General features: G+C 44.1%; 82 protein-coding genes and 1 pseudogene. 26 read left to right on the top strand and 57 right to left on the bottom strand.

From position 1 onward, the window contains the following. Positions 1-447: pseudogene (locus tag Q4561_RS15955) on the top strand (transposase); the annotation flags it as partial. A 371-nt stretch (positions 448-818) separates the two neighbouring features. Here Q4561_RS15955 and Q4561_RS15950 read toward each other — a convergent pair. Both Q4561_RS15950 and Q4561_RS15945 read right to left on the bottom strand, forming a co-directional pair. After that, positions 819-1874: a 5-methyltetrahydrofolate--homocysteine methyltransferase gene (locus Q4561_RS15950; protein ID WP_303461951.1), complete on the bottom strand. Its 1056-nt coding sequence runs from the start codon at positions 1872-1874 to the stop codon at positions 819-821. Between the two features lie 347 nt (positions 1875-2221). Next, the gene (locus Q4561_RS15945) at positions 2222-3187 is read right to left on the bottom strand and encodes a carbohydrate kinase (RefSeq protein ID WP_303461950.1); all 966 of its coding nucleotides are present in this window, start codon (positions 3185-3187) and stop codon (positions 2222-2224) included. Between the two features lie 336 nt (positions 3188-3523). Here Q4561_RS15945 and Q4561_RS15940 point away from each other — a divergent pair, with 336 nt between their 5' ends. Together Q4561_RS15940 and Q4561_RS15935 are read left to right on the top strand one after the other, a co-directional pair. Next, complete coding sequence (locus Q4561_RS15940) at positions 3524-4735, top strand: ROK family transcriptional regulator (RefSeq protein WP_303461948.1); 1212 nt, start codon at positions 3524-3526, stop codon at positions 4733-4735. Positions 4736-4768: 33 nt separating this feature from the next. Continuing rightward, positions 4769-5731: a homocysteine S-methyltransferase family protein gene (locus tag Q4561_RS15935; protein ID WP_303461947.1), complete on the top strand. Its 963-nt coding sequence runs from the start codon at positions 4769-4771 to the stop codon at positions 5729-5731. 19 nt (positions 5732-5750) lie between these two features. On the opposite strand, the gene Q4561_RS15930 is transcribed toward Q4561_RS15935, so the two are convergent. From Q4561_RS15930 to ubiG, 3 genes are all read right to left on the bottom strand, one after another. Next, positions 5751-6410, bottom strand: coding sequence for a glutathione S-transferase family protein (locus Q4561_RS15930; RefSeq protein WP_303461945.1), 660 nt, complete (start codon positions 6408-6410; stop codon positions 5751-5753). Continuing rightward, a complete protein-coding gene (locus tag Q4561_RS15925; protein ID WP_303461943.1) occupies positions 6410-7027 on the bottom strand; it encodes a glutathione S-transferase family protein in 618 nt (205 codons plus the stop codon). The genes Q4561_RS15930 and Q4561_RS15925 overlap by 1 nt, the downstream gene beginning before the upstream one ends. Positions 7028-7216: 189 nt before the next feature. Beyond that, a complete protein-coding gene (gene ubiG, locus Q4561_RS15920; RefSeq protein ID WP_303461941.1) occupies positions 7217-8029 on the bottom strand; it encodes a bifunctional 2-polyprenyl-6-hydroxyphenol methylase/3-demethylubiquinol 3-O-methyltransferase UbiG in 813 nt (270 codons plus the stop codon). A gap of 168 nt (positions 8030-8197) precedes the next feature. On the opposite strand from ubiG, the gene Q4561_RS15915 reads away from it, so the two are divergent. Beyond that, positions 8198-8557 carry a DUF2237 family protein gene (locus Q4561_RS15915; protein ID WP_062088469.1) on the top strand — a complete coding sequence of 120 codons (360 nt, stop codon included), beginning with the start codon at positions 8198-8200 and terminating at the stop codon, positions 8555-8557. Positions 8558-8678: 121 nt separating this feature from the next. On the opposite strand, the gene Q4561_RS15910 is transcribed toward Q4561_RS15915, so the two are convergent. The 14 genes from Q4561_RS15910 to Q4561_RS15845 all read right to left on the bottom strand — a co-directional run bounded on the left by Q4561_RS15910 (position 8679) and on the right by Q4561_RS15845 (position 25538). After that, positions 8679-10109 carry an aldehyde dehydrogenase family protein gene (locus Q4561_RS15910; RefSeq protein ID WP_303461939.1) on the bottom strand — a complete coding sequence of 477 codons (1431 nt, stop codon included), beginning with the start codon at positions 10107-10109 and terminating at the stop codon, positions 8679-8681. A gap of 9 nt (positions 10110-10118) precedes the next feature. Then, positions 10119-11759 carry an acetolactate synthase large subunit gene (locus Q4561_RS15905; protein ID WP_303461937.1) on the bottom strand — a complete coding sequence of 547 codons (1641 nt, stop codon included), beginning with the start codon at positions 11757-11759 and terminating at the stop codon, positions 10119-10121. Between the two features lie 131 nt (positions 11760-11890). Then, positions 11891-12304, bottom strand: a complete 414-nt coding sequence (locus Q4561_RS15900) for a DUF4112 domain-containing protein (RefSeq protein ID WP_303461935.1) — start codon at positions 12302-12304, stop codon at positions 11891-11893. A 36-nt stretch (positions 12305-12340) separates the two neighbouring features. After that, positions 12341-13420, bottom strand: a complete 1080-nt coding sequence (gene hemH, locus Q4561_RS15895; RefSeq protein ID WP_303461933.1) for a ferrochelatase — start codon at positions 13418-13420, stop codon at positions 12341-12343. Positions 13421-13578: 158 nt separating this feature from the next. Beyond that, positions 13579-15180 (bottom strand): AbgT family transporter, encoded by a 1602-nt coding sequence (locus Q4561_RS15890; RefSeq protein ID WP_303461931.1) that lies wholly within the window; start codon positions 15178-15180, stop codon positions 13579-13581. A 289-nt stretch (positions 15181-15469) separates the two neighbouring features. After that, on the bottom strand, positions 15470-16351 hold the full coding sequence (gene hflC, locus Q4561_RS15885) for a protease modulator HflC (protein WP_303461954.1): 882 nt from the start codon (positions 16349-16351) through the stop codon (positions 15470-15472). Positions 16352-16356: 5 nt separating this feature from the next. Continuing rightward, positions 16357-17508: an FtsH protease activity modulator HflK gene (gene hflK, locus Q4561_RS15880; RefSeq protein ID WP_303461929.1), complete on the bottom strand. Its 1152-nt coding sequence runs from the start codon at positions 17506-17508 to the stop codon at positions 16357-16359. Positions 17509-17579: 71 nt separating this feature from the next. Continuing rightward, on the bottom strand, positions 17580-18869 hold the full coding sequence (hflX, locus tag Q4561_RS15875; RefSeq protein WP_303461927.1) for a ribosome rescue GTPase HflX: 1290 nt from the start codon (positions 18867-18869) through the stop codon (positions 17580-17582). A 17-nt stretch (positions 18870-18886) separates the two neighbouring features. Continuing rightward, a complete protein-coding gene (gene hfq, locus Q4561_RS15870; protein WP_013786373.1) occupies positions 18887-19138 on the bottom strand; it encodes an RNA chaperone Hfq in 252 nt (83 codons plus the stop codon). Positions 19139-19215: 77 nt separating this feature from the next. Next, a complete protein-coding gene (gene miaA / locus Q4561_RS15865) occupies positions 19216-20160 on the bottom strand; it encodes a tRNA (adenosine(37)-N6)-dimethylallyltransferase MiaA (RefSeq protein WP_303461925.1) in 945 nt (314 codons plus the stop codon). Then, positions 20153-22006: a DNA mismatch repair endonuclease MutL gene (mutL, locus tag Q4561_RS15860; RefSeq protein WP_303461924.1), complete on the bottom strand. Its 1854-nt coding sequence runs from the start codon at positions 22004-22006 to the stop codon at positions 20153-20155. Before mutL ends, miaA begins: the two co-directional genes overlap by 8 nt. A gap of 35 nt (positions 22007-22041) precedes the next feature. Continuing rightward, entirely contained in the window at positions 22042-23391 is a 1350-nt protein-coding gene (locus Q4561_RS15855) for an N-acetylmuramoyl-L-alanine amidase (RefSeq protein ID WP_303461922.1), read from the bottom strand. 90 nt (positions 23392-23481) lie between these two features. Beyond that, positions 23482-23964 (bottom strand): tRNA (adenosine(37)-N6)-threonylcarbamoyltransferase complex ATPase subunit type 1 TsaE, encoded by a 483-nt coding sequence (gene tsaE / locus Q4561_RS15850; RefSeq protein WP_303461920.1) that lies wholly within the window; start codon positions 23962-23964, stop codon positions 23482-23484. Positions 23965-24038: 74 nt separating this feature from the next. Further along, positions 24039-25538, bottom strand: a complete 1500-nt coding sequence (locus tag Q4561_RS15845; protein WP_303461919.1) for an NAD(P)H-hydrate dehydratase — start codon at positions 25536-25538, stop codon at positions 24039-24041. A 6-nt stretch (positions 25539-25544) separates the two neighbouring features. On the opposite strand from Q4561_RS15845, the gene queG reads away from it, so the two are divergent. Further along, the gene (gene queG / locus Q4561_RS15840) at positions 25545-26720 is read left to right on the top strand and encodes a tRNA epoxyqueuosine(34) reductase QueG (RefSeq protein WP_303461917.1); all 1176 of its coding nucleotides are present in this window, start codon (positions 25545-25547) and stop codon (positions 26718-26720) included. A 91-nt stretch (positions 26721-26811) separates the two neighbouring features. Here queG and Q4561_RS15835 read toward each other — a convergent pair whose 3' ends face one another. The 3 genes from Q4561_RS15835 to nudC all read right to left on the bottom strand — a co-directional run bounded on the left by Q4561_RS15835 (position 26812) and on the right by nudC (position 29725). Then, positions 26812-27462: a hypothetical protein gene (locus Q4561_RS15835; RefSeq protein WP_303461915.1), complete on the bottom strand. Its 651-nt coding sequence runs from the start codon at positions 27460-27462 to the stop codon at positions 26812-26814. Positions 27463-27548: 86 nt separating this feature from the next. Beyond that, entirely contained in the window at positions 27549-28640 is a 1092-nt protein-coding gene (hemE, locus tag Q4561_RS15830; protein WP_303461953.1) for a uroporphyrinogen decarboxylase, read from the bottom strand. Between the two features lie 251 nt (positions 28641-28891). Then, a complete protein-coding gene (nudC, locus tag Q4561_RS15825; RefSeq protein WP_303461913.1) occupies positions 28892-29725 on the bottom strand; it encodes an NAD(+) diphosphatase in 834 nt (277 codons plus the stop codon). A gap of 169 nt (positions 29726-29894) precedes the next feature. Between nudC and rsd the strand changes: the two genes are divergently transcribed. The 5 genes from rsd to Q4561_RS15800 all read left to right on the top strand — a co-directional run bounded on the left by rsd (position 29895) and on the right by Q4561_RS15800 (position 33067). Beyond that, positions 29895-30341 (top strand): sigma D regulator, encoded by a 447-nt coding sequence (gene rsd / locus Q4561_RS15820; protein ID WP_303461911.1) that lies wholly within the window; start codon positions 29895-29897, stop codon positions 30339-30341. Between the two features lie 74 nt (positions 30342-30415). Continuing rightward, positions 30416-30889 (top strand): transcriptional repressor, encoded by a 474-nt coding sequence (locus tag Q4561_RS15815; protein WP_303461909.1) that lies wholly within the window; start codon positions 30416-30418, stop codon positions 30887-30889. Beyond that, positions 30879-31343, top strand: a complete 465-nt coding sequence (locus Q4561_RS15810) for a chemotaxis protein CheX (RefSeq protein ID WP_303461907.1) — start codon at positions 30879-30881, stop codon at positions 31341-31343. The genes Q4561_RS15815 and Q4561_RS15810 overlap by 11 nt, the downstream gene beginning before the upstream one ends. Then, a complete protein-coding gene (locus Q4561_RS15805) occupies positions 31333-31779 on the top strand; it encodes a secondary thiamine-phosphate synthase enzyme YjbQ (RefSeq protein WP_303461905.1) in 447 nt (148 codons plus the stop codon). Before Q4561_RS15810 ends, Q4561_RS15805 begins: the two co-directional genes overlap by 11 nt. A 91-nt stretch (positions 31780-31870) precedes the next feature. After that, positions 31871-33067 (top strand): OmpA family protein, encoded by a 1197-nt coding sequence (locus Q4561_RS15800; protein ID WP_303461903.1) that lies wholly within the window; start codon positions 31871-31873, stop codon positions 33065-33067. Positions 33068-33233: 166 nt separating this feature from the next. On the opposite strand, the gene dnaB is transcribed toward Q4561_RS15800, so the two are convergent. The 5 genes from dnaB to Q4561_RS15775 form a co-directional block, all read right to left on the bottom strand. Continuing rightward, complete coding sequence (gene dnaB, locus Q4561_RS15795) at positions 33234-34619, bottom strand: replicative DNA helicase (RefSeq protein WP_303461901.1); 1386 nt, start codon at positions 34617-34619, stop codon at positions 33234-33236. Between the two features lie 215 nt (positions 34620-34834). Further along, positions 34835-35305: a hypothetical protein gene (locus Q4561_RS15790; RefSeq protein WP_303461900.1), complete on the bottom strand. Its 471-nt coding sequence runs from the start codon at positions 35303-35305 to the stop codon at positions 34835-34837. Between the two features lie 365 nt (positions 35306-35670). Then, positions 35671-36657: a DUF4097 family beta strand repeat-containing protein gene (locus Q4561_RS15785; protein ID WP_303461898.1), complete on the bottom strand. Its 987-nt coding sequence runs from the start codon at positions 36655-36657 to the stop codon at positions 35671-35673. Between the two features lie 11 nt (positions 36658-36668). Next, positions 36669-37271 (bottom strand): hypothetical protein, encoded by a 603-nt coding sequence (locus tag Q4561_RS15780; RefSeq protein ID WP_303461896.1) that lies wholly within the window; start codon positions 37269-37271, stop codon positions 36669-36671. Further along, positions 37258-37839 (bottom strand): RNA polymerase sigma factor, encoded by a 582-nt coding sequence (locus Q4561_RS15775; protein WP_303461894.1) that lies wholly within the window; start codon positions 37837-37839, stop codon positions 37258-37260. The genes Q4561_RS15780 and Q4561_RS15775 overlap by 14 nt, the downstream gene beginning before the upstream one ends. Before the next feature lie 131 nt (positions 37840-37970). On the opposite strand from Q4561_RS15775, the gene Q4561_RS15770 reads away from it, so the two are divergent. After that, entirely contained in the window at positions 37971-38618 is a 648-nt protein-coding gene (locus Q4561_RS15770) for an MOSC domain-containing protein (protein ID WP_303461893.1), read from the top strand. 94 nt (positions 38619-38712) lie between these two features. Here Q4561_RS15770 and rplI read toward each other — a convergent pair whose 3' ends face one another. From rplI to Q4561_RS15750, 4 genes are all read right to left on the bottom strand, one after another. Then, entirely contained in the window at positions 38713-39165 is a 453-nt protein-coding gene (gene rplI, locus Q4561_RS15765; protein WP_013786396.1) for a 50S ribosomal protein L9, read from the bottom strand. A gap of 26 nt (positions 39166-39191) precedes the next feature. Beyond that, positions 39192-39419, bottom strand: coding sequence for a 30S ribosomal protein S18 (gene rpsR / locus Q4561_RS15760; RefSeq protein WP_013786397.1), 228 nt, complete (start codon positions 39417-39419; stop codon positions 39192-39194). An 11-nt stretch (positions 39420-39430) separates the two neighbouring features. Beyond that, positions 39431-39829 carry a 30S ribosomal protein S6 gene (rpsF, locus tag Q4561_RS15755; protein ID WP_013786398.1) on the bottom strand — a complete coding sequence of 133 codons (399 nt, stop codon included), beginning with the start codon at positions 39827-39829 and terminating at the stop codon, positions 39431-39433. A gap of 241 nt (positions 39830-40070) precedes the next feature. Then, positions 40071-41246, bottom strand: coding sequence for a sensor histidine kinase KdpD (locus Q4561_RS15750; protein ID WP_303461891.1), 1176 nt, complete (start codon positions 41244-41246; stop codon positions 40071-40073). 345 nt (positions 41247-41591) lie between these two features. Between Q4561_RS15750 and Q4561_RS15745 the strand changes: the two genes are divergently transcribed. After that, positions 41592-41879 (top strand): YebG family protein, encoded by a 288-nt coding sequence (locus Q4561_RS15745; RefSeq protein ID WP_303461889.1) that lies wholly within the window; start codon positions 41592-41594, stop codon positions 41877-41879. Between the two features lie 105 nt (positions 41880-41984). On the opposite strand, the gene Q4561_RS15740 is transcribed toward Q4561_RS15745, so the two are convergent. The 11 genes from Q4561_RS15740 to Q4561_RS15690 form a co-directional block, all read right to left on the bottom strand. Then, on the bottom strand, positions 41985-43565 hold the full coding sequence (locus tag Q4561_RS15740) for a PAS domain-containing methyl-accepting chemotaxis protein (protein WP_303461888.1): 1581 nt from the start codon (positions 43563-43565) through the stop codon (positions 41985-41987). A gap of 207 nt (positions 43566-43772) precedes the next feature. After that, positions 43773-44855: a methyl-accepting chemotaxis protein gene (locus tag Q4561_RS15735; protein ID WP_303461886.1), complete on the bottom strand. Its 1083-nt coding sequence runs from the start codon at positions 44853-44855 to the stop codon at positions 43773-43775. Positions 44856-44934: 79 nt separating this feature from the next. Next, the gene (locus Q4561_RS15730; protein ID WP_303461884.1) at positions 44935-45936 is read right to left on the bottom strand and encodes a LacI family DNA-binding transcriptional regulator; all 1002 of its coding nucleotides are present in this window, start codon (positions 45934-45936) and stop codon (positions 44935-44937) included. A gap of 68 nt (positions 45937-46004) precedes the next feature. Then, positions 46005-47339, bottom strand: a complete 1335-nt coding sequence (locus Q4561_RS15725; RefSeq protein ID WP_303461882.1) for a glycoside-pentoside-hexuronide (GPH):cation symporter — start codon at positions 47337-47339, stop codon at positions 46005-46007. Between the two features lie 44 nt (positions 47340-47383). After that, a complete protein-coding gene (locus tag Q4561_RS15720) occupies positions 47384-48775 on the bottom strand; it encodes a GH1 family beta-glucosidase (protein WP_303461880.1) in 1392 nt (463 codons plus the stop codon). 613 nt (positions 48776-49388) lie between these two features. Then, a complete protein-coding gene (locus Q4561_RS15715) occupies positions 49389-50117 on the bottom strand; it encodes a HugZ family protein (protein ID WP_303461878.1) in 729 nt (242 codons plus the stop codon). Positions 50118-50314: 197 nt separating this feature from the next. Beyond that, entirely contained in the window at positions 50315-51841 is a 1527-nt protein-coding gene (locus tag Q4561_RS15710) for a tryptophan halogenase family protein (protein ID WP_303461877.1), read from the bottom strand. 19 nt (positions 51842-51860) lie between these two features. Beyond that, a complete protein-coding gene (locus Q4561_RS15705; RefSeq protein WP_303461875.1) occupies positions 51861-52904 on the bottom strand; it encodes a cupin-like domain-containing protein in 1044 nt (347 codons plus the stop codon). A gap of 46 nt (positions 52905-52950) precedes the next feature. Then, a complete protein-coding gene (locus Q4561_RS15700) occupies positions 52951-53703 on the bottom strand; it encodes a SapC family protein (protein ID WP_303461874.1) in 753 nt (250 codons plus the stop codon). An 8-nt stretch (positions 53704-53711) separates the two neighbouring features. Then, entirely contained in the window at positions 53712-55412 is a 1701-nt protein-coding gene (locus Q4561_RS15695; protein WP_303461872.1) for a tryptophan halogenase family protein, read from the bottom strand. Positions 55413-55712: 300 nt separating this feature from the next. Beyond that, a complete protein-coding gene (locus tag Q4561_RS15690) occupies positions 55713-58676 on the bottom strand; it encodes a TonB-dependent receptor (RefSeq protein ID WP_303461870.1) in 2964 nt (987 codons plus the stop codon). A 693-nt stretch (positions 58677-59369) separates the two neighbouring features. Here Q4561_RS15690 and Q4561_RS15685 point away from each other — a divergent pair. Together Q4561_RS15685 and Q4561_RS15680 are read left to right on the top strand one after the other, a co-directional pair. After that, positions 59370-60614, top strand: coding sequence for a sugar MFS transporter (locus Q4561_RS15685; RefSeq protein WP_303461868.1), 1245 nt, complete (start codon positions 59370-59372; stop codon positions 60612-60614). A gap of 13 nt (positions 60615-60627) precedes the next feature. Continuing rightward, a complete protein-coding gene (locus Q4561_RS15680; protein WP_303461867.1) occupies positions 60628-63192 on the top strand; it encodes a glycoside hydrolase family 3 N-terminal domain-containing protein in 2565 nt (854 codons plus the stop codon). A gap of 186 nt (positions 63193-63378) precedes the next feature. Here the strand turns inward: Q4561_RS15680 and Q4561_RS15675 are convergent, their stop codons facing one another. From Q4561_RS15675 to Q4561_RS15650, 6 genes are all read right to left on the bottom strand, one after another. Next, positions 63379-63732 carry a hypothetical protein gene (locus Q4561_RS15675; protein WP_303461865.1) on the bottom strand — a complete coding sequence of 118 codons (354 nt, stop codon included), beginning with the start codon at positions 63730-63732 and terminating at the stop codon, positions 63379-63381. Positions 63733-63735: 3 nt separating this feature from the next. Further along, on the bottom strand, positions 63736-65085 hold the full coding sequence (locus Q4561_RS15670; protein ID WP_368411532.1) for a sulfite oxidase: 1350 nt from the start codon (positions 65083-65085) through the stop codon (positions 63736-63738). Between the two features lie 150 nt (positions 65086-65235). Further along, positions 65236-66237 carry a YeiH family protein gene (locus Q4561_RS15665; protein WP_303461862.1) on the bottom strand — a complete coding sequence of 334 codons (1002 nt, stop codon included), beginning with the start codon at positions 66235-66237 and terminating at the stop codon, positions 65236-65238. Positions 66238-66242: 5 nt separating this feature from the next. After that, positions 66243-67235, bottom strand: a complete 993-nt coding sequence (locus Q4561_RS15660) for a TauD/TfdA family dioxygenase (protein ID WP_303461860.1) — start codon at positions 67233-67235, stop codon at positions 66243-66245. A gap of 9 nt (positions 67236-67244) precedes the next feature. Continuing rightward, positions 67245-68207 (bottom strand): aldo/keto reductase, encoded by a 963-nt coding sequence (locus Q4561_RS15655; RefSeq protein WP_303461859.1) that lies wholly within the window; start codon positions 68205-68207, stop codon positions 67245-67247. A gap of 433 nt (positions 68208-68640) precedes the next feature. Beyond that, complete coding sequence (locus tag Q4561_RS15650) at positions 68641-69390, bottom strand: GntR family transcriptional regulator (protein WP_303461857.1); 750 nt, start codon at positions 69388-69390, stop codon at positions 68641-68643. 101 nt (positions 69391-69491) lie between these two features. Between Q4561_RS15650 and Q4561_RS15645 the strand changes: the two genes are divergently transcribed. The 3 genes from Q4561_RS15645 to Q4561_RS15635 all read left to right on the top strand — a co-directional run bounded on the left by Q4561_RS15645 (position 69492) and on the right by Q4561_RS15635 (position 74269). Further along, positions 69492-70253 carry a sulfite exporter TauE/SafE family protein gene (locus Q4561_RS15645; RefSeq protein WP_303461855.1) on the top strand — a complete coding sequence of 254 codons (762 nt, stop codon included), beginning with the start codon at positions 69492-69494 and terminating at the stop codon, positions 70251-70253. A gap of 175 nt (positions 70254-70428) precedes the next feature. Next, positions 70429-72531 (top strand): alpha-xylosidase, encoded by a 2103-nt coding sequence (locus Q4561_RS15640; RefSeq protein WP_303461853.1) that lies wholly within the window; start codon positions 70429-70431, stop codon positions 72529-72531. A 16-nt stretch (positions 72532-72547) separates the two neighbouring features. Then, positions 72548-74269, top strand: coding sequence for a solute:sodium symporter family transporter (locus Q4561_RS15635; RefSeq protein ID WP_303461852.1), 1722 nt, complete (start codon positions 72548-72550; stop codon positions 74267-74269). A 31-nt stretch (positions 74270-74300) separates the two neighbouring features. On the opposite strand, the gene Q4561_RS15630 is transcribed toward Q4561_RS15635, so the two are convergent. Further along, positions 74301-75263, bottom strand: coding sequence for a cation diffusion facilitator family transporter (locus Q4561_RS15630; RefSeq protein WP_303461851.1), 963 nt, complete (start codon positions 75261-75263; stop codon positions 74301-74303). Positions 75264-75694: 431 nt separating this feature from the next. On the opposite strand from Q4561_RS15630, the gene Q4561_RS15625 reads away from it, so the two are divergent. Further along, positions 75695-78367 carry a glycoside hydrolase family 16 protein gene (locus tag Q4561_RS15625; RefSeq protein ID WP_303461849.1) on the top strand — a complete coding sequence of 891 codons (2673 nt, stop codon included), beginning with the start codon at positions 75695-75697 and terminating at the stop codon, positions 78365-78367. A gap of 66 nt (positions 78368-78433) precedes the next feature. After that, a complete protein-coding gene (locus Q4561_RS15620; RefSeq protein ID WP_303461847.1) occupies positions 78434-81415 on the top strand; it encodes a TonB-dependent receptor in 2982 nt (993 codons plus the stop codon). A gap of 184 nt (positions 81416-81599) precedes the next feature. Here Q4561_RS15620 and Q4561_RS15615 read toward each other — a convergent pair whose 3' ends face one another. Next, a complete protein-coding gene (locus Q4561_RS15615) occupies positions 81600-82940 on the bottom strand; it encodes a dienelactone hydrolase (RefSeq protein ID WP_303461845.1) in 1341 nt (446 codons plus the stop codon). A 526-nt stretch (positions 82941-83466) separates the two neighbouring features. Between Q4561_RS15615 and Q4561_RS15610 the strand changes: the two genes are divergently transcribed. The 3 genes from Q4561_RS15610 (at position 83467) to Q4561_RS15600 (ending at position 88629) form a co-directional block, all read left to right on the top strand. Then, on the top strand, positions 83467-85848 hold the full coding sequence (locus tag Q4561_RS15610) for a TonB-dependent receptor (RefSeq protein ID WP_303461843.1): 2382 nt from the start codon (positions 83467-83469) through the stop codon (positions 85846-85848). Between the two features lie 180 nt (positions 85849-86028). Next, positions 86029-86457: a hypothetical protein gene (locus Q4561_RS15605; protein WP_303461841.1), complete on the top strand. Its 429-nt coding sequence runs from the start codon at positions 86029-86031 to the stop codon at positions 86455-86457. Positions 86458-86535: 78 nt separating this feature from the next. Next, positions 86536-88629 carry a TonB-dependent receptor gene (locus tag Q4561_RS15600; RefSeq protein WP_303461839.1) on the top strand — a complete coding sequence of 698 codons (2094 nt, stop codon included), beginning with the start codon at positions 86536-86538 and terminating at the stop codon, positions 88627-88629. Positions 88630-88724: 95 nt separating this feature from the next. Here Q4561_RS15600 and Q4561_RS15595 read toward each other — a convergent pair whose 3' ends face one another. After that, positions 88725-89495 (bottom strand): sulfite exporter TauE/SafE family protein, encoded by a 771-nt coding sequence (locus Q4561_RS15595; protein ID WP_303461837.1) that lies wholly within the window; start codon positions 89493-89495, stop codon positions 88725-88727. 69 nt (positions 89496-89564) lie between these two features. Here Q4561_RS15595 and Q4561_RS15590 point away from each other — a divergent pair, with 69 nt between their 5' ends. Next, complete coding sequence (locus Q4561_RS15590; protein WP_303461836.1) at positions 89565-89708, top strand: hypothetical protein; 144 nt, start codon at positions 89565-89567, stop codon at positions 89706-89708. A gap of 212 nt (positions 89709-89920) precedes the next feature. On the opposite strand, the gene yeiP is transcribed toward Q4561_RS15590, so the two are convergent. Beyond that, positions 89921-90487 (bottom strand): elongation factor P-like protein YeiP, encoded by a 567-nt coding sequence (gene yeiP, locus Q4561_RS15585; RefSeq protein WP_303461834.1) that lies wholly within the window; start codon positions 90485-90487, stop codon positions 89921-89923. Positions 90488-90853: 366 nt separating this feature from the next. Here yeiP and Q4561_RS15580 point away from each other — a divergent pair, with 366 nt between their 5' ends. Further along, entirely contained in the window at positions 90854-92689 is a 1836-nt protein-coding gene (locus Q4561_RS15580; protein WP_303461832.1) for a DUF885 family protein, read from the top strand. A 47-nt stretch (positions 92690-92736) separates the two neighbouring features. On the opposite strand, the gene Q4561_RS15575 is transcribed toward Q4561_RS15580, so the two are convergent. From Q4561_RS15575 to Q4561_RS15555, 5 genes are all read right to left on the bottom strand, one after another. Then, complete coding sequence (locus Q4561_RS15575; protein WP_303461830.1) at positions 92737-93141, bottom strand: MmcQ/YjbR family DNA-binding protein; 405 nt, start codon at positions 93139-93141, stop codon at positions 92737-92739. 63 nt (positions 93142-93204) lie between these two features. Next, positions 93205-93708 (bottom strand): AAA family ATPase, encoded by a 504-nt coding sequence (locus Q4561_RS15570; RefSeq protein ID WP_303461828.1) that lies wholly within the window; start codon positions 93706-93708, stop codon positions 93205-93207. 37 nt (positions 93709-93745) lie between these two features. After that, on the bottom strand, positions 93746-94339 hold the full coding sequence (locus Q4561_RS15565) for a GNAT family N-acetyltransferase (protein WP_303461826.1): 594 nt from the start codon (positions 94337-94339) through the stop codon (positions 93746-93748). Positions 94340-94387: 48 nt separating this feature from the next. Continuing rightward, on the bottom strand, positions 94388-94588 hold the full coding sequence (locus Q4561_RS15560) for a DUF4177 domain-containing protein (RefSeq protein ID WP_303461824.1): 201 nt from the start codon (positions 94586-94588) through the stop codon (positions 94388-94390). 97 nt (positions 94589-94685) lie between these two features. Further along, on the bottom strand, positions 94686-95825 hold the full coding sequence (locus Q4561_RS15555) for a VCBS repeat-containing protein (RefSeq protein ID WP_303461822.1): 1140 nt from the start codon (positions 95823-95825) through the stop codon (positions 94686-94688). Positions 95826-95953: 128 nt separating this feature from the next. On the opposite strand from Q4561_RS15555, the gene Q4561_RS15550 reads away from it, so the two are divergent. Then, a complete protein-coding gene (locus tag Q4561_RS15550; protein WP_303461820.1) occupies positions 95954-96469 on the top strand; it encodes a hypothetical protein in 516 nt (171 codons plus the stop codon). After that, positions 96456-97184 carry a GGDEF domain-containing protein gene (locus Q4561_RS15545; protein WP_303461818.1) on the top strand — a complete coding sequence of 243 codons (729 nt, stop codon included), beginning with the start codon at positions 96456-96458 and terminating at the stop codon, positions 97182-97184. The genes Q4561_RS15550 and Q4561_RS15545 overlap by 14 nt, the downstream gene beginning before the upstream one ends. Positions 97185-97392 lie beyond the last annotated feature (208 nt).

The raw sequence follows: 97392 nt of genomic DNA, 5'->3' as shown, positions 1-97392 counted from the left end.
TTTATGCGGCTTTTAAACGAATATATTGCGCGTAAAGCCAATAAAGAAGATGACTGTACGGGGCGGTTTTGGGAAGGGCGATTTAAGTCACAATCACTGCTGGATGAAGCGGCGCTAGCTGCATGTATGGCATACGTTGATTTAAATCCACTTCGAGTTGACATAGCAAAAACACCCGAGAGCTCTGATTTTACTAGCGTAAAACAAAGAATAAAGGCTGCGCAAAAGGGTAAACAACCTAAATCTCTTTTACCTTTCCTTGGCAGCGCGAGCACCAAAATTAAAGGATTACCTTTCCTACTCAGTGACTACCTGGAGCTGGTAGAAAATACAGGCCGACAGGTAATCGCCAACAAGACTGGCGTTATCAACCATAACCAATCGCCTATTCTAGTGCGTACAGGGCTACAACATACAGACTGGCACAATATGGTGCTAGGTATTTAAAATCAATTCTCTACGTCGATCAGCCTTTCCATTGCTACCCGCCGAATACCAAGTTTGGCTTTGGGTTAGCTTTTCATTCACGCCACTTACCTTATCATCCAAATAATCAAAGATTAGTACGCTAAAGCTTAGCTGATAAATCCTCTTCAGAATGAGGGAGAGTTCAATGTTAAGTTATTTAACTTAATTTATTAGTCTTAATCTTTGTAAAGGTCCTAACCAAACCCTGTTTTGATTTCTTACCAAGTATTCAGTAATTGAATATTATATGGGTGTCCTGATTTATGAGCGAGTGTCTTGCAAAAAAGGACTATAAAAAAGCGCCGCAAGAATTAACTCACGACGCCAACACTACTAACTATATGAAATAGTTATTCAGCGATACCTAACCAAGATACTGCTGAAGGCACAAAATCAACTTCGATATCGCCCACAACTTCGGCTCCTTCAAGATCAATCTTTAACACATGCATTGCTATCGGGTCGACAATATATACATATCCCGCATTTTGCGACACCGTCATGCTGAAACTTACATTGTCTGGCATATCAGCAAGGTCACCACTACTAATATTAATTCGAGTTTCAAGTTCCCATGTCACTGTGTCAGTTTCTGAGTGCGCTGATAATACAGACAAATTACCAAGGTCATCCAGTATTAAGAAATGCTCACCATCATATGAAAAACCATAAGCTGTGGGTGTCGCGCCTTCTTCAGGCTCCCAATCCATTTCAACCATAGTAGCGGCTTCTGGGTCGATAGTGACAAACACATAGGTATCGCTGGCAGACTCAGCAGCTAAACCTATAAAAGTATCTGCATCTTCATGCCCAAATATAGAGCCTACTCGCAAGCCATTAAGAACATCATCATTGGCAATGTTTACCGACTCGTAAAGGTCATCATGCTCGTGAAGTACTAATACACTGCCAGTACAACCGAACGCCACGTAATCGTCATTAATAGATGAGCCGTGTAAATCCGGGCATAACCCTTCAAATACTTGCTCTTGCTCATATTCTCCATCATGCAAATGATAGACACCCACACTATCTGGCAGTATTGGATTTGCCGAAAACGTAACACTATCATCACGGCGAACCGTGCTAATCAACATATCGTCTTCAGGCTCGGCTACACCATGCATATTTACGGTGTAGGAAAGCGTAGAAATATCGGTAGATTCAGCAGCAATATTGGTGTCTGTCACAACCTGTACAGATGCTGGTGTGCTGCTATCTGCATCGCCATCAAAGAAAACAGCCAGTTGGCTGTCATGGCTAACTAGGTGAGTAGGGCTGCTACCTTCAAGGGTAAAATCAGACAATGAAGGAGATTCTTTGTAGTCATGTAAATGCTCTACATGGTCTTCACGCCACACTCCACCGTCAACAAATTCAATCAGAGCATTGGCATAGCTGGTCACTACCGCATAGCGATAGCCAAGCGAGTGGCCTTGAACATAATAATCCTTATCAAACCCTTAAAAATGTAATGTTATATTATAACATTACACTAAATTTACAATACCTTTACTGGATCATTGTGGGAATCGGGTGGATGTCAGACGGGTTTATATTTCTTGGGCGGTGCTTATTGTTGAAGTTTATTGAAGTGATTTATTGTCGTAATTTATGTAGTCGCCTTTGACGAAATTTTTTTCATGGCAATTCTCATGTAGCAATTTTTCCTTGCATTGCTAAGGCCGCTTTTAAGGCAAAAAAAAGCAAGGCTATGAAAACCTTGCTTTTAAATTGGCTTATTATTTAGCTTTTACTTAGTGATATTTTCCATAGTAGGTAGCGCGCTGAACGCACCATATTGGGTTACCGTGTAGGCACCGCAACGAATAGCGAATTCAGTAGCTTCACTAACATTTTCAAAGCTATCCACCCATGTATCAAATTCTGCACTGTTGGCTACTTTCGTCGACAAGAAATACAAGAAACCGCCAATGAAAGAATCGCCTGCAGCTGTCGTATCTTTTACATCCATTTTAGGTGACGCTAAGGTGCCACTAAATTCTTTGGTGATATATTGGATAGGCTCGCCGCCATCAGTTACCAATACCACTTTAACGCCGCTATCTAGCCACTGTTGAACATGGGTTTGCGCATTTTCTTCGCCATAAAGCTCAGCTAACTCTTCGCGGCTTGCTTTTAAAATGCTCACTTTTTTAGCTACATCATCAATACGACCTGGCGCATTAGCCGTGTCATCCCAAAACGCAGGGCGATAGTTAATATCTAAACAAACCAGCATATTTTTTTGCTTGGCTTTATTTAAAATATAGTCGGTGCCAGGCAGCAATTCTGGGCCAGAAATAGAACCAGAACAAAAATGCAGTACGCTAGTATCGTCGCATTCAACGGTAGCTAAGTCCTCTTCGCCAATATGCTTATGTGCCGCGTTATCAACATAGAAATCGAAAGACCGCTCACCGTCTTTATCAAGATTAACAAAGGCCAGTGCTGTATTGGCGTCTTTTGTGCTCCACACGTAATCAGTGTTTACTTTATGGTAGCTAAGCATGTCTTGCAGAAAGCGCCCGAAGGTGTCATCACCCACTTTCGATACCATAGCGCCGTGGCCACCAAGTTTAGCTACGGCCACCGCAACGTTAGCAGGCGCACCACCAGCATAAGGCTGAAATGAATTCATCGCCGGCATTTCACTTTGATCTGCCGCACCTGCACTCAACATATCGATAAGTACTTCGCCTAAACATAAAATTTTCATAAACACCTCTCGCTAGAGCTTACAACGATGACATTAAAGTCTATCGCTGTGACGTGGAATATAAGCGTAGCCGAAGGTCTTCCCCATGGATACGTTAAATTATAGTTAACTAATTGCGGCACAGTATTAACTACTCTCAAAAATAAATCAACTATGTTGATTTAATAATTTACCATTGTTAAATAGTTTACCTTGTTCGTTTTTGATATCGCTCTGATTGATAGGAAAAAACTCGTTTTTATGAATTTTTTAGTCATTATTGATTTATTAACTAACCATGACTTATAGGGGCTGTTTGTTATAACATTCTCCCATGATGATTTAGGTATAGTGTAAATGGCCATATCCCCCGAGCAGACGAGTTCGCCTGTTAACACAGCAGGAGACGCGGCAGACGCATTGCTAGATAACCGCACCCAAAACGAGCGGGATATACTCACGCTTATTCGCCACGAAGGCGCTATACCCAAATCAGAAATTGCGCTGCGAACGGGGTTATCCGCTCAGTCAGCAACCGTTATTATTAAGAAGCTTGCATCTGATAAGTTAGTGCAAGCCTTAGCGCCTGTCCGTGGTGGTGTTGGCCAACCCAAGGTGCCTTTCGGGTTAAATCCTAATGGCGCGTTTGGCTTAGGGTTGAAGATTGGCCGGCGCAGTTTCGACATGACCTTGCTAGATTTAGCTGGCAATGTAAAAGCATCACTGCATGAAAAAGTACCCTATCCCACAGTAGCGCATCTGTTGTCTTTTACCGAGCGTGGGGTGACGGTGTTAACTCAACAGTTATCGGCTGAACAGCGAACACGAATTCGAGGTTTAGGCGTGGCTATGCCCTTTGAGATTTGGAATTGGGCAGAAGAAGCCGGCGCGCCGACCGAAGCGCTGGAAGCGTGGAAAAACCTTGATATTCAAGCGTCACTTTCTGCACATTTAGGCTTTCCTATATTTGTTAGTAACGACGCTACCGCGGCCTGTAGTGCAGAAATGGCTTTTGGAAATCATCACAGGTTCAATCACTTTCTTTATGTGTTTGTGGGTACATTCTTAGGCGGCGGGCTCATCATAAATAATCAGTTATTTACGGGGAAATCCGGAAATGCTGGGGCCATTGGATCCTTACCTTTTGTCACGGCAACGAATAATCAACAGCAACAACTTATTGCCCAATCATCACTGTATTTGCTAGAAAAGCAGCTTCATGATGCAGGATTTGATGGAAACAACTTATACGATGCCCCCGATCATTGGCCGGGTTTAAAATCTGACCCCAAGGTTGAAAAGATACTTACACTATGGCTAGAACAAGCCGCTGAAGGTATTGCTTTTGCAGCACATTGCGCGTTTAGCATGCTTGACCTAGATGGTATTATTATAGATGGGGCCATGCCACAAAACATAAAAAACCAACTGGTCGACTATGTGCAAAGTGCGTTAAAGAATGCCGACCTACGAGGAATAAGCCCTGGTAGTGTGAGTGCAGGCCAGGTGGGCAGTAAAGCACAATCTATCGGCAGTGCTAACCTATCGCTTATTGCGAATTACTACTAGTTTACAACCATATCAATATAGCAGGGGTACGTGGTGACAACATCACCCACAGACAAAACAAGCCGACTGGCATTAACGCAATGTCCATCTTCTCAAATACATATTCTTGATGGTGGATTAGGCCGAGAATTAGAAAGAATAGGGGCGCCTTTTAGGCAACCTGAATGGTCAGCCCTCTCTTTAATGGAAGCCCCAGATTTAGTCGCTCAAGTGCATCAAAACTTTGTGGATGCGGGCGCCCAAATCATTACCACAAATACCTATGCCTTAGTTCCCTTTCATATTGGCCAACAACAGTTTACCGAGAAAGCGTTCGACCTCGCTGAACATGCAGCTAAAATTGCTAAAACAGTTGCTAATAAAAATAATGCCATAGCCCATAATGATAAGGTAGTGGTAGCGGGCTGTTTGCCCCCCGCGTTTGGCTCTTACAAACCTGAACTATTTTGTGCTGAGAAACTCGCTTCAATTTTACTGCCATTGATTGAAGCACAAGCGCCCTACATCGACTTTTGGCTTGTAGAAACCATATCGTCGGTAGAAGAAGCTATTGCGGTAACGTCTTTAATAAAACAGCACTCATCTAAACCAATTTGGCTTTCTTACTCGCTCAGTAATCGTCAAGACTTTTCAAAGCCTGTAACCTTACGTTCTAACGAGCCCCTAAGTGCTATATTGCCTACGTTAGATAGTATCGATGCGGTGTTATTTAATTGCTCTCAACCTGAAGAAATGGAAGCGGCTATTGCGTTTACCCGCAACCATAATGCCGACATTCCCATTGGTGTGTATGCCAACAGTTTTTCCGAACATGTAAGAGTGCATGACGCCAATGAAATGTTGTCTACCTTGCGCGAGGATGTGACACCTGAAAAGTACTTGGCGTATGCACAAAAATGGGTGGCGGCTGGCGCTTCAATTGTAGGCGGATGTTGCGGAATAGGCCCTGCGCACATAAAAGCCTTGGCGCAGGGATTAGTTCACACATTAGAGTAACATGTTATCGGGTAACGTATTATCGAGTAACTACGTTTTTAGCGCCTTTGATCAACGCTTCTTTATCGATTTTATTGGGCTCTTCAACACCACGACGCGCCGCAGGGCGTGCCTCGATACTGTTTTTCCAGCGAGTTAAGTTATCTAGCCCTTCAATGCTTACGCCCGACCATTCATAGGTACGCACCCAGCACCAGTTCGCCATGTCGGCAATGCTGTAATCACCGGCTAAATATTCGTTGTCTTCTAATCGCCCATCTAGCACCGTAAACAATCTGCGCACTTCATTTTGATAGCGGTCAATAGCAATGGGGATCTTCTCTTCTAAATAGCGATGGAACACGTTCGCTTGACCCATCATTGGCCCAATACCCCCCATTTGAAACATAACCCATTGCATCACTTGGCTTCGGCCTTTGGCGTCTGCGGGTAAAAACTTACCTGTCTTTTCAGCTAAATAAAGCATGATGGCGCCAGATTCAAAAACCACATGGTCGCCTTCGCTTTTGTCCACAATAACGGGAATTCTGCCATTTGGGTTCATGGCGAGGAACTCAGCGGTTTTTTGCTCGCCTTTCATTAAGTTTACCGCATGCACGGTATAGTCGAGTTCCATTTCTTCTAATGCGACTGACGCTTTCCAGCCATTGGGTGTTGCTGCGGTGTATAAATCTATCATTAGGCTTTTGCACTCGCTCTGCTACTAACGTTGTCGTACCAACGCTGAAGGTTAGTTTGTTCGTCTTTAATTCGAATATCCACCACCCGTGCAAAATCAATAGCACATAGCGCAGTAATATCCGCAATAGAGAAGGTATCTCCCGCTATAAACTCGTGTAATTCGAGTCGGCGTTCGAGAATATTAAAATACTTTGATGCATTGATACCGGCTTCTTTACCATATTCAGGAACAGGAACCATTCTATCTTTAAAGTACCCTGTGGTATGTTGAAAACACATGCCTACTTGTAACATCAGCGCCATTTCTACTTGCCGCTGCCACATAGCAATGGTGGCCTTTTCAATGGGCGTAGAGCCTAACAATGAGGGCTCAGGATGAATGGCTTCAAAGTAAGTACAAATAGCGTCGGTTTCAGCAATACAGGTACCGTCGTCTAGCTCTAAAATAGGAATTTTACCTAGTGGGTTTTTAGCGCGCATTTCTGCGCTTAAATTTTCACCCTTTTGAATATCTACTTGTACATACTCTACTTTTGATTTATCTATCCCCTTTTCAGCAAGGAACATGCGAACACGGCGAGGATTAGGCGCCGTTTTGGTCTCGTAAATTTTCATAGGCCATATCGTATCGTTAGAATGTTAACAACCAGACTAGTGCTGCTTGCGCATGGGTTCAAATCATATTCCGTCGGGGTACAACTATTAAAAGGTTGAATGGTTATACCTGTTCACAGATTTACATCTACTAACACTCTCAGGCGCTTTTGTTCGGTATTTAAAAATCAGGCTACGTGAAAGCTGTTGCTATACCGTACGATGATAAACTTGGAGGTAATTTACGCTTAAGCCGGGTGTAAGTTTCCATACCTTGGTGAATGGATTTAATGCCATGCCAGTCTCATGATCAAGGGTAAACCCTTCACCGACCCATTGATTTAGCTCAGTGGGTTTAACAAATTTTTGCCAATCGTGAGTACCAACGGGTAAATATCGCATGACATATTCAGCGCCTACAATCGCAATAATAAAACTTTTAATGGTTCTATTTAACGTAGCAAGCACCAATAAACCGCCTGGCTTCACTAAACTTGCACACTCTTTTATTAGCTGCGCTTGATCAGGTACATGCTCAACAACTTCTGCATTAATGACGATGTCAAACTGGCGGCCTTGGCTTACCAGGTCAGATGAAAGGCCGTGTATGTAGTTAACCTTCACATTGCTTTGACTCGCATGCCGCTTCGCCACCTCAATACTCATGGCACTGGCATCTATACCTGTAATATCTGCCCCCTTTAACGCAAGCGGCTCACTAATAAGCCCACCACCACAACCGATATCTACAATTGAAAGCCCTGTAAAAGGCTTGGTTTTATGAGTGGCATTCGTTAGGGATTTTGCCTTGAACGCATTTTGAGGAAAGTCTTGGGCTCGCTCACTTTTCAAAAAGTGACTGGTTATTTGAGACTCAATAACAGATAGCCGTGCACGATTAAAATCTAACGCGGTTTTATAATTACCATTGGGATCCCACCAGCTTTCTGCTAGCGCATCAAAGCGGTCAATCTCTTGCTGAGAAAAATTAATGGGCGCTGATTTTTGGCTTTTATCTAACATGCACTAACACCAGTTTAGAAAATAGGTAATTCATTCAAATCTATCTACGCTAGGTCCCCGTAATTAAAACACTTAGGACATTGTGTAGCCAACGGCTAGCAGATGCCTGAGTTTTATGAGAAATAGGTATACAATCAATGCTTATACGCGCAAAAAGAGGTATTCGTTTTGGCTAATGCTAAAAATGTCTATGGGAGACCACTTCAACTGTGTTGTGGTAACACAGGCTACACCCGAGAAGGCTTTTGCTATGTGCCCGATGCAGATGTGGGTAACCACAGTGTGTGTGCGGTAGTCTCCGATGAGTTTCTACAATTTTCCTTACGCCAAGGTAACGACTTAATCACGCCTTGGCCCAGTATGGACTTTGCTGGTTTACTTGCCGGTGATAGATGGTGCTTGTGCGCCGCCAGATGGTTACAGGCTTACGAAGCAGGTGTTGCGCCAAAAGTGCGATTAGAAGCTACTCATGAACGAGCCCTTGATATTATTCCCTTGGCTACCCTTGAAGCTTTTGCGGCAGATTAAAAAAAGCGGGTGACTTCTGTTAGAAGCACCCGCTTTATTCACCCGCTCTATTGTGGTTTATCGTGGTTCGTTAGGCTTTTTCACCTTCGTTACGTTATAAGCGTGTTAGTTGCTCTACTTCCTAAGGCGTTCGAATAACCATAAGCCGGGTTTCTGTCATATCTTCTATGGCATAGCGAATACCTTCGCGGCCAAGTCCTGAATCTTTTACACCGCCATAAGGCATATTATCTACACGCCAGCTGGGTACATCACCTATAACTACCCCGCCCACTTCAAGCACATTCCATGCTTTATGTGCTTTGTAGATATCTCGAGTAAAGATGCCCGCCTGTAGCCCATAGCGGCTGTTGTTCACTTCATCTAACGCACTATCGTAATCATCAAACGACTGTAATATAGATAGTGGGCCAAATGCTTCTTCAGCACTTGCGTCACAACCTTTAGGCACGTTTTCCATTACGGTAGCCTGTAGCATGGCACCATCTCTTTCACCGCCGCATAGCACGCTAGCCCCAGCTTCTTTGGCGTCTTTAATCCAGCCTTCTAAACGCTTAGCCTCGCCTTCAGAAATCATGGGGCCAATAAAAGTATCCTCATCGCTAGGATCGCCAGACACCAAAGCCTCAACCCGTTCTACATAGCGAGATTTAAATTCATCGTAAATTGACGAGTGCACTAATAAGCGCTGCACAGAAATACAGCTTTGGCCCGACTGATAATACGCGCCAACAATAATACGGTCGATAGCATCACTAATATCGGCATCTTCATCCACCACACAAGCGGCATTTCCACCAAGCTCTAATACCACAGGCTTTTTGCCCGCTTTAGCTTTTAGCGCCCAGCCCACATCAGGTGAACCGGTAAAGCTAAGCAGCTTTAATCGCTCGTCGGTGGTAAATAGATCGGCGCCATCTCGGCTACAAGGAAGAATGGAAAATGCGCCTTTGGGCATTAATTCGCATTCCGCTAACACTTCGCCAATAATCAACGCACCAATAGGCGTGCGCGAGGCAGGTTTAAGCACAAACGTGCACCCTGCAGCGATGGCTGGTGCAACCTTGTGCGCAGCTAGGTTTAACGGGAAGTTAAACGGAGAAATAAACGAACAAGGGCCGATAGGCACTTTTTTCGTCATGCCCTGATAGCCTTTGGCACGGGCGGAGATTTCTAAATTAACCACTTCGCCATTAATTCTTACCGATTCTTCAGCCGCGATTTTGAATGTGTCGATTAATCGACCTACTTCACCTTTAGCATCTTTAATAGGCTTACCCGCTTCAATACAGAGGGCTTTACCTAGTTCTTCCTCGCGTTCAGTAAAGCGCTTAACGCAATGCTCTAGAATCGCTTGGCGTTCGTAAGGTGCCAGTGCTGTCATTGCAGGCTGTGCTTTTTCGGCAGCGGCTATGGCTTTATCAATCACTTCAGCGTCGGCTAGCGCCACTTTTGTGGCCACTTCGCCTGTGTATTTATTGGTAACGTCTAAATCGGTATTAGCAAAACAAGGTTCGCTTGCAAGGTAATAGGGATAGCTGTCTTTTAACATGATCACTCCTTATAATTTCGCGCTTAATTCGGCAATCGTATGGTTCAGTGTTTTGTCATTCATGCTGTAGTCAACGGGGCAATCAATCACATGCACACCCGGTGTGTTTAAACAGCTTTCCACCATAGGAATTAGTAATTCGGTACTGTCTACACGCCAGCCATGGGCACCGTAGCTTTTTGCGTATTTAACAAAATCCGGATTACCGTAGTCCAAACCGAACTCATCAAACTGCATATTAGCTTGTTTCCACTTAATCATTCCGTACGCATCATCCCGCAGTATGATCACAATAAGGTCGAGTTTCAGACGAACCGCAGTTTCAATTTCTTGGCTGTTCATCATAAACCCGCCGTCTCCGCACACGCTCATAACAGGCACATCAGGCTTCACTAACTTTGCAGCTATTGCCGAGGGTAACCCTGCACCCATTGATGCTAATGCATTGTCTAGCAACAATGTATTAGGATGGTAAGCGGGGTAATTACGAGCGAACCAAATTTTATAAACCCCATTATCAAGAGTCACTATGCCTTCATCCGGCATAACTTTTCGAATATCGCGAACAAAGCGTTCTGGCAATATAGGGAATCGGTTGTCGTTTTCCGCTTCCGCTCTGTGTTTTTCATAGGCATCGTGTACGTCTTTATAGAAATCGAGTTTCCAATCATCTTGCGGTGTAATGCCTTCTTTTATTTGCCAGATACTATTGGCAATGTCCCCCACCACCTCAAGCTGTGGAAAGTACACTGGGTCGACAGCGGCCGACTCAAAATTCATATGAATGACTTTTTTACCATTGTCATGCATAAAGAAAGGCGGCTTCTCTACGACATCGTGCCCAACATTAATAATAAGGTCGGCTCTTTCTATCGCTCTGTGCACAAAGTCGTTATCCGATAAAGCAGTATTACCCGCAAACCTAGGGTCGCTCTCGTTTAGCACCCCTTTACCCATCTGTGTAGTCACAAAGGGGATACAGGTTTTATCAACGAACTCACGCAGCATTTTTGCGGTCAACTTCCTGTTTGCCCCCGCGCCAATTAACAACAAGGGTGATGTAGCTTCTTCAATCATTGAAATGGCTGATGAAATAGCTTTGTATTCGGCAATAGGTCGCCTTGACGTACTAGGCGTTAATAAGGGGACTGAAGTGTGCTCATCGGCAATATCTTCAGGAAGCTCTATATGAACGGCACCGGGGCGTTCTTCAGAGGCTAATCGAAATGCTTCACGAACTACAGAGGGAATGCGATCGCCGCTCACCACTTGCGTGGTAAATTTAGTAATGGGACGCATCATATCGACAATATCGATAACCTGAAACCGGCCTTGTTTACTGGTTTTAATGGGCTTTTGCCCTGTGATCATCAACATAGGCATAGCACCTAGTTGCGCATACGCCGCCGGGGTAACAAGATTGGTCGCACCTGGGCCAAGGGTAGATAAGCACACGCCAACCTTACCGGTTAATCTACCGTAAGTCGCGGCCATAAAACCCGCGCCTTGTTCATGGCGGGTAAGTACGAGTTTAATTGAGGAGGTTCTTAACGACTCAAGCAAGTCGAGGTTTTCTTCGCCAGGAATGCCAAAGATGTATTCTACACCTTCAGCTTCCAACGCTTTTACGAAAAGGTCAGACGCTTTCATTAATCCTACACTCCATTTTCCGTTAGTATTTACGCGGCAAACGCGTATCAGTAAAGGTTGCTACGCAAAGAGTATAGATTATGATTAATGTGGTTTTGTGAAACGTATAAACAGCGACTAAATGTAGGCGCTTATTGTCTGTCTAGTTTCTCCTGCCATTCAGACAATTTTTGCTGGGTTGCCGCATCTACATCAGCTTTATTTTCGCTAATCCACCATTTTTCCATTAAGCGCACGTTCTTTTGATTCGCTTTATAAAATACATCCACAATATCACCCACGAAAGGGATAAAGCCTAAGCCGAAGTCGATGGCAGAGTTTTTTACCATCTGGGCAACTAATGCGCTTGGCATACCCAATGATTTCCCCAGCCATACTATGCGCAAAGAAACGAGTAGCATCAATGCATCACCTGCACCGGGTATTAGGCCTACTAAAGAATCTAGACCAACCCGGATGGGGATAAAGGGTAACTTCACTGCGGTATCAAGTAAGTTTGCTAACTTCTGTGCTTTCAACAATGCCTGTGGGGCTTTACTGTCCATGTTTAGCTACCTTGTGAATAAAATGATAGGTACTGGCTATTTGTCCGCGCCTAATGCCCGGGCTAAGCCAGCTCTTAATGCTGTATCTTTGCTTACCGTCCAGCCATGTAAATTCTCTTTTACCAAACCGAACAACATATCAATGTGTTCTTCGTCGCTATTTAATGCAGGAATATATTCGTACTTTTCACCACCGGCTTCCATGAAGTATTCACGATTTTCTTCGCCAATTTCTTCAATAGTTTCTAAGCAGTCAGCAGAGAACCCTGGGCACATCACTTGAATAGATTTCACACCTTGACCTGGTAACGACTTCATCGTTTCGTCAGTGTAAGGTTTTAGCCATTCCGCCTTACCAAAACGAGATTGGAAGGTAGTCATATATTCATCATGGGTTAGCCCTAATTCTTCAGCCAACAACCGCGATGTTTTGTGGCATTCACAGTGATAAGGGTCGCCATTTAGTAAGTAGCGCTTTGGAATGCCATGGTAAGAAAGGATAAGCTTGTCGGCTTTCCCGTGTTCTTCCCAATATGCCCGTACTTTAGTCGCCAGCGCCTTAATGTAATCAAGCCTGTCGTTATAATGATTCACAAAGCGAAGCTCTGGTAACCAGCGTCGCTTAGTAAAGTCTTTTGCAATAGCATCAAAGGTAGACGCCGTAGTAGAGGCGCTGTATTGAGGGTATAGGGGCAGAACTACTAACTTTCTTACGCCTTGAGACAACATCCGCTCAATAGCATCGCTAATAGCAGGGTTACCGTAACGCATAGCGAAATCAACCACCACATCGTCGCCGTATTCTGCTTTACAACGCGCTTCAATGGCCGTTGCTTGGGCTTTGGTAATGGTAAGTAATGGTGACCCTTCTTCCGTCCAAACCGTTTTATAAGCTTCTGCTGAACGTTTAGGACGAGTATTTAATATAATGAGGTTTAAAATAAACCACCAAAGCGCTCGGGGTATTTCTACCACGCGAGGATCGGATAGAAATTCTTTTAAATAGGGGCGTAGAGCCGCCGCAGTTGGGCTTTCGGGTGTACCTAGGTTGGTAACCAACACGCCAATTTTATCAGACTGACTGTGAGTAAAACCCTGATTGCTTTTAAACTTCATCAAATATTCCGCACTGAAAAAACAATATAACTAGTATACTGAATTTACGGAAATTTTGGGCATATAGACCACAAATTTACCGCGATTGATGTAATTAAATTTAGCGATTAAAAAAGGCGGCCTTGGCCACCTTTTTAGGTTCTAATCTTTTCAACCAGTTATGGCTGATAATAGGTTGCGGCACCTGGCCCAACGGGCATGCCTAACACAAAAACCCACAAATAAAACAGTATGGTCCAGCCTACGATAAACACCATAGAATACGGTAGCATCATAGCGATTAACGTACCCATTCCGAGATCTTTTTTGTACCGTGCGGCCATCGCCAAGATAAGACCAAAATAGCTCATCATGGGCGCAATGACGTTCGTGACTGAGTCTCCAATACGGTACGCCGCTTGGATCACCTCAGGTGAATAGCCAATCAACATCAGCATAGGTACAAAAATAGGCGCGGTTACCGCCCACTGTGCCGAGGCACTACCTAACGATAAGTTAACCACACCACACATTAAGATGAATAAGATAAACACCGACGGGCCATCTAGTCCAGCCGCTTGCAGCAGCGCAGCGCCTTTAACGGCTAATACTGTACCTAGATTTGTCCACTTAAAGAACGCCACAAACTGAGCCGCGAAGAAGACTAGGGTGATATACAGCCCCATTGCGCCCATGCTTTTTGACATCGCATCAATCACGTCACGATCGTTTTTCATCGAGCCGGTAACCCGTCCATAAACAAAACCAGGCACAGCAAATGAAACAAAGATAAAAGCCACTATGCCTTTTAAGAAAGGCGAACCTGCTACCGCACCGGTTTCAGGGTGACGCAGAATACCGTTTTCAGGCACAATCGTGAGCGCTAAAATACCGCATACCACTACAAAAGCGATGCCTGCCCAACGAAGTCCCTTCTTCTCAATATCAGTAGGCGCATCCATTGATTGCTTACTTAAATCTACAGAAGCTTCTGATTCGTCAAACTTGCCTAATCGGGGCTCTACCACCTTTTCAGTCACCAGAGCACCCATAGTGGCGACGACAAAGGTACTGATAAACATGAAATACCAGTTAACTTCTGGGCCTACCACATAATCAGGGTCAATCATGTGAGCAGCGGCCTCAGTAATGCCTGAAAGCAAGGGGTCAACCGTACCAAGTAATAAGTTTGCACTGTAGCCTGCTGATACACCGGCAAAGGCGGCTGCAAGCCCAGCTAAAGGGTGGCGGCCTAGCGAATGAAATATCATGGCTGCTAGCGGTATTAACACCACATAGCCAAGCTCGGAGGCTGTATTAGAAATAATACCTGCAAACACAACAGCAAAAGTAACTGTACGCTTCGATGCATTCATCACCAATGAACGCATAGTGGCCGACAACAAACCTGAGTGCTCAGCAACGGATACCCCAAGTAAGGCTACTAGTACGGTACCTAAAGGGGCAAAGCCGGTGAAGTTAGTGACCAAGCCAGTAACGATGCGTTGCAAGCCTTCAGCGCTCATCAGCGAGATGACTTCTATCATCCCATCAGCTTCACGACCTTTAGCGCCTTCAGGGCGAGGGTCAACTACCGCTAAATCGAAATAACCAAGAATACCGCTTAACACCACAATAAAGCAGGCCAGCATGGCGAATAGGGTAACGGGGTGTGGCAGTAAATTTCCAAGAAATTCCACGGTTGCGAGGAATCGGGAGAATAAACCACTCTGTCCGCCCGAATTTTGGGCAGATTTATCTTTTGTTTTTTCCGGAATCAAAACATTCCCTCTGTCGTTTTTTATTACCCAGTCTTTACCAACCGGACAGCAGAGGTATCTGCCGCATGGTACTCATAAAGCTGCGTTTTATAATAATAAATTCACGTCTATTTTAACGTATTTTGAGCAATTTGGGCAGTAGGAGGTCGAATTGAACAATTTAAAGTGTTCGTAAAACACCGAAAATATTTAGCAAAATGTTTAATTTTCAGTTAATTACGTAGTTTACAGCAGGCACAAAAAAGCCAGTCTTAAGACTGGCTTTTTAACAACAAAACGATGGTGGGTATTAATTACCTTTAGATGCATTCATGTAGCGGAAAAAGTCGCTATCTGGTGCAATCACCATCACATCTTGCTTATTATTAAAGCTGGCTTTATATGCATCCATACTTCTTAGGAAACTATAAAAATCAGCGTTCTTAGAATAAGCATCTGCATAGATTTCTGCTGCTAACGCATCCCCTTCACCACGAAGTTGACGTGTGTTACGTTCAGCATCAGCAAGCATTACCGTAACTTTAGCGTCTATATCAGCGCGGATAACTTCAGCTTGCTCTTGACCTTCTGAACGGTGCTCTCTCGCTACACCTGCACGCTCGGCGCGCATACGCTGGAAGATTGAGTTACTCACTTCCGTAGGTAAGTTAATCTGCTTAACACGTACATCAACAATCTCAATACCAAGCTCATCAGAAGACGTTGACGCCTGTTCCATTGCTTGGTTCATTAGTGCTGAACGCTCACCAGAAACAATCTGCGCAATAGTACGAGTACCAAATTCAGAACGTAGTCCGTTGTTTACCTTTTGCTTCAGTAACGCTTCAGCTTGTAACTTGTTACCACCGGTTGAAAGGTAATAACGAGCGAAGTCGTCAATGCGCCATTTTACGTAAGAGTCAACAATTAAGTCTTTCTTCTCACTGGTAACGAAACGGTCTGGCGTATCATCCAAGGTTTGAACTCGTGCATCTAAGTGGCGCACAGAGTCAATAAATGGAAGTTTAAAATGAAGACCTGGCGCGAATACTTTGGTATCGCCTGTGGCATCATCTCGTTGCACTTTACCGAATTGGATTACAATGGCACGCTCGCCTTCAGTCACTACAAATAGAGAGCCTGAAACAAGAACCGCAAGAAGTACTAATACTGCAATAGCTAAATTCTTCATCATGATTATCTCCCCTCTCTGTAGCTGTCACCACGAACACCAGAGGTGGATGATGAATTACGGCTATTTTGACCTTCGTCAGTCACCGGCATTTGCAACCCTTCTAACGTATTACGTGAGCGAGGTGTAGTGTTGCCTTGTTGGCGTTCCATGATTTTATCTAAAGGAAGATACATCATGTTGTTTCCACCTTTACTGTCCACAAGGATTTTACTGGTATTACCCAATACTTCTTCCATTGTTTCAATGTAAATACGTTCGCGCGTTACCACTGGTGCTCTCTCGTATTGAGGTAGCAACTCTTCAAAGCGTGCAACTTCACCTTGCGCTTCAAGTGTTACACGCTCTTTATAAGCCTGTGCTTCTTCATTCATACGGTTAACTTGACCACGTGCACGAGGTTCAATCTCACGTGCATAGGCTTCGGCTTCTCGAATAAAACGCTGTTCATCTTCCTGCGCTGAAATTGCATCATCAAATGCATCTTTCACTTGCTCAGGTGGACGTGCATCGCGGAAGTTCATGTCGATAATCGACACCCCGATGTTGTACGGCTCTATAATAGCTTGAAGTTCTTCCCACACACGTTGGCGAGCTACTTCACGGCCGTCAGTAAGCACATCATCCATTGTTGAATGGCCTACAACGTAACGAATTGCGCTGTCTAATGACTGACTTAAGCTGGTTTCAGGGCTTTCAACAGCGAACGTCCAACGGTAAGGGTCAACCACGCGAAATTGCATTTCCATTTGAACGCTAACCACGTTTTCGTCTTCCGTTAGCATAGAGCCTGACGATGATTGGTCGCGAATAGATTGCACATCTACGGGAATAACTTTGTCGATAAACGTTGGCGCCCAGCGTAAACCAGGTTCAACTTGCTTAACATATTCACCGAAACGTAATACTACGCCTCGCTCAGCTTCACGAATGGTGTAAAAACCACTCACAGCCCAAATAATAACTACCAAGCCAATTAAAATACCAGCACCGATACCGCCCAAACTCTTACCTGAGCCACCGCTGCCGCCGCCAGACTTTCCGAACTTACCGAATAAGTTCTTGAATACATCATCTAAATCGGGGGGACCTTGATCACGTCCACCGCGATTTTTCCACGGGTCGTTCTTATTGCCACCCGGCTCATTCCAAGCCATGCTGATACTCCATAGATTACAGTTTTATTTTTGAAATTCGCATGCATTGCCGTGCTAAAAATTAGCAGCGGTTAATGTCGCACAACATACTCTGATATTCCGTTTTCTAAACGCTTTTCAAGTCGATTCCAATCGGCCATTGGCATTCGAACATCTACCACCCAATCGCCTTGGTCATCATACTCTTCACTGGATATACAATTCAGTTCAAATAATACGCCACGCAGACTACTTTGCGCTGGCGGTATTTTAAGCGTGTAGTTAACCATACTTTTGCTTAAGCATTCAGTTAATGCCTGCCCAAGCAATTCAGTGCCTTCACCGGTTTGCGCTGATAGCCAAACTCGGATTGGAACACCTTCCACGTTTCTTTCAATACGAGGCTTTATATCATCTAGTTTATCAATCTTATTACATATTAGTAATTGTTGAATTTCATTAGCGTCGATTTCTTCCAACACATCGTTAACTTCATCGATAGTTTCACGATATTTCGCATCCGCAATATCCACCACATGAAGCAAAAGATCCGCTTCTTGGGTTTCTTGCAGCGTCGCTTTAAACGCGGCCACTAAATCGTGTGGAAGATGCCTAATGAAACCTACTGTGTCAGCTAATATGGCTGGCCCAACATCTTTCAAATCTATTTTTCGAAGCGTAGGGTCTAACGTAGCAAACAATTGGTCTGCCGCATACACATGTGCGTCGGTAATAGTATTGAATAGGGTAGACTTACCAGCATTGGTATAGCCCACTAAGGATACTGTGGGAATTTCAGCACGCTTTCTAGACCTTCGCCCTTGTTCGCGCTGTTTTTGGACTTTCTCTAAACGGCGAAGAATAGCTTTAATACGCCCTCGGAGTAATCGACGGTCAGTTTCGAGCTGGGTTTCACCCGGCCCGCGTAAACCAATACCGCCTTTTTGGCGCTCTAAGTGAGTCCAGCCACGGATAAGGCGTGTAGAAATATGACGCAATTGGGCAAGCTCAACTTGAAGCTTACCTTCATGTGTTCTTGCTCTCTGCGCAAATATATCCAGGATTAACCCAGTTCTATCTAGCACTCTACACTGACAAACCGCTTCTAAGTTTCGCTCTTGAGAAGGCGACAAACTATGGTTAAAGATAACGACATTCGCATCGTGAGCTTTAACCGCTGCTGCGATTTCTTCCGCTTTACCCGAACCCACAAAGAATTTAGCTTGGGGTGCACTTCGTGAAGTTGTAATAACTTCTGCCGCGTTCACCCCCGCAGACGAGACGAGCAATTCAAGCTCGGCTAAATCTTCTTTGCTGTTTTCATCAGTAAAATTAACATGAACTAGTACAGCCTGTTCACCGGCTTCATAACGGTCAAACAAGCGCGTTACCTTTTAATTTATTCAGCTTTAGTATTTTCAGATTCTCCTGTAGCGCTCGGCATAGTAATCGCGCGAGCGGGAACAACGGTAGAAATAGCGTGCTTATACACCATTTGGCTTACTGTATTTTTAAGTAGAATCACGAACTGATCAAATGATTCGACTTGTCCCTGTAATTTAATGCCGTTTACCAGATAAATAGATACTGGGATACGCTCCTTGCGTAATGCATTTAAGAATGGGTCTTGTAAAGATTGCCCTTTAGCCATTTGATATCCTTAGTTTTTATTATTCGTGGCCCTTACTCACGGCCACTGCACGTCTAATGTATACCACACTCAACTTATTAGAGTGTGACTTTCGCTGTAATTTTAGTCAAATTATCTTTACAAAATGTGTCAAGCCAAGTGAGGTTTTCCCAACCCCTCAGCCACGTAAGCTGACGCTTAGCGAGCTGCCTAGTCGCAATAATGCCTCTTTCGCGCATTTGCTCGTAGGATAATTGGCCATCTAAGTACTGCCACATCTGTCTATAGCCAACCGAGCGAATTGACGGTAAATCTTCGTGAAGATCGCCCCGTTCAAACAACCGCTTAACTTCTTTTTCAAAACCATCGTCTAACATCATGTCGAATCGCTTAGCAATTCGTTCATGTAGAACGCTTCTATCTTCTGGAGCAATAGCAAATTGGCTAATCTCGTAAGGGCAGGGACTGCCTTTCTCGTTTTGCCATTCTGTTAGTGTCTTACCCGTTCCACGAAATACTTCTAATGCGCGGGTTAGTCGTTGAGGGTCATTAGGGTGAATTCTGTCACCGCTAATAGGGTCCACTCTGCAAAGTTCGTCATGCAATGTCTGCCAACCCGACACTTCAGCTTCACTGGCTATTTCACTACGTATCTTTTCATCTGACTTAGGTAGTGGCGAAATTCCATTTATCAAGGCGTTAAAGTACATCATTGTACCACCAGCCAAAATAGGCACCCTATTTCGGCTATGAATCTCTTCAATAAGCCTCACCGCATCATTGCAAAACTGGGAAACAGAGTAACTGTCCGCAGGATCGATAATATCAATAAGATGATGGGGAACTGCCGATTTCTCAGCTGCCGTTGGTTTCGCCGTACCAATGTTCATATCAGTGTAGACTAAAGCTGAGTCAACGCTGATAATTTCGCAGTCCATCATTTCAGCTAGCGCCAAAGACAAACCTGTCTTACCTGACGCTGTTGGACCCATGATGGAAATAACAGGTAACTGAGAAGATGCAGATTTTATGCCACTAACCATGGTCATTTCCCCATGATGTCAGCAGGTTGTCTATCGAGCGCACTTTACCAAATCGTTCAATATATTCCCATCGTTTCAGCTCGTTTTGCTCATCCAACCAGTACCATAGCTGAGCGCACAGGGTTTCATCGAAATCTTGATTGTCAGCAATCATCAGGTGATAACTTCCGTCGTCATCTGAAACGTCACTTTCTAGTAGCCTTTCAAACCAGCGTATCCAAGGGAAATGCCGCGTACCAGCGGGTACTTGTTGCAGCCTGTACTTCCCCGCTACTTGGTTAATTTCAAAGTTAAGAGCGCTAAGAGAGTCAAGTTTGCTCGGCGCTACTTGTGACATCTCAATGGCCACTGGCATCAGTAGCGGTTGCGAATGTTCCGCGGCTTCAAACATGCTTTGTAAGTACACGTGAGCAAAAGATTTGACATCAACTAAGTAAACATTTTCTTTAAGTGAGTAAATTCTACAATAAGGGGTTATCGCAAAATGTATATTCTGTTGGCTCTGCTCAAAGCTTTCATTACCTGATGTGTCTCTGTTTGGCGTCATCAACCGATTAAAGTTAGATTGATAGGCAGCGGTAGGCGCTCTCGATTGTCGCTGATTTGAAGTACCACCTGCTGAAGCTGTTCTCACACCTGAGCCTACGTTTGCCCCTTGATATGAAGAATCAGTAGGAAAAGATGACGCCGGCGAATGCCCTAATGGACGAATATAATCGTGGCTTTCTTGCGCGGGATTAAAGCTAACAGGCTCATTCGAATTGGAAGATTCATGTTGGTTGTTGCTTTCAGTACTGGCTCGGCCGGTATCAGAAATACCATGTTCCGTTGCACCATCCGAATGTGAATCAGTAATAGAGTACAAGGCATCGCATACGGTTTTACAAATGAAGTCATGCACTAACCTGCCCTGCTGAAAGCGAACTTCATGCTTTGCGGGATGCACGTTTACGTCTACATCCTTTGGATCCAGCGTAAGATAAACCACAAACGAAGGTTGTTCTAATACGCCCCACACACTTTCATATGCTTGCCTAATAGCGTGCATGATGAGTTTGTCGCGCATACCCCGCCCATTGACAAAACTAAACTGGCAATCATTACTACTGCGCAGCATAACTTCGCTACCCAGCCATGCGCTCATGGTTATCCCTTCATATTCAACATTTATATGAACGGCATTATCAATAAATTTTTGCCCTACTACAGCGGCAATTCTTGGCGGTAACCTGCCCTGTTTATCGGCAATAAATCGCTTAGTGGTCTTGCCGTTATGTTTAAGAATAAAGCTAGCATGAGGGTAACTTAGGGCAATTCGCTTTACTACATCTTCAATGTGTTGAAATTCGGTTTTTTCGGCACGAAGAAATTTGCGCCTTGCTGGCGTATTGTAAAAAAGGTCTGCCACATCAATGGTAGTTCCTTTTGGGTGTGCCGCAGGCTGAATATTAACCGCCATTTCTCGGCCTTCGCAGTAGGCCTGCCATGCTTCACTTTGGTCTTCTGTTTTAGATGTAAGCGTAAGGCGGCTTACTGAACTGATACTAGCTAGAGCCTCACCACGAAAGCCTAACGATAAAATTCGCTCTAAATCGTCCAGTGTCGATATTTTACTCGTTGCATGACGGCTAAGGGCCAGTTGCAATTCATCTTTAGCAATGCCGCCGCCGTTATCTTTTAAACGGATGCGTTTGTGGCCGCCTTTCTCAATATCTATTTCTATTCTATCAGCGCCTGCATCAAGGCTGTTTTCTAATAATTCTTTAACTACGGACGCGGGGCGTTCAACCACTTCCCCTGCGGCAATTTGGTTGGCCAATTGTGGCGATAATAATTGTATAGACAAAAGAAACTCGTAGGTAGAAATTGATTAACGTAACGTTAGGTTCTTGGAATTGTCAGTACTTGCCCAATTCTTACAACGTCACTATTTAGGTTATTGGCTGCTTTTAAGCGGCTAACATTCACATTGTAGCGCTGCGCAAGGAGAGAAAGCGACTCGCCGCTTCGCACAGTATGAGTTCGACTATCTGCACGTTCAAGTGCCCACAAGGTGCCATCTGGAGGCACTTGTTTGAAATAACGCTTTGCAGCAGTAAACATAGCCTTAGCCAGCTTTTCTCTGTGTTTACCCCAGTTGAGATTTTTCTCTTCTTGAGGGTTAGATATAAACCCAACTTCAACCAAAATTGAAGGGATATCGGGAGCAGTTAGTACTGCAAAGCTTGCTGCTTGAGGCGAACGTTTATGCAATGACGTTACCTGCTTCATTTCCTCAATCACTTTGTTACCCAAATCATGGCTGGTCGCCATACTGTGATCCATCGATAACCCAAGGATAGTTTCTGCCAGATACCGTTCGCTCGATTTATCGCTAATAACTTCCGCTGCGCCACCCAGTAATTCAGAGTGACGTTCTGACTTTTCTAGCCAACGCCCCAGTTCAGTATCGGCGCGACGCATAGATAACACCCATACCGAACCACCTTTAGGTTGCGGTTGGCTAAATGCATCAGCGTGAATGGATATTAATAAATCCGCTTTTTGCTTACGGGCTAATTCTGGTCGCTTATTAGGCGATACGTAATAGTCACCGCTGCGGGTCATAATGGCCCGCATACCGCGCTCACCATTAATCATGGCTTCAAGCTTTTTAGCAATACTTAACGTAATATGCTTTTCATACGTGCCTGCCGGCCCAATGGAGCCTGGATCGCCTCCGCCATGGCCCGCATCAATTGCCACTATGATATCTCTGTTTCGATGACTGCTTGAACCATCGAGTACCACTGATGGCTTTGATGAATTTGACGACGATTGGCTCGAAGAAGATCCCCCGCCGTCGGCCAAATCAATCACTAATCTATGGCCATGAGGTTTATCTGGCGCCATAGCAAACAGTGACGGCGATGCTGCGCGAGTTAATTCAATAACCACACGAGCAGAGTTTTTGTTCTTAGGGGTGGAATAACGTACCTTACTTATCAAGTCGCCAGACTCAGATTGTAGAGATAACGCCTTGCTATCGCTGGTATTCGATAAATCGATGACCAATCGATTTGGATTTTTAAGCAAAAAGTAAGTGAATTCAGGCGCAGACGACATATCGAGAACAATTCGCGTGTTATCTGGAGAGGGCCAAAGTCTTAAGCCATCAATTTGGTTCTGTGCGGCGTGGACAGTCTGTACTACCACCCACATGCACATTACCAATAGAATTTTACGTACCATACTTCGCCTTTATTGTGCGCATGAAAATTGCGCATTTACCTTGCTTGTTGTCACAAGCTTATCGTCGTTATTATTTGCGTATTTTTACTATTATAGCGTTTTACAGCCTTGCAATACTTTTGCACCTTTAACGCTTGCCGCTTCAATACTGAACTGACGACCAGTTGGCACAATATTTATACTAATCACAATATCGGGGGATGCCAAGTATTCCGCACCATTTTCTGACCATTCTATAAGCGCTATGTTTCCGGAACCGAAATAATCTCGAATACCCATGAATTCAAGTTCTTCTGGATCGGCTAAACGATACAAATCGAAATGATAAATTGAGACATTGTCTAATTCGTAAGGTTCCACCAAGGTGTAGGTAGGGCTTTTCACATTGCCTTCATGCCCTAATGCTTGAATGAAATACCGGCTAAAGGTGGTTTTCCCCGCCCCTAAATCACCATTTAAAAAAATAACGGTATCGATAGGCTGCTGAGCCGCTACAGCATTCGCCAAATCTTTTGCCATTGCTGACGTATCTTCTGGGCTTGCAGCAAAAAATGAAGAGTGTGGGTAAGACATCTTTTTAACGTTCCACATAACCAAACTAAAAGGCTGATATAGGCAGTAAGCCGAAACCAGCCTCTACCATCTACTTACTGATTAATTAACGCACGTACTGCGTCAAAGAGATCACTGGCTATCATACCACGTTGTCCATAAAGCTGGGCAATATCATCTCCAGCCTTAGCATGCAGCACCACGCCATATTTAGCGGCAATATCTACACTTAAACCTTGTGCCATCAGTGCGCCTAATATTCCGCTTAGCACATCACCACTGCCCGCGGTGGCCATGCCTGGGTTACCGTGTCGGCAAACCCAGGTTTTCTTTTCGTTATCGATAAGCGTACCTGCGCCTTTTAAAACACACACCGCGTGATAGCGCTGTGAACATTGTCTGGCGTAATTGAAGCGGTCACTTTCGACATCTTCAACGGATACCCCTAGCAATCGACCCGCTTCACCGGCATGAGGCGTTAGCACGCAGTGTTCTAGAGTATAAGCCGTAGACTGCTTGCATAAGAGATTCAGTGCGTCAGCATCAATAACGATAGGTTTGTTTTCACTTTGACAGTGTTTTAGTACAGCGGTAAATACGCTTTCTGACCATTCATCTTGACCAAGACCTGGGCCTAATACAACACATGATGCCCACGCTAATGCATCATCTAAATGACTGGATGTCACCATTAATTCAGGGCGACCAGCACTGACTTGAATGGTAGAGTCTTCATGTGTATAAACCCGTACCATTCCCGCACCACTTCGTAGCGCCGCTTCACCGGCTAACCGAATAGCGCCTGCCGTACCGCAGTTTCCGCCCACACACAGTAATCTGCCATAAGTCCCCTTATGGCTATGTACATCACGAGGCCCCATGCCTTTAAAGTGCTCAATATTTAATAACGTTGCGCTGGCTTTCGCTAAAGTTTGAAAAGCTTTCCCTATTCCTAAATCGGCGTAAACCAATTTACCGCAAGATTGTTTACCTGCACCGGTAACTAAACCAGGTTTGATACCGACAAAGGTCACAGTGACATCTGCCTCTACGCAGCGCCCTAGGCTTTGGCCCGTGTTAGCGTCTAGCCCTGAAGGCACGTCTATACTGACTACGGGCGTGGTTGAATCATTGATGGCATCAATAACATCGGCAAATTCGTTGCGAATATAGCTGTTAATACCTGTACCTAGAAGGGCATCTATCACCACATCTGCTTTTTCAATTAGCGCAGCATCGAAAGGCTTAATTTTGCCCCCTGCGTCTTTCCATTGTTGCTGGGCGGTGCCCGCATCGCCTTCTAGCACGCGATTTGGTTCAATAGCGCAGACATACACGGTTTTACCTGCTTTTTTTGCATTCAGTGCAGTTATGTAACCGTCGCCAGCATTATTTCCTTGGCCTAACAGAATTAAATACACTTCTGAATTAGCGAACAAACTTTGGCACTGTTCAAATACCGCATCGCCAGCACGCTGCATCAATGTGAACATATCACAGCCAGATTGAGCTGCTGCTTCAGCTTCATTTTCTCTGACCTGATCGGCCCGAAACAGTTTGTATGATAAACTTGAGGTGAGTTGAGTATCTAGCATAAGTACATGTCCACTATTAATTCTATCGACCTAATTCAATTGACCCAAGATATCAAGGCTTGGGGCCGCGCGCTAGGCTTTCAGCAAGTTGGTATTAGCGACATTGATTTACATCAGCATGAAGCCCATCTAACGGAATGGTTAGAGAACGGCTATCACGGCGACATGGCCTTTATGGCAAACCATGGCATGAAGCGAGCTCGCCCCGACGAACTCGTACCGGGTACATTGCGAGTTATTAGTGTGCGCATGAACTACCTTCCACCCGATGCCTCATTTGCAAAACACTTAAGCCAACCAAACACAGGCTATATAAGCCGATATGCTCTTGGTAGAGATTATCACAAGGTTCTGCGCAAGCGCTTGAAGCAATTGGGTGAAAAAATTTCTACCGCGCTTAGTGACACCCAGTATCGCCCTTTTGTGGATTCAGCGCCGGTATTGGAACACGCTATTGCAGAGAAAGCGGGAATAGGTTGGACAGGAAAACACAGCTTAACCATTAATAAAGAAGCAGGTTCGTGGTTCTTTTTAGGCGAGCTTTTTATTAATGTCCCCTTGCCCATCGATACCCCCATCGAAGAAGGTTGTGGTACTTGCACAGCCTGTTTAACCATATGCCCTACTAATGCAATAGTAGCGCCTTATAAAGTAGACGCTAGGCGCTGCATTTCCTACCTTACTATTGAGTCTGATAAGGATATTCCCGAAGAACTCCGCCCTTTAATGGGTAATCGAATTTATGGTTGTGACGATTGCCAGCTTATTTGCCCGTGGAACCGTTACGCAGACATCACTGAAGAAGAAGATTTCCATCCCAGAGAGGTTTTACACGGCCAAAGCTTAACAACCCTCTTTTCATGGGATGAAGCGACCTTTTTGGCCAACACTGAAGGCTCACCTATTCGCCGGATTGGGTTTGAAAAGTGGCAGCGTAATATTGCAGTAGCTTTAGGTAATGCGCCCTACAGCGAACTGACGATTAACGCACTGCAAGCAAACCTTGGGTGGGTTAGCGAGAAAGTCGATAGGCATATTGAATGGGCGTTGGCGCAACAAGTTAATAAAAAATCAGGATTGGGCTTAGACGATAAACTAGAAGGCAAATTAGAAGAAAAAGGGAATAGACAACAAAAACGATTAACCAGAGCAGTAGAGAAAGGGTTACCAAGAGATGCTTAACGGTAAAGCAGCGCTGTTTTTAAAATGTCAGATTCGATGCTTGATGTTCGATGATTAGGCATTAGAACGCAGGGTTCGAGATGCAAAAGCGCTAGGTCGTTGCACCGCTGACAACAACCGGGCGAGAAGAAAACTTAACCCCAATTTGGCTACTTCCCTCTTCCACCGTACTCACTTCGTACATTTCACCGAATTGCCACCACGATTGTGCTTTTAAATCTTCAAGCATACGCTCAAACCCCGCGTGACTACCCGAGTACTCCCCGGTAAATTCGCACTCTGACTGTGTACATTGAAAAGAGTTAAGCGTGAGCTTTTGACTGCTGGGGTGAAAGGCTAAAAATTCAGTTATTTCGTTTTGAGCCTCAAAGTCTGAAAGGCTGTGAGTGGCGCTCATTGATGCGACCGAACTAGCTTCGTTAAGAACTGGCTCGGTTAGTACTGGTTCGGTTATTGGTGGTTCAGCATATTCGGGAGCATCCATCACTGGCGAAACAGACGCGGTTTCCATAGCGTCTTGTTCATCAACCTCTTGCTCTGGAGGCACAGCTTCGCCCGACATTTGAGGGGTGGCTTTAATTACCCTAAGGTTGCTACTTTCCGTGGTGCGTGAACGCTCCAGCACTGTATTCAAGCGCTCTTTTTCCACGTTAAAGCCTGCCAGCTTTCCGTGGTAGTAGCCGAACTGGTAGCCAGTCACGGCAATAAAGAGAATGAGTACAATAACAACCCAGGGTTTCATGATTTCCTTACCAGTTTAATAGCGAGTCATAGCTGCTTATATAACTACTTATATAGCGACTAAAGTTTGTAGCAATTTATAGATAGCTACTTATGATAAGGCGCACTCAGTTCGTGAACTGAGTTTACAAATACACCCGCATTTTCTGGTGGCACATCTAAGTGAATACCGTGACCTAGGTTAAACACATGACCAGAACCTTCGCCATATCCAGATAAGATAGTGCTCACTTCTTCACGAATTCTTTCTGGCGATGCATAAAGCATGGAAGGGTCCATATTGCCTTGCAACGCTACCTTATCCCCAATACGAGCACGAGCTTCTGCAATATCGATAGTCCAATCCAAACCTACCGCGTCACAGCCAGTAGCAGCAATAGACTCCAACCACATACCACCGTTCTTGGTAAATAAAGTAACAGGTACTTTTCTGCCGTCAGCTTCACGAGTAAGTCCATCAACAATACGCGCCATGTACTGTAAAGAGAAGTCTTTATAATCTCGTGGTGACAACACGCCGCCCCACGTATCGAAAATCATGACCGATTGTGCGCCCGCTGCAATCTGAGCATTTAAATACTCAGTTACAGAGTCTGCTAATTTTGCTAATAAAGCATGCAAAATCGCCGGCTCAGCAAACGCCATTTTTTTAATTTTAGTGAAGGCTTTACTCGAACCACCTTCCACCATGTACGTGGCAAGTGTCCAAGGGCTACCAGAAAAACCGATTAACGGTACATCGCCGTTAAGTTCACGGCGAATGGTACGTACCGCATTCATTACATACTGCAACTCGCCTTCTGGATCAGGCAAACCAATCTTATCTACATCGGCTTTACAGGTAATCGGCTTTTTAAAGCGTGGACCTTCGCCAGTTTCAAAGTAAAGCTCTAATCCCATAGCATCAGGAATAGTAAGGATGTCTGAAAACAAAATAGCGGCATCTAACGGAAAGCGACGAAGAGGCTGTAAAGTCACTTCACAAGCAAGTTCGGCATTTTTACATAATGACATAAAGTCGCCAGCGACTGCTCGCGTTGCTTTGTACTCAGGTAAATAGCGACCAGCTTGTCGCATCATCCATACAGGGGTGACATCAACAGGCTGCTTAGATAAAGCCCGTAGGTAGCGATCATTCTTTAAAGCGGGTTTAGCAGCACTGGTAGCATTTTGCGACATATATTCACCTGAAATTAGAAAATCAAACGGCGAAATTATACCAGCATTCACACCCTTTTGTGTTAAAAAGCTGTCGTAATTTGGCGACTTGCGATACAAAGTCACATTATTGCGACGAACAATACTTGAAAAACCTGAAAAATAAACTTGCACTAATTAAAAGTCTTTGCTACTAATAGTTCCAGTAACAATGAAGAAGCCCGAAAAGGGACCGTGCTAAACTCATTAGAGCCCTGCTTATGCAGGGTTTTTTATTTGTCTTTCAATTGCGACAGTGTCTGTGCAATTAACTTACCTGCAATAGAAAACGGTGGTGGAATGGTTGGCAAAGCATCAACACTAAACCATTGTGCATCATCAATTTCATTTTCCTGACAGCGAATTTCTCCACTTTCATATTCAGCAATAAACCCAACCATTATTGAATGGGGAAACGGCCAAGGCTGACTATCGATGTAACGCAGGTTTTTAACCTTTACCCCAACTTCTTCAAATACTTCACGGTGAACAGCCTCTTCTAAGCTCTCACCACTTTCTACAAAACCAGCAAGGGTTGAATACATATTGGCTTCTTTATGACGAACCCCTTTTGCCAAGAGCAGCTTTTCATTATTGTGGATTGAAACAATGATACACGGAGACACTCGAGGGTAACTTCTATGGTGGCAACGATGACAATGCACTGCCATTTCCCAATTCACTCTTTCAGTATGCGAACCACACTGACCGCAAAACTGATGGGTCCTCAAAAAATGAACATACTGCCACGCCCGACCTATTATCGAAAACCCCATATCTTGCTGTTCAAACAATACTTGGCGTAGCGATACCGATTCCCATTGGTCGTCTTCTATCGTTTCAGCGCCGAGATCTACTACAAAAACAGGCTCATTTTGCTCGGCTGATTCGTGTAGGGGGGGAAGTTGATGAACCTCATCTCGATAATTTTCAAGAAAACTGAATTCATTAATATGTGCTAAGGGCACTTTTATTTCGCCCTTACGAATAACAATTCGACCTTTGGAAAAAATAATCCATTGCCCGATTTCAGTTTCAATATCACTATCGCTGCGCTTTATCATCATAAAACTGTTACCCACCCATTAAATATGTACAAGTTAAGATAACATATATTTAATTGTGACAACTCGGTGGGTTCAATTTGTGTCGTATAGGCTGAGTGTTATACTAGGGGCTAAATGCTGGTAAATAGCAGGTGCTGGATTAAATAGCGCTGATTGAAAGGATCATGACATGTTACAGCAGTTAGAAAAGGTAAAAGTAAAATGGGGCGGGAAAAGCGATACTGTCGATAATTGGCTTTTAGCCAGACAGTCACTGCTTGTTTCTTATTGTCATTTGGCAGGTTTAAACCAGCAAGGCGAGTCATTACCTGAAGCTAATGACATTGCTAATTTTTGTGAAAATCTAATGGACTACCTTTCCGCTGGGCATTTTGAGGTTTTTGATATGCTGGTTGATGACGAAGTAGAAGGTAAGGCTTTGAAACAACGCCTTTACCCAAAACTTACACAAACGACCGACTCAGCCTTACAATTCAATGATAAATTCGCAGAGGCACTTACTATTGAACAAGCAGCTGTATTTGACAGCGAGCTTGCTAATATTGGTGAAACTCTTGAAGAGCGCTTTGCTTTAGAAGATCAGTTAATTGCACACATGTATACCAACGCAGATTAATTGCCGTTAGTTTAATCTGTGTAATTAATTGAGTCGTAATCAATATAATAAGTAAATAGCCACGGTAGCAATAAATGAATAAAGCCACGCTTATCAATAAAGCACGCGCATACTGCGAGCAAAGAGGCGCTAGATTTACCCCTCTTCGAGAGAAAGTGTACGAAATTTTAGTCTCTAAACATGGGCCTATGGGTGCATATGAATTGCTTGATGCGTTAAAAGAAACTGAGTCTGGTGCGAAACCGGCTACTGTTTATCGTGCTCTCGACTTTTTACTCGACTTTGGATTTATCCACCGTTTAGAGTCGACCAATGCTTTTGTTGCTTGCTACCATTTTGGTTGCAATCACCCTGTTCAGTTCCTTATTTGCGACAGTTGCGGTGACGTCGCTGAGATACAGTCTGAGGGTTTAAAAGAGACACTAGATAGCCAGGCACAAGCTAATGGCTTTAAAGTGTCAAAGCAAACCATTGAAGCCCATGGACTTTGTTCTGAATGCCAACAGACGGAAAATACCGTAGAGAAGGAACACTCCCATGAATGCTGATTTCGTTAACCCTTTTATTGCTGGTTTACTCAATGTATTGGAAACCATGGCGCAAACTAAGCTTACTCCGGGTAAACCGAAGCGTAAGCAGGGTGAAGTCGCTAAAGGAGACGTTTCAGGTTTAATTGGTATGGTGGGCCCCAATGTACGCGGTTCTATGTCAATTACTTTTGAAGAGTCTTTGGCGTTAACTATTATGGAACGCATGGTGGGTGAGCGCCCAGAAAAACTTGATGCGGAAGTAGGTGATATGGTGGGTGAAGTGACCAACATGATCTGTGGTAATGCCAAGCGTGACCTAGCTGAGCGTGGCTTCGAGTTTGGAATGGCTACCCCTATTGTTGTGTCTGGGAAGCAGCATACCATTAGCCATCAGGTGAGCGGAGCAAAGATAATATTACCTTTTATGTGCGATGAAGGGCTTGCGCACTTAGAGATCTGTTTTGACAAATAATTCCTGGTACTCTGAAAATATTACACTACCTGAATTTCCTCGTGGCTTTCATCTAGTAACAGAGTATATAATTAGCGCTTTACCAATGCTGCAAAGCATTGAAGTAGGTCTTCTTCATTTATGGCTTAAGCATACAAGTGCAAGTCTAACCATAAATGAGAATGCAGATCCGACTGTTAGGTCGGATATGGAGGCCTTCTTTAACTATAGTGTAAAAGAAAATTTGCCCTTTTTCCGGCATACTTACGAAGGTAGTGATGATATGCCAGCCCATTTGAAGTCTAGTTTACTGGGGTGTCAGGTTTCAATACCAGTGGAGAAAGGGAGGCTACAACTTGGTACTTGGCAAGGCATCATGCTTGGCGAGCACCGAGATTTTGGCGGCCAAAGAACGATTATTGCCACATTACAAGGGTTAGCTAGATCGCCTATATAACAAAACGGCATATAAATTGCTTAGCTACTACTAAGCACAAGCTAGAATTATCATAAATCGATAATCACTCAACGTTTAACAGGATGTGACTATGAAAAAACACTTTAAATTAGCGGCACTTTCGCTTGCCGTACTTTCATCAACTGCTTTTGCACAAGATTCTTCTGAGCCAGATTACAAAAACTGGTTTGGTATCTCAGGCATGTATTACAACACTGATGCTTCTCGTCCAATGACTGAAGGCGTTTACGATGATGGCCAAGGCGTAGCTTTCGAATACGGTTTCCGCTTTACACAAAGCTGGGCAGCTCGTGTTGAATTTACTGCTCTAGATCTAGATTACCGTGGCGGCACAGCTTCAAGCACAAGCGAAGATGGCGAAATGGTAGGTGTTGATGCAATGTATTTCATGCCTAACGATGCATGGTACCTATTCGGTGGTGTTAAACGTCAATCAGTTGGCGACTCAACAACACTAGGTAACATCGGTATCGGTAAACATTGGGATTTAGCTGACTCTGTTAAAATTATCACAGAGATTGCTACTTACCATGATTTCGGTGAAGACTATAACGACTACAGCGTTAAAGTTGGTTTAGCGGTTCCTTTCGGAAAATCTACACCTTCTGCACCTAAAGATGCTGACAGCGATGGCGTAATTGATAGTAAAGACCAGTGTCCAATGACGCCAGCTGGCGTACGTGTTGACGCAACAGGTTGTAGCATTGATAACGATAACGACGGCGTACTTAACAGTGTAGACCAGTGCCCTAACACACCAGCAGGTACTGTTGTTGATGCTAAAGGTTGTGCACTTAAAGATGCTGATAACGATGGCGTTGTAGATTCGAAAGACATGTGCCCAGACACAGCTGCAGGCGTTAAAGTTGACGCTAAAGGTTGTACAGTATTTGACGAAGAGACTGTAGAAATTACACTACGCGTTCTTTTCGACAACGAAAGCTCTGTTGTTAAAGCACCTCGTGATCCAGAAATCTCTGAATTCGCTGAGTTCATGAAGCAGTACACTAACACTACCGCGGTAATTGAAGGTCATACTTCTGCACCAGGTTCTGAAGCATACAACATGGATCTTTCTGAAGACCGTGCTGCATCTTTCAAAGAAGTTATGGTAGATATGTACAACATCGATGCTAGCCGTTTAGAAACTGTTGGTTACGGTGAGACTCGTTTACTAGATTCTAGTAAAAATGCCGAAGCACATCGTGTTAACCGTCGCATCTCTGTGACTGTTAAAGATACTGTTAAGGTTCCTGAAGAGAAGTAAGCTTCCCTCAGACCCAAAAAAGGCGCCCTTGAGGCGCCTTTTTTTATGTCTATTCTTTTACGACTAGTCTCATGTGTGTCTAGCCTCTTGTGTCTAACGCCTAACCTCTATTGATGTTCACTACTTTTGCTGTCGCAATGAACCTACACCTACCCTTTCTACCCGATTAATATTCGTCAGGCATTGCTGGACCAGCATAATTGTCAAAACGAGAGAACTGGCCTTGGAAAGTAAGACGACTGGTGCCGATAGGACCGTTACGTTGTTTACCTATAATTATCTCTGCTACGCCCTTCTCTTCGCTGTTCTCGTGATAAACCTCATCACGGTAGATAAACATAATAAGGTCGGCATCCTGCTCGATAGAGCCCGATTCACGCAAATCTGAGTTTACAGGTCGTTTATCGGCCCGTTGCTCTAGGCTTCGGTTAAGTTGTGACAGGGCAACCACAGGCACTTCTAACTCTTTTGCTAACGCCTTAAGTGAACGGGAGATTTCAGCAATCTCCAAGGTTCTATTGTCACTCAATGACGGTACGCGCATAAGTTGAAGGTAATCAATCATGATTAAGCTAATGCCGCCACGCTCACGGGCCAGCTTTCTGGCTCGGCTTCTCACATCCATTGGCGTAAGACCAGATGAATCATCAACAAACAGCCTGTCTTTGTCTTTCAACATTGCCATCGTGTTTGAGATACGTGCCCAATCTTCGTCATCTAGCTGAGCTGTACGAATTTTGGTTTGATCAACACGACTAAGTGACGCCAACATACGCATCATAATCTGTTCAGAGGGCATCTCTAAACTGAATACTAATACGGGCTTTTCTTCGGACATCATGGCGTTTTCGACCAGGTTCATGGCAAACGTGGTTTTACCCATTGAAGGACGAGCAGCAACAATAATTAAGTCTGAAGGTTGAAGACCACTGGTCTTTTTATCTAAATCTGTGAAGCCAGTAGTCACACCGGTTACTTCTTTATTGGTTTTAACCAAAACTTCAAGACGGTCGATGGTTTTACCTAGTACTGCCTCTACATCCCGAGGGCCTTCATTTTCACCTGTGCGGCGTTCTGCAATTTCAAATACTTTGCTTTCTGCTAAGTCTAAGATATCCGCGCTGTCGCGGCCTTCAGGGTTATACCCTACTTCGGCAATCTCATGAGCTACACCAATAAGCTCACGGGTAATAGCACGTTCACTGATAATTTGTGCATAAGACTTTACGTTTGCCGAACTAGGCGTATTTTTAGCTAATTCACCGAGATAAGCGAAGCCGCCAGCATTTTCAAGTTCATCATGCTTTTCAAGCTCTTCCGATACGGTGATAAGATCGACCGGAGCACTTCGGTTCAGTAACCGAGTAATAGCACTAAAAATAGTTTGGTGAGAGCGATTGTAAAAGTCAGTATCAGTAACGACTTCCGCCACTTTATCCCAACTTTCTGGATCAATAAGCATACTGCCAAGAACAGACTGTTCAGCCTCAATACTATGAGGGGGAACTTTCAACTTCTCTACACTATTATCGCCTTTTGGAGGGGATACCACTTACACTACCTACTCTATTTACTTGAAGCACGGCCCACTATTATGCGCTTTTGCGCAACGTTGAACAATGAGGATAAGAGCATAAATGAAGGTTAGTCGTATTAAATAACCTTGCAGGAGAACACAGATTTTAATGAAGTGCTTGTCTTGTAAGGGCTCGCATAACTACGCTACCCCAAAAACGGTAATCTACAATGGTAAACTCAAAGGTTAATTTAGAGAGTTTTTTCAATACGAAAAAAAGTGCCATCAAAAACCGTGTACGCCACACTATGCTCTTGATACAACAATACTGAACCTAGTTCTTGCGCTCCGTTCTCACAGACAAGTTCTACTTGGGTTACCTTCCCATCATCAAAGCCAAGTAAATCACTGTCAATTTTGAAACTTAAGGCGACTTCAGCTACATCAATTTTCTTCTCGGAATACTCAGGTGACAAACAGGCTTGCTGATTTAAGTGTGCACCGTCTGACCGATAGACTAACGAACTACCTAACATCTCGTCAGCTTCTGATTCACTTTGTGCTGAAATACCTGGCTGGTAGGCTTCTGTCACCACCCAAGTTCCTTCAAAGAAGGCAGGATCTTTTACTGCGCATCCTAGTGTTAATACACTGACACTTATTGCGCCGGCAATGAGGCCGTGAAAGCGCCAAAAACGCTTAAAATGGCTAAGAATATTCAAAGCTCTTTCCCTAATTATTGATTATTTAGCGCTATTTGCGGATATTGACTTAGCTATTCTGACGCGGGTATAGGCGTTATGTTCATAAGCGTGGGGTAAATAGACACAAAACTGCGGTAGACAGATTACTGGCCTGTTAAGTGATGTAGCACCACCTGACGATGTAGCACCACCTGACGTTGCAGCAATGCAATAGTAATCTGTCGTTGCTTAATTACTATATGGGGGCTATAGCGTCTTTTTCAAGCTAGAGCCGCTTTTTCATGTCAAAGCGCCTGTTGCATGTTAAAGCGCTAATTAAACAAAGCGCGCTTTGGCTATGCCCCCATTATTTATAACCTTTATTAACTTACACTTTCATGCTGCTATTGAGCATCAATTGTAATTCGCCCATTAACGGTAGAGATATCAACATTGGCAGAGCCATCGTTGTTGATAAATCGTAGCCAGCTACTTGGGCCGTATTTAGGTTTCTTAGCTTCATCGCTACTCACGTTATTAGTAATCTTTCCGCCGGCGTGAGTTTCAATATCAAACTGGGCAGCGACCTCAGGTTGAAAACTAAAATGCAGTTCGCCGCCTACTGAGTTGGCGTTCAATCGCCCATTTTTATTCAAATACATGCGGGCGTTAGTTGTTCCATTTACCGTAGTCACACTTAGCGAGTCTATTTTCTCTAGCTTGAGGTCTATACCGCCATTTACCGTTTCAACCGTTACATCAGGGCTAGTAGAGGCAAGTTTCAAGTCGCCATTAACCGCTACAAAAGATACATCTTCTTGGCCTGAATGCGCAGCTTCTACATCACCATTTACGGTTTCAATATCCAGTCTACCCTTCACGTTTTTTAGCGTAATATCGCCATTAACCGACTCAACTTTAACTCGGTCTGCAACATCGCTAATAAGCACATCACCATTCACCACTTCTACATTAACGCCTTGGGTAATATCGCTTATTTCAACGTCTGCATTCACCGCGGTGTAATTAACATCGCTGGTTTTCGGCACAAAAATAACCAGATCGTCGCCTTTCACTTTGCTTTTATTTTTCCACCAATCCATCCCGCTTCTCTCCACTTCTACATGGATAACAATGACATTGCCCCGCTGCTCAAAGATAAATTCTTCCGTGTTTTCACCAAGCTCTCCGGTAACCTGAACCTGAGGCTTATCCCATCCTCTAATTTCAGCATCCCCATTAACGTGTTCAATATCAATTTTTGCATTGTTAGGGGCATCGAGCATACGGTCAATTTTCTCGCCTGCATGGGCTGATACTGCCAATAGTGAGCTGCTAATAAGCACGCCATGAAAAAGTACACTAGCCAAGGTTTTGCGTATTGTGGTCATAATATAATTCCTTAAATTTGTTGCCATTTGGGCGCGTGCACTCGCTCAATTAACGTTATTTGCTGTTGGTATACGTGTTGTAGCATTTTAAGTAATGCCCGATTACTCGGATCATCTTTTAATGCTGCCCTAATTACGCCGGCCGCATCATCTAACTCTTCTAATTGGGCTTGCCAATTTTCGCTCAATTCTGGTGTTTTATCATAGCTTGCCAGAAGGGCTGTCATTTGCTCGTTTTGTTGCTGACTAAGCGCATCTACCAGCGCATAGCCTGCAAGCTTTGACTGCTTTGGAGTTGATTGCGGTGGGTTGGCTTGCCGCGAACCTGGTTGCTCTGAATTTATTCCTGTTAACTTGGTGCTATCAGAGTCACCTTCTCCTGAGGTAAAAGCAGGTGAATAAATCCAGATAACACTCACTAGCATGATACTTGCTGCCATTGCTAGCCAAGGTGCAATGGATACCTGAGCAACGCTATTCTCTTCCTTGTTTTGTACCTTGGAATCCTTTGAATGCAATGAAAGCTCAATACCCCGCCATAAGTCTCTTTCTGGCTCACGGCGCTGTGGCAAGCGTTGAATTTCAGCGTCCAAGGTCTTATCAAATTTCGTCATCTTCACACCCCATCCACGTTTTAAGCAGTTGTTTGGCTCGGTGAAATTGTGCTTTACTGGTCCCCACCGCCATATCTAACATTGTGGCAATTTCTTCGTGCCTATACCCTTCAATCGCGTGTAATACGAATACCATTCTTGCTCTTTGTGGCAACCGGACGACTAAAGCTTCTAAATCTATTTGACTACTGTCGGCAGCGGCTGGCATGTCCATCGCCGGGCTAGATTCGATATTAAACATACGCTGTACCCAATTACGTTGTTTTCGCAAATAAGACACAGTGACATTCGCAGAAACACTATGTAACCAGGTAGAAAACTGACTTTGTCCGTCGAACCTATCAAGTTTCGACCACAACTGAATAAACACTTCTTGCGTGGCGTCTTCTGCAAGACCACGATCGCCAGTTAACCGGAAACACAGTGCGTAAACCCGCCCCACATGGGTGTGATAAAGGGTTTTATACGCCACCTTATCTCCCTGCTGTGCTGCGAGAATAACCGAAGCTTCGCTCTGGCTTTTATCGTCAGTAGTCAGGTTAGTAACCTGTGCTAGAGTACGCTCCATGACAATCTCATTGTTTTCCTGTAAACCACTTTTTTCGACATTTTCGGCTTACCGTCTTGTTATTGTTGAAAGGTTAGTCGTACCCTATGTGATAAAGGTTTAAATTAGCAAAACTTATTTTTGGAGTTTGTATGCCTTCACCCTTAAAAGTTGACGCGTTATTCGCAGGCCAGCCCCATCCGCTTGGTCCACGCGGCGCACCAAGTAGTATTGTAAAAAGCGCCGTTACGCAGCTAACGGTTCACCTTGATTCCACCGATGAAGATCAACAGTCTAATAAAAAACTTCATGGCGGCCCTGAAAAGGTTTTGCATCAATTTAGCCCCCTTCATTACTTCACATTACGAAAGCATTTTCCAGACGGCGAATTTGCGCCTGGCACTATTGGTGAAAACATTAGTGTAGATGGCATGGATGACGCCACCGTGTATATTGGTGACGTATGGAAGTTCGGTGAAGTTGTATTGCAAGTTAGTGCACCCAGAGCACCATGCAGTAAAATATCCCAGCGCTTCAATATTCCAAACCTAGATAGGTTTGTAGGCGAGCGAGGCATTACCGGATGGTACTATCGCGTATTAGAAACTGGTGTGATTAACGTGGGCGATACGGTAGAGCTTGTGAGTAGAGATGAGAACACCGTTAATGTACAAACTCTCATGCAATGCGCACATACTAAAACCGATGCCGCGTTGGCCGCTAAGCTGGTAAATTTAACGACTATTGATGATGAATGGCGTGAAAAGTGCGCCCGTATTGTGAAGAAGCATGAAAAGTAGCGTTTAAATACTAAAACGGGAAACTTCAGCCTATAAAAAATTTTAGACATAAAAAAACCGCTCATAAGAGCGGTTTTTTCGTATACGTCAGCGCTTATGCTTCAGCAATGATGATCACTTTAATAGAAGTGGTTACATCAGAATGAAGTTGTAAGTCGATGTCATATTCGCCAGTGTCGCGAAGTGTGCCAGTAGGAAGTTTAACTTCCGCTTTAGCTACTTCAACACCAGCTGCAGTGATTGCATCAGCAATGTCACGCGTACCGATAGAACCGAAAAGTTTACCTTCGTCGCCAGCTGGCGCCGCAAGAGTTACTTCTGCAAGTTCATTTAGTTTTTCAGCACGTGCATTAGCAGCATCAAGCTGCTCAGCGATTTTCGCTTCAAGTTCAGCACGACGTGCTTCAAACTTTTCAACGTTCGCTTTAGTTGCAGGAACTGCTTTACCCTGTGGAAACAGGAAATTACGAGCGTAACCAGCTTTAACAGCTACTTGGTCGCCCAGACCGCCAAGATTGGCGACTTTATCTAGTAGGATGATGTTCATCTTAACTACCCCTTAATTACGCCAAATTACTTGTGTGAATCAGTGTACGGAAGCAACGCAAGAAAACGTGCGCGCTTAATCGCAGAAGACAGCTGACGCTGATATTTTGCGCTTGTACCAGTGATACGGCTAGGGACAATCTTACCGCTCTCTGTGATATAATTCTTAAGAGTAGCGATATCTTTATAATCGATTTCAGTCACACCATCTGCAGTGAAACGGCAGAATTTACGACGTCTGAAAAAACGAGCCATGGGTGATCTCCTTAAGCGTTATCTTCAGTGGATTCAGGTCTTCTTTCTGCGCGCTCTGTACGAGGTGCAGAATCGTCACGACGCTCACGACGCTCTTCTTTAGTCATAGGAGAAGGCTCGGTTACAGCGTTTTTAGTGCGCATTACCATGTTACGTAAGATAACGTCGTTGTAGCGGAAAGCATTTTCCAGCTCGTCAACAGCTTCAGCAGTCGCTTCAGCATTGATCAATACATAGTGGGCTTTGTGCAGCTTTTCAATTGGGTATGCCAATTGACGACGGCCCCAATCTTCTAAACGATGAATCTGACCATCGTTTTGCTTAAGAATAGTGGTATAACGTTCGATCATACCAGGTACTTGTTCACTCTGATCAGGGTGAACCATAAATACGATTTCGTAATGACGCATTATTGCTCCTTACGGTTGTAGCCTCGACAGTACAGCCAGACTGTATAGAGACAAGGAACCTAGTTAGGGTGGCTGTAAGGGCGCGCATTATACGCATACGCCAAGTTTTGTACAAGCATTAATCATCGGATAAATACTTGGTACTTAGATGAAGGGCAAAAAACCTAGGAATTGAGCAAGATAAGCTTATTTTGAAAAGTAGAAATCTAAAGGGTTAAAAATAGCAAAGCGGCACGCTTTGCTATAATAACCTTGCTTCAAAGGTAAATTTCGTTTCATTTTCGTCAGAGCAAACCATTAATGTGCCACGGTGTGCTTCCGCAATTTGAGACGCAATAAATAAACCTAACCCCAAACCACCAGTCTGTTTGTTTTTTTCGTCTCGCCAAAAAGGGTGAAACAGTTTATCAATCATATCTGAACCAATTGGCGTACCGCCGTTAGCGACACTCAAACAAAGGATACTTTCTTGAACCTTTGCTATGACATTTATAGGTTTGGTGCTGTCACCGTGCACAATGGCGTTAATCAGCAAATTAGAGAGTAATTGACTAACACGCTCTGCATCACAGGCAAACGTGCCCGTTATATTAATATCTGCTTGTATGTCTCGCTCAAAATGTAGGCTAGCTAGCTCAGATACTGTGTGCAGCAGTACTTCATCTAAATGACTCAGTGGCTTAACATTTAATTGAATTCCCTTCCCCATTTGCCCGTGCGTAAAATCCATCACGTCGCTAATAAGTCGGGTCATGCGCTTTGCACTATTGTCCATTCGGGTCAGTACTTTTTGCGATGTTGCATCGCTTACATGATCTACTAAGAAATCTACGCCCATTTTTAGCGCTGACAAAGGCGTTCTTAAATCATGCCCTAAAATGGCAATGTATTGTTCACGCAGTTTTGCTGAAGCTTGTTCACTAACTAAATTAGTTTCAGCTGCCGTTAGGCGATCATCAACTTCCATTTGTCTTGAAATCAATTCAGCAAAAGACTTAATTTGGTTTTTGATTTTCTCTGTTTTCAAAATGGTTGGAAGCGGATCTAAGCCACAAAGCGTACCGAAAAAGTCACCGTTTTTATTGTAAATGGGGTAAGAAAAGTAACTCTCGAAGCCATACATGATAGGTATTTCGCTTTCGCGATATACGGTATCTTCTTTAGCGTGCTCAATCATTATTGCTTTAGTGGATTTTCTAACTTGGTTACAGAAGGTAGTTTTGATATCGAGTTCATCGCCAGGTATTAAATTAAAGTTTACCTGGTCGAGCACAGCGCACATGGTCCAATTATCTTCTGTTACGCGGGCGACACAAATAAAGCGAAGGCCAGTCACATCGGACAACATTTTCATTATATGTGGAACAGCTTCTATCGATTGAATAGTGCGAATATCTCGCTCAATGGAAGAATTCATTACATCCTCTTCGTATCTAAGTCACCTAAATCACGCCGATTTTCGGCACTCGATTTCACGCTCTAGCAAGAAAGATTCTTGTGCCTAGTGATAAATTTACTGTTCTTCGTGGCTGTGTTGTTAGCTAAAAACGGTAACCAATGTGAACGAAGCCGGTAAATTTTTGAATATAGACGTGGCGATGTGAAAGCTGTTTTCCAACGTACGTTCTTAAAATATATCTAAGCGTACTTGGTCACTATACTTAAGTTGTAGAAAAATAAAATCAAAAAACTGCAAATACTGTTTATTTATCCAGTTATATAATGTACAGTTTTGTTGTCTATTTATTTAAGGGGACCTACCATGGCCATTACCACACAGTATGTTGTTACGCACAAAGGGGTAGAAAAATTGGTAACTACCGATAAAAAAGAAGCAGACCAATACGATAAGATGCTGGACGCTGCTGATAACCTCGCTGAATATATTCAAGCAAAAGGCTTAGGTATTGATGATAGCCTTATTGAAGAACTCACTATTATGCTGTCTAAGAATAAGGAAAAGGTGAGTAAAATATTTAAAGGCGCGACTGCGCAAAGCGTGTTGGAGGATGAAACCGCCGAAGTCGTAAAGCTTAAAGCCAACGGATAGGCTAAAACGTATAGGTTGAAGCGCGGCAACCTTGATGTAGAACCAGCTTCACATGAAGCACGTTCTACATAAGAGCCGTTACGCTGTAACATGATTAAATAATAGTTAACTCGTTCGCTTATCTGTATTAAAGCGCGTAATTAAGCCATTCACTTGGTTAACCGTATCACGTAGGTCATGGCTTACTTTAAGCGATGCTTCAGACGATTTTTGAGTTTCTTCTGCGCTAGCAGAGACATCAACAAGTTGCTGGTTTATATGTTCGGCCACAGTGCTTTGCTGTTCAACCGCTGAAGACATTTCAACCGTGGCAGAGGCTATACCACTAACCGCATTATTAATTTCTTGTAGCGCGCCTCTGGTTTCTTCCACAATGGCACTGCCATGTTCTGCTGAAACCAAGCCTTCCGACGACACTCTTACCGCGCGTTCTGTTCTATCAACAAGTTCTTGAATAATGTTGTGAATTTTATCAGTAGATACTCGGGTTTTAGATGCGAGAGTGCGTACCTCGTCAGCTACAACGGCAAAGCCTCTACCTTGCTCGCCAGCACGTGCGGCTTCTATCGCTGCATTTAACGCAAGAAGGTTGGTTTGATCGGCAATGCTAGAAATGATGCTCGCTGCCTCACCAATATCACTGGTCGATTGAGCAAGCTCTGTAACGGTATCTGAAATAGATTCTACCGCACTTTTGAGCGACAGTATGGCCTGCATCGCTTCTTCGGCCTTGTCGTTCCCCATCTGTACGTTGGTAGCGGCGGTTTTAGCACTCATCGCATTGCTTTCAACCCGTTCAGCGACTTCCTGAATAGCCTGACTCATTTGAGTTATTGCGGTGGCTATTTGCTGGGTAGCAAGATTTTGCTGAATAATGGTTTTGCTCGTTAGCTGTGCCTGGCTATGTGTTGTACCAGATATATCTTCTAATTCATTCGACGCATCTTGAATACGCGCTAGTGCGGTGCGGGTACGAGCTAGTTCGCACCCTAAAGCAAGCTTGGCTTGGGCAATGTAGTCAACATCGTCATAGTAGGTTTGGGCAACTAACCCATTACTGTAGCTTGCGGGGCTAAGCAAAAGAAACTTCTGCCAATAACTTCGATTCTTAGCCCACTGCCAACATGTCATAATGGTTAGTGCAACAAACGTAATGCCCAGTGGTATTAAACCCCCAGTGAACCCAATTGCCACCAGCAATAATAAACTGACTACTATCGTAGGTAACATTGGCGAGACTGCTTGGCTAAGTTTTGTAGAAAAAGGTATTGGTGGTTTGCCGGCAGAAAGCCTTTCATACATAGCCGATGCTCGCGCAATTTTTTCGTCTGTAGCGGGCACTCTTACCGACTCGTAGCCAACGACTGAACCTTCTTCGTAAATAGGTGTTACAAATGCCGATACCCAATAATGATCACCATTTTCTCTACGATTTTTAACCAGCCCTACCCAACTATCTCCAGACTCAAGTGTACGCCACATTTCCTTAAATACGCTAGATGGCATATCGGGATGCCTAATGACGTTGTGGTTTTTACCGATTAGATCCTCCCTTTCATAACCGCTAGCCTCTACGAACTCATCATTACAATGGCGTATAACGCCACGTTTATCGGTAGAAGATATCAGGCGATAATGGGGTGGAAATTTGTATTCACGCTGAGTGAAAGATTGGTTTTTCTTCACTAATAACATCCATTAAAATAGCGGCTTTAAAAACAGTGGGTAGGAAAAAATCTATTCCTAGCTAGTATTTAGAAGCGTAGAACATTGCTGCCAAAATGCATACTAAAGTAGTAAAAGAAATAAATTTCATCTGTAAGAAGCAACAAGGGAAACGCGTAAAACTCAGGGTTAAAAGATGAAAAAACTAAAACTCTACAAAGACGACGGTTAGCTAGATATTCTATCTAGTAAAATCATCACTTTTTCACTTGCCCGTTCCATCTCAGTGATTTTAGATTCCAACGTATAAGTATCGCCCTCGACTTTTGCACTGATAGCCGCAACACCTGCACGATGAACTGCAGCATGAGGTGTTTCTAATTCCCTAAAGGCGGCAGATTTACCAATACTAGTACCCTTATTTTCGCTGTACCACAGGCCTAATCTGCAACTTGCATGATCAGCAAATTCATTTGCTTTTTTATCGCTATAACCAAATAAAACCGCGTAAATATCCGATTTCCACACCACATGATCGAGCTTAACGGTTTGAATAAAGGCAGTTAGCGATCCTTCACTTATTGTAGATTTCATGCTGTCGCAGTGAGAAACCATGGTTTCATAACCGCTATTAAGAGTACTAATTCCCTCTTCCAACTCTTCGTTATTACCTCTGAGTTCGTTAACGCCCGAAACCGCTTTAGCCGTAGACTGAATAATATCATTAACTAATTCAGATACTTCGGTGGCAGATTTATTCGTTTCTGTCGCCAATGCACGCACTTCATCGGCCACTACGCTGAAGCCACGGCCAGCATCACCCGCTCGAGCAGCTTCAATCGCAGCATTTAATGCCAGTAGGTTGGTTTGGTCGGATATACTGGTAATGGTAGAAACAAATTTATTAATATTATCTGCCGTTGTGGATAACCCTGAAATACGCTCGCTCATGCTTACCATTTGGGTATTTAAGCCACTCATGTCTTTCACGATTTTACTTAGTACCTGAGAAGACTCTTCAAACAATACATTGATATCTGATATGGATTGGTTTTCGGAACTAATTTTTTGGTAGGAGCCTAAGACGGTTTCTCTAATTCCTTCAACTTGATTGAAAGCGTTAACCAAGCAACGAGTAACCACGTCATCTTGTTTGTGTTTAGCAGCTTGAGTTAAATCGGCAACTTGCTGGTTTAGCTGTGCATTTTCAGATTCCAATGCAGATATTTTATCCAAAGCAGCTTGATAGCGACCTTCAAGTTTAGAGGCTTGAGACTCTTTTTCTAAGTACTTACTGCGAGAAACGAACATAGAGTTACCGATTTATTATTAGAATTTGATTTAGAATAACAGAAAAAAGTGACAGGTCATCCTTCGTCGTCGGATGAATTTACTCACACTCTCTCGTGGTACCTCTGATAATTAATTTGGGGGATAGAATGTGTTCCATGGTCATTTTCGAATCTCCGTACGCTTGATTTAAAATCCAGCGGGCAGCCATGGCACCAATATCACGTACAGGGTAATTAACGGTGGTGAGTTTTGGGGTTAAATAACTCGCAAAATCAACATTATCGAAGCCAATCACGGATATGTCTTCTGGTACCCGTTTCCCGTGCTTTCTAAGCGCATTAATAGCACCTGATGCCATTTCATCATTAGCACAGGCTATGGCGCTGAAATTCACATTTCTTTCTAGCAATTCATCAACACATTTTTCGCCTGAAAAGGCTTGGAAATTACCTTCTGCAACGGTGTCTTCATCAAAATGAAACCTTGCTTCTTCTAAAGCTTTTTTATGCCCGGTTAAACGGTTAATACCATCAGCTTTAAACAATGCACCAGCTGCATAGGCAATTTGGGTATGACCCAAATCGATAAGGTGTTTAGTGGCTAAGTACCCGCCTAAAACGTTGTCTAGGCTAATACATTTTTCGCCAATAGCTTCTATGTAACGATTCACAACAACAATAGGAACATCTTGGCTGGCAAGGTCGATAAGGTAATCGTCACTTACCGCTTCAACGTGCAAAATAAGCGCGTCGCAGCGACGGCTTAATAAGGCTTCAATCTCTTTTTTCTCTAACGCTTCGTCACTGTGCCCGGTGACCACAAACATATGCTTTTTGGCTTGCCTAAGGATTTTTTCCGAGCCAGCCATCATAGCGCCAAAGAATGAACCATGTAATTCAGGTACAACATACCCAACGGTGTGAGTTTTATTAGATGCAAGAGAAGCCGCTATTACATTGTGTCGATAACCAAGCTTCTCCATGGCATCAAGCACTTGTTGGCGGGTTTTTTCTTTTACGGTATCTGTGTCGTTGATAACCCGAGATACGGTAGCTGACGACACGCCGGCTAATTCACTGACTTGCTTAATTGTTACCATAGAGCATTAACGGCGCGCGTACGCGCTGCGATATCCTTGCTGTGCGAACTTATAAATTACGGTGCGAGCTACGCATCGCTGGCGGCCAATCCAAGTCGCTGCTGAATTGCCGTCATTTTTTGATTATCTAATGTATACCAGCGCATAATAATCGCAACACCTATTGATGCAATTGCGGGCCCAATACAAAATAACGCCACTATACCTTTAGCCACATCCGGTGAAAATGAATCAGGTTGATAATTAACTGATGCCAATAGCCAGCCAGCTAATGCTCCCCCTAAGGCCAACCCAACTTTAATAAAGAACACCACAGTTGAATAGGTTAACCCTGTCATGCGAAGGCCGGTTTTGTCTTCACCATAATCCACCACGTCAGCTATTTTTGCCCACAGCAATGGCGTAGCCATTTGCAACAAAAGCCCCCACAGAAAGTGCAATGCAATAGCCGCGAACCATGCGTTATAAGGTACAAAAAAGTTGACAAGGCACACAGCGGCGCTGGCAAGTTGAAGCCACGTGTATACCTTAATTTTACAGAATCGTTTGGTGACCGGATTGGCCAATGCACACCCAATAATACTGCCCACCATACCAGCAGTTACAAACAGCGTTGCCGATTCAGGACGCTGCAATACGTATTTCACGTAGTACAGCGCTAAGGTATTACGCATGACCATGCCAGTTAATAGCACAATGGCCACTACGCAAAGTACACGGCACTGATCGTTCTGCCAGATAGCGGCTAACTGAGTTTTATAAGGTGCGGGAGTTTCATTCGCAGGCTTAACACGCTCTTTGGTGCCAGCAAAACAGAGTAAAAATAACACCATGCCTACCGCACTCATGACTATCATGGCCCGCTGATACCCTAGGGCTTCGTTGCCATCACCTAGGTAATCAACTAATGGCAGCATAAACGACGTCACCAGCAAACCGCCGCCCATAGCGAAAACAAACCGGTAAGATTGTATTGATACTCGTTCTGAGGCGTCGGCACTTAACACGCCGCCTAATGCAGAATAAGGAATGTTGATGGCGGTATACATGATCATCAACAAGGCATAAGTGATAAATGCATAATAGAGCTTACCGTCTTCGGTAAGCCATTCTGGCGAGGTAAACGCCAGCACGCTGCATAGCGCAAAAGGTAAGGCTAGCCATAACAAATAAGGCCGATAGGCGCCCCATCGGGTTTTGGTTCTATCCGCTAGCGAGCCCATCAAGGGGTCGGTGACGGCATCAAATACCCGTACCAGTAAGAACATGCTACCTACTGCTGCTGCAGATATTCCAACAACGTCAGTATAATAAAATGTCAAAAACAGCATGACAGTTTGAAATATAAAATTGCTTGCCGTATCGCCTAACCCGTAGGCAATTTTTTCCTTTGCACTTACCATTGGCTTCACCGTTATCGTTATTATTTTTTACTTTTCACACCTATTTACTCGGCAGTGATTTGCTCGGTTGCATTTACTTCGCCAGGTTTCTTTATACTATCTTGTCTTTTTCCAAGTAATTGTTGAAGCTTTAATGCGCTGGCTTTTAACGTACGTTGTTGTGTTTGGTAGTCGACGTAAACAATGCCGAAGCGCTTTTCGTAACCAAGCGACCATTCAAAGTTATCTAACAAGCTCCACACAAAATAGCCGGTTATATTCACCCCAGCTTCAATGGCATCAGCAACCGCTTTCAAATGGGTAGTTAAGTATCGAATGCGTTGCTCGTCGTTCACGGTGCCATCTGGCGCTAATGTATCATCACTGGCTAGCCCATTTTCGGTGATAATCAGCGGCGGCAAACTATAGTCATTGTGCAGTTGTAACAATAAGTCTGTTAGTCCTTGCGGGTAAACTTCCCAGCCCATTGCAGTAGTTTCGCTTCCCTCTGGGGCTGGCAGCTGACAAGGGTCTTCAGAGCCATCATCAGTAACTTTTGCCCGAGTGTAGTAATTAACACCTAAGTAATCTATTTTTTCGGCAATAATATCCATATCCCCAGCGTGTATATCGGGGCGATGCGCGGCAGGTATTTCATCGATTAGTGCTGGATAACACCCATGCATTAAAGGCTTTATATACCAATCATTGTGATGGTCATGAGCCAGTTTTGTAGCACGGATGTCTTTTTCATCAGAAGAGTTAGCATAGAAAGGCGTAAAGTTGAGCACCACACCCGATTCTATATTTGGTGCATTTTTGCGCAATACCCGCATGGCCAAACCATGAGCTAATAGCAAATGGTGTATTGCTTTTTTACCGTATTCTTTGCCCACCAAGCCAGGGGCATGCATGCCTATTTCGTAACCCAAATAGGCACTACAAAATGGTTCGTTTAAGGTGGCATAGGAGAAAACCTTGTCGCCGAATGCTTTGCTTACTACATCTACATATTTTTCAAAGGCGTAGGCCGTATCTCTATTTAACCAGCCGCCATCATCTTCTAGATACTGAGGTAAATCCCAGTGATATAGCGTGACGTAAGGCTTTATGTTGTTTTGCTTTAACTTCGCTAGTAAAGCTAAGTAGAAATCGAGACCTTGTTGATTCACCGACCCGTCTTTTTTGATAATACGAGGCCAGCTGATAGAAAATCGATACGCGTCTACATTTAACGAATCAATAATAGCCAAATCTTCTTCTAACCGATTGACATGATCACATGCAACTAGCCCATGACTGTTATCAGCAATCTTGCCTGGCGTATTACAAAAGGTATCCCAAATACTCGGCTCTCGATTTTCTGCATCGCCTTCAATTTGAAACGACGATGTAGCCACACCAATGGTGAAATCTGATTGCATAAAGGGAGAGCCTGATTGGGCTAGAATATCCATGTGTACCAAACCTTATTCGAATTAATATATCAGCGCCGCCCGCGGTAAGCCTAGGTGAATAGGCAAACATACTCCCAAGGGAGTGTGTAAAAATGCGTAGAGACCAACCTTCGTTAACACACAATTTAAGAGGCTACTTAAAGAGGCCGTTTTAAGAGCCCATTATAAGCGACTATATTGTGCATTTCTGTCGAAAGATAAATCGCTACCAATTGGGCCGGACTACTTTGTAAGACGCCGAGTGTAGCATTTTATGTAAGCGCTTTCATATCCTTTCACGTAGTAAAATAGGATAAGTTTACATTTTATTCACACAAGCGAGTATGGTGAATATACTTATCTGTGGACGCTATCAGTGAAGAGAAGATATTAAGTCAGTGTAGTCATTGACACTTGAAGAGATTAGCCAGAAATTTGGCTCTTTGGGCTAGCTTTTGTATTGGCTTATTCACTGTACTGGCCTAGTCAAAAAGCGGACTATTAACGCTGAGCGTTAAAGCGAAGAGACTTATGTCGGAAGGCTCAAGTTGAAAAGCTAGAGCTGCAACGTTAATAACGAGGTTTTTAATACTGAATATTAACGTTACAGCGTGCACTATAGAATATGGTTTAGTTAACTCGCTTTGGGCACATTCAAGGCGCCCCGCGCATCATTAGTGAGTTTCACTAATGCTTTTCTCACATCGGTAGAAGTTTCACAGGTTGTTTCAAATGGGATGAACCATGTTGCCTCTTCACTCCCACAATGGATACCTTCAGGAAACGCACTATGCATGATGGGATGCTCAACCGTCACCCCTACTTTATGCTGTAAAATAAGCTGCATGGCATCTTGATGGTCTTCATTCATATGGGTGATCATGCCCTCAGGTGACCCATGCCACTCTTGTTCACCCACCTGCCAATGTGCTTTATCTATCCAATGGATTTTTCCAAAACCGCCTATAAAACGCACCCGTTCGGCCCGAATAGCGTAAAAATTAAAATCGTGTGTTTTCTCATAGCCTTTAGCTTGCGGAAACAATCGAAGATATTGGGCTTTTACTTCAACAGAATTAGCAATTTCTGCGTTACCCATAATGGTCACACGCCCATTCGCTTGGGAGTCGTCTTCACCGGCATCAAATATGGTTAGGCTGACTTTATCGTTCGCTTTTATATTGCGTGTATGCAGTGCAATATCACTAATATAAATAATGGCATCACCAGCAGGAGTGAGGTAATAAGGCACTACTGAGCCAAAGGGATAGCCTGGCATTGACGTGGAATGGGTTCCTAACACACCACTATGGTGGCTTCGGCTTAATTGTTTTGCAGCAAATGCTATATCTTGCATGCTCATAGAACACTCCATTTTTTGAATTTAGTGAGCGAAAGGCTTTGTGTCACGCCCTGTCATCACCTTGTCATACGTAATCATAGATTGGTGACGGTGGAGTAAATCACTATCATCGCGACTTCCTACATGACTTGCATGACTTGCATGACTTGCACCATAAGTAAGGTCTTTAATATCTCACTTGGTTCCATTTATTGCTTCTAAGAACAATACCGTGATAGATAATCTTTATGCGGAGGAAGTTTATCAACCGCACGGGTGATATTTTGACGAATGCCATTAAGTAATATTTCTAATTCCTGCCGACTCATAGTGTCAACAATAGGGTGATAGCTTTGTGGCATTAAGCCTTGCCCTATCATTACCTGCTGCCATGAGTCATCGAATAACTCACTGCCTTCACGGAATACGCGACCTGTCTTTTTAAACAATTCAATACGATGCCTTAGACTATCTGGAATATCCATTTGACGGCAATGACGCCAAAACGGCGTATCGGTTCTATCCGTTACATGGTAGTGCAGAATAATGAAGTCGCGGATATGTTCAATATCGAAATTAGCTTGGCTATTGAATTCATTAATATCTTCTTCAACAATGCCATCGACAGGGAACATACGTAGGAAACGCACGATATTCTGTTGAATAAGGTGGATGCTAGTAGACTCTAAGGGCTCTAAAAACCCACTAGCGAGCCCTAACGCTAAACAGTTGCGATTCCACTGTTTACGGCGTCTTCCGGTTCTAAAATGTATCACTCTGGAGTCGTTAATTGCTTTACCTTCGATATTAGCCATTAATGTCGATACGGCTTCCTCTTCCGATAAATACTGACTACAAAAAACCATGCCATTACCCACACGATTTTGTAATGGAATACGCCACTGCCACCCTGCCTCGCGGGCAATACTTCGTGTGAATGCAACAGGGGTAGACACCGATTCGGTTTGCACAGCAACGGCGCGATCGCACGGTAGCCAATGGGACCAATCCTCGTAACCTGTATGTAGCGCCTTTTCGATTAGCAGCCCACGAAATCCGGTGCAATCTATAAAAATATCACCTTCTACAACATCGCCATTGTTAAGGGTAATGCTTTCAATAAAACCGTCGTTTTCTCGCACTGCCACATCAGTGATAGTGGCATCGATTCGGGTAAGGCCTTCTTTTTCTGCAATATTACGCAAAAACATGGCGTATTTGGTGGCATCCATATGAAACGCATAGTTCAAACCGTTGTTAGGCAGGTGAGCAAACTTATTCGCTTCGGCCGCTTTGCGCTCTAAGCAGTAATCTCCAAAGTCCGTCGCTAATCCTTCTTTTAAGCCGCGCATCCAAAAATGCTGAAACCCTGCCGCCCAGCAATCTTTACCTGTCACGCCAAAAGCGTGTAAATAGGCATGATCTAGTGCCTTCCAATTTTCGAAATTAATGCCCAGTTTGAAGGTAGCGTTGGTTGCTGCCATAAACTCTTGTTCGCTAATTTTTAATAATTTGTGGAAAAATACCAGTGTAGGAATGGTAGCTTCACCCACGCCTACCGTACCAATATCTGAGCTTTCAATGAGGGTAACGTCAATTTCCTTACCTAGCAGGCGAGTAAATGCTGCTGCCGCCATCCAACCCGCGGTACCACCGCCAGCAATAACCACTCGCTGCTTTTTTTTATCTGTATTCTTAGTTGGGTTTTTAACCGATTCATTAGAAGCCTGGCCAGAAGAAGACATACTCATAAATACCTCAGAATTAGTGCTTTAAATTGTTTGCTAACCACGCCTTAAATTGGCGTAAAGTTTTTTCGTCTATATCACCCAGAGGGCCTTGCCTAGAGGGCGGCATATGGTCAAATCTGTCTGGGTTTTCACTAAATACATAAAAGTCTAACAACGCTTTCCATGCGTTACGCTGCGCTTTAGGTAATTGTTTTAACGTAAGTAATGCGTGGTACAACACGTTTTCTGAACGCCCAATATAACTTGGTACTGTGCGCCACCAAAAGTTAACCAGCATGTTAAGACTGCCCTGACCTTCAATGTGATGCCACCACATAGAAGGAATATACAAAGCATCTCCTGGGTTAAGTTCAATAACCAAAGCATGCTGTAATGCGTCTTTAAATTTAGGGTGGGCGGTGAAATCTGGCTTGGCAAAATCCACCATGCTGATGGCTTGCCCTGCTGGAGTAAAATGCAGTGGCCCTATGTATAAATTTTCTACCTGTTCGGGAGGGAACAAGGTTACACGGCGCCTACCTGCAGCCACGCAAATTAGATTATCTGGTGCGTCGTAGTGGGCAGCTATTCTACTTTTATTGCCAATCCATAATGTCGCTAGTGGCGCTAAAGAATCTAAACCGATAGGGTTCGACTGAGTAAAACCAGGCAAACAAGTATCTACCGTAGTAGAGCCTATATATAACGACTCCGGATCTTTACGTTCGGCTAAGTTCAATAGCGTTTCTAACGCGGTTCGAAAGGGCATGCGAGCGCGAGTAAAATTAAACCCTGACATATCGGCATTGTAGAACATGCGCCCCTGCTCACCCGCGGGAAGCTTGAGGGTATCCACCACTGACTGGTTATCAAATTCAGTTAAATATTCACACAATACCGCATCAGACTGTTTCGCTGCCTGCACTACCGGCCATTTAGCAACAAGTTGAGGTAGCACATAGGGCTTATCTAATTGCGCTAATGTTTCTACCAAATTGAAACCATCACGGGAGGTAACCGAAGCGGGTATGGCTTCAGGCTGCGGACAATTTTTGAGTACATCTAATGTCGAAGACAAATGTATTCCTTTATCTAAGCGCACAAGCGGTTGACTGGCTCAAGCATTAAGCTTGGCCTAACGCCGCTTTTTTATACGCAATGACTTGTCTTAGCTGCGACATAGATGCCAGCATCATATAAATAGTTTGTAAGTGACCACTTTCATGCAACTTAATGATTTCTGAACCATCCAAAGCATTCAGCTTCTCTTCGTTAATGGTATAAAATCCTGATAATCGATGTGTACCCGTACTACCAAGCTCCATGTCGATAACGAACGACTCGATAAGTCCTAGCGCATTACACGCATCTACAAAATTTTTGTGTGCTTCATGTCCAGCATGAATGGTGCTTAAAACGTTTGCGATATTATCGATATAGTCGGTGTTGCCACCATGCGGTAAAAATACAGCCGTGGCGTTTTCTTTTACCTGTGATGCTGAGTCGCTTTTTGTATTCAGTACTCGTGGGTCGTCTAAGTCGACGAAAATAGACAAAACATCTTCTTGTCCTTTTACTGGGGTATTGCGGCCTATCAAGAAGGGGCCTTTTTCAATAACAAGAGGTTTATAAGATGTGCGCCATTGTCCAGCATCAACAAAGAGGTTTTCACCTTGTTCTACGCCTAGTAATGCCACCATTTGAAAGTCGCCGTTTGCATCTTTGGCAAACACTATTGGGTAGTGAGCTTGTGCATGGCGCACTTCAGCAGGGTAAACCGGAACACACATTTGATCATGACCAAATTCAGCGCCAAAACCTTGTATAACCGCTAGGTCTTTGTGTTCATTATTATTAAGTAGAGCATGGTTTGCCATATGGGTTCCTATATACCTGCCTGTTGACGAAGCGCATTTATTAATTCCCGATTAGTAGGAAGCGCCGCCAACTGCTGTTGCGTTCGTTTGTAATTTTGCTGTACGGCAACCTGCGCGGCTTTTAATTGCGCGGCAGTATATCGCGCACTATTAAGCTTCACCTGATTGGCAGATTGCATTCCGTACAAAACATACATGTAACTTGCTGCCGGGAATAACTCCTCAGCATACATGAAGTCATTTATTGCTATGGGCCTACGTTGCCACTGCGCTAGCCAGTCGCTGAGTTGCGTTGAGGCCGAAGGCGAGTTTGTCGACGCCGTGGAAATTTTAGACATCTCACGCCAATAGGGCGAGTCATCTCGCCCGCTCATCACGTAGTGTAGCTTTAGAAAGTCGACAATTCGCTGCCAGCGCTGACTGAAATTTTGGTTAAACTGTTTGGCCACGATAGGCACAGTACTGCTATATTCCGGTAACTGTGAGGCGATGTATTTTGCTGAAAGTTCAACCATGACTAACGCTGAAGCTTCAAGGGGCTCGACGAACCCCGCAGCTGTGCCTACTGCCACACAGTTTTTTACCCACGCGCTTTTTCTGTAACCCGGGGTAAAGGATATTTTGCGAATAGCACTTTCATCGATGGGAACGATAGATGGGTCGTTCTTTAAATATTGGGTTAAGGTTGCAACAGCTTTGTCATCGCTGCAAAATTCGCTGCTATACACACACCCTACCCCTTTGCGGTTGGGTAAGCCTATATCCCAAATCCAGCCATTGTCATGGGCTGTTGAAAGGGTTACCGAGGCAATGTCAGCCTCTTCATCTCGGTATGCGGCTTGCACTGCCATAGCAGTGTCATTTTTAAGCCCATCCGACACCGATGTTAGGCCTTGCTGGTAATGCTCGCCGATTAATTTGGCCGCAAATCCTGTGCAATCAACGAAAAGATCGCCTTTTATCAGGTTACCCTCTACACCTTTGATACCCGCCTTGTTGCTACCGACTTTGCATTGCAATGCGCTGATATTGTCGTTTTTATCAGTAATAACCTTATCGATATGAGCCTGAACGTAGTTGATGCCCAATACATTAATACTGTGTTTTTTTAGCAACTCTGCAAACTTATGCGCATTTAAGTGATAGCCATAATTTGCTACGGCCGCATAAGCAGGGGTTTGTAGCTGCTTTGGTGCTTTATAATTGTCACTTAAAACAGACTGAGTACTAAACTGCTTCGCGAAGCTTGCACTTGCGTTAGCGCATGAAGTGTCTGGCGTTTGATTTAACAGAAACCAGGCTGCAATGTCGGCTTCAAAGAAGCCTGCGGGTAGCCCAAAAGGGTGATCGTATACGTCGTCGCAACTACCGTAGCCGTTACAGTGAACGTTACTGTTTTTGTTTCTGTTACCACCACCATTGCGCCAATTCACAAAGCGGGTGCCTTGCTTAAAAGAAGCGTCACAAGAAAGTAGAAAGTGGGTTTCATCAATACCAATTTTACGCAACGTATCGCGCATGGTAGGCCAAGTACCTTCCCCTACGCCTAGAATTTTGACATCGGGAGATTCAACCAAAGTAATGTTTAGATGAGGGTTGTTAGGTAAGTTGTGCTCAGCCGCAATAATAGCAGCCGTTAACCACCCTGCCGCGCCGCCGCCAGCAATCACAATAGAACGAATAGCGTGGTCACCTTGGTGTGATGTCATTCCGCGTAATTCCTAACTTATACTCATACTTGTAAGACTATTATTTTACTTAGGCAGTTCCACAAACGTGCTATTTGAATAGTCTTGATACTGCTTTAGCTTAACAGTAAAGCGCTTCATTTAAAGGTGTGGTTTCTCAGGCTTAGCTTTTAATGTTTAGCTTCTAAGGCCTAGCTTCTAAGATTTAAAAGCTAGAGCTTATCGAAATATGCCACCGTTGCTTTTATTAATACCTTATAAAAGCAAAGCGTTGCTACATCCCTGTAGCAACGCTCCACAAACATTACAACATCAGGGACACTAGAAGTTGTAACGAGCACCTATGTTGTAACGAGGCTCTGCGGTATACACGCCAATCACCATGTTCTCGTGACGGCCATGCGTACGCTTGTATTCACCTGTCACATTGATACCTTCAACGAACACTTCTAAATTTTCAGAAACTTGATAGCGAACGTTAACATCTAACTGATGGTAAGCTTCAACGTAAGTGGGGTTTTCACCGCCATTTCCGTCAATCGTTGCGGCTAGGAACTTATCACGCCAGTTCCATGCGGCACGTACTTCCCAACCTTCGTTTTCATAAAACAGTACTGCGTTAGCGGTATCGCTTAAGCCGAGTAACACGAATTGTGTCTCGTTTACGGCGTAATCATCGTACTCAACATCCCCATTCACAATGGTGTAGTTAAGCAAGGTTCCAAAACCACTGTCACCAAACAAGTGCTGAACCGCGAACTCGAAACCGTCTACCGTGTAATCGTCATCAGAGTTTACTTTTTGCGTAATATCAAACTCTAACAGCGGATCTTCACCTTCAATACCCGTGATGATGCCATCTGCATCGGCATATCCTTGGTCGATAAAGTACTGACGAATATCTTCTAACTCAGCATCGCTACCAAGGGCTGTTAACGCTTCGTCGTAACGCACACCGCCCACGGGAGTATAAACATCATAAGGCGTATCAGTGTAAACCGAAGAGCCTATGAAGTTTTCAACGTTCTTATAGAAGTAACCCACAGACACATAACTACCTTCACCGAAGTAGTAGTCTGTACTTAGGTCAAAGTTTGATGATTCGTACGGCAGTAGGCTAGGGTTACCCACTGAACCATCACCACCTTGCGCTCTAGCACCTTGCGACACCGTAAGTCCAGCCTGAATATCTGAATATCCTGGGCGTGTAATGGTTTTACTGTAAGACGCACGAGTAAACAAATCTTCCGTCACTTCTAATTTGAAGTCGATTGCAGGAAGAATATGGTCATAACCACCAGATAACGAAACAAACTGGGTTTCACCGTCATCAATAACTGAGAATTCATTAGTTGATACCCACTGCACTTCGTTGTAGTTAGGCACTAACGATGTTGAATCAACGTTGGTATCTTCATAACGTAAACCTACAGACATCCACGCTGCCATCTCACCAATATCAAATTCCATATTAGCTTGAACATACGCTGCGTATTGTTGTTCTGTCACACGGCGATCGGTAGAGTACTCAGGATCCATACACAATTCAGTACCACAAGGGCTAATAGTATCACCATTTGCTGTGGCCACTGCTGAAAGCGCATCTATCAAATCACCAAAGTTACTAGCGTAATAGAAAGGTTCTAAGTCATCGCCGTTGCTGCCAAGCACACCATCAAACATGCTAGGCAAGTCTTCTTGAATGAAAAGGTCATCGGGGTAATCATCAGCAGAACCGTATCCACCCCATGTGTCACGCTGTGCAACTGAGTACGCAGAGCGGTTTTTAACTTCTGTGCTTGAGATACCAAAGTCGATGCTAGTGATAAGACCATCATCAAAATAATAGTTACCGCGGAATTGAGCTTGGTTAATTTCAGACTTCATGTAACTGTTGCGAAATGACGTACCCGAGGTGGACATTCTGCTTGGGTCTAGTCCATCAACACCGTCGGCGTAAGTGATGCTCATAACAGGGAAGTCTTGTGAGTAATCAACTTCCGTAGCAACACGGTCAAATTGCACTGCGCTGATAACGTTGTTACTTCCCCAATCATTTCCGGGGCCTGCTTCAGCAGTAGAGTGGTGATAATCAAACTCTAGGTTCAAATTATCGTTAGCAGCCCACTCAATATTTAAACCAATTGAATTGTTTTCGTTTACGGTGGTGTAATCACTTGTACCTAAACCAATATCCGAACCTGTGTTATCAGCATAAATAACAGGGCCAATAACAGAACCTTCTGTGTTACTGCCTTCGGTGTACTCACCATAAGAAGGAATGCCGTTAAACCAGGTAGAAAGTTGCTGGCGTGTGGTGTGCGTTTCTAGCTCAGAATAAGTGTAATCTAGGGTAGCCGTTAAATCGTCAATAGGTTGATATTGCAGCGTTAACTGACCATTAGTTCGAGTACGGCTTACTTCATCAAAGTTATACACAAGGTTACGAGGAACTGAATAGACATCGTTTTCACCCGGCGCATTTTCAAAGCTGCCATCCTGCGGCAACGAGCCCCAATCACCGCCATTGCCTTTAATAGTGTACCAACCACTGCTAGTTTCAGCACTTGAAACACCACTATCACGCTCTTGGTAAGAACCAATAAGTTGGATACCGAACTTATCGTCGTTGAAGGTTTGGCTATAAATACCCGATAATTCAGGTGTAATGCCGCTACCTGATTCGCTTGAATCATCAATAACGCCTTTCACGCCAACACTGGCTTTTAACCCTGGGTTACTTAAAGGCTTGGCAGTAACGAGGTTCACGGTAGAACCGATACCACCGGTAGGCTGAGATGCCAAACTTGTTTTATACACTTCTACGGCCGAAACACCTTCAGAAGCCAAGTTACCAAAATCAAAAGAACGTGAAGATGAAGCACTTGTGGCTTCAATGTTCGCCGCTGGCATTTGGCGGCCATTTAACGTTACTAGGTTATAATCTGGTCCAAAACCACGAACGGTTATTTTACTTCCTTCGCCGTTACTTCTGTCTATCGACACACCGGTAATACGCTGTAAAGACTCGGCTAGGTTTGTATCTGGAAATTTACCAATATCTTCAGCTGAAATGGCATCTACCACACCTGAAGCGGCTTTTTTAGTCAGCATTGATTTTGTTAGGCTTTCGCGAATGCCACTTACTTCAATAACTTCAAAGTCACCGGCAGTAAGTTCTTTTTCATCGCTTTGCTGTGCCATAACAGGCATAGAGGTCATTGCCCCTAGTACTAATGATAAGCTTGTTGCTAGTCGTGTCTTTCTAAATGTATTTGGTTTCATGTTTTCCCCAGCCGTGTTGTTAATACGTAAGCAAAAATAACCGTCTAGTGCTGCTTACTTCACGAATCACATTGGCGTGCTTTATTAGTGTTTTGATAAAGAGTGTTCTGATAAAGAGTGTCCTGATAAAAAAATTAGCGGGTAATAAAGCCTTATACCGCCAACTTTGGAAGCGCTTACAATTTTAAATCTTAGCAACGTAAGCGCTTTCAGGCAAATGTACGTAGGATCGACTTGTAATGCAAGTGTTTTTAGAATGTTAAATGTTAATTTACGTTTGTGAGAAGGTTATTATTAGTACTGCTTGTGAGGATTATTTAACCCATTAAAGACGACTATAATTTTGTATGAATAGTTAATAGTTAAATGCCTTGATTAAAAAAACTAATATAAACAATTGAATTTAAACGTAAACATTTAGATTTTTATTTCAGCAGTATAGTTAAATAATGTTATAGGCTACTTCTGGCCGTTTAACAGCAGAAAATTACAGCTGGTCACATAAACTTAACCAAGCCAATGTAAACGCATACAAAAACATAATGTAAGCGCTTGCATTTTGTAGTTCGACGCATATACTGACCAACAAACTTTTAACAAATCATATGCGGGTTCGGGTAGCTACCACGTGAGTTTCACCCATTTTGTAGCCCGAACTATAGTAAATCAGTGAGTTAATTCAGGGCGTTACCTATGAATCACACAACACAAACCACAACTACGTCTAATGCCACTAGCCAAATTGCACTGGCAACGCTAACGTCGTTATTTTTCATGTGGGGTTTTATAACCGCACTTAACGACATTCTAATACCTCATTTGAAAGCTCTATTTTCGCTTTCTTATACCCAAGCTATGTTAGTGCAATCGTGCTTTTTCGGTGCCTACTTTCTTATTTCTATTCCAGCTGGAAAGTTAGTGAGCGCCACTGGGTATCAAAAAGGCATTGGTGTGGGTTTGATCACGGCAGCAGTGGGCTGCGTGTTGTTTATTCCATCTGCACTATTCACTCAGTATTGGATGTTCTTAGGCGCATTGTTCGTATTGGCTTCAGGTATCACTATTTTGCAAGTCGCGGCAAACCCGTTAGTTACCATTATGGGTAACCCAGATACCGCCTCTAGCCGACTCACTATGACCCAAGGATTTAACGCATTAGGGACAACTGTGGCGCCTATTATTGGTGGCATTGTGTTATTTGGTGCCCATGAAGGTATGGAAACCGCAACAACTGATGCAAATGCAGTAGTACTTCCTTATTTAACCTTAGCGGCGGTTCTCGTGGCCATGGCTGTGGTGATGATGAAGGTGAATCTCCCCTCGCCTACCCATAGTGAAATGGACGTAGCTACTACTACCGATACCAGCTTGCTAAAGCATCGCCATTTATCGCTAGGCGCATTAGGTCTATTTTTGTATGTAGGTGCTGAAGTGGCTGTTGGTAGCTTTTTGGTGAATTACTTTGGACTAGACAGCATTAAAGGCATGAGCGAAAGCCAAGCCTCTAAGTACATTGCTTACTATTGGGGCGGCGCTATGGTTGGCCGCTTTATTGGAGCTGCGGTTATGCAAAAAGTAGATGCTGGTAAGCTGCTGGCCGTCAATTCTTTTGCCTCATGTACGCTAATTATTGTTTCAGTGTGCAGTAGTGGCAACCTAGCCATGTGGTCTATTTTAGCCGTAGGCCTTTGTAACTCTATCATGTTCCCCACTATTTTCAGTCTTGCGCTTAAAGGGCTAGGTCAAAAGACAGCCCAAGCCTCTGGCATGTTATGTTTAGCCATTGTGGGCGGCGCAATTGTGCCACTGTTCCAAGGCTTTATTGCTGACAACTATGGTGTACAACTCTCGTTCTTATTACCGGTTATTTGCTATCTGTACATTGCTTATTACGGGCTTCGTGGTGCAACCGTTAACTTGGCTGCAAGCCACAAATAGACAAAGGATTATTATGAAACTAAGCACATATTCATTAATTGCCGCAGCATTAGTTATGGCAGGCTGCCAGCCAGCCAAAGACGAGGCTAACGCGCCCAAAGCTGAGCAGACTGAGCAAGCAGCACAAAAATCTGTACCCGATTTTTGGCCTGAAATTACGTTTAGCACGGCCAATAGCGAAGCGGTAGAAGAAAAAGTAGACGCTATTTTAGCCACCATGACCCTTGAGCAAAAAGTAGCGCAAACGATTCAGCCGGAAATTCGTGATGTTACCCTTGAAGATATGCGTACCTACGGGTTTGGCTCGTACTTAAATGGCGGCGGTGCATTTCCCAATAATGACAAGCACGCCACTCCACAAGATTGGATTGCCATTGCGGATGCCATGTATCAAGCATCAATAGACGATTCTGTTGATGGCAGCACTATTCCTACCATGTGGGGAACCGATGCAGTACATGGTCACAACAACGTGATTGGTGCTACCTTATTTCCACACAATATTGGTTTGGGTGCAATGAACGACCCTGCCATTATTACCCGAATTGCCGAAGCGACTGCCAAAGAAGTACGTGCGACTGGAATAGATTGGATTTTCGCGCCAACTGTAGCGGTAGCCCGTGATGATCGTTGGGGGAGAACCTACGAAAGCTATTCAGAAGACCCTGCCATTGTAGGCGCTTATGCCACAGCCATTGTATCTGGTATGCAAGGCGATATTGCCAGTGGCAGCATTGACGATAGCCATGTTATCTCAACAGTAAAACACTTTATTGGTGATGGCGGTACACAAGGTGGTGACGATCAAGGTAACAACATTGCCGACGAAGAAACCTTATTCCGCATTCACGCACAAGGCTACGTTGAGGGCTTAAATGCTGGCTCACAGTCGGTAATGGCATCATTCAACAGCTGGCATGGTAAGAAAATTCACGGCAGCAAATACCTACTTACTGATGTGCTAAAAGATAAGATGGGTTTTGACGGCTTTATCGTGGGTGACTGGAACGGCCATGGTCAAATTGAAGGCTGTACCAACGAAAGCTGTCCTCAAGCTATGAATGCGGGTCTTGATGTCTTTATGGTGCCTACCAGTGCTTGGAAACCTTTGTATGAGAACACCATTGCACAGGTTAAATCTGGGGTTATTCCACAGTCTCGTTTAGACGATGCGGTACGCCGCGTATTGCGGGTTAAAGTTCGCATGGGCTTGTTTGAGCAACCTTCGCCGGCAAACCGTGCGTTATCAGGCAATAGTGAGATTATTGGTGCACAAGCCCATCGCGATATTGCTCGCGCTGCGGTTCGTAAGTCTTTAGTGATGCTTAAAAACCAAGAGAACCTACTACCATTAGCGCCAAGTATGAACGTAGTGGTTGCTGGTGATGCTGCCCATAATATTGGCAAGCAATCAGGCGGCTGGACTATTACGTGGCAAGGTACAGGCAATCAAAATAGCGACTTCCCAGGCGCAACCTCTATTTTTGAAGGTATACAGCAAACAGTCAGCGAAGCTGGCGGAACGGCTACTTTGTTTGAAAAAGCCACTTTTGATGCTCAGGCTTCAACAAACAACAAACCAGATGTGGCCATTATCGTATTTGGTGAAAACCCTTACGCTGAAGGTAACGGCGATATTTCAAATGTGGAATATCAACGTGGCGACAAGTCAGATCTTGCCTTGTTGAAATCTTTCCAAGCCCAAGGTATTCCTGTGGTGTCTGTTTTCATTACCGGCCGCCCATTGTGGGTAAACCCAGAAATTAACGCCAGTGATGCCTTTGTAGTAGCGTGGTTACCTGGCTCTGAAGGCCAAGGCGTTGCTGATGTGTTGTTCACTAAAGAAGATGGTGAAATCAACTATCCTATGCATGGAAAACTCTCGTTCTCTTGGCCTGCTACCCCTACGCAAATCGTGAATAAAGACGACGGCAATACCGCACAATTTGCTTACGGTTATGGGTTAGCATTTGGTGATACCGATCCTATCGAAGCGCCGCTGCCTGAGTCGACTGGCGTTGATGCTAACGCGCCGTTACCTGCCCATGATATTTACGTACTTTCTACACAAAAACCATGGCAGCTAATAATTAAAGACGCTTCGGGTGATACAACTGTCGCAAGCAATACGGTGGAATCTGAAGGCGCTAGCGTGCGTACCACCGACCGCATGGTTCAAGAAGATAGCTTATCGCTAACGTTTACTGACCAAGCTACTGTAGGCTTCTATTCACCTTTCCCTGAAGATATGCGTGATTACAGTGACGATGAGTCGGCACTTGTTTTAGATGTGAAACTAGCAGAAGGCCTAGATAACCTTAGTGTGTCTATTGGTTGTAGTAGCAGTGATTGCGATGTGTCGTTACCGTTAAATACCTTCGCAGCTAATTCAAGCGACTGGCAAACGGTTGTTATCCCTTCACGCTGTTTTGTAGAAGCAGGCGCGTCATTTGCTGAGCTTTTCTCACCATTTGCGCTTAACGCTAACGCCTCGGCATCGTTATTGGTATCGAATGTACGTTTTGAAGCGAATGCCTCTAGTGATGATGCGTCAATGTCAGACATTGCGTGCCCATAGCGTGTTGTTGCTGGGCTAGTGAGCTAGTGCTTGGCTTAGCTTATTTAGGCTTGGCTTAGCTTCGCCTTTCTGGACTTAAGTTAGCCTCACGCTAGCCTAACAATTAAAAACATCAAAAACGGGAGCCTATGCTCCCGTTTTTTTATCTTTATAATCTGGGTGTTTTCGTTTTTAGCCGCGATAAAACTAGTCTGATCCTTCCGGCATTAAATCAGCTGGAATAGGTGCACGGCGACTTTGGGTTTTGGGCCCATACCACGTCGTTAGATAATCTAGAATAACCGGCTCTGCATCGCCTAAGGGCCATAGCTTTTGCGTGCTTTGCATCCAGCGAATAGCTTCAAGCCAGCGTTCGCGGCTCATTTGATTTTGCGAAATAAGCTTAGCGGAATGACAGGCAGTACAATGTGCAGCCACCATATTATGCCCCGTGGCATCAACAAGCCCTGTTGCGGGGTTGAGCTTATGTTCGTTAGCTAGCGTTGCTAGTGATGTAGTACATAACACCGATAGCATTAGCGCACTTGTCAGCCTGTTCATTGGCTACACCACCTTTACTGCAATGCGATGACACGCATTGTTTAAGTAACCTTTGGGGTTCCAACCAGGTAGCACCATTGGCTGAGAACGGCCATTTGCATCTTCAGCTCGCGCCCAAATTTCATAGTAGCCAGCCTGCTTGAAGTTAATTTCTGAATTAAAGTGCTGCCAAGCGTGCCTATTTACGGGCTTCGACAAGGAACTTTGTTGCCACGTTTGTCCAAAATCAATCGAGGTAAACACCTTGGCTATCGCGGCTTCGCCGCTCCATGCATGCCCACGTACCGCCAACACTTTGCCTTTGTTGTGCTCGGCACCAGACTTGGGGTGGGTAATTAAGGATTTCACCGGCATGGCTTCAATAATGCACATTTCATCTTCTGGCACACTCGTGCCTGGCGCGACTGGTTTGCACGGCACACGATAGGCATTGCCGCCCATTTTCGCGCCATCGTGTACCCGATCGCGAATAACAATTTTCGACAACCACTTGCCCGAAGTAGAAGCTGGCCAGCCGCCAAACATTAATCGCATGGGGAAGCCATTCATTAGCGGTAGCGGTTCGCCATTCATTTCAAAGGCAATTAGCGATTCATCTTCTAATGCTTTGCCAATAGGCACGCCACGGGAAATAGCCGCTTTGCCGGGAGTGCGGCTTAAATGTAAATCTTCACCGTAATAACCTATGTAAATTGCATCGTCTTTAATACCTACGGCGTTAAGTACGTCTTTTAATCGAACGCCTGTCCATGACGGACAGCCTACCGCGCCGGTAGTCCATTGATTACCGCTGGCCGCAGGGGAAAATTCAGAACGGCCATTTCCGCCGCACTCAAGGGTGAGTTGATAGGTGTAATGTTTAAAATTGGCTTTAAGTTCGCTTAAGGTGAAGGTGCGAGATGTAGCTGCCGACTCTCCTTCAATAGTGAGTGTCCATGCGTTTTCATCAAAATCAATAGGGGTTATTTCAGGCACAATCCCGTTGTTACGCACAAATAATTTAGACGCAGGTGTAACCTTATCGTCAAGTAAATGCGCGGGTGTCTCGGCGTTAATAGGCCTGTCGTTTAGTACCACCAACCCGTCTTTACCTTCAATGCTAAAGGGCGTTTCTGTCTGCGCTAATGCAGCCGGAATAAGCCCTGCTGGCATAAAGCGACCATAAACAATTTCTGCGCCTAGTAACAAAGAGAGGGTTTTAAAACCTGATAGAAAACCACGTCGTGTTAGCCCGTCGGTTTTACGCCCGAATACTTGCTCGTCTGCGGCAATAGGATTTTCGGCGTATAAGGCATGAATACCGGTTTCGTTTGCCAAAGGCTGTTGCTTTGATGATTCAGAATGCGTGCTCACACCCTGCTTAGATTTATTTGAGATAGGCACGCATTGCCTCCTTTACGAGTGCATTGATGTCGAAAAGCTAATTCAAGAAAAACTAACTTAAGAAAGCTAGCTTAAGATAACTAACTCAAGTTGACTAACTTAAAAACCAACTCAAGTTAACTAACTTAAAAACAAGTACCCCAATATAAGCAGGGCTATCCAAAGGGTTTCCGTCACAATAAGTACAATAGGTAACATGCCTACTTCAGCCAGCTTACCTAAGTTTGATTTCATACCAATGGCAGTGATTGATACTACAAGAAAAAATCGTGATATCTGTGAGCCTGAATCGATAACCACTTCAGGTAAAGTAACAAAACTATTTAATAGCATTAGCGCCACAAAACCCACAAGAAACAATGGTAGCTTGGGCATTTCGCTATCCACATCCTGCGTGCTGCTATGTGCACGTTTTATAACAACCATCATGATCATGACCACAGGCAATAGCATGGCAACCCGAACCAGTTTGGTTAGCGTAGCCATATCGCCCGCGTCTTCAGACACTGAATAACCAGCACCTACTACTTGCGCCACATCATGAATGGTACCACCTAGAAAAATGCCCGCTTCGGTATCGTTCATACCCAATTGCCCAGCAATAATAGGGTAAACAATCATGGCAATGGTAGACATAGCAGTTACGCCAATTACCGTTAGCAGCGTATCCCGCTCATGATTTTTGCCTGCAGGCAAAATAGTAGAAATTGCTAATGCCGCAGAGGCCCCGCAAATAGCTACCGAGCCGCCGGTTAATGCGCCAAAGCGCTTTTGCATACCCACGCTTTTTGCCATCACCACGCCCAACATTATGGTTGAGAAAATGGCAAAAGCCAGCATGGCTGCGGTTTGCCAACCAAGAACGACTAAGTCACCCAAGGCAATACGCAACCCCAGCAATACAACACCAGCACGTAATAGCGTACTGGCGGTAAAATCAATGCCGCATTTGCACACCCCATCGGCCTGATACAAAAATGAAATTGCCATACCCAGTAACAGCGCGAACAACATGGCAGGTGCGCCATAATGTTCACTTAAAAACAGTGCTGCCATACCGGTTATTGTGGCAATACCAAACCCAGGCCAAATCGATTTACACTTTGCGGCAAACTCGGTCATAACAATTAACGCTCAGCTGCGACAAGAGCGACTAATACTTGGCGTTTTCTTTCACCAGAAAAGGGGCGACGGCCATGCATAGAGCGGTAGTTATCAACTAACGCAACATCGCCATCTTGCCATTCAAGGTCGAAGGTAAACTGCTGAGATAATTCAGCAATACGCTCTAAGCCTTCTTTAGGAATAGCAGAACCATCACCAAAAGTAATGGCTGAAGACGGGTTTTCACGCACCCCTTTCCACCCCATATAAGCCGCTATAAGTTGGTTGTAGAAAGAGTATGAACCGTCACCGAGATCAATGACAGCCGGCAACACTGGGGTAATAGCGCGTAAGCTACCATCACCCAACCATTCCCAGCTGTAACCAAGCTCTTTTAGCTTTGCTTCGCCTTCTGCGGTGCTTTCTACACTTAACGTGCTTTTCCAGCTTCGGCCCTGCCCAGAATTAGCATCATCGGCAGCGGGCATAGTAGTGGTGTACTTCAAGCCTTTTTCAGCAAAATCGTTAGCTAACGAAGGGTTTTCCGCCTTTAATGCTTCAAACAATTTATCTGAACGACACAATGGCGTAGCGCCGCCATTATCAGCCGCTGACTGGCAGTAAAAGAATACCTTACTAGGTGAAATTGGCGTTTGTGCCATTTCGTGATGCAAGAAAATCTCTACGTCTTTAGGCGCTTCGTTGGCGGTAAATACACGCTCGGTAAAGTTAATGCGCACCGCGTTCGAGAGCGATTCTTTGTAGGTAAAGTTTGCATACCCAAAGCCCGCAGAGAAGATATCAAAAGTTTCAGCAGAATTTAAAGGGAAACCTCTAAATAACAACGCCCCCGAAATGGCGAGTTGTGCTTCTAACTCAGCCTGGTTCTGTTGAATAAACGTCACTGTTTCTTCTACGGTTTTACAGCCATCGTTATTTACCACTATTTGTGGAAAAACTTGACCATTGTAGCTGTGTTGAGTCGGCACATTGGCATATTCGATTGCGTTGCTCATAGTACTCTCCTAGTCGTAAATAGGGTGGAAACGATTAAAGGCAGCTTCACAGAAGTGACCTGGATCGTTAAAGCGTCGGTTCATGTTAAGCGCTGAAATGGCCTGCATTTCTTCACCGGTAAGTTCGAAATCGAACAGAACTAAGTTTTCGCGCATTCTTTCAGGCTTCGACGTTTTAGGAATGATGGCATTACCACGTTGTACACCCCAGCGAAGTACCACTTGTGCAGGTGTTCTACCATGAGCAGCAGCAGCTTTTTTCACTACGTCTTGCTCAAGTACCGACTCGGTTTTATCCGCCATTTCTAACTCAAGATAAGACAGGGCACCTAATGGCGAGAACGCGGTTACGTTCATGTCGTAGTCTTTCGCTAAACGAATTAAACGCTCTTGTGTTAGATAAGGGTGAGATTCAATCTGCAACATGGCAGGCTTGATACGGGCGTAGCTCATTAGGTCGTGCAGCAGCCCAGTGTTGTAGTTACATACACCAATACGACTAACCTTCTTGCTATCTACCAAACCTTCCATGGCTTCCCATGTTTTATAAAGTGGCACTGGAGCCAACTCCATTGTTGGGTTCTCTTGCGTAGTATCGTAAAACCACTCTGGTGGGTAACGAGTTTCAATCGGCACAAATTTTTGCGCTATCGGGAAGTGAATAAGGTACAAATCGAGATAATCTAGCTGTAAATCGCTCAATGTCTTTTCAAGTGCCAATGGCACATGCTCAGGCGCATGGAAGGTATTCCAAAGTTTCGATGTGATCCAAAGCTCTTCACGGGTACAAAGGCCATCTTTGATAGCACGCTGAATACCTTCGCCAACTTCTTTCTCATTACCGTAATCGGCAGCACAATCTAAATGGCGATAGCCTGCTTTAATCGCTTCGTATGCTGTATCGGCGCAGATAGCCGTATCGACTTTCCAGAAACCGAACCCAACTTCAGGGATTTTTTCCAACGCGTTCATAACTTTAATCCTGTTTTATAAAAAAGACTTTAGTCTTGTATAAGACATAAGTTATTATAGGACGTATGCCATGTCAACAAAGTGTTAACAAAATAAATCAACGCTGACAATTTGATAGTGGCGATGAGATGAATTGCGCTTCTTGGCTTACTTGCTCGTTGTTAGTAACTAGTGGTTAGTGACAATACAAAGCCTAGTGACCGCACTGATAAAGCAAAGTGATGGTATTGATAAAGCTAGACTAGCGCTAGTGAGTTAAACACAGTGGCTTAGCGCTGAGGTTGTAGAAATACAAGCGTCGTATAGAAGCTCGGAATCATTCTCCACTGCGGCAGTAGCTTGGCTAACGCTCTGTCACGATAGTTGTGTTGCAAAAGCTCGGCTACAAATTAGCCTCTCGAGAAGGGAAAGGGTTTTCGTGAATAAGCTATCGTTAATCCAACTCTACCTGATAATGGTAATGATCGCTGCGGCATTTGCTTTCACGATATTCAATTAGCTTTCCGTCAATAGATTCAGTGACACGAGTGACTAGCATCAAAGGCTCTCCCGCCTTTATTTGCAACAATTTGGCGTCATTATCGGTAGCCAATACTGCTTTAATACTATCTCGGGTTTTAAATACCGTTTGATTAAAGTCTGTTTGATAGAAGTGGTACAAGGTATGGGGAATATCTTTGCGTTCATGAATTCCGGCGAAATATTTAGCTGGTAAAAAGACCGTTTCAAGCATACAGAATTCGTTATCTAGAATTCGTCTGCGCTCTAGCTTAGTTACACGCTCTTTACCCGTCAAATTCAGAGCAGTTTGTACGCTTTTATCCGGTGATATTAATTCTACGCCAAGCAACTCAGCTTTAGGTAGGTCTGCGCCTTTGCCGTCGGCCTGCAGAGGAAAAAAGCGAAATAGAGCATCTTGCGCGGTATGTTCTGATACGAAGGTACCGACACCTTGACGGCGTGTTACAATTTTAGTGTCGGTAAGCAAGGTTAACGCTTTACGTACGGTGCCTTGGCTAACCTTGAATTCATCAGCCAATTTGAACTCGCTTGGCAACATTTCACCAGGCTGCCACCGACGTTCCACAATGAGTTGCTTAATGTATTCGGCAACTTGCTGATAGAGCGGCTGGAAAGCAAGACTGGGACCACTTAACTTGTGGTCAAACTGAGATGAAGACATGGAACCCTAACCTAATACTTAATTTTCGTTGTTATATCATACACAAGAGTTATAACGCATTTTTGATGTAAATCACATACAACTACAGGTATAGATGCAAAATGTTACTTGAAACCCTAATTCCCATGTTCATCTTATTAGGCTTTGCCACTGTGCTGCAAACCCTGAGCGGGTTTGGCTTCGGGTTAATGGTGGTATCTAGTTTTACCTTGTTTAATTTACTTCCTCTTACCGCCACAACATTTTTAATTAGTGTTTTAGGCTTGGTGAATTCAACCAGTATTGTGTTGAAGAATATTCACCTAATCCACCGTAAAGCTTTTATGTTGGTGCTGCTCGGTGGGGTGCCTTTTATTGCTGTAGGCTATGCTTTACTTGAGTTTCTATCCGCTGGCTTGTCGGTTTGGCTAAATATTTTACTCGGATTAGCTATTTTAACCTGTTGCTTGTTACTTATTATAAAAAGAAGCAAAGCCAGTGCGTCAGGTAAAGGTTGGGGCTTTTTAGTCTCAGGCGCGTTAGGCGGTGTGTTAGGGGGGTTATTTTCTACCTTTGGTCCACCGGTAGTATTCCAATGTTATCGCCAAAATTGGTCTGTACACGAAGTGCGCTATACCTTACTTGCCATTTTTAGTGTTACCGCGCTTATACGTTTAGCCATGGTGCCTTTTGGCACCCTGCCCGATCATACCACGGTTATATCTACCCTCTTTGCTATCCCACTCATATTAATATTTACGCGAATTGGTAGGCTGCTGGCCGCGCGAATTGAACCGAGTGTGGTAAGATTACTGGCTATCAGCACGTTAGCAGTTAGCGGCTTAACGTTAATCATTCAAAATGTGCCTCATGTGATTAACTGAATACCTAATAGCACGTGGGCTGCTCGTTAACATAAGGTTTTTCGCAGCCTTTAAATTTCAGCTTTAGAATGATCCGTTTTGTAATAAATCGTACTGAAATGTGTAATTGCTCGTTGACAGCTAAGTTACATTTCATTAACTTATGTCTTATATAAGACACCAAGAGTGAAGTGAAATGAGCAATGCATTTTCGGTAATCGAGCCAGACTGGAACAGCATCAAGGCCGCGGACATTACTGCTAGCCCTTATTTAATCGACGAAAACCATTTAGCGGTACCCACCCAATATGGCAGTTTGCTATTTTCTATCAGCCAATTCGGCCTACGCATTCAGTCAGGTGGAGAAGATGCCACGTTAGATGATGGCTTTGACTATGGCATGCTTATTACCACACCCGGTACTAAGCAACTGGTTTTCACGGGCAATGAGCAACACTGCACCGTTAACGCAGGCGAGTATCGTTTAGAACTGTTTTCTGCTCCGCTTCATTTCAAACTTTATCGAAACGATATTTTAGTACAAGAGTCTGCTACCGATGGGCACTTTGTGCGCCAACATCGTCTTCCGCCTTTCGCTAAAACTGATGCCGGTTGGGTAATCTGTTTAGAACTTGGTGACGATGAATCAATCTACGGCTTAGGTGAAAAATGGGGCAAGCTAGATAAACGGGGTCAACTGGTTCGTTCATATAACCATGATGCACTTGGCGTAAACACCGAAAAGTCTTATAAAAATACCCCTTACGCGTGGAGCCCTGAAGGCTGGAACCTTTTTGTTCACACGCCAACGCCAGTGACTCACGGCGTAGGCTATGCGCCTTGGTCGCAGCGTGCATACATTTGCGTGGTAGAAGACAACTTATTAGATTTGTTCTTGTATCACTGCGACAGCCCCGCGCAAAGTATTCATACTTACAGCAGCTTAACTGGCTTTGCCCCTGTTCCACCTAAGTGGAGCCTAGGCGTTATTCTTTCCAAGGCCTACTACAAAGATTCAGAAGAGCTATTAGCCGTGGCCCGCGAAGTGCGTGAAAAGAACATGCCTTGCGATGTCATTACGCTAGATGGTCGCGCATGGCAAGATACCGATACCCGTTTTGCGTTTGAATGGGACCCAACTCGCTACGCCGATCCAAAGCCAGTTCTTGATGAACTAAAAGCGATGGATTTTAAAATTTGCGTATGGGAATACCCCATGATTTCAGTGAAAAATCCGCTGTACGCAAAGGCCGCTGAAAAAGGCTGGTTAATTAAAGACAAACGCACGGGTGAAGCTTATCGCTACGAGTGGGATTTAAGCCCTTTCGGTAAAGTACTTACTCCACTACCAGATTCAGGTATTTTAGATTTTACCCACCCTGATGCGTACGAATTCTGGAAAGAATCACACAAGCCCCTGTTCGAATTGGGTGTTGATATGATTAAAGCCGACTTTGGTGAGCAGTTAGAAGATGACAACATGCTCTCTTACAGCGGTGATTCAGGTGACCGACTGCATAACGTATATAGCATGCTGTATAACCGCTGCGTATACGAAGCCGCTGAGAAATATTGTAAAACAGGGCCATTTCTGTTCAGTCGTTCAGCATGGACAGGCAGCCAACGTTTTCCTGCCCAGTGGGGCGGCGACCCTCAAGCAGACTGGCATGGTCTCGCTGCGAGTATTCGAGGAAGCCTTTCTTGGGGCATGTCGGGCGGTCCATTCTTCGCCACCGACATCGGCGGATTCTATAAAGATACCCGTGACGCTGAACTCTATGTTCGATGGGCACAGGCATCGGTGTTCTCTGCTCATATGCGCCTGCATGGCATTGGCCCTCGCGAACCTTGGTCATACGGCGAAGCAGCATCTAACGCCGTATTCGACGCACTAAAACTGCGTTATCGCTTACTGCCCTATTTAGAAAAAGCCACAAAACAAGCCAGTGAAACCGGCTTACCAGTGCAGCGTTCTATGGCACTCGCTTTCCCTAACGACCCACTTGCCCGCCAGTTTGAACAACAATTCATGTGCGGTGAAAGTTTGTTAGTGGTGCCTTGTATTGTGCCTGGCGGTAAAGTGAAGTTCTATTTACCAGAAGGTGATTGGGTACGTTTTAATGCTAATAGCACTTCACCGACAAACGATGACACTTACCAAGGCGGTAAGTACTACGAGCAAATTCTAGGTTTGAATGAGCTCGCAGTATTTGTTCGCAAAGGTGAGCAAGTGGTTTTAGGCCCTGAGGTAGAACATACCGAAATGGATATGTCTGCTACCACTATGTGGCCGCAATAGTCGTCGGAGTATTAGCATGAATGTGACGCTTACCTTACTGACCTGTATGGCCTTTATGGCCGTGGTCGCCATTATTTCGTACATGAAAACGAAAGGCGAAGTAAATACACAAGACGGCTACTTCTTAGCAGGTCGGGGGTTAACCGGCACCTTCATTGCAGGCTCTATGATCCTGACTAACCTCTCGGCAGAGCAACTCATTGGGCTTAATGGCTCTGCCTTTGGGTACAATTTAAGTGCTATGGCATGGGAAGTTACCGCGGGTATTTCTACCATTATCATGGCGCTGATATTTTTGCCCCGCTATTTAGCGGGCGCTTTTTCTACCTTACCCGAGTTTTTACGTGACCGTTTTGATGACAACGTAAGAAGAATGACGGTAGTGCTATTTATGGTGGGTTACACCTTAATTACTATTCCTTCGGTGCTCTACTCAGGCTCTATTGCGGTACTTCGGTTATTCGATGTTCCCGGGTTATTGAACTTAAGTTATGAAGCCAGCCTTATTGTTACCATTGTAATGGTAGGCAGTATCGGTGCCTTGTACGCCATATTTGGCGGTTTAAAAGCGGTAGCAGTGTCAGACACCATTAACGGTGTAGGGCTTCTTATTGTTGGGTTATTGGTACCTATCTTAGGCTTAATTGCACTTGGTGATGGCAGCTTTGCGGCCGGCTTGACCACTATCGCTACCACCGAAACTGAAAAGCTTAATGCCATAGGGGGCGCTGATGATCCCGTGCCCTTCGGTACTATTTTTACCGGTATGATATTGGCCAACCTGTTTTATTGGGGTACCAACCAATACGTTATTCAACGTACGTTAGGTGCTAAGAACTTAATTGAAGGTCAAAAGGGCGTGTTGTTTTCGGGGTACTTTAAAGTACTCGTGCCCTTTATGATGATGTTACCTGGGGTAATTGCTTATCACCTGTATCAAAATGAAAACCTGCAAACTATCGACTTAGCTTATCCACACTTAGTAAAAGAGGTGCTACCGCAATACTTATCAGGCTTCTTCTTAGCCGTGTTGTTAGGTGCGGTATTTAGCTCGTTCAACTCGTTATTAAATAGTGCGGCCACGCTATTTTGTTTAGATGTGTATAAACCTTTTAAGAAAGATAAGGTGAGTGATTCTCAGCTAATTCGCGTAGCCAAAATTACCAGTTTAGTTATTGCGGTGGTGTCGTTCATTACTGCGCCGTTATTAATGCTGGCACCGGAAGGATTGTGGCAGATTATTCGTATCTTTACCGGGTTTTATAACATTCCTGTTATTACCATTGTATTGGTGGGTTTATTTACTAAAAACGTGCCTGCCCTTGCGGCAAAGGTCGCGATTATCTTTCACGTAATAGCGTATGCCTTGCTGAAATTTGTGTGGCAAGTAGAGATTAACTTTATCCATATCTACGCCATATTGTTTGCCATTGAACTTGGCATTATGCTGGCCATTGGTTACTTCTACCCTATGGCAAAGCCATGGCGCTTTGTACCTAAAGCAGAGGTAGATATGACACCGTGGTGTTATGCTATTCCTTGCGCGATTGTACTGGTTGGTTTAATTGTGACTTTGTACCTTATGTTCTCACCGGTAGGTTTTGTGGGCGGCATTAGTAACGCGTTTATTCCTTCCTTGGTTGGCCTGTGGAGCACGTGTTTTATCGCCATCGGTATAAGTCTAAAATGGTGGCGTACCAGATACGAATTAGGATTAAAGCGCTTAGCACATCAATAATACGAACAGGCGGCCTTGGCCGCCTTTTTTATTAAAGATGAACATGTTCATGGTGATGCGGGTGAACATGTAAGTTGTCACTGTCATCTCGACAGGGCTCACCAGGTAATTCAAATTCGATAGTAGTGTGGGCCAAGTTAAACGGCGCTAGCCTGTCTGATACATCTTGCTTTAACGCCCTCAGTTTTGCGTTATCAATACTGCAATCTATGACTACATGCGCTGTTAGCACGTTCAGCTCCCCATCAAGGGACCAAAAATGTACATGGTGTAATTCTTCTACATGCTCCATGGCTAACAGGCTATCAGTGATGTCTTTCTTCTGAATATCATCAGGCGAACCCTGTAAAAACAACTTCATGGTTTGCACTACGTATCGCAACACGTTGAACAAGATAAATAGCGTAAACAGAATAGAGAGGATTGGGTCAAGAATAGGCCATTCTACAAAATGTAAAACAATAGCCACAATGAGCACTGCCACCCAGCCCATAGTATCTTCAATAAGGTGCCAGTTGAGCACTTTTTCATTCATTGAATGGCCGCCACTTAACTTATAAGCCGCAAACCCATTAACGAAAATGCCCATTATTGCCAAGCCAATCATACCCTCTGTCATAGGCATTTCAGGGTTAGCCAATCGAGGAATAGCTTCAGATAAAACCCACGCTGAGCCTACAACAAGAATTAGCCCATTAATCATAGCGCCCAGCAAACTTAGCCGCTTAAAGCCATACGAGTATTTGTCGGTTGCCGATTTATGACCCAGTTTACTTAAGTACCATGCAAGACCTATCGATAAGGTATCACCTAGGTCGTGTACTGCATCAGCCATAATGGCAACACTGTTTGTTAACCACCCGCCAATAAATTCAATAATGGTGAAGCAGAAGTTTAACCAGAACGCCCAGCCTATACGGCTACTGTCGGTTTCTGCATGGCTATGCCCGTGCCCATGATCTTGAGAATGCCCATGAGAATGATGATGATGCATGCTGGTTCTCTATGAAATTAATCAATATTCAGCATACCTCTATACCTAAATAAAAAGCCATGAGTATTCTTAAGTGGCCTTAATTTATCTGAATTCTAGCTCAAGGTGCCATTTACAATTTACTCTTAATACTAAAGTATAAAGTTAATTTTTTGTATATTTACATTTATAGAAACCAAGACGATAAATATAAATCTTAATTAAATCATGTACTTTAAAATAACCTCACTTTTAAACCCTACCCGCAAAGGTAAATTAAATGTTAAAAATGGTGAAATGCATTATTGATCTTTCTGTTAACGTGCATTAATATTATGTAAGCGCTTTCAAAAAGCAATTACAACCCCAAATGAAAGCGCTTACAAAAATAACATAACGTGGCTGATGCGGCGTTTTAGATAACCATTTACTTGGTACTAGGGCTGAAGATAATGACTATAAAAGTAACTCAACTTTCTCGGATTGCAGCCGCGTTAGCGGTCACAACATTGGTTGGCTGTGGCGGCGGCGCAACCACTTCAACAAATATAGATGCGGTTGACACTAGTGTTCCCACTACAGGCTGGGAACTAGTATGGAGCGACGAGTTTGAAGACGCTTCTATTGATGATAATAACTGGACACACGAAGTTAACTGCGATGGCGGTGGTAACAATGAGGCCCAGTGCTATACCGATAGCGACGAAAACGCCTTCGTGAGTGATGGTGCATTAAGCATTGTTGCATTACCTGCTGAAGAGGGTTCACAAAAACCTTATACCTCAGCCCGCTTAATTACTCGTTACAAAGCAGACTTTAAATATGGCCGCATTGAAATGCGCGCTAAGATGCCTTCGGGTCAAGGCAGTTGGCCAGCATTTTGGATGATGCCTACCGACGAAGTGTATGGTGGCTGGCCCCGTTCAGGTGAAATCGATATTTTTGAAGCGGTTAACCTTAAAGCTGCCGATGCAGATGGCAATCCTGAAGCGCATATCTACGGCACCTTGCATTACGGTCAGGAATGGCCAAACAACGATAGCTCAGGACAAGCCTATTCACTGCCTGATGGCGCAAACCCAGCAGATGACTTTCATACCTACGCGATAGAATGGCAAGAAGGTGAAATTCGTTGGTATATGGACGATTACTTGTATGCCACTCAGCGTCGTTCTGAAGTGCGTTACAACAGTAATGGCGAAGCTACGGGCTTGTCACATCGTGGTTGGTATACCGAGTACTTCGAGCAAGGTACTGGCGAGCTAGTCACTCATTGGGACAACGCACCATACGATCAAGAGTTCTACCTAATCTTAAACCTTGCGGTAGGTGGAGAGTGGCCTGAAGCGGTAAACGAAACGGGCATTGATGCCAGTGCATTTGAAAATGGCCAAAGTTTTGATATCGACTATGTTCGGGTTTACGAATGCGCATCAAACCCAGATACAGGCGCAGGATGTGAAACCGTTCGTCCGGGCTACGACTCACTAGACGATGCATTGGTAGAAGGTGCGGCCCCTATTCCTTCGCCGCCTTCAACAGGCATTGCAGAAGATCTCACTATTTTTGACGGCACCACCAACCCTAATTGGCCAGCATGGGACTGCTGCGGTGGTTCAACACCAGTGTTAGTAGAAGATAGCGCTGAAGGTCAGGTATATGAATTCAGCTTTGGTGCAGAACCTACGGTGATGGGTTTTATTAGCCGCGAGCTATTTATTACTGACCCAGTAGGTCAAGCATCCCCCTTCGACGCCTCACCTATGGAAGAAAACGGTAGCGTAAAATTCGATTTGAAGATGATGTCAGCACCTAACGATACTGCCGCGAATTGGTCGTTTAAGATAGAAAGTAGCGAAGGTACTACCGCAGCTACATTACCACTAGCCGATGGCTATGTAGGTCCTAATGAAACGGCTGGCGATACACCTGAGCAAGGCGTATGGGAGTCATATGAGTTTCCTTTAAGTGCACTAGCTGATGCAGGTCTAGATACCAGTGCTATTGACGTAATTATGGTATTCCCCGACTGGGGTGCAGGCGATGGCGCCGTTTATCGTTTAGCAAATGTTGAAATTTCGCAAGAGTCTGCCTACCCAGAATTGGTGATATTCGAAGATGAAATGAACCCTGACTGGCCAATGTGGGATTGCTGCGGCGGTTCAACTCCTACAGAAGAAATCGACAATGAAGAACATGGTTTAACTGCCGAGTTTCGTATTGGCGCAGAACCTACTGTGATGGGCTTTAACACTCGTTCAGCGTCAGGTGGTGGCGATACGCCGTTTGATGCTTCAGCGTTGGCCGATGGCGGATTATTACAATTTGATATGCGCGTAGTTAGCATGCCAAATAACGCCAGTGCAGAATGGTTTTTTAAGATTGAGTCTAGTGACGGTGCCACTGCGGTTGAGTTACCTATCTCTGATAGCGTTGAAGGACAAGTGCCCGCTGCCGGTGAATGGCAAACTTATACCTTCCCTATTGCTGACTTACAAGCTGCTGGCCTAGACCTAAGCGCCATTGATGTCATTATGGTATTCCCAGCGTGGGGCGCAGGTGAAGGGGCAGTTTATCGCTTAGATAACGTGAAATTTTATCACCCAGATGGTGATACATCTGCTGCAACCGAACTAACTATATTCGCTGATACAGCGGCTGATCAATGGTCAATTTGGGACTGCTGTGGCGGTTCTACGCCTACAGAAGAAGTGGATGATGCCGACCACGGCACAGTAGCTGAATTCCGCATTGGCGCAACACCTACTGTGATGGGCTTTCTTGCCGACGACGATGTGTACTTTGATGCCTATTCATTACTTTCAACAGGCGTAGTGCGTTTTGAAATGAAAGTAAGCTCGGCGCCTAACGATGCTTCAGCCCCTTGGTTATTTAAAATTGAGTCTGGCGATACATCAAGTGCCGTGGAGCTTCCAATTTCAGATAGCCTCGAAGGTGATGATCCAGTCACTGGCGAATGGCAAACCTATACCTTCCCACTTCAAACATTGTATGACGCAGGCTTAGACATAAGCGCTATCGATGTTGTGATGATATTCCCAGCATGGGGACAAGGTGAAGGTGCCGTATACCGTGTAGATAATGCTGAAATTGCAGCGCAATAACAAAGCTTCTGCCGCATGCACACTCAAGCGGCAGCAATAAATTGATAAAGACTTAGTAGGTCAATTATGAAAAATACAACGTTTAAAAAGACCCAGCTCGCCACATCAATGGCTTTATTGTTGGGTTCAACTTTGGCATTTTCCACTTATGCGCAAGAAGTAGAAAGACCAGAAACTCAAACATCAGAAACGGCTGCCTCAGACAACAGCGTACCGAGTGAAGTTGAAGTTATTCAAGTTAGCGGTATTCGCGGTAGTATGATTCGTTCAATGGATTTAAAGCGCAGCTCAAGCGGTGTTGTAGATGCTATATCGGCAGAAGAACTAGGGAAGTTTCCTGATACCAACTTAGCAGAATCGTTACAGCGTATTACCGGTGTGACTATCAGTCGTTCTAACGGTGAAGGTAGCCAAATTACAGTGCGTGGTTTTGGCCCAGAATTTAACTTGGTGACACTTAACGGTCGTCAAATGCCAGGTACAGGTTTTACCCGTTCATTTAACCTAGAGAATTTGTCTTCTGAAGGGGTTAGTACTCTTGAGTTACACAAAACAGCCCGTGCGGAAAACCCAAGTGGTGGATTAGGTGCGACAGTAAATATCATTACCATGAAGCCTCTTTCTCGCCCTGGTCAACAAGCTTCGTTTTCTGCAAAAGGCATTTACGATACCTCTAATGTTGAAGGCGATGATGTAACACCAGAAATTGCTGGTGTTTACAGCAACACTTTCGTTGACGATATGTTTGGTTTTGGGGTGTCTTTTTCTCATCAAGAGCGCGATTTCCAACAACAAGCCGCCAGCGTACAAGGTTGGGTTTTGCAAGAAAACGCAGACCTTCCAGATTTGGATGCTGCTAACGTTGTAGATAATCGTACCAATATCACTGATGCTGCATTCTTTGCAAAAGACATGAATTACAGCATTAATGATGTGCAGCGCGAACGCTCAAATGGTCAAGTTACCTTTCAATTCCGCCCTGTCGATAATTTCACTGCTACCGTTGATTACACCGCCACCCGCGCTACTACTGGCACAAATACAGTTGGGTGGGGTATATGGAATAACTTTGGCGCCAACATAAACGCCTACGAACTAGATGAGAACGGCACTGCGGTTTATGCTGATATTAGCGGCGACGATGCATCATTTACCGCAAGCAGAAATACCACACGGGTAGATGCTCGCTCTCTGGGTATAAATTTAGACTGGGAATTAAATGACGACTGGTTTTTCACCCTTGATTACCACGACTCGTACAATGAAACAGATAATGGCTATGATGAAGGGCTAGGTAGCTCAGGCCAAGTTATTTTGGGGTCTGATCAGCTTATTTCTAAGGTATATGATTACCGTGAGGGCGAAATTCCACAGGTTTACGTTAACTGGAATAACGGCACCAACGAAATTAACCCAGGTGAAATTGATTCTAACTTCAGCCAATTTATTTATTCTCCAGGTCGCTCTGACATTGAGCAGCTTCAATTAGATGGAACATGGTTCAACTCAACCTTTGATATTCCATTGGTAAAAATTGATTTCGGTATTGCACGTACCGAGCAAACCCTAACAGGGTTTACGGCATGGAGTGGCTTACGTGGCGGACCGGGTTTTAACCCTTCTTTCACTGAAATTTTTCCAGACGACATGTTCGTCAGAAACGACACCAGTGGCTTCTTAGATGCATTCTCTGGCGGCGGCGCGGACATGAACCCCGGGTACTATTACACCTTTGACTTTGATGAAGCTATTGCTCGTCAACTCGCTTACCTTACCGCTGACGTGGTAGGTGAAAGCAATGCTTACTCGATTGACCCTTATTTTAGTGGCGATCCGTCAGTGAGTAATGTTGAAGAAACCACCGACGCTATTTATGTACAAACTGAGTGGGAATTCGAACTTAGCGATTACTATGTTCAGGTAAACGCTGGCCTACGTTATGAAGAGACGGAAGTACCCAGTGCCGCCGAAGTTCGCGTACCAACACAGATCAATTGGGTAGCGGCATCAGAGTGGATAACCCAGTTTGAAGCTGACTTGCAGCTTCAAGACTTCACCGGTGAGTACGACGTACTGTTACCAATGTTAGATATAAAAGTAGACGTGACCGACGACGTAGTTGCCCGTTTCTCTTGGGGTAAGTCTATTACTCGTGCGCCTATTGGTTTACTACAAGGTGGCCGCTCGTTCAGTGGAAGCCCTAAAATTGGTGCTCGTACTGTTTCCGAAGGCAACACAAGTTTGTTGCCATATGAATCAACTAACTTAGACCTTTCTTTTGAATGGTACTACGACGAAGCGAGTTACGCGTCTGTCGGTTTATTCAGGAAGTCAGTTAAAAACTATATTGATTATTCAGCATCTGAAGAAACCTTCGACGGCTTGAATGATATTTACCAAGGCCCACGTTGGAACGAAGCGGTATCTGCTTTGGAAGCTGCTGGCGTACAAGCGACTGATAGCGCCATCTATGGATATTTTGTAGACAACGGCTATGCCGATGCTGATGGCGTAGTAACCCCTAACGCTGATGATCCTTTAATTACATGGCGTGTGACTAAGCCTCGTAATCTAAGCGATACGCGCACAGTTGAAGGTATTGAGCTGGCAGTTCAACATACCTTCGGTGACACTGGCTTTGGTGTAGGTGCAAACGCCACCTTGGTCGATGGCGATGTAAAATATGACCCTTACGATTTAAGCTCTGAGCAAAACCCGCTTGTGGGTATTAGTGACTCAGCTAACTTCCAAGTATTTTACGAAAAAGAAGGCTTATCTGTGAAGGTGACTTATGCATGGCGTTCTGACTACGTTGTGGGAATTGGCCAAGCGCAAGGGTCTGCAGATAACCCAGCAACCCAGTTCGATACTTATGGGCAAGTTGATGCTAGCGTGAACTACGATGTGAATGAAAACCTCACCGTTTTCCTTGAAGGTGTGAACATTAACGATGAAACTGAACAAGGTTACGGACGTTTTGAAGAGCAGTTCTTATTTGCTCGCCAATATGGTCCTCGCTACACCTTCGGTGCGCGCTACACCTTCTAATGTTGTAGGCCTAAAACAGTAATTAAGTGCTGTCGTTAGAAGCTTTACTTGAAAGCTAAAGCACTTACTAGAAAAAATAAAAGCGGCGTAGAGGTTAACTCTAGGCCGCTTTTTTGTAACTGCTTTTTTATGACTGCTTTTTACGCTAGCAACTTCAAAGCCGCCGTATAAAACGTCGAAAGCCCTATTGCCCTGCTGGCAACTGTTCCAACCTCAACCCTTTCGCTGTGCGATGTGGGAAGCCTTCCCAATACGTATGTTCTGCTTTTGGCTTTCCATCTTCACCCATGGCCCACACGCCGTCATTCGATACTGGTACTAGGTCTAAATAAGCTTGCATGCCACTATCATTTTTAAGGTATTTACCTAACCATGCGGTAACAAAGTGCTGTGCAATGTTATTCATACGGGCGTTGTCCCACACCGCATCTATGTAGTGTTCACTCACATTGAAACCTAATGCTTCATCAAATACGAAAGACGCTTCGGGGGCTGGCATGACTGCACCTGCATTGTGGTTTGCGTTATCGAAGGTTAACAAAGTGCGGTCGACATTTTTTGCTCCTTCCCAAATAGCGCGCACGCCGTTTTTATACCCGGATACATCATCTTGTGAACCTGCCACCAGCATCATAGGAATAGCCACGCTGTCTAAGTTAAACATGCGATAGTTCATGCCCCAAGGTGCAAAGCCAATAATAGTTTTGACACGAGGGTCGACCTTGTCTCTAATACCGGTTTGATGGCGAGCTAACGTACCAAATGGCGCACCCAGCTTGCTATTTACCGCTTGCTCAGTAATGCCAGCGCCTGCGTTTATTACTGCGCCGTAGCCACCCATAGAATAGCCAATAATACCGGTGTTGCTCGCATCAGCTAATTGGTACAAAAATGAATCTTCGTCATTCGCCATACTTTCAATTTGCGATAGCACGAATAGCTGATCGACAGAGCGATTTACTAACGTAGATGCAAAAGCCGCTTGTGTACGATAGGTAGAGTCGGTGTGGTCAATCGATACCACTACATAGCCTTTAGATGCGATATTTTCCGCTAAATGCGCCAGTAAAAAGCGGTTACCAGGGTATCCATGAGATACCAAGACTAACGGAAAGGATTTTTTCGTGTCTAAAGGCACAGCATCTCTTACTGCTTTACCATGCAATTCAACCTGCTGCTTGCCATCGCGAATAAATGCGTTTAACACTGTATTGCCCGTACTACCCTGCTCTGCCGGATACCAAACCTCTAGGGTTAGTGGGCGGTCATAAGTAGGAAGTGGGTCTGGCCTAGCCTTAGTGGCGTCAAGAGCAAGAATATCAATCTGCTTAGGGTTAACCACCTCAAGCTTGCGAACCCCAATAGCATACTCGCCATAGGCCGAAAGTGCTGGTGCATCAGAGCGTTGAGTATCAATTCTATTCTCTGCATAACTGCCTGTAGCACTACCCATGCACAACATAATACATAGGCCTTTAAACAAAATACTTTTACTCATGCCCATACTTAACATCCTTCCATCCATTTTTGGTATTCCTAGTTTAATTACGAATTATGCTCATACAACTATGACACTTTCTAGATAGCTCAGAAACCATCTTAACCGAAATCGGTTTTAAGTGAAGTCGCGTCTACTTACGCCCTACTTTATTTAGCTATTTACACTCAATATGAAGGTCTAATGTAAGACATACCATCACTCTTATTGTTATAAACTTGTATAAATAAAATATATACCGACTATTCACAGTGAATAAATTAAGTAAATAAAACACCTAAAAAACTTATAAAACAAATATATAGCTACAACCCAATACCTACCCATCATTTTTAACAAAAATAAAACTACACTTAACAAAAAGATTGCAATTTATTTACTTTTTGGTTAAATTTTGACTATCTTCTGTCTTATATAAGACAAATGAGCAAGACAATAAGATAAATAAGCATTACGCGTTAACTACATCGAAAGCAAAGTTGAAGACAAGACCGTCGGACACACGGCAGATATAACAGGCCTAAACCCATAAAAAGAATTCGTGGAGAACACCATGTTACTAAAACCTAGCACATTACATTCAAGTATTACTCGGGCGTTAGCCATCGGTACTTGTATGACCATCGGCTTTGCAGCCAGCGCACAAGAAGCAGAGCCTACTGAAGGTAAAGGATTAGTAGAAAAAATTACCGTTACCTCGCAAAAACGAGTAGAAAGCTTAAATGAAGTTCCGGTTGCCGTTTCAGTATTACGTGAAGATCAAATTAACTCAGCGTTCGCGTCAAACATTGAAGGCCTGCAAGCGCTAGTGCCTTCCGTTAGTTTCCGAAAGGGTAATACCACAAGAAACTCAGCGATTACCATTCGTGGTATTGGAACAATTTCATTTAGTGTTGCAGCCGAGCCAAGTGTATCGACGGTAGTAGATGGTGTGGTACTAGGTCGTTCAGGCCAAGCGTTTGTTGATTTGTACGATCTTGAGCGCATTGAAGTATTACGTGGACCGCAAGGCACCTTGTTTGGTAAAAACGCATCTGCCGGTGTGGTTAACATTACCACTAAACGCCCTTCTGATGAATTTGAAGGCACCGCGGAAGTGTCTTTGTTTCAAGACAATGAATACCGTTTAAAAACCAGTGTATCTGGTGCGTTAAACGATAATGTAAGTGGTAGCTTAACCGTACTTAAATCTCAGTTCGACGGCTATATTAAAAACGTTTACAACAATGAAATGACCAACGGCTACGATAAAGAAGGTATGCGTGCCATGCTCGATATCGAAGCAGGTAACGACACTGATGTGCTTTTCATTTTTGAAAACATGCAGTCGAACGACAACTGTTGCGCCGATTTAGAACTATCACCAAGTGGCCGTCATCCTGATTCTGCAGCATTACCTGATAGTACAGGTACTGGCGACTTAGACTTAGATCAGCGCCTTATCGATCACGACTTTGAAACGCGCACCATAGATGAAACCACGGGTTTCTCTGTTCAAGTTGATACCATGTTTGGTGACCATCAATTTACCTCAATTACCGCTTACCGTGATTGGGACAATACTGAATACCGTGAAGGTGACTTCACATCAACAGCCGGTACCCGTCCATTCCCCGTATTTGATGAACCATTCCAGTTACACGATGTTGGCGCACAAAATTGGAAGCAAACTTCACAAGAGTTCCGCATTGCTTCACCTTTAGGTAATGCATTGGATTATCAATTAGGTGCCTTCTGGTGGACACAAAAATCAGAACGTAACTTTACTCGTGACGCAAGTTGTCAAGATAATGCAGGGCAATTCTCTTCTGCTATTAGCTCATACTTAACTGACACGTTTGGAATTGAAGACCCGACTGACGATCAAATAAACCAGTACATTGCTGATGAAAGCCTAAGCTGTAACTCAAACGATATTGTTAGTGCTACCGCTTACATGGAAACGCAGTTTGATAACTGGGCACTATTTGCCGACGGTAAATACCACGTAAACGACGACTTACGCTTATTATTTGGTATTCGTTATACCGATGACGAAGTAAGCTACTCGCACATCCGTAGCAGTAACGACCAATACAGCCGCACCGGTGTTGGCGTACGTAGTGCCGAAACTGATTTCTCAGGTAGTACCAGCGAAACTAATGTTTCAGGAAAATTGGGTCTACAATACGATTTAACTGACAACAGCATGACCTACTTCACTTACTCTCAAGGTTATAAAGGCCCTGCGTTTAACGTGTTCTACAACATGTCAGAAACAGACACGCTTCCAATTGGTGAAGAGACCTCTGACGCATACGAACTAGGCTATAAGTATGCCGGTCGCGACTTCATCTTCAACGCGGCAATATTTAGAACTGATATCGATGGCTTCCAAGCGAATAACTCAGAATTGCTAGATGGCGTTACTATTACGCGCTTAACCAATGCTGGCTCAGTGACTACTCAAGGTGTTGAGTTTGATTTCATGTGGCAAGCTACAGATAACCTATCTATCACAGGTGGCTTATCAAAGGTTGACGCCGAAGTTGATGAGTTCCTATGCCCAGTAACCGATACCGAGTGTACAGGCAGTTCAGGTGCTGATTTGCCATTCTCTCCTGACTTAAAATACTCAGTTACCGGTGAGTACATTTGGGAATTGGAGAACATGAATATTATCTTAAACGGCTCGTACGTTTACACTGATGAAATTTTCGCAGGTGCACCTGGCTCATCGGCCGAAGAGGACATTGCAGCGTTACTTCCTGATTACGCGCTATTAAATGCAAGCTTGGCGTTCTCGTTCCAAGATGATGACTACCGCATCAGCCTTATTGGTAAGAACTTAACTGACGAAAGCTATGTAACTACCTACAGTGGCGATAACTTCCGTTATCAAATCCCGCGTGATGCAGACCGTTACTTCGGTGTGCAGCTACGCGCTAAGTTCTAAAAACAAGTTATACATGTGTGTTTAAGGCGCCGTTGAGGCGCCTTTTTTATTTTAAACTTTTTTCTATTGTACTATTTAGCGTATGATGAAAGTAGGATCAGCAATATGCGACTTACTGCAAGACAAGCGAACTGCTGAATGTATTGCTGCTAATAAAATAAAAAAGAATTAGAGACTGTTGTGTCATTAAAACCTTTTTTCGCATTGCTACTCTGCCTAACCTTGCTATTGCAAAACGCAATGGCCTTGGGGCTTGCGGCTGTATCAATGGAAAAGGCGCAGCAATTTACTACCGAGTTTAATGACAGCAGCAGCGATATAGAATTGATTTGTACCGGCAATACCATGCGCTGGATATCGTTAAGTGCGACTGAATATGCTGGTGAGTTTGTTTTTGTTAGTGTAGATATCAGCAAAATACCGGTAGAACATATTGACTGTACCAACAGCCTGCTTTCTGATTTACCCAACGCCGTCACGGCGCCTGACTTATCACTTCCTTTAATCACCTTTGTTCGCTTTAATAACCTTGCTACTGCAATTGCACAGCGCCCCTATACGGCATACGCCTACGCGACTGGGCTCTCCCGTGCTCCACCTCTTTCATAGTTTTCCCATCACACTTTATTTATAACGCGCTTTTATCAGCTTTATCGCTGACGTTGTTTAATTAAACATGGACTAATTATGAAAAAAACAGCCATTGCACTAGCAGTATGTACTGCTGGCTTTTCTCCTTTTTTGTATGCTCAAGACACCTCTTCAAACGAAGTTATTACCGTTATTGGCGAGCCGCTAACCCTTACCAATAATGCACCAGTTTCCGCCTCTACCAATACTGAAGCTGACTATGGCGATCAGCTTGCTACGCTACCCGGCGTGACTATTTCTCGAAATGGTCCGGTGACAGGGTTAATCCAATATCGCGGCCTTTATGGTGACAGAGTCGGCGTGACTATTGATGGCGTAGATATCGCGGGTGCAGGCCCTAACGCTATGGATTCGCCGCTTTCACATGTGTTACCCGAACCCGGTCTTCAGGCCGTACTTTATCGCGGAATAGTACCGGTAAGCGCTGGGGTTGAAACCTTAGGCGGTAAATTGGAAATTCGTGCCGATGCCAGTCACTTATTTTCAGAGGCTAACGGTCTGCAATTTAATGCCAGCGCCAGTATGTTTTCACCCGGCGATGCACAGCAGTACCAGGCCAATGCATTTTATGGCACAGACAATGGCTTTTTTAGCGGCGCATTTACCCACCAGCAGCGCGACGAGCGTGAGGCTGGTTCTAACGATGCAGGCTCAAGCATAACCATCCCTAATTCTCAGTATCAAAGAAACGGCGGAAAGCTTCGCGCGGGCTATAGTTGGGGCAAGCATAGCCTAGATGTCAGCTACCAAACGCTGAATACTAACGACAGTGGCACTGCAGCCCTTGCGATGGATATCGCCTTCATAGATGCAGCGTGGTATCGCTTGGGTTATCAATATCAAGCCGATGACGAGCGCATGTTGAAGGTAAGTGTGTTTGGGAATAGTAATCAGCACGCCATGGATAATTTTTCACAGCGCGCGGTTTCAATGGCTAGTATGGCCAGACAAAACGACGCCGACTCTCTCGGTCAAGGTGTAGAGGCAAGCTATGTTACCCCGGCCCTTGATGGTGAACTTGAAGTAGGATTTAGCCATTTACACAGCCGAAATAATTCTGTTATTACCAACCCGAATAACAGTGCTTTTTACATTAACAACTACACAGATATTACTCGTGATACCTTCAGTGGTTTTACCGAGTGGCACCGAGTAACCGATACGGCCGACTATTTGCTGGGCCTTCGCTACACTCAAGTAGATATGGATGCCGATGCAATAGGCTCTAACATGGTGATGATGAACGATGCCGTGGCCATGCTAGCGTCTAACTTTAACAATGCCAAACGTAGTGAAACCTACAATATGCTAGATGCAGCGGCCACCATTCAAATACCCGTTAGCGACACGGTGACAGTATTTACGGGTATATCGCAAAAGAACCGCGCGCCTAACTACTACGAACGCTACACCTGGTTACCGTTAGGCATTACAGGTGGTATGGCTGACGGTTTCAATTACATTGGCAATCTTGAACTCGATAACGAAACCGCTCGTCAGTTTGAGTTTGGTATTACTTACAGCAAAAACGATTGGACCGTTTCACCCAGGCTTTATTACCAAGACATAGAAGACTACATTGCTGGCACACCGAGCAGTAATACCGCCGCAATTATGTTCTCGACTATGATGGGGTCGGATACGCCATTTCAGTGGACAAACACAGATGCCATTATTAAAGGACTAGACGTGACGATTAGCGGCAAACTATTGAATAACTTGCTGCTAACCTCTACCGCCAGTGTTAACCATGGTAATCGAGACGACATAGACGACGCTCTATTTCGTATTGCCCCTGAGCAATTGACGACTCGTATAGAGTGGCAAAGTGAGCTAATGCAATCCCCGCTTATGCTGTCGGTTACCTCGCATTTAGTGGGCGCACAAAATCATACCTCTGCCTTACAAAGCGAAAGTAGTACAGCAGGTTACGGGCTTATACATTTAGGCGCACGCTGGCAGCTAAGCCAAAGCTTTAGCCTGTCGGCACAGCTTCAAAATGCGTTTGATAAATACTATACGGCTCATACTGCGGGGGTTAATCGCGTATCAGATGCTGATGTTGCGGTAGGAGACAAATTACCCGGAACAGGCAGGGAATGGCAGGTGTCAGCGAGCTATCGCTTTTAGGGTAACTCGTCACCGATGTACAACGAAGGCGTGAAGTTCACGCCTTTTTTACCTTCAGCTTCTCTTACTTAGCTAAATAAGAGAAGGCAGCTAACCTAAAACAAGCCAGCTGTTGCCTGAAAAATCAAGCGCAGAGCGAGCAAAGTAACAATGACCTTAAACAGTATTAAAAATTTCTCAGCTGGAATTTTATTCAGCACTTTTAAGCCAACGTAAGTCCCCATTGCACCACTTATAATCATGGCAACAATTAATCCTAGCCACTGAAAAAAGGAGAAACCTACGAAGGTGAAGACAAACGCTTTTAGGCCATGCTGAAAAGTAAGGCACGATGCCATCGTGGCGGTTATTTGCATTTTGTTGTAGTTATTTCGATGCACAAATGCAGCAACTAGCGGCCCGGTAGCGCCTACAAACATAGAAATTAGCGTAGTCATCATCCCTGCCAAACTTCGCCCCGTAGGCTGCATCTCTTGGGCTTTCGGTTTGCTGCCCCAAACTAAAAACAAAATAAAGCCCGCCACCGCAAACTGAATAACCACTAACGGTAGCTGCACTACAATAAAAGACGCCAATACAGCTCCGAGTAGCGCACCCAGTGAAAAGAATTTAACCATAGACCAATCGATATGCCGAAAGGTCATCAACGCTCGGTTACCATTTGAGCCAAGTTGAACCAACCCATGCACAGGAATAAGCGCAGATACAGGTAAACTCCCCGCCATTACTGCAATAAGCAACACACCACCACCTATACCAAAACTGGCCGTTATGAGTGAAGTGATAGTAGAAGTAGCAATAAGCATAACGGCGGTAGGTAATGAAATAGCGCCGTCAGCAGTTAGCCAAAAAATTAAAAATTCCACGTTCATTACTTCCGAGTTTATAAGTTCGCACTACTAGATGCCGATCACGGGCGAGTACTTGGTTTCGCAATGGTCATAATACTTTGCCCTTGTTTTACCGAAGGCCCTGATAACCCGTATAGCGAAAATCCACTTTCAGGTGCAGTAACGGTTTTAATGGTATTGCTATTATTATCCGATTACACACCGACCGGCACTGGCTCAAATGACTAATTTACTGAGGGGTAATTGCGTAAGTGAAAACACCTGATGGGATAAATATGTTTTCGTATTTTACACTCTGACAGTGCGTAGCTATGGCTTCGAAGGAACAACGCATCGTTTAATATGCGTTTGCTTTTTAAAAGCTAAAGCGAGAGGTTCATAATAGTACGACATAGTTGCGCCTTGATATTCTCAACAAGGCGCAACTAAAATTCGTGAATCTATGCGCGACTTTGGAATTTACGCTCTTCGGTGTTTACCTTTATCCACTCACCAGTACTGATGTACTCAGGTACTTGAACCACTAGGCCAGTCGATAGCGTAGCAGGCTTGGTGCGCGAGGTAGCGGAAGCACCTTTAATAGAAGGATCGGTTTCAGTCACTTCAAGCTCTACACTCATTGGTAAGTCTAGCGCTACTGGCACGTCGCTTACAATTAACACCTGAATAGACTCGGTCTTTTCATTAATAAACAAAGCTTCATCAGCAATGCTTTCTTTATTTAGGTGATACGGCGTGTAATCTTCGTTATCGAGGAATACATACTCGTCGCCATCAATGTAAGAAAACATCACCGGGCGACGAACCAAATCAGCCATATCTAACATGTCTGAATCTTTGAATGTTTCATCAAATTTAGCGCCGCTAACCACATCGTACATACGCATGCGATAAATACTACCACCCGCACGGCCCTGAGGTACTGACCGTTCGATATCTCTAACAATACATGTTTTACCACCATAAACGATGGTGTGATTCTTTTTAATTTCACTTGCCTTTGGCATGGTCTTACCCTGTTATTAATGGCCTTTAACGATTGGCAGGCCATGTTAAATTATCGCCCTATCTTCCGCTATTTTACGCGAATGCGGAAGTAGGTTGTTATTAAAAGCGGGGCAAAATGTCTGTAAAAGCGCGGTTTCCCAACTAATTTTCGGCCTCAGCCTCCCCCACGCCCTAACTAAGAGGTGTTTTCAGTCATTTATTCTATACTTGAGCGAGTGCCTTGAGTGTGAATGCAAAATGGAGTTTCCTCACCAGAGGAGTTTTGAGTAGAGCAGGTACTGTACGTGAGTAATGTTTGATGACATTACAAAACTAAATTGTGTTTCTACCGCACCGTTGTATCTATCTTAAAAAGGACTATCTCTATGCACCGCATCGTTATTTTTGTCGTTATTATTACTTTAATTAACTGTTCTATTTTTAAAGCTTCACCCGCAATAGCCAATGAAACTGATGAACTTCGTAATCAACAGTTAACTGAGTTAGCATCGCTTACTACCAATGAAGCCATGTTAAATAGTGGCGAACGCTTAGCGAAAAGTTCTGAACTCTACTTCGAGTACACCCTATTATTATGGCCAGAATTAGGCACTTATATGGGCTTTGAGAAGCACCAAGATAAATGGTCTGATTCGTCGATAGCGCGACATGAGAAATACACAGAAGAGACCAATAAATGGTTCAACCTATTTAAAAGCATCGACCCCACAAATTTAAGCAAAGAAGACCGCCTTAATCTCACCATACTTATATACACTCTAGAGACAGAAATCGCTCGTGAACAATTTGATGGTATGCTAATGCCTATCGATCAGTTATCTGGCATCTATCAAGATGCAGCTAGAGTTCTAGCAATGATGCCTGTGCGAAATGAGCACGACTTGAATAATATTATTGCCCGATTATCCGGTATAGAAATGGAGGTCACCCACACTATAGAATGGATGAAGCTGGGCTTAGAGGAAGGCATTACTCCGCCAAAGGTAACCTTAACTAACATCCCCGATATTATAAACAATCAACTAGCAGTTGATATTGAACAATCACCTTACCTTACCGCCTTTGCAAGTAAACCAGAAATGGTATCACAGCAAACTTTCAATTCACTGAAAGCGCAAGCACAGAAAATTGTCAAAAATAGCGTACATCCGTCACTCGAAATGCTTCACGACTTTGTGGTGAAAGAGTACATTCCGCGCTCCCGTGAAACTATTGGTTTATCGAATTTACCTAATGGTAAGGCATGGTATACAGTTAATGTTCAAGAGTTCACTACTACCAGCTTAACCCCAACGCAAATACATGAACTCGGCTTAAAAGAAGTAGCCCGTATTCGCAAAGAAATGGAACAATCAATTACATCGTCTGGCTTTGAGGGTAGTTTTGATGAATTTCTACATTTCTTACGTGACGATCCGCAATTTTATTTTACTGATGCTGAAGATTTACTCCGAGAGTATCGAAACATTGCGAAAAAAGCCGATGCTGAATTACCCAAGCTTTTTGGCCTTTTGCCAAGAACGCCATACGGCGTTATTCCCGTACCAGCTTATGCTGAAAAGTCTCAAACTACCGCTTATTATGAACCGGGATCATTAGACGCAGGCCGAGCAGGCAATTTTTTTGCCAATACCTACCAATTAGCATCGCGGCCAAAATATGAGATGGAAGCACTGACTTTGCATGAGGCTGTTCCAGGCCACCATTTACAAGTTGCACTGCAACAAGAAATGCAAGACACGCCATGGTTCCGCAAAATCCCTATGTATACCGGTTTTGTAGAGGGCTGGGGGTTATATGCCGAGAGCTTGGGTGAAGATATGGGGTTTTATCAAGATCCCTATTCAAAATTTGGTCAACTTACCTTTGAAATGTGGCGCGCTATGCGCTTGGTGGTCGATACCGGAATACACGTGTTTGGTTGGACTCGCCAGCAATCTATCGACTATTTCATGGCCAATTCAGGCAAGACAGAACATGATGTTACTGTTGAAGTAGACCGTTATATTGTGTGGCCAGGACAAGCCACTGCCTACAAAGTGGGAGAATTGAAAATTAAAGCACTACGCGCTAAAGCTGAAGCATCGTTTGGTGAAAATTTCGATATTCGTGAATTTCATGATGTGGTTTTAGGTAGTGGTGCTGTTCCACTCACAATTTTAGAAGATAACATCAATGAATGGATAGCAGCAGAAAATTAGTACAACTTATACAGACGAGAATAGACAAGTTTGTCCAGCACTACTTGTTACTGTATCTGATTCAACCCTAGTTCTTTCTGCTTTTTCTTAGTAAGGTCTAGGGACACTATTTTATAAGACTCGTTTAGATAATAGCTAAGCTCTTCGTCGAGATATTCTACACCTAGTTCAACGGGCTTTTTAATTTGAGCTTCAGCGACGCCAAATTGCTGGATCCATTTCATGCCTCGAGACGCAAAATAAGGCGCGGGGCGATACCCAGGTTTCTCACTCAAGAAATGGTAATTAAGATCTGAGGTTTTAAAGATATACGCGGGCTCATCAGTCTTACTCAAGCCACCTATGGCAAATACTTTCCCGCCCACCTTCCACACATGGGAATTGTTCCATTGCATCACATAGGTTGTGGCCTTTAGGCTGCCACAATAATGATTAAACTCATCGTAGGTCACTGCTGTACTCTTTATATTATGGGTCTTGTCTTTTTTTAACTCATATCTTTCATATCAACTTTTTCATACAGCATGCGTCGTGTTTGTCGTATACATCGTTTTTGTTCGGTTAAAACTATCATACAGAGCTTGATGACTCTGCTTGGAAAAGGTATCCGTTCTATTTTCATATTCCTTTATCCAGTCTATCAACATATCTAAATTCGCATCTTGCGCTTGCTTAGACTCATATTTATGAGGCTCCCAAGGGCGCGCCTTAGCGTTTTCGACACAAAGGGTTATGGGTAAATTTAAGAATATAAGTTCATCGGCATAAGGCAGTACTTCAGCGAGCAAATCGGAATAACATCCTTCAATAACCCAGCATGTATTGTCAGTTAAAAAACGTTCAATAAGCACCGTCGATTCGTTAATAGGCATGCGACTAGGTGGGCTTGTGGCCGAATTTGAGGGTGCCCAAGCCACCGAGTCTAAATCTAAATGCGCGATGTGGTGAACCTTTACCAAGTTCTTGGCCAAGGTCGATTTTCCTGAACCTGAATTACCGAACACGACTATTTTGGGCATGACTTACCTTCTGGCTAACGACGCTAACAACTTGGTGCTATTGCGGGTAACTCGCCAACTTATGCGTTAAGTTATTTTTTACCGCCGCCCATTCAGAGTCAATAATAGAAAATACCACTGTGTCTCTAAACGAACCATCTGGGAGCCGTTGATGCTGCCTAAGTACCCCGTCTTGCTTTGCTCCCAAACGAGCAATTGCATTTCGCGATCCAAGATTATGCCAGTGAGTTCTAAACTCGACAGCAATAACGTCGAGCACTTCAAAGGCGTATTTCAACAAGGCTAATTTACATTCCGTATTAACCGATGAGCGCTGGTAACTTTTTGCATACCAGGTATAGCCAATTTCTACTCGCTTGTTTTTACTATCTATATTACAAAAGCGGGTGCTGCCGATCACTTTTCCACTTAGCTTGTTAACCACTGCGAAGGGTTGGGACAAGCCATCTTTTTGTTGCTGCAATGCAACTGAAATATAGGCGTTAATAGACTCAGGCTGTGGTACCGAGGTAAACCAGAGATCCCATAATTTTCCGTCGCATGCTGCCTCTGACAAATCATCAGCGTGTTCTTGCTTCAAAGGCACCAGCAAAACTGAACCTGCTTCCAACTCACATTCGTTTAAAAACATAGTGTACCCAGCTTCCTTGTAAGTTTAGCTCAACTAGCTTCAACATTATTATTTCGGTCTTTTCGCTACGCCATGAAAATGCGTAGGGCCTCCAGGCATTGTTGGGTCCATTTGAAAATCTAAATCGATAATTTCCCAGCCCTGCTTACCTAGTGAATTCAGATACTTTTCAACATCTTCGACAGTAAGCCCTGTTAGAAAACCACTTCTCTTAGCATCTGACGAATTTATAATTTTATATTCCCACATAAATTTCCCTTTTATTAGCGCACGAATACTTGTTTAGACGTTGTTAAGTACTTTAAAGTTGCTAATTGCCTTGAAGTTACTCCGAATAATTCAACATCTACAACTCAATAACACTAACATACACAGCAGCCCGTTTACTGTCACCATCCCCAATGACAAAATCACTTTTACCATCTTGGTTTATATCCAAAATGGCGAGGCTCCAAGGGTTTTGAATTTGCGGGTGTTTGAAATTGATAGCGTCAAATGAAGATTTACTTCCCAATATTGCAAGCACTTCACCTGACCAACTACTAATTAACGCATCATCAATTCCATCGCCATTTATATCGCACGTGGCAATTTGCTTTGCACCTGTAGAAGCATTAATTTCTGATTTAGCGGCTTTAAGAAAATTACCGCGCCCATCGCCCAGCATAATGGTAATCACACTGCCATTTGTCGCTACGATAACATCATGATTTCCATCCCCATTCATATCAGCAAGCTCAATAACAAAGGGCGATTCCGATAGGACTAACTTGCTTAAAGAAAAGCGCATTTGCTTATCGCCAGTATTCAGCAATACGCCAATATCTCGCTGATTTGGAGTAACCATATCTTCAAAACCATCGTTATTGATGTCGCCAACAGCAAATCCTCGGTATGGGTCCCCACCGGCATCAATAACCGTACCGGGCGTTTTAAATCCTCCCTTGCTTAAGCCTTTTAGTACCAGAAGCCCATGGTGATTTCTGTTATCTACAATTAAATCTGGCGTTTCATCACCATCAAGGTCACTTAATTTCACAACGTGGGGATGAGGCTTTACGTTAATATTTAAAGGGGAATGCGAAGGCTCGACAAAGGTTCCATCACCCCTGCCAAAGAGCAAAGTAATGTACGAAGTTTCATGATTGGCAACAACCACATCAACGTGTCCGTCTGCGTTTATATTTGATATCGCTAACCCTGAAGGACTATCCCCTGCAGCAAAACTTCCGCCTCGGTTTAGGGTGCCCTTACCGTCTGAAAGGTAAGTGATAATATTATTATCAGACGCGTTCGCGATTATCACATCTTGGTAGTCATCAGCGTTAATATCCGACGCAATAATCGTTGGTTGCCCAGCCCCTGTTTCAATAATGGACGATGTGTATTTTATGCTGTCTATTTCAATAGTGTCTGCCAAGGCGTAAGCGCTAACTAAGCACTCAAACATCGAAAGGAAATAAATTGCTACGCTCATTTTAATCATGTTTGAATTCACCTAAATCAGAAGCCGTACCTTGATATCAAACCCTATACTTTTTAGGTTTGTATTCATTCTTAATTCAATTAGTATAGAAATTCAGCTTCACTTAGAATAGTAGACACCCAATTTTCATGGATAGAAAGTTTAAACTAGTAACACTTTGCGTTAGCAGCGCTATGCTAGGTTTACTATCTTTATTAACTTCAGCCTTCATTTTCAGTGCTGACACCAATGACCTCACTAGTATTACCCCTGATGAATTATTTGAAATCATCAGAACCATCGATATTTTTGCTCTGTTTGCCTTACCCGAGTTTTGGCATCTAAGCCTAGCTTTTTCGCGGTGGAGCGTAAGCTTCAGTCAGCTTCTAAGCGTTTACGTATTATCATCGGTTTTACTCTTTGGCACAGGCTTGTATCTCATTCATCACTTTATAAAGCCGTTAAGTGCAGAGCTAGTGTCTCTCTTGGCACTACTGATGGGCGTAACCCACTTGGTAATAGCAAAGTTACTACTGAATATGACTTCTCATGAAGAGTTAATTGGTCCATTCCTAGGTTCAGGTGTGTTCGGAATGCTTTATTTTTCCCTAATCGGGTTTGGCTCTAGCTTGTCAGCGATAAGGTTTACCGATGAAGCTAAGTAACTTACGGTTAGTCACTTGGCTACTCGGAATTATTCCAACATGGTCTTTTGCCGCACAAAGCGACCCCTTTGAAGCCATTGCAAGACCTTTAATGGAGCTTTCCGTAGTACTTATTGCGAACCTTATCTTTTTTGTATGTTTGTTAGGTTTTGTCATCATAAACGCCAATAAAGTAAACCGTCGACTGAAGGTTGCTGAACGGAATATAGACATAGATCCGCTCACACAAATACTCAATCGCCGCGGACTTAATAGCAGCCTAGATAAATATAAACAGACCCAAGGTTTTTACTTCGTAGTGGATATAGACGACTTCAAGAAAATTAACGACACGTACGGTCACAATATAGGCGATGAAGTTATTCTTCATGTGGCTTCTGTGCTTCAAGCACAAGTTCGCGAAGAAGATTTGGTTGCGCGCTATGGAGGAGAAGAGTTCATTGTTTACCTTCCCTCAACTAGTAGAGAAACCGCCACTCAGGCTGCAAATAGATTGGTAGACGCCACCCGAAACAAACAAATTAGCTCTTCAGACGGTAACAACATTCCTATCACTATTAGCTTAGGCGGTTTTGAAAAAAGTGAGTCTGAATTAGATTTCGACTCGATTTTTTCAAATGCAGATAAGCAACTCTATATGGCTAAAAGTAGTGGAAAAAATAAAGCCATGATCCAGTTCGCCATTAACGAATCAAACGCTCCACTTATCGCCTAACCTTAAATGATTAATGCGTCCGCCGCCGAATCGATACTGTGGCGGAGCACGCTGCTAAACAAAATTTCTGATGGTGGTTGAAGAGTCTGCTTCATGACCCTCTGCCGCAAGGATGCGGCAGCGAACCCCCCAGTACGAACTCGTTATAGATGGTGTGCTAGGGCAATAGGAACCCTCCACAGCATGGATGCTGTGGCGGTGCATGCTG

Origin of the sequence: Alteromonas sp. 1_MG-2023, from assembly GCF_030547075.1 — a bacterium.
In the GTDB taxonomy this organism is placed as follows: Bacteria; Pseudomonadota; Gammaproteobacteria; order Enterobacterales; family Alteromonadaceae; genus Alteromonas.
Note: the sequence above shows the minus strand (reverse complement) of the source record. Positions and strands in the feature narration are given on the sequence as shown.

What these genes read in the sequence shown, in the direction of transcription:
- Q4561_RS15570 (WP_303461828.1), bottom strand. Translation starts at nt 93,708, where the DNA reads ATGCCCAAAATAGTCGTGTTCGGTAATTCAGGTTCAGGAAAATCGACC.
- Q4561_RS15710 (WP_303461877.1), bottom strand. Translation starts at nt 51,841, where the DNA reads ATGTCTTCTTCTGGCCAGGCTTCTAATGAATCGGTTAAAAACCCAACT.
- Q4561_RS15910 (WP_303461939.1), bottom strand. Translation starts at nt 10,109, where the DNA reads ATGTTAAAAGACAGCTATCCCTATTACCTTGCAAGCGAACCTTGTTTT.
- Q4561_RS15615 (WP_303461845.1), bottom strand. Translation starts at nt 82,940, where the DNA reads ATGGATGGAAGGATGTTAAGTATGGGCATGAGTAAAAGTATTTTGTTT.
- rpsF (WP_013786398.1), bottom strand. Translation starts at nt 39,829, where the DNA reads ATGCGTCATTACGAAATCGTATTTATGGTTCACCCTGATCAGAGTGAA.
- hemH (WP_303461933.1), bottom strand. Translation starts at nt 13,420, where the DNA reads ATGAAGTTTAAAAGCAATCAGGGTTTTACTCACAGTCAGTCTGATAAA.
- Q4561_RS15730 (WP_303461884.1), bottom strand. Translation starts at nt 45,936, where the DNA reads ATGGTAACAATTAAGCAAGTCAGTGAATTAGCCGGCGTGTCGTCAGCT.
- Q4561_RS15555 (WP_303461822.1), bottom strand. Translation starts at nt 95,825, where the DNA reads ATGATTAAAATGAGCGTAGCAATTTATTTCCTTTCGATGTTTGAGTGC.
- Q4561_RS15835 (WP_303461915.1), bottom strand. Translation starts at nt 27,462, where the DNA reads ATGAAACCCTGGGTTGTTATTGTACTCATTCTCTTTATTGCCGTGACT.
- Q4561_RS15925 (WP_303461943.1), bottom strand. Translation starts at nt 7,027, where the DNA reads ATGAAAATTTACGAGACCAAAACGGCGCCTAATCCTCGCCGTGTTCGC.
- Q4561_RS15545 (WP_303461818.1), top strand. Translation starts at nt 96,456, where the DNA reads ATGAAGCTAAGTAACTTACGGTTAGTCACTTGGCTACTCGGAATTATT.
- Q4561_RS15695 (WP_303461872.1), bottom strand. Translation starts at nt 55,412, where the DNA reads ATGACATCACACCAAGGTGACCACGCTATTCGTTCTATTGTGATTGCT.
- rsd (WP_303461911.1), top strand. Translation starts at nt 29,895, where the DNA reads ATGTTACAGCAGTTAGAAAAGGTAAAAGTAAAATGGGGCGGGAAAAGC.
- Q4561_RS15800 (WP_303461903.1), top strand. Translation starts at nt 31,871, where the DNA reads ATGAAAAAACACTTTAAATTAGCGGCACTTTCGCTTGCCGTACTTTCA.
- Q4561_RS15665 (WP_303461862.1), bottom strand. Translation starts at nt 66,237, where the DNA reads ATGACCGAGTTTGCCGCAAAGTGTAAATCGATTTGGCCTGGGTTTGGT.
- Q4561_RS15940 (WP_303461948.1), top strand. Translation starts at nt 3,524, where the DNA reads ATGGCCATATCCCCCGAGCAGACGAGTTCGCCTGTTAACACAGCAGGA.
- tsaE (WP_303461920.1), bottom strand. Translation starts at nt 23,964, where the DNA reads ATGTCTTACCCACACTCTTCATTTTTTGCTGCAAGCCCAGAAGATACG.
- Q4561_RS15685 (WP_303461868.1), top strand. Translation starts at nt 59,370, where the DNA reads ATGAATCACACAACACAAACCACAACTACGTCTAATGCCACTAGCCAA.
- Q4561_RS15745 (WP_303461889.1), top strand. Translation starts at nt 41,592, where the DNA reads ATGGCCATTACCACACAGTATGTTGTTACGCACAAAGGGGTAGAAAAA.
- Q4561_RS15625 (WP_303461849.1), top strand. Translation starts at nt 75,695, where the DNA reads ATGACTATAAAAGTAACTCAACTTTCTCGGATTGCAGCCGCGTTAGCG.
- Q4561_RS15690 (WP_303461870.1), bottom strand. Translation starts at nt 58,676, where the DNA reads ATGAAACCAAATACATTTAGAAAGACACGACTAGCAACAAGCTTATCA.
- Q4561_RS15725 (WP_303461882.1), bottom strand. Translation starts at nt 47,339, where the DNA reads ATGGTAAGTGCAAAGGAAAAAATTGCCTACGGGTTAGGCGATACGGCA.
- Q4561_RS15930 (WP_303461945.1), bottom strand. Translation starts at nt 6,410, where the DNA reads ATGATAGATTTATACACCGCAGCAACACCCAATGGCTGGAAAGCGTCA.
- Q4561_RS15680 (WP_303461867.1), top strand. Translation starts at nt 60,628, where the DNA reads ATGAAACTAAGCACATATTCATTAATTGCCGCAGCATTAGTTATGGCA.
- rplI (WP_013786396.1), bottom strand. Translation starts at nt 39,165, where the DNA reads ATGAACATCATCCTACTAGATAAAGTCGCCAATCTTGGCGGTCTGGGC.
- yeiP (WP_303461834.1), bottom strand. Translation starts at nt 90,487, where the DNA reads ATGCCAAAGGCAAGTGAAATTAAAAAGAATCACACCATCGTTTATGGT.
- hemE (WP_303461953.1), bottom strand. Translation starts at nt 28,640, where the DNA reads ATGTCGCAAAATGCTACCAGTGCTGCTAAACCCGCTTTAAAGAATGAT.
- Q4561_RS15640 (WP_303461853.1), top strand. Translation starts at nt 70,429, where the DNA reads ATGAGCAATGCATTTTCGGTAATCGAGCCAGACTGGAACAGCATCAAG.
- Q4561_RS15720 (WP_303461880.1), bottom strand. Translation starts at nt 48,775, where the DNA reads ATGGATATTCTAGCCCAATCAGGCTCTCCCTTTATGCAATCAGATTTC.
- Q4561_RS15635 (WP_303461852.1), top strand. Translation starts at nt 72,548, where the DNA reads ATGAATGTGACGCTTACCTTACTGACCTGTATGGCCTTTATGGCCGTG.
- nudC (WP_303461913.1), bottom strand. Translation starts at nt 29,725, where the DNA reads ATGATGATAAAGCGCAGCGATAGTGATATTGAAACTGAAATCGGGCAA.
- ubiG (WP_303461941.1), bottom strand. Translation starts at nt 8,029, where the DNA reads ATGTTAGATAAAAGCCAAAAATCAGCGCCCATTAATTTTTCTCAGCAA.
- Q4561_RS15560 (WP_303461824.1), bottom strand. Translation starts at nt 94,588, where the DNA reads ATGTGGGAATATAAAATTATAAATTCGTCAGATGCTAAGAGAAGTGGT.
- Q4561_RS15675 (WP_303461865.1), bottom strand. Translation starts at nt 63,732, where the DNA reads ATGAACAGGCTGACAAGTGCGCTAATGCTATCGGTGTTATGTACTACA.
- Q4561_RS15650 (WP_303461857.1), bottom strand. Translation starts at nt 69,390, where the DNA reads ATGTCTTCATCTCAGTTTGACCACAAGTTAAGTGGTCCCAGTCTTGCT.
- Q4561_RS15565 (WP_303461826.1), bottom strand. Translation starts at nt 94,339, where the DNA reads ATGTTTTTAAACGAATGTGAGTTGGAAGCAGGTTCAGTTTTGCTGGTG.
- Q4561_RS15845 (WP_303461919.1), bottom strand. Translation starts at nt 25,538, where the DNA reads ATGCTAGATACTCAACTCACCTCAAGTTTATCATACAAACTGTTTCGG.
- miaA (WP_303461925.1), bottom strand. Translation starts at nt 20,160, where the DNA reads ATGGTTAGTGGCATAAAATCTGCATCTTCTCAGTTACCTGTTATTTCC.
- hflC (WP_303461954.1), bottom strand. Translation starts at nt 16,351, where the DNA reads ATGAAGAATTTAGCTATTGCAGTATTAGTACTTCTTGCGGTTCTTGTT.
- Q4561_RS15905 (WP_303461937.1), bottom strand. Translation starts at nt 11,759, where the DNA reads ATGAAAGCGTCTGACCTTTTCGTAAAAGCGTTGGAAGCTGAAGGTGTA.
- hflK (WP_303461929.1), bottom strand. Translation starts at nt 17,508, where the DNA reads ATGGCTTGGAATGAGCCGGGTGGCAATAAGAACGACCCGTGGAAAAAT.
- Q4561_RS15810 (WP_303461907.1), top strand. Translation starts at nt 30,879, where the DNA reads ATGAATGCTGATTTCGTTAACCCTTTTATTGCTGGTTTACTCAATGTA.
- Q4561_RS15655 (WP_303461859.1), bottom strand. Translation starts at nt 68,207, where the DNA reads ATGAACGCGTTGGAAAAAATCCCTGAAGTTGGGTTCGGTTTCTGGAAA.
- Q4561_RS15610 (WP_303461843.1), top strand. Translation starts at nt 83,467, where the DNA reads ATGTTACTAAAACCTAGCACATTACATTCAAGTATTACTCGGGCGTTA.
- rpsR (WP_013786397.1), bottom strand. Translation starts at nt 39,419, where the DNA reads ATGGCTCGTTTTTTCAGACGTCGTAAATTCTGCCGTTTCACTGCAGAT.
- Q4561_RS15785 (WP_303461898.1), bottom strand. Translation starts at nt 36,657, where the DNA reads ATGACCACAATACGCAAAACCTTGGCTAGTGTACTTTTTCATGGCGTG.
- Q4561_RS15550 (WP_303461820.1), top strand. Translation starts at nt 95,954, where the DNA reads ATGGATAGAAAGTTTAAACTAGTAACACTTTGCGTTAGCAGCGCTATG.
- Q4561_RS15900 (WP_303461935.1), bottom strand. Translation starts at nt 12,304, where the DNA reads ATGGACAGTAAAGCCCCACAGGCATTGTTGAAAGCACAGAAGTTAGCA.
- queG (WP_303461917.1), top strand. Translation starts at nt 25,545, where the DNA reads ATGTCCACTATTAATTCTATCGACCTAATTCAATTGACCCAAGATATC.
- Q4561_RS15700 (WP_303461874.1), bottom strand. Translation starts at nt 53,703, where the DNA reads ATGGCAAACCATGCTCTACTTAATAATAATGAACACAAAGACCTAGCG.
- Q4561_RS15580 (WP_303461832.1), top strand. Translation starts at nt 90,854, where the DNA reads ATGCACCGCATCGTTATTTTTGTCGTTATTATTACTTTAATTAACTGT.
- Q4561_RS15855 (WP_303461922.1), bottom strand. Translation starts at nt 23,391, where the DNA reads ATGGTACGTAAAATTCTATTGGTAATGTGCATGTGGGTGGTAGTACAG.
- Q4561_RS15620 (WP_303461847.1), top strand. Translation starts at nt 78,434, where the DNA reads ATGAAAAATACAACGTTTAAAAAGACCCAGCTCGCCACATCAATGGCT.
- Q4561_RS15735 (WP_303461886.1), bottom strand. Translation starts at nt 44,855, where the DNA reads ATGTTCGTTTCTCGCAGTAAGTACTTAGAAAAAGAGTCTCAAGCCTCT.
- Q4561_RS15780 (WP_303461896.1), bottom strand. Translation starts at nt 37,271, where the DNA reads ATGACGAAATTTGATAAGACCTTGGACGCTGAAATTCAACGCTTGCCA.
- Q4561_RS15660 (WP_303461860.1), bottom strand. Translation starts at nt 67,235, where the DNA reads ATGAGCAACGCAATCGAATATGCCAATGTGCCGACTCAACACAGCTAC.
- Q4561_RS15770 (WP_303461893.1), top strand. Translation starts at nt 37,971, where the DNA reads ATGCCTTCACCCTTAAAAGTTGACGCGTTATTCGCAGGCCAGCCCCAT.
- Q4561_RS15815 (WP_303461909.1), top strand. Translation starts at nt 30,416, where the DNA reads ATGAATAAAGCCACGCTTATCAATAAAGCACGCGCATACTGCGAGCAA.
- Q4561_RS15630 (WP_303461851.1), bottom strand. Translation starts at nt 75,263, where the DNA reads ATGCATCATCATCATTCTCATGGGCATTCTCAAGATCATGGGCACGGG.
- hfq (WP_013786373.1), bottom strand. Translation starts at nt 19,138, where the DNA reads ATGGCTAAAGGGCAATCTTTACAAGACCCATTCTTAAATGCATTACGC.
- Q4561_RS15715 (WP_303461878.1), bottom strand. Translation starts at nt 50,117, where the DNA reads ATGAGCATGCAAGATATAGCATTTGCTGCAAAACAATTAAGCCGAAGC.
- Q4561_RS15750 (WP_303461891.1), bottom strand. Translation starts at nt 41,246, where the DNA reads ATGAATTCTTCCATTGAGCGAGATATTCGCACTATTCAATCGATAGAA.
- Q4561_RS15600 (WP_303461839.1), top strand. Translation starts at nt 86,536, where the DNA reads ATGAAAAAAACAGCCATTGCACTAGCAGTATGTACTGCTGGCTTTTCT.
- Q4561_RS15590 (WP_303461836.1), top strand. Translation starts at nt 89,565, where the DNA reads ATGGTCATAATACTTTGCCCTTGTTTTACCGAAGGCCCTGATAACCCG.
- Q4561_RS15775 (WP_303461894.1), bottom strand. Translation starts at nt 37,839, where the DNA reads ATGGAGCGTACTCTAGCACAGGTTACTAACCTGACTACTGACGATAAA.
- Q4561_RS15645 (WP_303461855.1), top strand. Translation starts at nt 69,492, where the DNA reads ATGTTACTTGAAACCCTAATTCCCATGTTCATCTTATTAGGCTTTGCC.
- Q4561_RS15945 (WP_303461950.1), bottom strand. Translation starts at nt 3,187, where the DNA reads ATGAAAATTTTATGTTTAGGCGAAGTACTTATCGATATGTTGAGTGCA.